The following is a 115,343-nucleotide window of genomic DNA, read 5'->3' on the forward strand; positions in this document are numbered from 1 at the left end:
GGAATCACTGGAATGCAGTATGGGAGTTATATTTCCGATCACGATGCAAAAATTGCACGAAAATTGGCCTGGGTAATGAGTGGTGGAGATCTATCGGCACCAACTGAGGTCAGTGAACGTTTTTTGCTGGAATTGGAAAGAGAGGCTTTTCTAAGTCTGACAGGTGAACAGAAAACCCTGGAAAGGATTCATAGCATATTATTCAAAGGCAAGCCTTTAAGAAATTAATCGGATAAAATAGCTGTTGAGATCGATCATGTTGCCATCAACCAAACCGAAGGGACTGGCGAAAATTAGTTTATTCAGCAGCATACTTGAGTGTAAATTGGTATACGCAAATTCGTAAAGAATATAATAATGGATGCATACATAATCAATGGATACCGATCCGCAGTAGGTAAGGCAAAGAAAGGAAGTTTCCGTTTTTACCGCCCCGATGACCTGGCTGCAGATGTAATCAAATACCTGGTGGCGCATACGCCCGGATTGGAAAATAAACGGGTAGATGACTTGATCGTAGGAAACGCTATACCAGAAGCTGAGCAAGGAATGCAAATGGGAAGGATGATTTCTCTTTTGGCCCTTGGAGAAGAAAATCCTGGTTTTATAGTTAACCGTTATTGTGGTTCGGGATTGGAGGCGATTGCCCTGGCCACCGCAAAAATTAATATGGGGATGGCCGATTGCATTATTGCTGGAGGAACGGAGTCCATGTCCCTATTACCGATGATGGGTCACAAGACGGCGTTGAACTGGGATATTGCATCCAAGAACCCCGATTATTACCTGAGTATGGGATTAACGGCCGAAGAATTGGCCAAAGATTACAAGGTAAGCCGGGAGGATGCTGACCAATTTGCTGTCAAATCTCACGAAAAGGCACTAAGTGCTATTAAGGAAGGCCGCTTCAAGGATGAGATTGTTCCAGTGGAAGTGGAAGAAACCTATTTAGACGAAAATCAAAAACGAAGAACCAGAAAAAATACCGTGGACACGGATGAAGGACCACGTCCGGGTACCAGTATGGAAGTACTGGCTAAATTGAAACCCGTATTTAAACAAGGAGGGCAAGTGACTGCAGGCAATTCCTCACAAACATCGGATGGTGCTGCTTTTGTGGTGGTAATGTCTGAGAGAATGATGAAGGAATTAGGGTTGGAACCCATGGCCCGTTTGCTATCGTATGCTGTAGCTGGCGTTGAGCCCAGAATAATGGGAATAGGTCCTAAATATGCCGTTCCTAAAGCCTTAAAGCAAGCGGGACTATCTCTGAATGACATTGACTTGATAGAGCTGAATGAGGCTTTTGCTACCCAAGCCCTTACCGTAATTCGTTCACTGGATTTCAATCCGGACATTGTGAATGTAAATGGAGGTGCCGTGGCATTGGGGCATCCTCTTGGTTGCACCGGGGCGAAGCTCTCCGTGCAAATCATCAATGAACTAAAAAAGCGGCAAGGAAAATATGGGCTGGTGACTGCCTGCGTAGGAGGCGGGCAGGGAGTAGCTGGCGTAATCGAGCTGTTGCACTAGTAGTTCCGTGGATATTAAGGTAATCACGTTTTCGCAAATGAATGGTATATGGAAAAATTACGTAAGAAGAACAGCTTAAACGGAGGGGCGTTTCTAATTCAGGAAACAAACTTTTCGGATATTTTTATTCCTGAAGCCTTCAGTGAAGAACAAATGATGATGGCTCAGGCCTGCCAGGATTTTATGGACAAAGAAATCCTGTCCCGCATGGAAGAGATTGACAGCATGAAACATCCCGACCTGGTACCTACCATACTGAAAAAAGCAGGTGAACTGGGATTGCTGGCCATTTCCGTCCCCGAATCTTATGGAGGGCTGGGAATGAGCTTTAATACCTCTATGCTGATAGCCGATATCATCGGTGCAGCAGGCTCATTTTCTACGACCTACGGTGCACACACCGGCATTGGAATCTTACCCGTATTGTATTACGGGAGCAAGGAGCAAAAGGAGAAATACCTGCCCAAATTATCCAACGCTGAATGGGCTGCCTGCTACTGCCTGACCGAACCCGATGCCGGCTCGGATGCGAATAGTGGCAAAACAAAGGCAACGCTGAATCCGGAAGGAACGCATTACGTCATTAACGGACAAAAAATGTGGATTTCGAATGCCGGATTTGCTGATTTTTTTATTGTATTTGCGAAAATAGATGATGATGCGAACCTCTCTGCCTTTTTGGTGGAGAAAGGTTTTGGAGGCATCAGCATGAATGAAGAAGAGCATAAAATGGGTATTAAAGGGAGTTCTACCCGACAAGTGTTCTTCAACGATTGTCCGGTGCCGGTAGAAAACATGCTCTCAGAGCGGGGTAATGGTTTTAAGATTGCGGTCAATATTTTGAATATCGGGCGGATCAAATTAGGAGCGGGTGTTTTAGGAGGATGTCGTCGGGTCTTGGGTCTTGCGATTCAATATGCGGCGCAACGAAAGCAATTTGGCGTTTCCATTGATTCTTTTGGAGCCATGCAAGCCAAACTTGCGGAAATGGCGATTCGAACCTTTGCTTGCGAGTCCCTTTGCTACCGGGCAGGACAAGATGTGGAAGACCGAATAGAAGCACTGGAGGCCGAGGGAATGGAGCCAGCCAAGGCCAGGTTAAAAGGAGTAGAACAATTTGCCATCGAATGTGCGATAGCCAAAGTCCATGGTTCGGAAGTCTTGGACTATGTAGTAGACCAGGGAGTTCAAATTTACGGAGGTATGGGATATTCGGCTGATGCGCCCATGGAGCGGGCCTATCGGGATGCTCGAATATCCAGGATTTACGAAGGAACCAATGAAATCAACCGCATGCTAATGGTCGGCATGCTGCTCAAGCGAGCAATGAAAGGCGAGTTGGACATTGCCGGTGCCGCCAGGCAGGTGTCCGAAGAATTGAAGTCGGTGCCGGATTTTTCTGATAAAGACTACTCTCATCCACTTTCCGGCGAAAAATACGCTTTGAAGAACCTCAAGAAACTTTTTTTGATGATTGGTGGACAGGCGGCCAATACGCTGGGGGAAAAACTGGAGGAAGAACAAGAAATCATGATGAACCTGGCCGATATCATGATAGAGATATATGCCGCTGAATCAACTTTATTGCGAGCTGAGAAGCTTTATGAACAAAAAGGAGAGCAGGCTTCGAAACAACAGCTTTCCATAAGCAAAGTTTACTTGTATGAAGCCGAAGAAAAAATTCGTAGTGTTAGTAAAGAGGCCATACTTTCTTTTACCTCCGGCGAGGAGCAAAAATTCCTGCTAATGGGTCTAAAAAGGTTTTCCCGGTATGGGGAAACCATCAATCCAAAAGAATTACGTAGGGAGATTGCGGCGGCATTAATCGAACAGGGGAAATACTTCTTTTTTCATGCCTAACAAGGAAACCTGAAAACGAAAACATGAACCAACCGGAAGTGTGGCTAAGAGGATCTGTTCCTGATGTCCCTTTTTTCTTGCAACCTGCAGCCCATGCATTGTTACAGACCCAGGAAGAGCTGGAAGGATACATGCGGGACTTTCCGGAGAAATGGTTGTGGAAATCGGTAGCAGGAAGAGCCTCGGTTGCTTTTCACTTGCGTCATTTGACGGGAGTGCTTGACCGCTTGCTTACCTATGCCGAAGGAAAGGAATTGAGTTTAGCTCAGCTGGAATATCTGAAAAATGAAACCATTGCTGATTCTACAGGGAGTGAAGCATTGGTGAAGCTCTTTCGGATAAAGGTGAGTGAAGCGCTGGATATTTTCAAAGAAACTCCGGAAGAAAAATTGCGGGAGTCCCGAACGGTTGGAAGGAAAAAGCTACCGAGCAGCGTTATGGGACTTTATTTCCATGCTGCCGAACATAGCCAACGGCATTTGGGGCAATTACTAGTTACCTGCAGTTTCGTAAAAAATTTAGCGGCTTCATCAGCAGGAAAATCAGATACCTAATTATTTTTCGCGGGTCCATACTAACCATATCATGCATTCAAAACTTACCTGGCAGCCCAGACGTAAACTTATTTGAAAAACCACTAACTTTCGAAATCTCCGCAACACTATCTTGAAAAACCAATCGGAGCTATTAACATTGGATGATAGGACGATAATCGTTCATGAAAAGAAGACATGCTACGCTGAGTGATATTGCAAAAGCCCTAAATGTATCCGCTTCGACGGTTTCCAGGGCTTTGCACGACAGCCCATTGATAGGGAAAGAAACCAAGGATTCGGTTATTTCCATGGCCAAAGCACTGAATTACCGGCCCAACCAGCAGGCTATTGGCTTATTGAATAAAAAGACCAAAATAATCGGTGTCATTGTGCCTGAAATTACCGGTTACTTTTTTGCTACAGCCATTAATGGACTTCAAGATTTTGTCGAAAATACAGGGTATAAATTAATTATAGGCCAATCAAACGAATCCTTTGATCAGGAAGCAAAATTGATGGAAACCCTGTCTCTGGCAAGAGTGGACGGACTTATTATTTCCCCAACTTCGGAAACAACCAGCAATATCCACTTGGAGAACTTTAGAGAATCTGGGATTCCAGTGGTTGTTTTTGATCGTGATTGCCCCCATTTTTTATCTGACAAGGTATTTGTCGATGACTATGAAGGGGCTTTTCAGGCGGTAAACTACCTGATAAAAACCGGGTGTCGTAGGATTGCCCACTTGGGAGGCCCTGGTAATCTGACCACTTGCCGTTGCCGGAAGCGCGGCTACCTGGATGCTCTTATTCAAAATGGAATTAGGCAAGATCCCCAATTGATTCTGGAAGTTTCTGGTTTTACTCCAGATTGTGGAGAGGAAGCCATCCGGGATCTCTTAAACAGAGAAGCCATTCCAGATGCTATTTTTGCTGTTAACGATGCGGTAGCCATAGGCACCATGCCGGTAATTCTGGAAAAGGGATTGCGTATTCCGCAGGATATCTCCCTGATTGGATTTGATGATGAACCCTACAGCCGGTTTTTCAAGCCATCGCTCACTAGTGTTTGGCAACCGGTATACGAACTGGGGCTCTTGTCCGGTAGAATACTTATGAATCATATTCTATGTAGTCCCGAGGATTATACCTACCGGCGTGAAATTTTAAAACCTGAGCTCGTTCTAAGGCAATCTTCCAAGCCTTTGATGTAACTGGCTGGATTTGCAATGGCGTTCTTAGTGACCAAAGTCGGGCATAGCCATAGCCATTGGTAGCTTTTTGCCATTTCATCATCCGGTAAAGGCCCTTACCGAACCAAATATCATTCGATTATTTTCACTATTGTTCTCATAAACCCTGCAAGTATTAATGGTTTTATTCTATTATAGAAAGCTAAATTGTGAGGAGTAATGGCATATCATTGAAAACGAGGGAGAAACTCAGTCATTAAAAAAATAGATTTTTTCAAAATTTAATTTTGAATTTGGCGATAAAACAGCACGAGTTCAAAATCAAACCTTCCATGCAAACCTTTGCATAAATATTTTTGTCAGACCGCATATTAAGGCTTTAATTTGATCCCTTCTAACGCTGTAAAGGGGATTTCAGAATAGAATTCATGTATCAAGAGAACTTTCTAAATTACTATTATACCGAAAAGAAGGTTGTCCTATTTGAAAATTATCTAACCAATTTTATGAGACGAATGTTACAAAACGACAAATGGGGGATGCCAGCCAGTATCCTCAAAGCAGGCGGAGTCTTGCTGCTGCTATTATTTTTCCTTCACCAAGCTGTTTTAGCCCAATCCGCTGAGGTTACGGGGACAGTAATTTCCGGCGAGGATGAGCAACCTATTCCCGGAGCCTCTGTTTTGGTGAAGGGAACCACTACAGGCACCGTAACAGATCTTGATGGCAACTTCAAAATTACCATTGCAAACCCTTCCGAGGCGGTACTGACGTTTTCATTTATTGGTTACCTACCACAGGAAGTTCCCGTAAATAACCAAACCAGTTTATCGGTTACCTTATCACCCAATGTGACCGAAATGGACGAAGTCGTGGTTGTTGGCTATGGTGAAACCAGCCGAAGAGACTTAACGGGAGCGGTCGTTTCGATGGATGCCGACAACATCAAGGAAACGAATAAAGTAAATGCTTTTCAATCTCTTCAGGGACAAGTGGCGGGAGTAAACATACAGCTTGCCGACAACAAACCCGGAGGCGGATTTAATGTACGTATTCGTGGATCGAATACCATCAATTCAAATGAGACGGTATCACAGGGGGGATTTACTCCCGGACAGAACCCATTATTCGTTGTGGATGGTATGTTTGTCAATGATATATCGTTTTTGAATCCGGCGGATATAGAAAGAATGGATGTTCTGAAGGACGCTTCTGCCACTGCTATTTATGGTTCCCGCGGAAGTAATGGTGTGATCATCGTAGAGACAAAGAAAGGGAGTCAGGGAAGCGTTTCCGTACAATACGATAATTATGTGGGAGTCAAACAAGCCTACGACCTGCCCGATATGTTGCAGGGAGAAGAATTTGTGGACTATTTCAGGGATGCCGTAGTTGGGAATGCTTATGCTTCGGGCAATTTTGGATTATCTCCGGAGGATGTAAACCTCGAGGAGTTCATGCGACCCAACGAATTGGAAAACGTAGCCAACGGAGACTATGTAGACTGGATCGACCTGGTGCGGCATAATGGTATTCAACAGAACCACTCTTTGGGAATAAATGGAGGTAATGATAAAACGGTTTACGGACTAGGTGTTGCTTATACCAGGGATGAAGGCACTTTTGAGGGAGAGAATTACGAAAGGTATACCATTCGGGGTAATATGAGCAGCGAACTATCGGATCTGTTTTCCATGGCTTTTAGTAACTACGCCACCTTTTCTATCCGAGATGAAGGTAGCCGGGAAGGATTGAGAAGTGCCTATCGCTTGCGTCCGACAGGCACTCCGTTTGATGAAAATGGCGATCCCTTGTTTTTTCCGCTACAGGGAGAAACGTTTATCACCAACCCCTTATTTGAGCCGGACAATATTACCAGAGAAACAAGGACGCTAAATTACCTAAGTAACCTTTCACTATCTTACACCCCACATCCAAACCTGAAGATTACTTCTAATTTTTCTCCAAATATTGAGTTTAACAGATATGGGGAATATAGAGGACGTTTTGCAAAATCCACCAGTGGGAATGTAGGCAATAGAAGAGCAGACGTGACTAACGGAAATAGGATTTCCTATACTTGGGATAACATTGTCAATTACAAATGGGAACCTGGTGCAGACCATGTAGTGAACGCGACCTTGGTATATTCCCTCTTTTCAGATAGGTACGAAAACTATCGGATTCAGCGAAGGAATTTTCCGACAGATGAATTCCTTTTTTATAACATCGATGCAGGCTCAGATTTGAGAACGGCAGAAGGAGGATTTTCCAAGCAGACCTTAATCTCTTATACGGGTAGGTTTAATTATGCTTACAAAGACAAATACCTGGTAACCGTTACCGGTAGATACGATGGCTCCTCGATTTTAGCGGAAAATAACAAATGGGCCTTTTTCCCATCTGCCGCCATCGCCTGGAGGGTCATTGACGAAGGTTTTATGCAAAACCAGAGTCTTTTTGAAGAATTAAAACTTCGGTTAAGTTATGGGGAGACAGGTAATAATGGTTCAGGTGGTGGGCTGGCACCATTAGGTTCCCTTTCGTTGATTGGCAACAATTTCACTAACCTTGGAGATCAGGTAGCCCAAACAGCATTTGTAACCAACTTGGCCAACCAGAACCTTACCTGGGAAAAAACCAAAGAGGTAAACCTGGGAGTGGATTTCGGTCTTTTCAACAACCGCATTTATGGTTCATTGGAACTGTATAACAGTAATAACACGGGCATTATATTTTTCCGCCCCACGGCCCAGGTTACAGGATTTTCAGGCGTTTTTGAAAATGTCGGCGAGGCAAATAATAAAGGAATAGAGTTGAGCATCAATTCTGTAAATGCAGACAACGGAGATTTTAAATGGACCACCTCTCTAAACTTTGCAAGAAACGTTAACAAGGTAACCCGACTTTATGGGGATCTGGACCAAATTCTTTTTGGCGTTCAGGCAGGTTCTTACATTCATAAAGTCGGAGAGCCGTTGGGCTCGATATTCACTTATGAGTTTGATGGAATCTGGCAGATGGATGAAGTGGACCTGGCGCAAAGCTTTGGCCAGCAGCCAGGTCAGGTGAGGGTAAAAGACCTGAATGATGATGGTGTCATTGACGCTGACGACCGAACGATTATCGGTGCCAACCTGCCCGATTGGAGTGGCGGTATATCTAACTCGTTCAATTACAAAAACTGGGATTTTACGTTCTTCGTTCGGACCAGCCAGGGAGCGGTTTCACCAAGTTACTTCCATATCTCTCACTCCGGGGGATTCGACGGCACCCCTGCCAGATTTAATAGTTTGCACACCAACTACTGGACCCCAGAAAATCCTTCGAATGAATGGTACCAACCTAGCAATAACGGACCCTTCTCTGAACCATTGATTTACCGGGATGTGTCTTTTGTGAAAGTTGGTTACATAACGTTGGGATACAACTTTGGACAAGGCATTCTGGAAGCACTTAAGATCAACGATCTCCGGCTTTATTTTACCGCCCAAAACCCGTTTACGTTTACGAGTTATGAGGGCTGGGATCCGGAAAATGCAGCTCGGAATAGCTGGGGATCTGCCTATAACTCCCGAATTCTTATGGGCGGTATCAATGTTAAATTTTAATCAGAAGGCATTATGAAAAATAAAAGCATAATATTACTATATACAGCCGCACTCTTCACTTTTACAGCTTGTGCGGACTACCTGGAAGAGGAAAACAGGAATTTTCTCTCCGATCAGATCCTGCTTAGCAACCCCCAGGCACTGGACCAATTGGTAGCGAATGGCTATGATAGACTTAGATTAGCTACAAGTAATTTTGACCTGGATCACCAGGGAACGGATGTTTTTACGCGCAGGGACATCGTGGCAGGAATTAGCGATTTAAATGACTACGTAAACTTACTTCCGACCAATGGTGCTGTCGGTGCTTATTGGGCCAATTATTACAATGTAATTGCAGCCGTCAATACAGCTATTAGCAGAGTTGACGAAATACAAGGACTCACTGCTGCTGACAGAACCAGGGGATTGGCGGAAGCCAAATTTCTAAGAGCCTATTCCTATTTTCATCTGGTAGAAAACTATGGAGAAGTACCTTTGATTTTAGAAGAAATTCAAACGGCCCAAACCGAATTTAGCCGGGCAAGTGAGGCGGAAGTATACGGGCAGATCATTACGGATCTTGATGAGGCGCTTGCTGGTGTGGATGAAACCCCCAGCCTTTATGGAAGGGCTTCGAAAGATGCCGTACGACACCTGAAAGCAAAAGTTTTGTTGACCAGAGGGTACAAAGATTTTGGCAACGAAACGGACTTTACAGAGGCAGCAGCATTGGCAGAAACAGTGGTTGCCAACCACCCGTTGGTGGATGATTTTGCTTCCCTGGTTTCGAGGGAAAATCAACGAAATAGTGAAGTCATTTTTGCTGTTTTGTATGGCGCAGACCCAGTGGCCAGAGGAATTGGTAATTTTCGTCACTTGTTGTTTAAGTTTGTTTATGACGTGTATCCCGGACAGACCCGTTCGACTCTGTACCACAGAGGCCTTGGCCGCGCACCTACCCCTTACTTTTACGAGCTTTTTGAAGAAGGAGATGAACGCGAAGCCGCGACCGTTCGCAGATTGATGATCGCCGAAGTTAATAGCGCCGAGGGAGCGATCACCGCAGGTGATACCAGCATTTATTTTCCTAAAAATGCCTGGTCTCAGGAGGAAATTCAGAGTAAGGAGTATGAAGTAATCAATCCAGGGGAATACTATACACCGAACGGTATTACCCAGGTGCATTTTCCCATGTTCAAGAAATTTGACGATCCCGGAGTCCCTTACACCAACCCAGGTATCAACCCGGATGGGGAGCGGGATGCGGTTTTGATGCGATCCGGGGAAACCAGGTTGATAGCCGCAGAAGCGTATTTGCAAGCAGGAAATACGACAGAAGCAGCTGAACATCTAAACGCACTGAGGAGTAGGGCAGGTTTGGATAACCCAATCGCGCCAGCGGATGTGACATTGGATCTGATTCTAGATGAAAGTGCCATTGAAATGGCAGGAGAAATCAGCCGCTGGATGGATTTAAAGCGGACAGGAAAATTGATTGAACGTGTACTGGAGCACAATCCGCACGCGGCTTTAAATAATGCCATAAAGGCATTCCATTACAGGCGACCCATCCCCCAAAGTGAAGTGGATGTGAGCAACGGCAGCATCGAACAAAACGAAGGATATAATTAAACCCCCGATCCAAATTTTTAAGAGGCCTTTCTTTATGAGAGGTCTCTTTCTTTTTAATCCAATTCGTATTTTTGCAAATGGAAACCCAGGCAAGTAAATGAGAAAAATAACCAGAAACACGTTCCTTAAGCAATCCATCAGCGTGGGTGCTTCCCTGTATTTCATGCCCAATTTCGGATCGGCAGGGCATTTACCAATTGTACGGGCAAATTCGTTCTCCGAACTCTGGGAGAAAATGGTTTCCGCAAATGATGCGCACGTTAAATCCCTCTTGGAAATAGGTGATGCCGCCAACAGGCATGGAGGTAGAAGTTTTGGCTATAATTTTGCCTTTCTCGCAGCAGCTTTTGCCTGTAAAGATTCAAGGTTTCAGCAAGACAACAGGTTGATTTCACTGTTGCATACTACAGCAGATAAATTAATTGGCAGCCAAAGACCCGATGGTACCATTAATGCCGGCAACCTGGAGTCACCTCCGGATACAGCCTTTATTATGGAGCCCCTCTGTGCAGGCGTTTATATCCTTAACAATCTCAGGGATGGAAACCTGAAACCGGTATTGACTAAAATCGAAGCTTTTATCAAAAAGGCTGGCGAAGCATTGGTAATAGGAGGGGTACACACGCCTAATCATCGTTGGGTAGTATGCCATGCCCTGGCCAGGATCAACCAATTATATCCGGATGCGAAGTACAAGGAGCGTATCGACGAATGGTTAAGCGAGGGGATTTACCTAGATGAAGACGGGCATTACCCGGAAAGAAGCATGAATTATTCCGATGTGGAAAACAATGCTTTTATTACCCTGGGCAGGTTACTAAACAGACCCGAACTATTTGAAGCGCCCCGGAAATCCCTGGAAATGACTTACTATTACATGGAACCTAACGGAGACCTGGTCACCTTTGATTCCAGAAGGCAGGATCAGTATTCCGCTCGAAGCATTGTGGTTCAGTACTTGCATTACCGTTTTCTGGCCATTTACGACCGGGATGGTGCCTTTGCATCCATCGTCAACATGATAGAGGGCTTTCCTGGCTTTGACCGTATGATTACCCGGGAGGCCTTGTTCTATTTTATGGAAAACGAATGGTTGCAAAAGGAATTACCCGATCCCGAACCTCTTCCAACCAATTTCGAAAAAGTTTTCCCTACCAGCAGCCTGCTTCGGATCAGACGTGAAAATTCTACCGCTACCCTATTTGGGGGGGTGGATTGGCCCCTGATTATCGCCTCCGGCCGATCGGTTAGCCCCAATTTTTTCGCTTATAGAAAAGGCAACGCCGTCTTGAAATACATGCGGATGTCGGCAAGCTTTTTCAGCATGGGGTATTTTAGAAGTGAAGGATTATGGCAGGAAGGTGAGCAGTACCTGCTCTACCAGAAATTAGAGGCACCGTACTACCAGCCTTTACCGGATCATCTTAAAAACGAAAGCGGGGACTATGAATTGACACCCAGTGTAGATGGTCGATTTTGGAGCAAAATGGCTTTTGATAAAAGGCCTGTAAGTAATGTAAAAACCCTGGAAAGCAGGGTGACACTATCCGAAGAAGAAGGAAAAGCTTCTTTGCTTTTTGAAGTGAAGGGCTTGGAAGGCGTGGCGGTTACCATCGAAATGTGCTTTGATGAATCCGGTAAACTTAGCGGAGTGACTCCTTCCGATACAGAAAAAAACAACTATTTTCTTCCAGAAGGATATGGCACCTTTGAAAGAGCAGGTGATGTCATCAGCTTTGGTCCCGGGATACAAGAACATCAGCGTATCAGCCGGCTCGCCGGTGAGCAGTATAGTGTGCATTTTGGATCGCTTAGAACCGAAGGGAATCACGTTTATCTGACCGGATATACCCCATTCAGCCATAGGATCACATTTGAGTAAGAAAAGACCAACCTAGTAAAGGCAAATTTTCAAGGAACCAAGAAAATACAAGAACCCGTTGTGATCCCTTTAGGAATCTGAAACAGAAAATAGCAGGTTGAATTAGAATTAAATGATGGAAAAAGCCCTGTCAGGAAAGGAATGAAAAACGGAAATCCGTTATCTTTATTCCTATGAAAAAAATAGCTTTCCTTCTGATCGCCATGGGGCTTTCCTATCATACGTTACAAGCCCAGAAAACAACCCAAACGGAGAATATTTTTCTCATCACTGTGGATGGCCTTCGATGGCAGGAAATATTCCTGGGGGCAGACTCTCTTTTTGTTGACGATACCGGCATGATTGAGAAGCAGGGTTCGCTTTTGGAAGCATTTTGGGATCCGAATCCCCTGAAGCGTCGCCAAATGCTGATGCCCTTTACCTGGTCTATACTTGCCAAACAGGGACAACTTCATGGAAATCGCGCCTTTGGCAACCATGTAGATATGCGAAACAACATGCTTTTTTCTTATCCGGGATACAACGAGATATTAACTGGAGTACCGGACGACGAACGGATCAATTCCAATTCAAAAACCAATAACCCTAACACTACCCTGCTGGAACACCTGCAGGGTTTACCCGATTTTAAAGGAAAGGTATTGGCCTTTGGCAGTTGGGATGTTTTTCCCTATATCGTTAACGAAGACCGGAGTGGTATTCCGGTGAATGCCGGATTTGATAGGGCAAAAGGGCCCCACCTGAGTGAATCGGAGCGGATTATCAATAGCCTGCAGCAAGAAATCCGTGGTCCCTGGGAAGGAGTACGGTTGGATCCCTTTACCCATCATTATGCCCTGGAGGCGGTAAAAAGGCAAGCTCCAAAAGTTGTTTTCATCGCTTATGGTGAACCCGACGATTGGGCGCATGATAATCGCTACGATGAATACCTTCATTCCATCAAGCAGTTCGACGCCTACCTGATGGAATTGTGGGATTACATTCAATCCACCCCTGCTTACCAGGATAAAACCACTATGATTGTTACCACCGATCACGGCCGGGGTATCGACAAGTCTACCTGGACAGGACACGGATCGGGAATTCCGCGGTCCAGGGAAGCCTGGATAGCAGCCATCGGTCCCGACAGTCAGGCACTGGGGGAGGTAAAAGAAGCCGGGCAACTGTATCCGGCCATGATTGCACGGACCGTTTTTCAATTGTTGGGTTTAACCTATCCCAATGAACAGGCGGATACGGCTATAGCGGAAATACTGCCATGAGATTCCGGGACGGCTTAGCATGGACGGTTCTTATTTTGTCAGCTTGCCAGTCTGACCCCGCTTTGCCCACTTATCGGGAGCCGTTTCTGGCGAATGAGCGAAAGGTAGCTGGCATGTTTCCAAACGAATTTCCGAAAGAGCCGCTGAGGGAACTGGATTCCGGCTGGGTATTTCTTGGTCGGGATTCCATTGCCGGAATTTACCGGGATTGGCCCGATCAGTTTCTCCAGCCTAAAAGCGTTTCCCTTCCCCATCGCCTGCCCTTGCCGAATCACTCCCTTTGGTACTCCTGGGAAGGAATGCTCGAACCGGGTATTTTGCTCGTAGACGCAGATGACGGAGTGCAGTGTTGGGTAAACGAAAAGCGGATTCCCAGGTCCGTTGATGGGGATTATTTTGAAGTGGAAGTGAGTGGTAAAACGGACCTGAACCTTCGCGTGGTTAATAATGCCATGGCTGGAGGTCTTCGTCGCGTACAGTTCCTCGCAAAGGAAGCTTATCAATTCTGGAAGGTCAGAAAAGACCAAATCATAGCGGGCATACTGGTGGACCGAAAGCTGGAATTACTACAGGATCCCGACCTTGAAGCGGAATGGGAGGACCTGTCTTATCCCGAGTTGAGCGCATTGTTAGCCGATTATCCGATTCTTTTTACTGCACCGGTATTGATTTGGAGTACGGACGGCAGCCCCCTTGTCCGCTGGGTGAGCGAATCCGCAGGTACCGCCATCCTGCGCCAGGAACAGGGAGAAGAAGTCCGGATTGAATCCACCAACGGCATTTTTACGCATAAAATGGAAAGAGGGACCGGTATTTCGTTTGATTTATATCAGGGTAAATCTTTTCAGGGTAGCTTTTCAGTAGAGGCCAACCCGGTTTCAGATAACCTTAAACTGGCTCTCTGGGGAGACTCCCAGGGAGGCTGGGAAACCTTTCGGGAAGTGGCCGAGGCCATAGGCGCGCACCAGGTAGATTTAAGTGTTGGAGCTGGCGATTTGGTTAATAATGGTTCTGAAGACTGGGCTTACCCGCGGTTTCTACAACTGCTCTCCCGCATGCAGGCACCCCAACTTTTGGTTCCCGGAAACCATGATTACGATGGCTATTACGATGATTTGCATGCCATTCAGATGAATGATTACCTGTTTCAACCTGAAAGGCCAACCTATGGATTACAGCAATTTGGCCCAGTTGCGATCCTTAGCTTGGATCCAAATCTGAATTACCCGGTATCCGTTCCAGAAGGTACGCTGCAGCGGGAATGGCTATCGGAGCAATTGGAATCCGATACCTGGAATAATGCGCCTTGGAAAATCATAGTATTGCATCAGCCTCCCTATTCTCAGGGTTGGCCGGGGTATCAGGGAGAGTGGACGATACGCCAACTCCTTGAGCCTTACTTTCACCGTGGAAAGGTAGATCTGGTGGTCGCCGGGCACACCCATGATTACGAGCGGCTTTCCCAGAAATTTTCGGGCCATCCCGTTCATTTTCTGGTAGTCGGCGGGGCTGGTGGTGGCTTGGAGCCAGAAGGACTGCAATCGGATATTCCCCAAATGGACCGGCTTATCAAAAAGCACCACTACGGAATCCTTGAGGTCGATGCCAATCGGATGCGCTTTAAAGCATACGACCTGGAAGGCAATACCATGGATGAAATAACAGTAAGAAAATGACGGCTCTAACTAGTTGCTGTAAAATGAAAAGTAGGTTCGGCGATGGATGACGCATGAAGGGTAGGCGATGACTAAATTTCTTGCTAACTTGTTATGGAAATGGGGCACTGTCCTTGATTTATGCCGTTATTTAATTTCTTTTAAACCTAAAAATAGTACAGCAATGTTTTTACGACTATTGATTGTTTTCCTCTTTTCGTTTTCGGTGCTGCAGGCGCAAGAAGATCCCAATTTTGACCTGGAAGCGTATGAAGTACATCTGGATGCGGAAAAGGAAGGCCAAAGGGTATTTCGATATGCCATCAAAAATACCGGATCCGCGACCGCTCCAGCGGAAAGTTACCGGGTCTTCTTTAAGGTAAATGGAAAAATGATGAGTTTCGATATTAAAACGAATGCTATCAAACCCGGGCAAACCATTGTTTATACCTCACCCGAAAAGATCCCAGCTAATCAGCCAGGAAAAAAACTTAAGTACCACCTTATTATTCATACGCGGGATGCGGATTCCTCCAATAATAAAAAGAAAGGAGAAATTATGCTTTAAACCAAACGAGCTATTTCCAAAAAACCAGAATGGTTGGGTCTATTTAGGAACGTTTGGCAGGGCGGTTGTATCCCCATATTGGGTTATATCTAATTCTTTTGCAGGTATTTATCTATAGTAAACTACAGCTAGTCAATACCAGTAATTAAATAACCAGTTTCACTTTTTTTCTGCTTAAAAGAAACGTATTTTTCTGAAAAAAACATGAACCGCTGCCTTTTACCCTACCGCTTTGCCTTGCTGCTTTGCGCCCTTGTTGCTTTCTCATGTAGAGAGTCGGAGGCCCCCATCGAGGAGACTGAATATTTCCTCAAATTTAAAGCCAATGGAGAATTGGTAGAATACAAAGTATATGAATACCAACCCGTAGTGTTTAGCTACGACCCCAATGGAAAGACGCATAACGCACAGATTCAGGCCTTGGCTGAGGGAAGTGACGGAACAAGAGATTTTTTCAGTATTTTTTTATATAGTGAAATGTCCTTTGAGGAAAAAACCTACCAGATGCAAGAAGGCGTCTGGGCCTATGAGAATTCCTTTTTACCGGGCTTAATTTTTACCCGCTCAGACCCAGCTGGAAATTTATACAATGCCTCTTTGCTCAAAAGCGACTATCCTACCCTGGATATACGGGATGACGGGAGCCTGAACCTTACCCAAATTGGTTCCGGCTGGGTGAAAGGTGCCTTTGAAGCCAGTCTTTTTGGTCCATTTGCAGAAAATACCAGCCGGGGAAATACCGAAATCAGGATTACGGAGGGTTCATTCAAAATGAAACTTATCCAAAATCCCATACAGGAATAGCGAACATACGACTACCAGGCGGTGGGTAATTGAAAAACCCCATTGGGTTTTGTTAACATTTGCTTCTATTTTTGGTTTACGAAAAGCAAAAACAAAAACCAATGAGTCAAAATAAAGCCAAAACAGGCATACTTCTCGTAAACTTAGGCACGCCCGACAGCACCGCTACCGGAGATGTCAGAAAATACTTGAGGGAATTTTTAATGGATGGCAGGGTGATCGACATTCCGCTAATTCCCCGATGGTTGTTGGTGAACCTGATCATTGCGCCTTTCCGGGCACCCAAATCAGCAGGAGAATACCGGAAACTTTGGACGGATCGGGGTTCTCCCCTGCTTTTTCATACCATGGATCTGAAGGAAAAACTATTGCCGCTGATTGACCAATCCCGTTTCCAGTTGGAAGTTGCCATGCGATATCAATCTCCCGGCATCGAGGAAGGGCTGAAAGCACTAAACAAATCCAATGTAAAAGAGATCGTGGTATTGCCGCTATTTCCCCAGTACGCCTCGGCCACCAATGGTTCGGTGATCGAACGGGTTATGGAACTGGCTACCAAATGGCAGATCATTCCCAGTATTCGCTTCATCAACAATTTTATTGAACACCCCCTCTTTTTAGAGGCCTGGGCAGAGCTGGGTCAGGAGATGATGGCATTGCAGGAGTATGACCGCTACCTTTTTTCCTACCATGGTTTGCCGGAAAGGCAAATTCGGAAAGGATCTGTGGACGGGTACTGTCGCCTGAGTGATACCTGCTGTGCCCGGTATACCAAAAAGAATCAGTTTTGCTACCGGGCTCAATGCTTTCACACCACCCGTTTGATTGCCAAAAAGCTCCAACTGCCTGAGGAAAAAGTAGTCACCTGTTTTCAGTCCCGACTGGGCAAGGATCCCTGGATCAAGCCTTACACGGAAGATTTGGTCCGGGAAATGGCGGGTAATGGGATCAAAAAAGTGCTGGTATTTTCTCCTGCCTTTGTCGCCGACTGCCTGGAAACTACGGTGGAAGTCGGTGAGGAGTACAAGGAGCAGTTTTTAGAACAGGGGGGTGAGCGTTGGGACCTGGTTCCCAGCCTGAACTCCAGGGATACCTGGGTAGATTGTGTGAAAGATCTTGTCACCTCTAAGCCCTGAATGGAAAGGATGTCGGGGATTTAATCCAGCAGGTCTTTCGCCATTTTTTTGTACTTGTCAAGGGAGGGAACCGGTACCTGCGTTTCCTTGGCTTTTTCGTCCCATTCCCGCATCTTAAGTATCAGGGCATAGTTTTCATCCGCTTCAAATGCGCTTGCTTCCTCCGGGCTCATCACTCCTCCCTGGTAGCGGAGGGTCTGCTTGCTGGCTTCAGATAAGCGGTTAAAATAATCCGGGTTTTTATATGTCAGGTATCTCTTGGCTTCTACATGGCTTTCCACCAAGCGGGCAACCAGTTCCGGAAAACCTAATTTACGCAGGTAGTCGGCTCCCAGTTTTTCGTGGTCCATTACCCCAAACTCCCCCATCTGATCGAGGGCTTCCCCTTGGGCGAAAAGGTGTCCCAGATCATGGAAAAAAGCGGCCAGAATCACCTCAGGTGAATGACCTTCCGATTCAGCCAACTGAGCGGCCTGACTCATATGCTCCAACTGAGAAACAGGCTCGCCGATATAATCCGCGTCGCCAAAAGAGGCGTAAAGGTCAAAAATTTCATCTACAATTTCCTGGGTAGTCCTTTTCATAACTATGCTATTTTATTTTGAAAATACCCATATTCAGTAATAAAGCCAAACCTTATTCATCTGTTTATAATTTTTTTAGCGGTCAGATGCCTTCCGGTCGCAGACGGGGAATCTCGCATGATTGATAATCATCTCACTGTGTGACGATCTCGTCATGCCTGTCCGCCTGTGGCGGGCTCGATTTCACGATTAATTAACCGAAGCATGATTGGATTTGGTTTTCTTCTATTATTTTTTTTACCTATTTTGATCCCGTATTTAATAGCACTTATCAGGATTCGCAAACGTATGAAAAACCCCATCAAATTGGCTGTTTTTGACATGGCCGGCACCACCATCAAAGATCAAAGCAATGTGGCAGCGGCTTTTGTCACAGCTTTTTCAAGTAATGGTTACGCACAGGTAAGCTTGGAGGAAGCCAACGAAAAAATGGGCTATCCGAAACCACTTGCGATCCGGGAAATGCTGCAAGCCCATGCCGAAAAGGTGACGGATGAAGAAGTGACTAAAATCCACGCTAGTTTTGTGGAGGAAATGATGCGGTTTTACCGGGAAAGTCCGGACATTGCTCCGATGGACGATGCGCTGGAAGTATTTGAATCCTTGCAGCAAATGGGAATAAAAGTGGGGCTGGACACGGGCTTTAGCAGGGATATTGCTGATGTCATCCTGGAGCGCATTGGCTGGAAAAATCATCCGCTGATAGATATCACCGTGTGTAGCGATGAAGTTAAGAAAGGCCGGCCACATCCTGACATGATTTTAAAAATGATGGCAGCGCTAGGCATTGGTAGTCCTTTGGAAGTAATCAAGATCGGGGACACCGAAGTAGATATCCATGAAGGACTGAATGCGGGCTGTCTGATGAGTCTGGCCGTGACCACGGGTGCTTACACCGAAGCAGCACTAAGACCCCACCAACCTACCCACATCGTTCACCGGCTATTGGAAATTTTGCCTTTGGTAGCCAAAGAGATGGGTGAGCCCGGGCAATAATGTTTGTCATTCCCTCTCTTACTAAAAAACTAGCTGTTGCTCCACCATTGCTCATGAGCCTTTTTGCCGGGATCATGGCATTTCTGACCTACAGTTGCATGTATGCTTTTCGGAAGCCATTTGCTTCGGCCACGTTTGACGGGGAAGAATGGTGGGGACTCGACCTGAAAGTCTGGCTGATTCTGATGCAGACCCTGGGGTACATGGCCAGTAAGTTTTACGGGATTAAAGTCATATCTGAACTGAAAGCTTCTGACAGGGCCAGGCTAACACTGAGCCTGATTGGCGTTTCCTGGTTGGGATTATTGGGTTTTGCCCTGCTACCTGCCCCCTGGAATATTTTATGCTTCCTGATCAATGGTTTTCCGCTTGGGTTGATTTGGGGGTTGGTTTTCCATTACCTTGAAGGCAGGCGATTTACCGAAATGATGGGCAGCATTTTGGCGGTGAGTTTTGTGTTTTCGTCTGGATTTGTAAAGACAGTGGGCCGCTATCTATTGGTTGACCTGGGAGTGGATCCGTACTGGATGCCATTTTTGACGGGGGCTATTTTTATTCCGGTATTGTTGGCAAGTGTTTTTCTTTTGAACCATACACCTCCTCCCAGCATCGGGGACATCGCTCTGAAAACGGAACGAAAATCCATGCATCAGGCCGATCGTAGTGCTTTTTTCCAGCAGTTCCGCTCCGGCTTGATTATCCTGGTACTGGTCTATATGGTCCTGACAGCCTTTCGGGATATTCGCGATAATTTTGTGGTAGAGATATGGAAAGATTTGAGGGTGACCGTGCCTCCCGAACTGCTGACACAAACCGAGATCCCTATCACCCTTATCCTGTTACTGATGATGGGGCTGCTGGTACTGGTGAAAAATAATTTCAAAGCCTTGTTTATTTACCATATGATTATCATCTCAGGGTTATTGCTGGCGCTAGCGGCTACGGTGGCCATGCTAAATGGCTGGCTATCGCCGTTATATTGGATGGTGGCAACCGGTACAGGTACTTACATGGCGTATATTCCCTTCAATTGCCTGCTTTTTGATCGTTTGCTGGCTTCTTTCAGATACGCGGGTAATGTAGGTTTCCTGATGTACCTGGTCGATAGTTTTGGTTACCTGGGTTCTACCGGAATTCTCGTTTTTAAACAATTTGGAAACTACGAACGCATGAGTTGGCTGTCTTTTTATTCCCAGGGCTTGATTTTACTGATGGGTCTTAGTGTGCTTCTTATGGCGGTCAGTGGGGTTTATTTTTTCAGGAAACTTCAAGCCTATCACCTGCTCTCCGACCAGAAACAGTTGCCTGGAATGATTCCCTAATTTGGTTTTCTACCATCTGAAAATAAAAATCAGGAATCATCCTGTTGCCGTTTGTAGCGAAACCAATAATAAGCTGGAAATACAAGTGCCTTCAGACGCCAATCATTTTTTTCATGAAAGGACAGCCGGGGATTGTTATTAATATGACGGTAGAAAAGGCTGGCCATCAGCAGGTGGGCCAAAACCAGCAATAAAGCGGCAGTGTACAGTATTAGTTCAGTCATTTTCCAAAACGAGGTATGATGGCGGGAATCTCTTTTTGATACCTGGCGTAGCGCTTGCCGTATAGGGTTAGTAGCTTTTTTTCTTCAAAATAAATGCCTACCGGTAAGTATAGCAAAAGAGCCGCTAGATGAAATAGCGAAGAAAGATTGGGCACGTATAAGAAATACCCCATAAAAATCAAGATTAAACCGGCATAGAGAGGATGCCGCATGTATCCATACCAACCGTCTGTAACCAGTGGTTCGTTCTCGGAAAGGTCATCTTGCGGACGAAGGCCTAGGAATCGGCTGACCGAAACATCCCGCATGCTTTTTACGCAAATGATGGTACCAAACGTAGCGAGCATAAAGCCCAGGTAGGTGCTGCCCGGACCGGAAGCAAAAAGCCAGATGGGAGGAATACTGCCTGCATAAAGGAACAAGGCTAAAAAGAAGAGGCTTGAAAACCAGCTGTACGCCAGCCGGTACCATTTATATTGTCCTTTAAGCAAGGACTTGATTTTTCTTTTTATATTGAGTGTGGCAAGGAACGTGTGGCTGCTGTAGAATAGCACCCAGCCAAGTCCCAAAATGAGGTAGTCCATAAACACCCAAATATCCATATTTTGATTGATTATGAAAAATTTACACCGCTATATTGAACACAGTGCCTTGCATCCTGCAGTAGATGAACAATCGATTCGGCTGTTGATCAACCAGGCTTTCAAATACCATTTTCGTGCCGTCTGCGTTCCCCCGTTCTGGGTGAAGAAAGTCAAAAGAGAGTTGGCTGAAGAAGACATACAGGTAGTTACCGTAGTTGGTTTTCCCTTCGGCTACAATATGAGCCAGACCAAGCTTGCCGAATGCAATCAAGCACTGGATGACGGAGCAGATGAACTGGATGTGGTCTGGTCATTATCCGCCTTCAAATCGAAAATGAATTGGCCCAAAATAGAATTGGCTCAGCTAGCCAATCGGATCCATGATAGGGAAAAATTGATGAAAGTGATCGTCGAAACGGCCTATCTTAACAAGGAAGAATTAGAACAAGCCTGTAGTATTTGCAGGGATGCCGGTGCTGATTTTGTTAAAACGTCCACCGGATATGCGCCAGTGGGAGCAGAGGCCGGTAAGATTCGGGAAATGCGCCAGCTCCTTCCAAGTCAAATCGGTATCAAGGCCAGTGGAGGCATAAAAACGATGGACCAAGCCCTAGAAATGATCCATGCCGGCGCTGACCGGATCGGGACCAGTGGCGGCCCCCAAATCATGGAAGCTTTTCTCCGGACCCAATCCTGATATTACTGACTTCCTCCGTCTTGGGAAGAGTAGGTGTAGTGTCTGTGCCGGACTCTCCATCGGACTGATTGAAATAAATCAGAAAAAAGGGGATGATAAAAAAGGTTAGGAGAATATAGGCGAATCCAACGAAACGGGTATTGGCCGTTTTTTTCCCAAAATTCCGCGCAAACCTTACGGGAATCTCACGTAATGCAGGAAAGGGAAGGAAAAGCAACGCTCCGATAAGGTTAAACAGAACATGAACTATCGCCACGCTAATGGCCGCTTCGGTTTTATAAAGGGCAGCAATCACTGCAGTAATGGTGGTTCCCAGATTAGCTCCCATAATAAAAGGGAACACTTTTCTCAAGGCAACCTTGCCGGTGGCGACTGCGGTCACCATCAGAGAGGTAGTGACGGTGCTGGACTGAACGGCCGCTGTAAAAAACATCCCATAGGCAAAAGAGCGATAGGGAAAATTAAAAATATGTTTCCGGATTTTTTTAAAGTTTGGGGTAATCAAGGAGCGGTAGGCCAGGGCAGAGAGAATTTTGATGGAACCCACCAGAAGCAAAACTCCCACAAGCAGACCAAAAAGCGGCCAATGGAGCCATTCTGCCAGGTAATAACTCAGCGGTCGGAGAAAAAACCCCTGATAGCTTAAATCCCCTTCGAAGATAGTGCTTCCGGCTCCAAGGCCACGGGTAATCCAGGCGGCCATTTTACTCAGGAGACCAAAATACACCTCCAGGGGAAGCAAGAGAATGACCGAAATGATATTGAAAAGATCGTGTAAGACACCGGCTGAGAGGGCCTTGCGGAAGGATTTTTTTTTCATAATGTAGCCAAAAGCTACCAGTGTACTCGTAAGGGTCGTTCCAATATTTGCCCCCATAATCAGGGGAACAGCCTGTGTCAGGCTCAGGTTACCGGAGGCAACCAAGACCACGACCATGGCCGATACCGTAGAGCTGGATTGGATAAGGGCAGTAGTCAGCAAGCCTATGAACAGTCCTACAAATGGGTTGCTGGTGGCCATAAACAGCGTATTGGCTACTTCATTGTTTAATTTAGCCAAAGAATAAGTCAAAAAATCAATTGAAAACATGAACAGCAGTAAACCAAAAATTACGGTAACTGCCAAAATCAGATTCTTTTTATAGGTTTTACCCGCAGAAGTAATGGTCATTCAAAAATCAAATTAGAAATAGCTTCTTTCAATTTGCAAAATACGTATACACCCTATAGAAATACACACTTTTCGCATAAAACTTATGTTAAAATTAGTAGTGCCCCATTTGTTCGGGAAGAAACGATTTATATCTCAAAAGGGGCTGGGAAGAAATAAAATCTTTCTATTTTTGAACAAAAGAGGTTCGCCCGGTCATTCATCCATAATTCCCGGTTTTTACCCTTTTGACAGGGACTTAACAATTTGGTAACATTATCCTTAATAATTCTTGTTTAATTTGCGTCCGTATTTCCAAGCCGAAACCAGCTTATGGCCAAACTGAAAGATCAAAACATTAACCAGGATGCGCTATCCAAGGCCGCCTATTCACTTTTTGATTTTACAAAAAAGGAAAAGTCCTTTCTTTTAATCATTTGCATCTTGATTTCCATAGCGGGGATCATTACCCCGTATACCTATGCTGCTATGTGGTTTGGGTTTGCACTAGCTGCCTATTCCGCTATAGCCAACGATAGCATACAGACGATTGGAACCTTTATCGCCTCAAACCAAAACAGAAAATGGTATTATTTGTGGCTTTTTATGGGGCTGATCTTTGTCGGTACCGTTACTTATAGCTGGTTTACATTTAACGGGGATGTCAGCTACGAGCGATTGCAGGTCGATGGCCTGGATGAAGCCCCTCAGAGTTTTGTCTTTTTGCAAATTGCGGCTCCAATCGTTTTGCTGGTAATGACCCGTCTTCGGATGCCAGTTTCGACTACCTTTCTGTTACTAAATGTTTTTACCTACAAAGCCGGGACCATTTTAGGAGTCATGCAAAAAAGTTTTGTCGGATACTTTTTGGCTTTTTTTGCTGCCATCGTGGTATGGTACATATTGGAAAAGTTTGTCACCAACTACCTCAAGGGAAAACCGGGAAACTACTGGTACGTCCTTCAATGGATTACTTCGGGTAGCTTATGGGCGGTATGGATCATGCAAGATGCAGCCAATATCGCCGTTTTCCTTCCGCGCCAATTAAATGTCTGGGAATTTTCGGCTTATGCGGGCTTTGTGTTTTTTGGTTTAGGAGTACTTTTTTATATGAAAGGAGACAAGATCCAGGGAATAGTCAATGAGAAGACAAGTGTCACCGATGTTCGGGCAGCTACCATTGTCGACCTGGTGTATGCCATTATTCTGTTTTATTTTAAGGCCTACAGCAACATGCCCATGAGTACCACCTGGGTTTTTATCGGACTATTGGGGGGCAGGGAATTGTCCATCGCTTTGGCGAAATCAAAAAAACTAAAAAAACGCAAAGCGCGTTTGGTGAGGGCTTACCGCCTGGCCAAAAATGACTTGGTCAAAGCGGGTATCGGGTTGATCGTGTCGCTGATTCTCGCGCTGATCATCAATGAAGGGGTAAGGAAAGAAATTTTTGACTTGATTTTCTAAAGCAGTATTCTTGGAAATTTACTCGGATGAATATTGGATGAATGAAGCCCTGAAGCAGGCAGAAATCGCTTACGAAGAAGGGGAAATTCCGGTGGGAGCAGTGATTGTAGTTAGGAACAGGGTCATCGCCCGGGCCTATAATCAAACAGAAAAGCTTACCGATGTGACCGCTCATGCCGAAATCCTGGCCATAACAGCGGCTTCCCATGCCCTGGGTGCCAAGTACCTCCCCGAGTGCAAATTATACGTGACGTTAGAGCCCTGTATCATGTGTGCCGGGGCTAGCTTTTGGGCACAACTGGGAGAAATGCACTTTGCCAGCAGTGACCCACAAAGAGGGTATTCCCGCATACCTCAACCCCTTCTCCATCCAAAAACCAAGGTCTCCAGCGGCCTGTTGGAGGATAAATCAAAGAATTTGTTGCAGGCATTTTTTAAAAATCTCAGAAATTAGAGATTCGACGGAATAAAAGAACCATTTTTTAAGTTCCTTGGTTTGTACTAGTAGGTTTTTTAATACAAACCTGCACCATCAACTCAATTTTATGTTTCACTAAAAATAAAGAACGAATGGCTTTTGAACTTCCTAGTTTACCTTACGAAAAGAATGCATTGGAGCCTCATATTGATGCGAAAACCATGGAAATCCACCATGGTAAACACCACAATGCTTATGTGACCAAGTTAAACGGTGCCGTCGAAGGTACCGACCTGGCTTCGAAGAGCATTGAAGAAATAATGAAGGGGATTTCCTCCGCACCGACTGCGGTTAGAAATAACGGCGGTGGTCATTACAACCATTCCCTTTTCTGGACAATCTTATCACCAAAAGGTGGTGGAGCTCCGAGCGGGGAACTGGCAGCAGCCATCGATAAAAAATTTGGTTCTTTCGATAAATTCAAGGAAGAATTTGCAAACGCCGCCGCTACCCGATTCGGTTCCGGATGGGCTTGGCTAAGTGTTCATAACGGCGAACTACAGGTAAGTTCCACCCCAAATCAGGATAATCCATTGATGGATATAGCCGAAACAAAAGGAACACCCATCTTAGGATTGGACGTTTGGGAGCATGCCTATTACCTCAATTACCAAAACAGGAGACCCGACTACATAGCCGCTTTCTGGAATGTGGTTAATTGGGACGAGGTGGCTAAAAAATATGCTGCTGCCAAATAATTCCAGCTAGATCATTGTATTGACGAATCCCTCCGGAAATTCCGGGGGGATTTTTTTGTCCGGTTACCGTACAACAAATGTGTACGATATTGAAACAACCAATTTATCAATAAGTAATTTAAAAATTTGATAATCAGCAGTTTAATAATTTTATGTTGGTTTGGCACCTTTTTCCCTTGGCTATGTATGAAACCATTAATTGTGTATAGCCATGAATGTTACCAGGTATATTTTTGCCACCGTATTTTTTTATTTATTGGGTTTGAGCCATCTGGCCGCGCAGGACCAACCGGCTCAGGTAGCGGGTACCGTTTTCGATGAAAACGAAGCCCCTATGCCCTTCGCCAACGTGTTTTTACTTGACGCAACCGATGGGGAGTTGGTAACGGGAGCCATTACCGATGAGGCAGGGAGTTTTTACCTTCCTGCTACCACTAAGCTACCCTTGACCCTGGGCGTTTCCACCATTGGATACGATACCTACACAAGCGAACCATTTCAGTTGAAACCTGGGGAGCAAAAGAATGTTGGAACCATTCGGTTAAGCGTGCAGGTATCCGCCCTGGATGAAGTAACGGTCAAAGCGGCACGTCCGGATGTGCTGATTCAGGCTGATAAAACGGTGGTAAACGTGGAGGGTACTGTAATGGCAGAAGGAAATAGCGCACTGGATGTCATTGGCCGTTCCCCGGGAGTATTTGTAGATGCGGATGGAAATATTAATTTAAATGGTCGCACAGGCGTAATAGTGCTGGTCGATGACCGACAGACGTACATGAGTGCCGACGACCTGGCCAATTTTCTTCGGGCCATGCCGGCAGACAACATCCGAAGTATTGAAGTGATTCAGAACCCTCCTGCCAAATACGATGCCGAAGGTGCTGCAGGTGTAATCAACCTGGTTTTGAAGAAAAACAACCTGAACGGTACCAATGGAAATATACATGCGGGCAGTCAGTATAACGGGATACACACGCCATCGGCTGGCGCCACTCTGAATGTTAAAAAAAATAAATGGACTTCCAATATCAGCCTGAATTACAACCAATTTGGGCGCTTCCTTGACCTGGATATCTTTCGCAGGTTTCAACTGGATAACGGCCTTTCCGAGTTTGATCAGGAGGCACGCTTGAAATTGCTGAGTAAGAATTTGTTTTTCTCAGGGGGAACCGACTATCAGATTAATGACCGTCATTCACTGGGAATCAACCTACAGGCTTCTACCCGAAAAGGGACAGAGGATGGCAACTCCCTTACAGCCATTTCTAATCCGGAAAATACCGATCGGAATTACCTGAATGCCTTGAATGATGGCGAATCGGATAATCTCCGGATGTTTGGCAACTTTCACTATATCGGTAAACTAGATACCTTGGGGACAAAGCTGTCGGCAGACATCGATTATACCCACATGGATGCCGGAAGCTTGAGTTTGTTGGATAACCAATATTGGTTTAATGAAAACCTGACGGACGGGACTTCAGACAAGATTCGGACAGGAAACGAGATGGCCTATTCTATTTTTACAGCAAAAGCAGATTTCACCAAGCCTCTCGGCAATGAAAAGGTCCTGGAAACCGGTATCAAAGGGAGTTGGGTGACTTCTGACAACCTGTTGGAAATAGCAAAAAGGGTGGAAGAGGGGCCCTTTACTCCCGACCCCAATAGCAACCACTTCATTTATAAGGAAAATGTGTTGGCAGCTTATGCTTCCTACAAGGTACCACTAAGCGAAAAGCTGAGTTTTCAGGCCGGATTGCGAACAGAGTACGCCGCTATAGAGGGGAATTCGCTTACCCGTTCGGAAATCAATTCCCAGGAGTACCTGAACCTTTTTCCGAGTGCCTACCTACAGCATCAGGTGACGGAAAACTATCAAATCGTCTACAACCTTAATCGCCGCATCACCCGACCGTATTACCGGCAATTAAACCCTTACGTTTTCTACATCGATCCCCTTACCACCGAAGAGGGCAATCCCAACCTCAGGCCTCAGTATGCCAACAATCTGGAGATGAATCATATTATCAAAAATGCCTATCAGTTTTCGCTGTCTTTTTCCCAGACCGAAAATGCCTTCGGACAAATAATGGTTCAGGATGATGAAACGAGAAAGACCCGCATTCAGATGCAAAACCTCGATCGCACTCAAAACTTAAGTCTGAGGGCAGTGGTACCGGTAGAATTTGCCAGTTGGTATAGCACCAGCAACATGCTTCAGTTCAATGGAAATACCTTTCAGTCTCAGCTGGGAGAGGAGTTATTGGATGAAAGGCAGTTTTCCTTTATGGCCCGAACGCAGCATAACATCATCCTACCGAAGGGATTCAAACTGGAATTGGTGGGCATCTATCGAAGTCCCTTCCGGGACGGTCAATTGGTGATAAACGCCATGGGCTGGATGGATGCGGGGATCACCAAAACCTTCAAAGATGACAAATTAAGCCTTACCGTAAACGGATCGGATATTTTTCGAAGCATGAAATTCAAAGGCAACATAGATTTCAACCGTATTAATACCGACGTGCAGCAGTATAACAGCGTACAAAGTGTGCGATTTACCTTGCGTTGGAAATTTGCTCAGGGAGAACAGTTCAATGTAAACCAACGGAGCGGAAGTACCGAAGAAAGAAATAGATTGGAATAAGTTTAGATTAGGTTTTTTAACAATGCTAAAAACAGCGTCCGGTGGATGCTGTTTTTGTTTTTTTCCTCAGGAAAACAAACGAAGAGGAGGGTGTTATTTAAAATGGTAGAGAAAAATCAGGTGGGCAGATAGGGCAGGTTTTCGTTCTCCCTTGATTTCAAGTTTCACCTTCATTTCCGTTTTGATGGTACCCCGAAGATCGCTGATGTTCGCCAGGGTAGCAGCCATCCTGATTTCGTCGTTCACTTTTACCGGATTGGCAAAACGGAGATTTTCGATCCCATAATTAACCATCATTTTGAGGTTGTTTACCTGCACGATCTGATTCCAGAGATAGGGAACCAGGGAGAGGGTCAGGTAACCGTGGGCAATGGTACCACCAAAGGCTCCTTCAGCTTCGGCTTTTTCCGGATCGGTATGGATCCACTGATGATCCAAAGTGGCATCCGCAAATAAATTGATCTGTTGCTGGCTTACCTGGTGATAATCCGATACCCCCAGTTCTTTTCCAATATATTGCTGGAAATCTTCAAAGCTATTTATAATCAGTTTGCTCATGATTGGGTTGGTTTTTATAAAAAAATAAAAGTATCAAAACCCCCTTGATTTAAAAACAATTTTCTAATTAAAAGCCTTCCAGCCGACCTTTTGATTGGATATCCTTACCCTTTTTTCCGAAAATACAACCAGCCAAGTGTCAGACTGCTGAGAAAAAACACCAATGTTGTCCATTCATAGGTCCTTTTCTTTTCTTTTTCCTGTAGAATGTCCTTATCCTTCTCCAACAAGGCCCGCTTCAATTTTACGATATCTGCTTCCGCTTTCTGCGCGATGTATTTATAATCTTCTTTCTCATAGCTGATTTCAGTGGTCTGTATATCCTTAAGCATTTCCAACTCCTGCATGATCTGATTGTCTTTTTGAATGATCCGACCCATCCATTCGTTGGTTGCTTCCATGTCCTTTTTGGTACGGTTTCCAAAGAGGCCGGACTTTTTGCTTTCGGATACCTGCCACTCCTGATGGAGGGTTTCCCTTTCCTGAAGCAAGCGATTTAATTTTTCCTGAGCTACCGCCAGAAAAGGCAAGGTCATCAGCCATACCACAAGTCCTAAAAAATATACGGTTCTATTATTCATACTGCGTTCCTTTCTTAGCCTATCTTTTCCATTGAATCTAGCCCCGTTCAAAAAACATGCCTAAATCCAGCCGTCTGTTGATTTCCCAGCTTATGGAAAAGTTAGTCTTTGTTTCCCGGCAAAAATTCATTGAGTACCTGCCGTAGGTAGTCCCGATCCAGATGGGTATAGATTTCGGTAGTGGTGATACTTTCGTGTCCCAGCATCTCCTGAACCGCCCGCAAGTCTGCACCTCCCTCTACCAGATGAGTGGCAAAGCTGTGCCTGAAGGTATGGGGGCTGACTTTTTTGGCAATGCCAGCACTTGCTGCCATTTTTTTGATCATGAGAAAAACCATGACCCGGGAAAGTTTTTTTCCCCGGTTATTTAGAAAAAGGTACTCCTCGTGACCCTTGGCTATCGGACCATGTGTCCGGACCTCTTTCAGATAGATGCGCAAATATTTGGCTGCTGATTTTCCGACTGGCACCAGGCGCTCTTTGTTTCCTTTTCCCAACACACGCAAAAATCCGATATCCTCAAAATAATGTCCTTTTTTCAGTTGGATCAATTCCGAGACCCGAAGCCCGCTGCCGTAGAGCATTTCCAACATGGCCCGGTTTCGGTGTCCGCCCGGCTGCCCCAGGGGCACGGCTTCCAGTATGCGCTCTATTTCCAGATAACTGAGCGTATCGGGCAAGGTACGGGTTAGCTTTGGGGCTTCCAGAAGCAAGGCCGGACTGTCCACAACCTTATCTTCGTATAAGAGGTACTTATAAAAGGCTTTGATACCTGATATGATCCGTGCCTGGGAAAATTCGGAAATGTTTTCACTGCCCAGTTTATTGACAAAATGCCTTAAATGGTACAATTCAGTCGTTTCAGGACTGCGTTCCGGGAAATTTTCTTCCATAAACACGGCCAGTTTTTGCACATCCTGCCGATAGGCCAGCAAGGAATTTTCGCTCAGGGAGCGCTCGATTTTCAGGTAATACCCAAAGGCATTGATCTCCTTTTCCCAGCTCATCCGGTAAATTTAATAGGTACTGCCGGCATTATCCCGATCAAAACAAAAACAATGGAATAAATCCCCTAATTAAGGGCCGATTGTTTACCTTTGTCACTTCCAACCGTACCGTATAAAACGCCAGAAAACGTGAAAATAGCGATTATTAATGGACCCAACCTGAACCTGTTGGGCAAACGGGAACCGGATATCTACGGGAACCGTTCGTTTGAAGATTATTTTGAGACCCTGGTCCAAAAATACCCTGAGCTGGAGCTCTCCTATTTCCAGAGCAATGGGGAAGGGGAACTGGTCAATCAGCTTCATGCCGTGGGGTTTGATGTGGATGGTATCCTGATCAATGCCGGGGCGTATACGCATACCTCGGTGGCGATAGGAGATGCCCTGGCCGCCATCAGCAGTCCTGCCCTGGAAATCCACATTTCCAATATCTACAAGCGGGAGGAATTTCGACACAAAAGTTTTTTGTCCCGACAATGTGTGGGCATGATCGCCGGGCTGGGATTGTTGGGATACGAACTGGGACTGCAGTACTTTATAAAAAATGAAAATTCTTGATGTCTATGTTAACATTTGCCCCGGGGCCTTCCAAAGTATTCGATAAGCTTCCCGATTATTTTCAGGATGCTTACCGGCAGGGAATTTTAAGTGCCAACCACCGAAGTGCCGCTTTTATGGACCTGTATCGGGATACGGAGAAGCTGATAAAGGAAAAGCTTGATGTTCCTTCGGATTACCGCTTACTGTTTACCTCCAGTGCGACCGAAAACTGGGAAATCATCACCCAGTCCCTGGTGGAACAGGCTTCTTTTCATGTATTTTCCGGTTCTTTTGGTAAAAAATGGTTTGGCTTTGCCCAGCATATCATTCCTGAAACGGACTCACTGGTACTGGACAAAAATAAGGCGTTTTCTGTAGAAGACCTGGAGATCGGTAGTGCCTTTGATATCCTGGCCATCACTCAAAACGAAACCTCTAATGCCACCCAGGTATCTAATGAGAAACTGGCGGCATTGGGAAAGAAATTTCCGGATAAAATGCTGGCGGTAGACACCACTTCCTCTATGGGAGGCATTTACCTGGATTTTGGATTGGCGGATATCTGGTTTGCCTCGGTACAGAAATGTTTTGGCCTTCCTGCCGGTTTGGGCATATTGCTGCTCTCCCCCAAAGCCATCGAAAAGGCAAAACGTATTGGAGAGTACGGGCGCTACAATAGCCTGAATTTTATGCTGGAAAATGCGGACAACTATCAGACCCATTACACGCCGAATGTATTGGGAATTTACCTGTTAAACCGGGTATTGGGAGACATGCCGGGCATCCGGGTTGTGCAGGAGCAAACCGAAAGCCGAATGAGGCAATTGGAGCAACTGGTAGAAAACTCACCTTCCCTGGCGTTTTTGGTAACAGAGGCTACCAATAGAAGTCGCACTGTATTGGGTGTGGGTGGAGAAGAAGCCTTTATCCAGTCGATAAAGAAATCAGCGGAGCGGCAGGGCATGCAAATGGGCAGTGGTTACGGTCCCTTGAAACCTACCAGTTTCCGTATAGCGAACTTTCCCGCCATTACAGATGCTGAATTTACCAAACTGATCCGTTTTCTGGAGGGTTATTGACGCAAGCAGCAGACACATGTTTGATTTGAGGGAAATACTTTCGGTTACGTTGATACTCTTTTCGGTGATTGATATTTTGGGTTCGATTCCCATTGTCATCAATCTTCGCAAGAAGGTAGGTCATATCCAAAGCGGGAAGGCCACCATAGCTGCCGGGATATTGATGGTGTTATTTTTGGTGTTGGGCAAGTCCATATTGCAGCTATTTGGTATAGGGGTGGAGGACTTTGCCATAGCCGGAGCGCTGATTATTTTTGCTTTGGGAGCAGAAATGATCCTGGGAATAGAGATATTCAAACCCGATCCCGCGGCAGGTTCCACGAGCACCTCCATCGTACCCATTGCCTTCCCGCTAATCGCCGGGGCAGGTACCCTGACCACCATCCTGACGCTAAAATCAGAATATTCCCAGGCGAACCTGGCCGTAGGAATCGTGCTGAACCTGATCATTATCTTCGTGGTGCTTAAGAGTACCAATTGGCTGGAGCAGAAATTGGGGCAGACCGGTTTGGATGTACTGAGAAGGATTTTTGGTATTATTTTGCTTTCCATTGCCATCAAGATATTCAAAAGCAACGTTTTTCCGGGACTCTGAATCCTGTCAGGGTGAAAAACCGGCAGGGCGGTTTAAATTATTAGATAAATTGTTTTTATCATTTTTTATTTGCAAAAAAAGCACTACTTTTGTCATCGCTTTGGGAGTAAAACCCAGGAGCACGGGGTGTAGCGTAGCCCGGTCATCGCGCCTCGTTTGGGACGAGGAGGTCGCAGGTTCGAATCCTGCCACCCCGACCATTACATACCAAACCTGCCTTTTTAAGGTGGGTTTTTTTATGTTTAGCACTTTCAATTAGCATCGTTTATTTTGAGATATCACCCATTATCTCATGGGGGGTTTTGGGACCAGATAAGGAAAGGCAAGGATCGAACCCTTTTAGCCCAGCCAGCTTTTTCCGGTTACCGTTTTTGGAAAGGACGGTGATTTTTATTATACTGTAAGGTGAAATCAATCCGAAAAGATGACCTATTTGCTAATCAACACCTTTATTTCGTTACAATTTCTTTTGATCTACAATTCTCTGGAGCTAACCAACAAAAAAGAATCGTTAACTGAGTCATGCACCACAGTGGAATCAGACCTGGAACGCTTCTCTGACAACAAAACTATTCCGGACGAAATCCGGGAAGTGGCATTGGAGGCCTTGTCTTATTTTCCGGATCTTCGGCAAACAGAAATTGACTTCCAATTTAAAAAAGCCATTCACGGTTCAGTCATGCAGGCGCAGCCCAAGATTTCTTCTCTGTTCTTTTCTTCTAAAAAAACCAGGGGATATCGAATAAAAATCAGTCGTGAATTAGTCCTGGAAGATGACTCCATTCCCATAGAGGACCTGCCAAAAGACGTATTGTTAGGTTGGATTGGACACGAGCTGGGTCACATCAAAGACTACCTGGACCGGAGCGCATTGAATTTACTGGGATTTGGAGTCAGGTATTACTTATCAAATACGTTTATCACCGAGGCGGAAATTGCTGCGGACAGCTACGCAGTAGCCTTTGGACTGGGTGAAAAAATTATTGCCACCAAGAATTTTGTCCTCAATCACGAAAAAATCCCGTTGGATTATAAAAAGAAGATTGAAAAGCTCTACCTCTCTCCCGGAGAAATTCTCTCTATGGTGGATAACGATCCCGAGGGCAACCAGGAGGAAAATTGATCTCTCCTTTGGAATCTAGCTAGGTTCTGCCACGGCTGGTCCGTATAAAAACAAAACCATAGCCTCACTTTTGAGTTTTAAGGGGGATAAGACATCTGAATAGGATGGTTTAAACCATTAGAGCATGACGCAGGAATTGGCATTTTTCCCCTTAAAATTAGTTGCATTTCCCCAAGAGGACCTCCATTTACATATATTTGAGCCCAGGTATAAGCAGTTGATACATGATTGTTTACAAAGCGGACAGGCTTTTGGCATCTGCACCTACCTGGATAAGTTAATGCCCGTGGGAACGGAGGTATCTCTGGTGGAGATCAGCAACGAATACGATGATGGAAGGATGGACATTAAAACGAAGGGAGTTCAAGCCTTTAAAATTCTTGATTTTCAAAATCCCCTCAATGATAAGTTATATGCCGGAGGGAAGGTAGCCTATTTACCTTTGTTATGGGAAGCTCCTGTCGAAAAACAAGCTGTCTTCGAGAAGTTGTTGGAAAAGCTCTTTGAATGGATGGACCAAGCAGTCGATCTAAAGAGGGTACCCATCAACTCCTTTACCTATGCCCATAAAATTGGCCTGAAAGCCAATCAGGAATATCAGTTGCTGGAGTTGGGTACGGAGGAAGAGCGGCTTGATTTTTTGACGGATCATTTGCAGAAGGTCATACCAGTTTTGAAGGAAATTGAGGCTTCCAAGCACAAGATTAAAATGAACGGTCATTTCAAGTACCTGGATCCCCTAAATTTCTGAGACATCCGATTTTTTAATGTAAGCCGCCCGATCTTGCCATACGATCTTGTACCAGATATCCTGACTGGAAGAAATCGTCACTCTGTGACCCGCCTCTACCCGCCCAATCAAATTCCCCGCTGAAGAAGGGCTGTCCATAATCAACACGGGACCCCCGGTAATAATTGCGGTTTCCGGAGTCTGGATAAAGTTGTTGCTGACAAAGGCCAGAATCAGGAAAACCGAGGCAGGTAACAGAAACAAGGATCTTTTGCCGGGAAGTACAAAGACCATGATGAAGCAAAAGACGAGCAACAAGGAAAAAACGGCGGTAATCTCCATTTTGTATTCCACCAGTACAGACAGAAAGCGATCCTGATCAGAGAGTTCATAGCCCTCCAGACGGCTTTGATTCGTAAGGGACTTGATTTTATCGATGACCGAGGGATTGGGATTGTGCTCATAATAGCGGGATAAAAACAAGGAAGCCTGTCCAAATTCCCCCATCCCTTCGGTGATGAAACTCATTTTTAGCAGCATGGCAGGTGAGTACGTGTTTTCCTCATAAAGGATATCTTCGTAAATTTCCAGGGCCTCCTTGTATTTCTTTTCAGAAAAAAGGCTATCTGCTCTTTGAAGCGAGGCAAGGTTGTCTGCCTGACAATCAGCTTGATGAGGATACAGCCAGGAAATAGCTGATAAAAAAACAATAAAGATCCATTTAAGATTTGGCATTATCAATCCAGTGCTTTAAATTTGCAGTCCAATTACGGAAAACTAGTACGCAAAACCAAGTTTTCTTTTGAAATAATCCTGTAGTAAAATACAGGCACCTATCAGGTAATGATTCCGTAGCTCAGCTGGTAGAGCAATACACTTTTAATGTATGGGTCCTGGGTTCGAGCCCCAGCGGGATCACAAATAGTATAAAACTTGTCCTTTTGGGCAAGTTTTTCTTTTTTAGGTACTTATCGACCGGGGCGAGAAGTTTATCCCGAAGCAGGGCTGGCCTTCGGGCTGATTCGGGAAGCCCCAGCGGGAGGACAAGCCGTGTAGAAAATGTCCCTTTGGACATTTTTAGGCTTGGGCCAGGCTGCAGGGCGGGTCTTGTATCATATATCCCTCATTAGCCGGAGCAAGTTTTTTCTTATTTATGTACGTTGTTGGGGCGAGAAGTTTATCCCGAAGCAGGGCTGGCCCATAATTTTTTATAGTCCTATTCTTCTAAAGGCGGTTGATTATCGCATTATTTTTGTCTTAACACGTTGATTTTGTTATTATTAGAATAATGTTTATTTTTATTAATAAGTTAGTATCTGCCGTAGTAAAGTAAATAGACTTTAATTGAATTAGGATGAAAATTTATTTAGATAAACTCGGCTCGTTTCTGATAATTTTACTTTTTGCGAGTTGTTCTAACCAATCAGAAAATTTCGTCGAAATAAGTGATGACAGATTATTGAATGCTAATGATACACCTTCAGAGTGGTTAAGCTACGGAATGAATTATCAGGAGAACAGGCATAGTCCACTTCACCAAATCAATAAATCGACCATTGACAGATTGGGACTGGCATGGCATATTGACCTCGGGACCAAACGTGGAATTGAAGCAACCCCAATAGTGGCTAATGGTATCATGTATTTTACCAGCACCTGGAGTAAAGTGCATGCTGTAGACGTCAGAAAAGGGGAAGAGATATGGACTTATGACCCTGAGGTTCCCAGAGAATGGGGTGAAAAAGTATGCTGTGATGTGGTCAACCGGGGCGTGGCCATTTACCAAAACAAAATTTTTGTGGGGTCTCTAGACGGTAGGTTAATCGCCTTAAACGCAGAAACTGGGCAAAAAGAGTGGGAGGTAGTAACGGTTGACCAAAATAAACCTTATTCAATTACCGGTGCGCCAAGAGTGGTAAAGGGAAAGGTCATCATTTGCAACGGTGGTGCGGACCTGGGCGTAAGGGGATATTTGACAGCTTATGATGCAGAGACGGGCAAACAGGATTGGCGATTTTATTGTGTTCCCGGCAACCCTGATGAACCTTTTGAGTCAGAAGCAATGGCAATAGCCGCAAAGACCTGGACTGGGGAATGGTGGAAATATGGGGGTGGTGGCACTCCCTGGGATGCCATGGCATTTGACCCTGAATTAAACTTACTTTACGTAGGCACGGGTAATGGTGCACCCTGGAACAGAGATGTACGTAGTCCTGAGGGGGGAGATAATCTTTATTTATCTTCTATCGTGGCATTGAACCCTGATAGTGGAGCGTTGGTTTGGCATTATCAGACCACTCCCGGTGATTCCTGGGACTATACGGCCACTCAACATATCATATTGGCTGATATGGAAATAGAAGGGGTCGAACGGAAGGTGTTAATGCAGGCACCTAAGAATGGTTTTTTTTATGTGTTGGACAGGACCGATGGCAATTTTATTTCTGCCGAACCCTACGTTTACACGAATTGGGCCAGGGAAATTGATAAAGAAACAGGGCGCCCTGTAGAAACGGAATTTGCCCGATATCCCGATATGAATGCTCAGATTGCTCCAGCCGCCGGAGGAGGCCATAATTGGCAGCCCATGGCTTTTAATTCAAAAACCGGATTGGTTTATATTCCGGCAAGAGAAGAAGGAATGTTCTATGGGCAACCAAAAAACTTTGAATACCTAAATGATTCAAGAACCTGGAATACCGCATCGGGTTTTAACCCTGATAATAAAACCCATGAAGATTCATTGGCAGGCAGAAACTTTGGAAAGTTAATCGCCTGGAATCCTAAAACGCAAGAAGAAGTATGGAGCGTATGGCAAAAATCCTCCTGGAATGCAGGGGTTTTGACTACGGATGACCTGGTCTTTCAGGGAAATGCCGAGGGTGAGTTTTCGGCTTACGATGCTTTATCCGGAGAGAAAGTTTGGTCTTTTCCTTTAGAAACGGGGATTATCGCATCGCCAATAACCTATGAAGTGGATGAGGTACAATACATTTCTATTCTTGTGGGTTGGGGAGGGGTAATGGGAATATGGTCAAAATTTACAGAACAAATTAATCCGGGAACATTGTACACTTTTGCATTAGGGGGAAAGGAAGATCTACCTACCTATCCCAAAGCCCGGACAAAATCATTGGTCAATTTAGATTTTCAGGCTAGGGAAGAAGAAATCCAAAACGGCGAACAAATCTTTGGCAAATATTGCAGTAAATGTCATGGCGGAGGAATTATCCCTGACCTCACCTTTTCCCGGCCAGAAATCTTTGAATCCTTTCATCAAATTGTCGGAGAAGGAAGTTTACTGGGATTGGGTATGCCTAATTATGGAGATAAATTAAATGAAAATGATATCGATGATGTGAAAAATTATATTTTATCCCAGGCTAAATTGAAAAGAGAACAATTAAATTAGTTGAATCCTAGACGCTAACATTTTATATTATGATTATACACGACTGACGTTAATCAGTCCCGTTAGGAGTAATTTTTGTTTTCAGAAGTGTAATTGTATGTGAGAAATACCGGCTCTTGTTAGTTTTTGGAATGTCATTTGTTGTAGTTACGGTTCGGGAATACAGGCAAACTATTCTCCAAACATTAAATCAGCCTTTTAGTCTACTTATTAGAAATTTGAAAAAAAGCTAACGATATGTCAAGTCCAGAACACAAGGAATTAATTTGGAATCTAATAAAGGATATTAAAGTAGGAATGCTCGTCACGAAAGCTACCAAACAGGATGGAAGTATGCGAGCTCGTCCCATGAGCCTCGTGCAGGATGCATACGATGGCACCTTATTCTTTTATACGTCCAAAACTGATGCCAAGGCATTTGAGATTGCCCATAATACGGATATCTGTCTAACCTTCAGTAATCCGAAGGATAATGTGTACGTATCCTTAACAGGTAAGGCCATGATTTCGGAGGATCAGGAATTAATTGATAAATATTGGAATCCTTGGGTCGCCGCTTGGTTTGAAAACGGGAAAGATGATCCCGATCTGGCCATGCTGGAGGTTAAAATAAGTAAAGGAGAACATTGGGATTCAACAAATAATAAACTAGTCCAGATTTTTGAAATTGCTAAATCCAACCTGAAGGAGTCTGCTACGCCAGATCTTGGCGAAAGTAAAAAATTTGGGGTCGACTAATTCAACAATGCCTTTTATAGTCCATGAAGCCTCAAGGTTAAATCTTGGGGTTTTTTTGTTACCGAAAATGATACGGATGGCGAATCGTATGAATGGCAAGGGGCTCGTGGCGACAAATAGTTTGGCACTAGGTGCTATACCCTACCGAGTCAGACCGATTTCTGATATATATACTACGACAAGGCCTATAGGAGAGTCGTTCGGAATAGCAGGGCTGAAAATTCACCACCTGGGAGGTGCCAGAATGGAAGGATCTAATACATCCTAAATTGGGAAAAAACGTTGTATTGCCCGGTGAAACCAGATCAAAATCAGCCGCATCAGTGCTGTTTTCTTGTGGTTACACTCCATTGCGAATCCTTTTACATTCGGGTTAAAACGATTGGATATACTGAAAGTTACTGATGAAAAAAATAGCCCGGCCTTATGACCGGGCTATCGGTATGCCTTACATCAACGCAAAAAACTTGTCCAAATCCGGAATCAATATGATCCGGGTCCTGCGGTTTTTAGCCATATTTTCAGGGCTGTCATTTTCCACTACCGGGAAAAAACTGCTTCTTCCGGCTGCAATCAGCTGCTCGGGAGCTACGGCATGATCTTCCACGAGCTTTCTGACAATAGATGTTGCCCGTTTTACACTCAGATCCCAATTATCCTGAACGGTAGCAGTAGAAATTGACCTGGGGTCCGTATGACCCTCCACCATTACCTCCAGGCTGGGTTCCGAATTGATAACTGCGGATAGTCTCTCCAGCAATGGATTGGCTTCCTGATTTACCCTGTAACTTCCTGTGTTGAACAATAGCCGGTCAGAAACCGAAATCATGACGACCGTTTTGTCAATATCGATCACAATGTCCTCTTCCTGCTCGTTTCCTTTTCCACCGATAGCCGATAAAAGATTATGAGAAATGGCCAGGTTAACGGAGTCCTCAAGGGTTTTTGCCTGCGCCAATTTCTCCGTATCTATCTTGCTAATGGTGTTTTCCAATTGCTTTCTTAACTGGTCAGAGACCAGGATATCGCCACTTTGAGACATCATCCTGCCATTCTTTTCCAGTAATTGGTCATTATCACCCCTCAGAGAGTTTATTTTGGCATTGTACTCGGCTATCCTGCTTTGGATTTGGTTGAATTTGGCCTCAAGGACTTGTTTCTCAGTACTGGTTTGGGCCAATTCAGCCTGGGTGCGGTACAACTCCCCCTGCAGGGAAGTGTATTTCTTTTTGGACACGCAGGAAGCAAGGGTCCCCAGTATCATTAGTGTGATGATTAAATGTAGGTTTTTCATGGTAATTAATCGTTGGTTTTTTTGAAATAGCTCTGTTTCAAAAACAGGGCCAATTGTTAATTTCCCATCTTTACACCCGTCTATCTACGTCGTTCTTTCCATCAGAGGGCCTATTATTTTATGAAAATATGGGAACTGAGTAATAATTCGATTAGTTTTAACTTTATCATTTAACTTGTCCCATGTAAAATAATGATAGTTCGTTATTTATGGATAGTAAGTATCATCCTGGCCGTTTCCTGCAAGCCTAACCTGCCGGAGGAAATAGAAGTTGCCATGGAGGAATTGCCGGAGGAGTTGGATTTTAACATCCACGTAAAGCCGATTCTTTCGGATAATTGTTTTTCCTGCCACGGTCCGGATGAGGCTGCCAGAGAAGCCGGAGTCCGGCTGGATCTTCCAGAAGCGGCCTATGCTCCTTCCTCAGAAAGTGGCTTGATTCCCATCACACCGGGGAAGCCTGGAAAAAGCGAGGTTTTCCATCGCATCCTTTCTGAAGATCCAGACTACCTGATGCCCAGCCCTGAGTCCCACCTTAGCCTTAGCAACCGGGATAAGGCCGTCCTGATCAAGTGGATTGCTTCCGGTGCGGCCTATAAAAAACACTGGGCTTTCATTCCTCCCAAAGAGACATCTATACCCGAAGTAAAAATAGCAGGCTGGTCCGAACAGCCGATTGATCTTTTTGTAGGCCGGAAGTTGAATGAAAACGGATTGAAACCCAGTCCCAGGGCTTCCAAAGAACTGCTTCTGAGAAGGCTTAGCCTGGACCTGACCGGCTTGCCTCCTACCTTGGAGGAGTTGGATGCCTTCTTAGCTGACGAATCCGAAGATGCCTATGCCAAACAAGTGGACCGCTTGCTGGCCTCTCCTCATTATGGAGAACAAATGGCCATGCACTGGATGGATCTGGCCCGGTTTGCAGATACGCATGGCTATACAGTGGATCGGTTTCGGGACATGTCTCCCTGGAGGGATTGGGTGATTGAAGCATATAATCAGAACATGGGATACGATCAGTTCATCACCGAGCAACTTGCCGGTGACCTACTGCCCAACCCAACTAAAAAGCAACTGCTGGCTACGGCATTTAATCGCATTCATCCCCAAAACATGGAGGGCGGTATTGTACAGGAGGAGTTTAGGGTAGAATACGTTGCCGACCGTACCAATACCTTGGGAAAAGCCATTATGGCCCTAAGTCTGGAATGCGCCCGATGCCATGACCACAAGTACGATCCAATCAGCCAGAAAGAGTATTTTCAATTAAGCAGTTTTTTCAACCAAGTCGACGAGGCAGGACAGATCTCCTGGGACAATGCCATGCCCGTGCCCACCATGCTCTGGACGGATGACGAAAAGGATGCGCTCCTGAAAATGCTTAAATCGGAGATTTCGGAGGCGGAAGAGGCGCTAACCTCCATCAAAAATGCCGAAAAGGCAAATCTGGATGCCTGGATAAACGGTAAACGATACAAAGATACCCGCTTTTACCGTCCCGCTACTTCGTTGATGGCGCACTTTGATTTTAATAGTGTTCCTTTACGGGATAAGGTAAATCCCTCCCTTTCCGGCAGTATGGAAAGTATAGGGGAGAAAAGCAAACAACCGCCTTTGGTAGAGGGATTTCAGGGAAAAGCGGCTGCTTTAAATGGGGATGCCTGGCTTAAAATGGGTGGAGTAGGGAGTTTTTCCAAAGACCAACCTTTTAGTGTGGGCCTTTGGGTCACCATTCCGGAGAATCTGGAAAACGGGGCCATCTTTCATACAGGAGAGGGAGCGGTACTGTACAATCGAAGGGGATACCATTTGTACCTGAAAGATAATAAATTGGAAATGATTCTAGCCCACACGGCTCCATACAACGTCATCAGCAATATAACGCTGGAGGGTGTTCCGAGAGACCAATGGGTACACCTGTTGCTGACCTATGACGGCTCCTCCAAAGCGGCGGGAATAAAAACCTACCTGAATGGAAGCCTAATGGCCAGCAAAATGGTCAAGGATAACCTATATAAAGACATTTTATTTGACCGTGAAAACCAACCCGGAATTCAAATTGGTGCTGTTTGGAGAGGAAAGGGACTGAAAGGAGCCGCCGTCGACGAGCTGATGGTATTTGATAAGGAGTTGTCTTCGATGGAAATCATGCAGTGGCTGCAACCGGATCGCCTCGAAGCAATGCTTGAAAAAGCTCCGGAAGCGTTGAGTTTGGAGGAACGAAAGGCGCTTGAGACGTTTTACTGGCACAATCTTTCTACCACCTATCAAAGTCAGGTTAAAAAGTTAACGGCTGCGCGAAGGGAGCATTCTAAAACGGTAGAACCCATCCAGGAGGTCATGATCATGGATGAAATGGATCCTAAGCGGCCTACGTACCTGTTGGAGAGGGGCGAATACCATGCGCATGGAGAGGAAGTTCAGCCGGGGACTCCGGAAACCATCCTGCCCATGGCAGAAGCCTATGAGAAAAACAGGCTGGGACTGGCCAGGTGGCTCCTGGACGAGCGGCATCCCTTGACAGCCCGGGTGGCTGTAAATCGCCTTTGGCAACAGTTTTTTGGACGTGGCCTGGTAGCCACCGCCTCTGATTTTGGCAATCAGGGAGAAATGCCCAGCCACCCGGAATTGCTGGATTGGCTGGCGCTGACCTTCCGGGAATCCGGATGGGATGTCAAGGAATTGCAAAAAAAGATCTTGCTCTCCGAAACGTATAAACAAGCCTCGCTAAGTAGCCCGGAATTGCAGGAGAAAGACCCGGAGAATACCTTGCTGGCCCGTGGTCCATCGGGGCGGATGCCTGGAGAAATGATCCGGGACAATGCCCTCCTGGCCAGTGGCATGCTGGGCAAAACCATCGGCGGACCCAGCGTCAAACCCTACCAACCAGAGGGCTTGTGGTCGGTGAATGGCGGCCAATACACAGAGGATACAGGCGAAAACCTATTCCGACGGAGTCTCTATACCTTGTGGAAACGCTCGGTTCCACATCCCACCCTGCATATCTTTGATTCGCCGGAGCGATCGGAATCCACCATCCGGAGGCAGGAAACCAATACCCCGTTACAGGCACTGGTATTGATGAACGATCCCATCTACGTGGAAATTGCCAAGGTGCTGGGAGCCACTATTTCTCAGCATCAGGATACCGGGCAGGGCATTCAGGAAGCTTTTCGAAAACTTACGGGAAGAACGGCCCAAGACCGGGAAATAGAAGTGCTTTTGGCTTTAAGAGAAAATGAGCTCGATAAATTCAAAAGCTCACCCGAAAAAATGGAAGGCTGGCTAAGTGAAGGCTCCTATCCGGTTCAGGAAAAACCCGACCGGCTGGATTGGGCGGCCAATACGGTAGTAGCCAGTGCCATTCTCAATTCGGATGCTACCATAACCAAAAGATAACATGTGTCATCACCATAAACAACATCGCTTTCAAGGTATCTCAGAACTCCATGAACTGGAAAAGAAAATGGACCGTAGGGATTTTCTCTCCCGTACTGCTATGGGCATGGGGGCTTTGGCTCTGGGTTCTCTTTTTTCCCAGGAAGGATTGATGGCGAAAGGCTTGTCTCCGGCAGGAGGGCTTCCCGGACTTCCTCATCACCCGCCAAAAGCCAAGCGCGTTATTTACCTGTTTCAAAGTGGAGGTCCCTCCCAACTGGATCTGTACGATTACAAACCCAAGCTGCAGAGTATGCAGGGACAGGACCTGCCTGCCTCCATTCGTGGTGAGCAGCGATTGACAGGTATGAGTGCCAATCAGAGCATTTTTCCCGTGGCACAATCAGCCTTTGAATTCAAGCAATACGGAAAAAGCAGGACCTGGGTAAGCGAACTCATGCCCTATACAGCAGAAGTGGTGGATGAGCTCTGCTTTATCAAATCCATGATCACCGAACAGATCAATCACGACCCGGCGATTACCTTTATGCAGTCCGGACATCAATTACCCGGCCGGCCTTCCATGGGGGCCTGGATGTCCTACGGCCTGGGTTCGGAAAATCAAAATTTGCCCGGTTTCGTTGTGCTGGTGTCCAAAAATGCCGTCCGGGACCAACCCCTGTATGCGCGGCTTTGGGGTAACGGCTTTTTACCCTCACAGCATCAGGGCGTGCAATTTCGCTCCGGAAAAGATCCGGTTTTATACCTGAGCAATCCTGAAAACTACGAAGGCCAGGACCGAAAGGAAATGCTGGATTATCTCAAGGAGCTCAATGGCTTGCAATACGATACCTATGGCGATCCGGAAATCAATGCGCGCATCTCTCAATATGAAATGGCCTTTCGCATGCAAAGTTCTGTTCCCGAGGTAAGTGACATGTCTGACGAGCCGGATTGGGTTTTTGACCTGTACGGAGAGGATAGCCGGGATCCGGGGACCTATGCGGCCAACTGTCTGCTCGCCCGAAAGCTTATTGAAAAAGACGTACGATTTGTCCAACTATACCATCAGGGTTGGGATCAGCACGGAAATTTGCCCGGCGGAATCCGCAACCAGTGCGCAAAGACCGATCAGGCCACCGCTGCATTGATTAAGGATTTAAAGCAGAGGGGACTACTGGAGGATACCCTGGTCGTTTGGGGCGGAGAGTTTGGAAGAACGGTTTACAGTCAGGGGACGCTCACCGAGGATAATTACGGCAGGGATCACCACCCCCGCTGTTTTACCATGTGGATGGCAGGAGCAGGAGTGAAACCCGGCTTTTCTTATGGCGTTACGGATGATTTTGGCTACAACGTGGTTCAGGATCCGGTGCATGTGCATGACTTTCATGCCAGTCTCATGCACCTGTTCGGCGTCGACCACGAGCAATTGATTTTTAAACACCAGGGAAGACGCTTCCGGCTCACCGATGTGGCCGGAAACGTGATGCATGACTTATTTACCTGATCTACTTCTTCAAAAAGGCGGAATACATCCAAACCAGTTTTTCCTGCTCCCGGATATAGTCGCTCATCAGCGCATTGGTACCTTCATCTCCTATTTCACCGGACAGGTCCAATAATTCCCGCTGAAGGGTAAGAATACTTTTTAAGGAAGAAAGGATATTGTCAACTGCTTTCATGCCATCATTTACTTCCTGGCTTTCCATGATGGCTGAGGTATCCTGGTATTTGGAATACCGGTGTTGGGGAGCATGTCCCAGCGTCAGAATCCGTTCGGCGATATCGTCAATCTTTACCTGCAGGTCGGTATACAACTCTTCGAATTTTAGGTGAAGTTCAAAGAACTTATCCCCTTTGATGTTCCAGTGGTAACCCCGGGTGTTCTGGTAGAAGATGGAATAATTGGCCAGTAAAACGTTTAACTTATGGGCCAACTCTTCCGAGCGCTTGATGTCCAGGCCGATTGCGTTTAAATTTTCCATGTTTTGATCGAATATTAGGTTGATGATTATTCTCTTTTTAGCTGTTGTTAAATTTAACTTATTTCATCCAGACTATAGTCCCAAAGAAAAATAAATGCGGGTGTTTTTGTTCTTCGCTGGCCCTATTTTTGGGCTGCCGGGCAGTCAAGCACTAGATCCATTCAAGGGTGAAAGTAGTGCCTACCGTCCTTTGCCACTGATTAAACCATAGCGGGTATAAATGGTTCCGATATTTTTTTAGGAGTGAAGCAGAAAAAAGCCAGTTAGGATTCATCAACCAACGTTTGTTGTTGGCGGATTATCGGAAAAACCTGACAGCTTTGTGAATGATGGATAGTATTAAAATCGATAGCTCAGTTCAGGTCCCCAAAAGCTGCTGCGCATGCGAAAGTGTTGATCCAAAAAGAGACCGGCCTCCAGGCCGAGGTGCCAGCGACTACCCAAGGCCTTGCGCACCGCAATTTGACCGGGAAAAATAAGTCCTACCTGGTATTGTTCTACCAGGTTAAATCCTAGGATATTTTTTGATACCGTTTTTCCAAGTCTTTGAGGTCCCTTTCTTCATCAAAATATTTTTTGCCCTGATTCCAGATCATCTCTGCATGTTTTTTTATCGGCTGCTTTTGTTCTGGTGTCTCCGCAAACTTACTGAGGGTTACCATGGCCTCCATTAGCCGGATGATTACTGCGGGACTGTCTTTGGCATACTGCCGAATGGCGTTGAAGGCGGCATCCACCATGCCTTCGAAGGTAAGGATGTCGGCTTGAATTCTCAAGGTTCCTTCTTTGTCCAGGCGATACGCAGTGGGAAACTTGACCCGGGTCAGGTAGGCCAGGCTGCTAATGAGGTTATCGATACAGGAGATGGCGGTATAGGGATCGTTTATGCCGGGGGAGAGTGCTCTTGCTGCAATCTCGACCATTTGGTGAATGGCATGTTCAGCATCTTGCTGCGGGGTTCTTGTTTTTCCACCCAGAAAATGCTGACGCAGTTGGCCCATTGCGCCTTTGTCGAGGTTTTTATTTGAGTATACCTTCGCCAGTTCGAGGCCTTTTACCAAATAACTCCCGGGGCGGTGAAATAGCTCTATGAAAACCTCCTGCTTACTGGCTTCCTCCATCAGTTTATCACTGTCAATGTATTGGAGGTACCCATCAAAGCCACATTCCAGCACCTGAGAGGTGGCATAGTTACTTTTTTCCTTTTCAGGGTTGAGTAAATGTTGATCCGGCTCATTACCCATTTCCTGAGGAAACAAGTGCGTCAGGTTACGAAAGAGTTTTGTGGAGATGTTTCCGATGATATAATCTGCCTGTATGCTGGTCGCCACATGGTGAATAAATACAATAAGTAAAACAATATTGGCGATCGCCATCATCAAGGCAAACGCAACTGAAAACAGAGGGATAAACTGCATGTCTCCCGTATCTTTAACGGTGTTCAAAACAATCAAACAGTAAATAAACAGCGAAACGTAGGTTCCCAGGACGGTTTGATTAATCCGATCATACATGAAATTTTTCACCAGTCGGGGGCCAAACTGGCTGCTGGCCAAGGTAAGGGCGACGAGCGTAATCGAAAAAACCGTACCCGCCACACCGATCATGGCTGCTGCGATGGTCGTCAGGATGTTTTTAGCAGCGTCGGGACTTCCCGGAAAAAAAAATTCCACTCCACCACTTGGATCAAATCCGGAGTAACTGTCTACATATACCAGCGATACAGCCAAAACGATCCCGATAAAAATAATAAAAACGGGAATAAACCAAAAAGTAGATGTAAGTTCAGACCACCAAAACAATAATTTTTTCATGCGTTGAAAGGGAATTTCTTGAGGGAAGTTACCCAAAATACAAGAAATACCTATCCTGGGAAGTAAATTTTAGCCGGAACAGGTGTGATTATTTTTTCCTGGTAAAAATTGCTACAATAGCAGAGGTAAGTATGCCCATTATCGGAGCACCCACGATGCTCTGTATCATGTAATTTCCTTGGGAAAAGTAACCTTCTGCGGCTTCCTGATCCATCTTCCCAGCCTCAACGGCATAGATTCTGGCATTTTCAAGAAAATCGGGTGTAATAAAAGCCAGGGTGAGCCACATGGTGAGTGGTGTTAAAAGGGTAATTACCCCGGTAATGATGAGCCCGGTTATGAAACCTTGCCCATAGGTCATCTTACCCCCGTAGAACTTTTTTCTTTTCTCCAAAAGCCCCAACACGTAAATGGCAATTGAAGGTATCGCAACAAAATTGGTATAGGTAGCGTGCTGATCAATGTGGGCATCATGAAGGCCTGTGATGCGCTCCAATATCATCCAAATAAGACTCATTAGTGCAAAAATGAATCCCCACTTAATTTCAATGCGGTATTTTTTCATTGGTTTTGGGTTAATTCGTTGAGTGAAGGCCAAATGCATTGCCCTCCGTATCCATGCAGATGGAGCAGTATCCATGTTCCCCTATGGAAAATTTCGCTTGTAGTACCTTGCCACCGGCCCCAGGAACTCTTTTTTCTTCTATGGAGCAATCCTCGCAGGTAAAATACACCAGGGTACCGCCTGCCCCTGGTTGCATATCGGATGATTTTACCAGGGCTCCGCTGGCGTTGGTAGTACCCTCTACCCATGGAAAGGCCACCATTTGCATGTCGCCAGCTTCCACTCCTTCCGGCATCGGCATCTCGGATAAGGTTTCACCCAAAACGGAAGTATAAAATTTCTTGGCTCGTTCCATGTTTTCCACATAGATCTCAAACCAGTTTACGGGATTCGTATTTCTAGCCATGGTTGTTATAATTTTAGTTTCAGGCAAAATAAGATATTGCAGGTAAAAAGTACTTGCCCTATGTCAAGAAATCAATTACCCCTGGCAATTTCTTTTCGAATCCGGCTTAAGGAGGTGTCGGTAACTCCCAGAAAAGAAGCGATGTATTTTAGCGGAACCTGTTGAAGGAGTTCGGGCTGCTCCCGCTGCAGGCGCAAGTACCGGTCTTTGGCCGTTTCGGTGATCATCCGCAATGCCCGTAATTTATACATCAACAAGGCTTGTGACATCCATTCCCTGCCCCAAGAGGCAAAGGCGGGAATTTGATTGAATAATTTATGAAAGCTGATAAGCGGAATTTTCCATACCTGGCAATCGCTGAGGGTTTGAAAATTTTCTTTGGTGGGTACGCCTAGAAAAAGGGAGGCTACTTCGATGGCAATTTGTCCCCGGCAGGTAAATCCGGTGGTAATATCTTTACCTGAAGGATTGGTAGCAAAGGAACGAACGATTCCGGAACCGATGCAATAATAGGCATTGGCATGCTGCCCCTCCTGCAATAACATGGTCCCCCTGGATAGCTGCTGATATTCATGGGCCCGGGCAATTTGCTCCAGGTCGCCCGGACCCAATTCGGGATGGTGGTAAAAATCCTGCACTGAGCATACCGGGCTTTGCACATCAGAATGGTAGGTTCCGGCCTTTTCTGAATGAAGTTGAGCACTTGTTCCCATTTCTAATCGATGTTTTCACCTGAAGGAAACAAACCCATTTTCAGTGCCCGCTCCTTCCACTGATTTCTGGCAAGTTCCTGCATGTCCATGACACCATCCGTTTCATCTTGAATCTCCAATCCCAGAAGCGTTTCCAGGATATCCTCCATGGTCACAATCCCTGCCAGCCCCCCATACCGGTCGGTAACCATGGCCAGATGGTCTCTGGTTTGCATCAGCATTTCCAATACCTCCGGAATCGGATCGCTTATATGTACCACCGGAATTTTTCTTTTCAAATCCTTAAGTACATAGCCAAACTGGTCCTGAGCCAATTTTTCCAGTACATCATACTTCAAAATGTAGCCGGTGACCTGATCGATCGTATTATCATAAATGGGGATCCTGGAAAATTTTTTAATGTTGGAATGCAGCAAAAAATCCTTCAAGCTCATGTTTTCTTCCAGCGCTACCGTTACTGTCCTTGGTGTCATCACATGATCTACCAAAATGGATTGGAATCGGATCAGGTTGTAGATGATTTTGGACTCTTTTTCTTCAAGCACCCCATCCCGGGTGGCCATGTTGGTCAAGGCGGTCACTTCTTCACGGGTGGTTTTGTGGGAGCCTTCATTCTTAAAAAACCGTGTCAACCACTCCGAAACCTTTACCAGTGGGTAGATAGACAGGATCATAAAATTAAGCACCTTTCCCATCACAGGAGCCAGTTGTTTCCAATAGGTAGCTCCCAGTGATTTAGGGAAAATTTCAGAAAACACCAGGATTGCCAGCGTTAATAGGGCGGAAATAAGTCCAAAGTACGCTTCCCCAAAAAGCTTAGTCGCCTGAGCACCTACGCCAGCTGCTCCGACCGTGTGTGCGATGGTGTTGTAACTCAAGATGGCGGAAAGCGGCCGGTCTACATTTGATTTTAATTTCTCCAATTCCTTACCATATCGCTTACCAGACTGTTTCAGGGATTCGATATACGTGGGCGTAATACTCAAAAGGGCCGCTTCCAGGGCAGAACACACAAATGATACGCCGATGGCCAGAAATAAATAAATAAATAATAGTAACATCTATATAAGTTGGTTCTTGTTAATCGCTAAAGACCACTGAACCGGCAAAACCAGATCCTAGCAATGCCGAGTGGAGTGTAAAGGTATCGATTTTACCAGTAGACATACACCTTTCCCGTACTTTCCCCGGATTCAAGCAACTGATGAGCTGCTGCAATATCTTTTACCGGAAAAGAAGCCCCTACCTGCGGACGGATTTTCTTTTTCTCCCATAAAGAGACCAGCGCATGTAAACAGTGCCCGATGACTTCTACCTGATGATCGGCTACTCGTAGCATGTTGACCCCGATGAGACCTTGTGCTTTCATCATCATAAATAGCGGGCTTACAAAACCGGTCTTCATTAAAAAGGCAATGTCGTTTAGCAAATGACCTTTTTGGCCACTTCTAGCCGAACCTCCAAAACAAAATATGCGGCCGCCATGAGCCAGAAGCTTCAGGTCTCTTTTAAAACTTTTTCCCGCTACCGTATTGAAAATGAGGTTCATTTTACGCTTACCAAATTCTTTTTCGATTGCCTCCACATAATTCACTTCCCGATAGTTAATAGGAAAATCAACTCCCATTTTTCGCAGATAATCCACTTTGCGCGATGAACTGCACAATCCCACCACTATAACGCCCTGTAGCTGGCATAATTGGGTAAGTGCCGTTCCAACACCTCCGGCACAGGCATGAACCAGTGCAATTTCTCCTTGATGCAAGCGACTCAGGTAATTGGTCATATAATACGCCGTACTGTACTGGGTCGCCAGGGCGCAAGCTTCGCCTCCTGCCATTTCCTCCGGAATCTGAGCAAGCGCCCGATAATCCGCTAGCGCAAAATCGGCATAGCCTCCAAAACGGGTAAAGGCAACCACCCGTCTACCCTTAATTTCTTCCGGCACTCGGGCACCCTTATCCACTACCTGGCCCACTACTTCGTATCCCGGCACAAAGGGAATGTTGGGAGCCTCCTTATAGAGACCGTTTCGCGCCATCACATCTGCATAATTCAGGCCAAAACCTTCCACTTTCACTACTACCTGAAATTCCTGGGGTTTGAGTTCCGGTCCGTCCTGAAGGCGGAAAGCCTCTTCGGCCGCTCCATATTGAATAATGGCTAGTTGTCGCATAAAAAAAACGGGTAAAACCAGTCTCAATATAGCGTATTTTTAGACAAGAGTAAATAGTATGCGTGGCTAGCACCGAAATGGCAGCTACCAAACCACCCGGATTGTTTCTTTTACGTTACAGTCTCCTTGATGAGAAATCGGAATTTAAGGTGTACCATTCGGCAATATTCCGTATTTTTAGAAAACTCTTAAACCACTGATACCATGCATCGATTTAACCGCAGAAAATTTCTACACCTCACCGGAATGGCAGGCACAAGCTTGTTTTTGCCTGGGAAAAGTATTGCCAACCCTGCTCTTACCATGGAATCCGATGAAATCGGCCTTTCCAAATGGGAATTGGAGACACCTTCTTTATGTCTGGAATTGGAGGTAATGGAATCCAACTTAAAAAAAGTCCATCAAAAGCTTCAGGGATCGGGGATCGGCGTGCGGCCGCATATCAAGACCCACAAAACCCCCGCTCTGGCCCGTATGCAAATGGAAGCGGGGGCTGTGGGAGTTTGTGCAGCGAAGTTGTCAGAATCGGAAGCCATGTTGGAAAACGGAATCCCGGATGTACTGATGACAGGAGTAAACGTGAGCCCAGGTAAAATTAAAAAAGCCATGCAATTGAGGAAAAAGTACCCCGGATTTATACAGGCAGTGGACAATCCTCAAAATGCTGCTGACCTTCAGGAGGCCGCCAGGGCAGCAGGGATTATTGCCGAAGTGGTCGTCGATCTGGATGTGATCAACCGGTCCGGGGTACCCACAGGAAAACCTGCCCTGGCCCTGGCTCAGCAGGTAGATCGTTCGCCCAACCTCCGTTTTATGGGAATCCTGGCATATGATGGTGGTGCCCAGCATGTCAAAGGGTATGCTCCCCGAAAAGCCCGGACGGACCGCACCTTTGAGCCGGTGGTGGAAACCTACGAGAACCTGGTGAAATCAGGCCTTAATGTGGAGATTTTCAGCGGTGCTGGTACAGGAACGTACAACATGATGGGGGATGTACCGGGGTTTACGGACGTACAGGTAGGCAGTTATTTATTTATGGACGCCCAGTATATGGCGATTGGAAGTGATCAAAATGATGCGCTATACGATGATTTTGATCCCTCGCTGACGGTCATGACCACCGTGATCAATACCAATCACCCCCATCGCTTAGTCACCGATTCGGGTGCCAAAGCGTTCACAATCAATAAACCTAGCGGAATCGTCATCGGAGAGCCGGATTTTACCTACAATGCCGGCTCAGATGAATACGGTACCGTTACGTATTCCCAGGCCAACCGGGTGTATCGGGTGGGGGATAGACTAGAGGTGATCGTCCCTCATTGCGACCCGGTCGTTAATCTGTATGATCGGATTTATGGAATTCGTAGAGGGAAAGTGGAAGTCATCCTACCGGTATTGGCCAGAGGAATGTCACGGTAGCGGCTGCGGTTCCTATTTTCTCCGATCGTTTCTTATTTTGAAATAATAGCCCTTTTGTTTTAGCCTACCAGAGCCTCTGGTCAGGCGGTTTTTTGTTTCACTTCTTCGTCTTTGGGCTTCGAGGCGGTCCACATACCCAGCATCATGGCCAGAGACGTAAGAATGATCACCTGAATGATCAGGGAATCATTGGCAACGCTCAGACCAAGACTTGCCGGTATACTCAGGTAGAGCAAAATGGTTACCAGCCCCCTGGGAGCGATGAAAACCAGCGGAAGCAGGTTTATCTTAAACAAGCGCAATACCACTGCCCGAATTAAGAACAAGGCCACCGTGATGGATACGGACCAGATCAGGGTTTCGGTATTGATCAATTCCCTGGTATTAATCAGAAAGCCAAATACAAGGAAAAACAAGGTCCGTATCAGAAAGGTAAGTTCCAGGGTTAGTTCCTTAAATTTCTTAATTTCTTTTTTAAAACTTTTGGTATGCAGGTTTTTTATCACTGACTGGTGCCGGAGTTGGTCCAGATTCCCGATAAATAAGCCAAATAACAAGATAAAGATTAGCGCCGGTAGGTGGTAGAGTTCGGAAATGGCAAAAATCAAGACAATTACCAGAATAATGGGAGCAAATTTGACAGGGTGTTTTATCTTGCTGAGTAGAAAAGCCAGGATAATGCTGGCGAAGAAGGTAATGATCAGGATCATTACGATTTCTCCCAGAAAGTATCCAACGGAAGCAGCGCCAATCTTTTCATTTTCCAATAGAAAATTAAAAAAAATAACCCCAAAAATATCAGAAAGGCTGCTTTCGTAGGTAACGAATTCCTTGTTTTTTGCCAAAAGGTTACTGACAGAAGGGATGGCAATGGCACTGCTAATAATTCCAAAAGGAATGGCATTGAGCAGGGCCGTTTTGAAGTTGACATCTGCAAATTGTACGAAAGCAAATGCCAAAAGAAAGCTAAAGACCAATACGGGAATAATTGCGATCAGCACCGTACGACCTACAAAAGAGACCTTGGACTGGTCAAAATCCAGTTCCAGGGCTCCTTCTAAAACGATCAGTATTAGGCCAAGGGTCCCTAAAAAGGGCAAGACAGTAGAAAGGTCTGGAATCTCGAGCCAAAAGATCTCGGCTAGCTGATTCACTGCCCATCCCAGCGCAAATAGCAAAATAACCGGCGGGATTTTTGTTTTTGACGAGGTGATGTCAAAAAAATAGGCCGAAAGCATTAACACACACAAGGCAATAATAATGGGTAGGGTCATAGATCCTTAATTTGTTTCAATAATGTGGTTGTATTGCTAAATTCACAAAAGTACGGAAAGATTTCCGGCCTTGTATTTCTAAAAATACGATAAACTATGGCAAACAAAAAACGGGGCTTTTTCCCATGGTAGATTTTTGGTTACTTTGGAGCACGTTAAACTCCCTGTTTCCCATGAAACGTTTGCTAGGCCTTTGCATGATTGGCTATTTTCTGAGCATGCCCTTCTTGGCGCCCGCCCAGGACATGCTGCCGCGGGGCAGCCATCCACCGGCCCTCACTTTTGACCATTTTCCTAATCGGCTGTTTGCCTTTGTTTGGCGAAATTGGAACCTGATTGGGATTGAAAAAATGGCCTCCTTGCTAGAATGTGAGCCCTGGCAAGTTCGGGACATGGCCCAGGCTATGGGATTGGAGGAGGCCAGTCCGCTTTTCCCTGATTACACAAAACAACTCTACATTACGCTGCTACGCAGGAACTGGCATTTGCTACCTTATGATCAGCTAATGGAGCTGACCGGGATGTCTGAAAAAGAAATGGAGTTTGCCCTGAAGGAAGATGATTTCCTATTTCATAAATTCGGAAGGCTAAAGCCCCGGGTGGAGCGACTGAGTTATTCCATGCCTTCAGCTTCCGAATGGGAAAAAGCGGCGGCCATTTATGCCATTGTGGATGCCCACCTTACCGAGCCCCTTCCCGAAGATCCCCGCTTTTCTTTTATCGATCAGCTGGCCAAAATGGACAATAGCGATGCACCGGAAAACAAAATAAATCCTGAAACGAAAGGTCTGAGATTCATTTATTCCTATTTCGGCGTATTTGGTGATCCCCTACTGGACCCGGAAAGCGACCCTTTTCCGGATGGCCTGCTGCAAAAGCTGGCAGAAAGAGGCGTTAACGGAGTCTGGATGCACGTGGTCTTAAATCAACTGGCTCCTGAAGGAAAGCTTTTTCCGGAATTTGGGGATCAATCCGCTACCCGTCTGAAAAATCTTCGGAGGATTGCCCAGCGTGCCCAAGAATATGGTATTTCCATTTATCTCTATATCAACGAGCCGAGAGCCATGCCTGCCCGGTTTTTTGCCTCCCGGCCCGAAATGGCGGGGATAAGCAAACAGGGACTGACCACCCTTTGTACCAGCAACGAGCAAGTGCGGGATTGGATCAGTCATTCTTTAACCCATGTGTTTGAGCAGGTTCCGGAATTAGGAGGTGTATTTACCATCACTGCCTCGGAGAACCTCACCAATTGCGCCTCACATGGGGGAAGGGCTACCTGTCCGCGCTGTAGCAAGCGGCCCTATGCTGACATCATTGCCGAGGTAAACCAGGTCATCGCCGAAGGGGTACATCGCGCCAAACCGGAGGCCCGTGTCATAGCTTGGGACTGGGGTTGGCATGGCCATGGACCTGCTCTGGATGTGATTGAAAAACTACCGGCGGAAGTGGCGCTTATGTCTGTCAGCGAATGGGGGCTTCCTATCCAAAGAGGTGGCATTTCCACGCAGGTTTCGGAATACTCCATTTCTGCTGTAGGACCCGGGCCCCGGGCGAGCAGCCATTGGGCGGCAGCAAAAAAGCGCGGGCTAAAAACGGTGGCCAAAGTGCAGTTTAACAATACCTGGGAATTGTCTGCTTTGCCCTGGTTGCCGGTCATGGACCTGGTGGCCAGACATGCCGCTAATCTGGTCAAAGCCGGACTCGATGGGTACATGTTGAGTTGGACGCTGGGTTCTTATCCTTCGCCGAATCTGGAAATCGCCCATAAATTTTCATTAAATGCCCATGCCACGGTAGAGCAGGTTTTGGACGAACTGGCCTGGGAAAGGTATGGTCGGCAGGCGGTCCCCTATATCCGGCAGGCCTGGACGGCGTTTAGCGAAGCCTTTCAGGAATTCCCTTATCACCAACAAGTGGCCTATTTAGCCCCCCAGCAATATGGTCCCTCTAATTTATTGTACCTGAAGCCCACCGGGTATGCTGCCAGTATGGTGGGTTTTCCCTACGATGACCTGGCGGGCTGGTCCGGACCTTACCCGGAGGAGGTATTGGTTCGTCAGTTTGAAAAAGTGGCTTTGGGGTGGAAAAAGGGCCTGAATCTATTTCAACAAGCCCTGCATATACCCGGAGTCGGAACGCAGCACGCCCAGATTGCCGAGGATTTGATCCTTGCCAAGGCGGCCTACCTGCATTTTCTTTCGGTGGCCCAACAAGGCCGTTTCATCCTTTTCAGAGAGCAGTGGCTCCAAAATCCCGACCCTTTTGTGTACAGACAACTCCGAACCTTATTGGAGATGGAAATCCACAGTGCCGTGCAACTGCATGCCCTGGCCCGGGCGGATTCCAGAATAGGATTTGAGGCTTCCAATCAGTATTACTACCTGCCCCAGGACCTGCTGGAAAAAATCATCAACTGCGAACACCTGCTAGGAGAACTGGCCCAACAGGCGGAAGAAAAGCTTGGTGAGCATGGAGCCACTATGGAGCCGTAAGAGCCATTTATGAGCTGCTTCTCAAAACGATTTTTAGCCTATCTGGATGAATGGTGGTGATCGGTTTTACAAATGATATCGGTCAATTTGAAAGGAATGAGATAAATCAATATTGATTCAAATAATCATGGTATTGTTTTTCATTTTCAAAATGGAGCCATTTCACAAATCTGAAATCAGATCGTTTGTTGGTCCCGGATGACTTTTGTACCAAGTCTAAGCTATCATTGACCTAGCGATTGTGGTTAATAAAGGAAACAAAAAAAGCCCGTCAGTACGACGGGCCTTTAAGTATTAAATCCTTTCCATCAGGTCAAATCAAATAGCCCATGCTTTATCTCCCTTCTTATATTCCATACAAGGGTCGTACCGGCCGGGAGTCTCCATATAGCGCAGGGCCTGAGTGGCACCCACTTCTGAGGTGAAATATCCCAGTAAGGTCAGGTCTTTGATCATAAGAATATAATTAGAGCCTGTGTTTTCTTCGGAATTTTGCTGCATTGCCTCCTTGTTAAGCTTATTTAAGAAAGCAGTCCTTTCGGCTACCTCGGCATCCATAAAGGCTGTTCCGGTTTCTGATTTGAAATCGCTTTTCAAGCTGTTCAGGCCATTGATAAAGGACTTTTGCTGTTCTTCCGTATAGGTATCCTTGACCATCATGGCCATAAAGGAGCCGATACCCGCTGCTTTGGCACCCGGCGTATCCGTCTCCGGAATGATTGCTTCTCCGATTTCATCCATGTATGCGAGTTCTTCTTCGGAAAAATCCAGTCCTTCTATTTGTTTTTCGGGGGCGCATCCGGTCAGGATGACGTTAGCCCCGACCATGGTGCCGCCCATCATGAGCACCACACTTTTCAGGGCTTCTCTTCTATTCATTACAGTCATAACGATTTCTTTTTGGGATTTACAAATTTCCTTTTTTCAGTTCTTCCACAGCAAAGCTTGCTGCTCTGGCAGTCATGGCCATATAGGTCAGGGAAGGGTTTTGGGCTGCGGCGGAAACCATGGCTGCACCATCTGTCACAAAGACATTTTTGGCATCCCATACCTGATTGTTGCCATTCAAAACAGAGGACTTGGGATCTCTTCCCATCCGTGCGGTACCCATTTCATGAATACCCTGTCCAAAGGTATATCCCCGGTCATAGGTAGACACATTTTTCACCCCTGCTGCTTCCAGCATTTCTGCGGCATCATTCATCATGTCCACCCGCATTTTCTCTTCATTGTCCCGGATGGCTGCATCCATTTCCAAAACATACATCCCCCATTTATCCTTCTCGGTTTTACTGAGCTTGATGGTATTGTCATGGTAAGGGAGGATTTCTCCGAATGCCGTCATTCCAATGGTCCAGGCTCCTGGCTCGGTAAGTTCGGCCTTTAATGGTGCTCCGAAATCCAATTCGGCCACGGTGCGGCTCCATCCTTGTCGGCTGGCACCTCCCTGGTACCCAAAGCCTCTAAGGTAATCCCGGCTTTCATCGCCTGTATTTCGGTAGCGGGGAACGTAAAATCCACCCGGCCTTCTTCCAAAATAATATTTGTCTTCGTACCCTTCGATAGTACCGTTTGCTCCTAAGCGAAAATGGTGATCCATCACATTATGTCCCAATTCTCCTGAGCTGCTTCCCAGGCCTTCTGGCCAAATGTCTGTGGCAGAACGCATTAATACAGCAGTGGAGTTGAATGACGAAGCACAAAGAAATACGATTTTTGCATCGAATTCTATGGTCTCGTTGGTTTCCCCGTCCAAAATTTCCACTCCGGTAGCTTTTTGGCTGTCTTTGTCATAGATCACCCGGGTTACAATAGACCAGGGCCTTAATGTAAGATTGCCTGTGGCTACTGCCGCCGGAAGGGTGGAGGATTGGGTACTGAAATAGCCTCCAAAGGGGCAACCTAAGGAACATTTATTCCGGTACTGACAGCCAGGCCTACCGGGTAGGGGTTGCGTGATATTTGCCACCCGGGCGTTGGTCATCAACCTGGAACCACCAAAGTGATTTTTTAACCGGTCGGCGACGTCTTTTTCCACACAGTTTAAAGGAATAGCAGGCATAAATTCCCCATCAGGGAGTATTTCCAGACCGTCCTTGTTTCCGGAGATGCCGGCAAACTTCTCTACATAACTGTACCAGGGAGCCAGGTCCTTGTACCGAATGGGCCAATCCACAGCAATCCCCTGCTTGGCGTTGGCTTCAAAATCGATATCTCCCCAGCGGTAACTTTGTCTTCCCCAAAGAAGGGAACGTCCTCCGACCTGATATCCCCGGAACCAGGTAAAAGGTTTCTTTTCTATGTAAGGTGAATCGTCTTCATGGGCCCACCAGTCCAGATTGAGTTCATTCAGCACGTAATCCCTCCGTAAATTGGGATGGTTTTCCAACATTTCGATGGTTCTTCTTCCTCTGTGAGGAACTTCCCAGGGGGCCTTGGTAGCATTCTTATAATCCTGCACGTGTTTTACGTCAGGACCTCTTTCCAGAAGAAGGACTTTAAGACCCTTCTCCGTGAGTTCTTTCGCCGCCCATCCGCCGCTGATTCCAGAACCAACGACTATAGCGTCATAACTTTGATTAGCCATATACTTGAATTGTTTATTTTAGGTATTGCAATAATATTGATATTTTTAAAGAAACCGTTTGATTTATTCCTTTTCCTCTTTTTCAATTCAGCTATTTATAAATACTCTAAATTACGTGCTTTTCTTTTCACTCTGTAGATAACTCCCTGGATTGCTGAATGTTTTTCTTATCGCGTCGCAACTCATTTGCCCTTTTGAAGTCGTTGTCCTTGAAGAAAAGTATGAAGAAGATCGTAACGGCCAGGGCGATTCCTGCTGGGATAAGCCAGATGTTTTGCCATTGGTGAATTTCGCCATCAAAATACACATCCGAAACGATTCCGGCAATCCAAAAGCCTATCAACATGCCAATGCCATAGGTGGCCAGCGTGATCAGTCCCTGCGCGGCACTCTTGTATCGCGGTCCGGCCTTCGAATCGGTGTAAATTTGTCCCGAAACGAAGAAGAAGTCATAGCATATTCCATGCAGGGCAATGCCAATGATCAGCAGGTAAGTTCCCTCTCCGGCATCTCCAAAAGCGAAGAAAACATAGCGAACCACCCAGGCCAGCATGCCGACAATCAGCGTGGTCTTCAAGCCAAACTTTCTAAAAAAGAAGGGCATAAGGAGTAGAAAAAGCACTTCCGAGACCTGCCCGATGGTCATTTTGCCGGTAGGATTAGAAAGACCTACCTCGGACAGAAAGGGATTGGCATTTTGATAATAAAAGGCCAGTGGGATGCAGATTAATACGGAGGAGAGAAAGAATATGGCAAAATCCCGGTCCTTCAGTAGTTTTAAGGCATCTAATCCCAGAAGTTCGGATACCGACTGTTTTTCGCCGGTTTTAGTGGCAGGAGGAGTGGCTGGTAGCGTAAAAGCAAACAGGCCAAGAACCAGTGAAGAAATGGAGGCCATCAGGAAGGTGTTCCGGAGCAATCCCTCCCCGATAGCTCCCGGACTGTCCCAAATGAAGAAATAACTAATCATCAAACCGGAAGCAATCCAGCCAATGGTCCCCCATACTCGAATGCTGCTAAATTCCTTCGAAGGATCCTTCATTTGACTAAAGGACACCGAGTTGGCTAGGGCCAGGGTAGGCATGTAGATTAACATATATGCCAAAACAAAGGGATAGAAGGTGGCAAAGCTGTCTGCTCTAAACATGAGAAACAGCAGGAGTGCTCCCAGCAGGTGCAAGATGCTGAGGATTTTTTCTGCATTAAAAAAACGGTCTGCAATCAACCCAATGATAAAAGGAGCAATGATGGCTCCAAAGGATTGCGTGGAAAAAGCAGCCGCAAGCTGGGCACCGTTTGCTTCCAGGTTATTTCCCAAAAAAGTACCCAGCGTAACGTACCAGGAGCCCCAGACAAAAAACTCCAGAAACATCATCAGTGAAAGCTTAAATCGGTTGGTAGTTGTCATGTTGTAACGGGATTTCGTTTTTTCGGGAGGAAAGCGGCTTTTACCGCACTTCAAACTATTCTAGGAAATATTTAAATTTAAGCCAATTTAATGTAAATTTATCACTTCAGAAAGGAGGGGAGCCACATCTCGGTGGGCAGAATAGCCCCTGAGAGCCGGTGATATTTCTCCTATCTTCTTAGAAATATAGATGTTAAAACCGAACTTTAAAAACCAAAAAACCAAAGATTGGAATAATGAGCGACAGAAAACTTAAAATGGGTATGATCGGTGGTGGTCCGGGCTCCTTTATTGGGGCGGTACATAGAATATCCGCGGCCATGGACGGTATAATAGAACTTGCTGCCGGAGCCTTTAGCAGTAGTCCTGAAAAATCCGCAGAAACCGGAAAGGAGTTATTTCTACCTGCGAGCCGCGTCTACGGTTCTTATGACGAAATGTTTGAAAAGGAAAAACAATTGCCGGAAGAAGAGCGGATCGATTTCGTTGCCATCGTTACCCCCAACCATGTGCATTTTGATCCCACCAAAAAAGCCCTGGAAAATGGTTTTCACGTGGTGTTGGACAAGCCCATGACCTTTGATTACCAGGAAGCTAAAGAACTTAATAGAATCATCGAAGAAACCGGGCTATTGTTTTGCCTGACCCATACCTACACAGGTTACCCCATGGTAAAAGAGGCTCGTCACATAATTGCTACAGGGGTTTTGGGAGAAATTCGAAAAGTATATGTGGAATACCCGCAGGGCTGGTTGTGGACCTCTCTGGAAAAGACCGACTACAAGCAGGCCATTTGGCGGACTGATCCGTCTAAAAGTGGCATTGCCAATTGCATGGGGGATATCGGTACCCATGCCTTTAATTTGGCAGAATATGTGAGCGGCCTGAAACTGACCAAATTGTGTGCAGACCTGAACATTGTGGTAGACGGCAGAACCCTGGATGATGACGGAGCGGTGTTGCTCAAATTTGATGGCGGTGCTTCGGGCGTGCTGATGGCCACACAGATAGCCACCGGTGCCGAAAACAATATTAAAATCCGGGTGTTTGGTAATAAGGCAGGGTTGGAATGGGAACAGGACAATGCTAACACCCTTATCGTTAGGCATCCGGAAGCTCCTGATCAGATTTACCGTACGGGCGGAAACGTTCCTTACTTGTCTTCCAATGCCATGGAAAATCTGCGTACTCCCGGAGGCCACCCGGAAGGTTACCTGGAGGCATTTGCCAACTTATACCGTAACTTTGCCCGGTGTTTGTATGCGCGAAAAAATGGGGAGACTCCGAAAGCGGAATGGGAAGACTTCCCGGGAGCTGAAGATGGTCTCCGGGGCATGGCTTTTGTGGAACATGTAGTGAAAAGTGGGAAATCTAATGAAAAATGGACTAAATTTGAACTTTAAAAAATAATAACCCTTATGAAAACCATTAAAGGACCCGCCTTATTTTTGGCTCAATTTGCGGATGATACCGCACCTTTTAATAATCTGAAAGATATTTGTACCTGGGCTGCCAGTATTGGTTACAAAGCCGTTCAGATCCCCACCTGGGATGCCCGGCTGATTGACTTGAAGAGAGCGGCAGAAGACCTGGAGTATGTGCAGGAAATAAAAGATACCGTGAAAGAAGCGGGTGTGGAGATTTCTGATTTTTCGACTCACCTGCAAGGGCAATTGGTGGCGGTTCATCCCGCTTATAACGAACTATTCGATGCGTTTGCTCCTGCCGAACTAGCCGGAGATATGAAAGGGAAGCAGGAATGGGCCGTTCAGCAACTGATGTGGGCCGCCAAAGCCTCCAAAAATTTTGGAATGAATACGCATGCTACGTTTAGTGGGGCACTGATGTGGCACACGGTTTATCCATGGCCCCAGCGCCCTGCCGGTCTTGTGGACACTGGTTTCGAAGAATTGGCCAGAAGGTGGCTTCCCATCCTTGATGAATTTGATAAATACGACGTAGATGTGTGCTATGAGTTGCATCCCGGAGAAGACCTGCATGACGGGGTTACCTTTGAGCTGTTTTTAGAAAAAGTAAATCACCACAAACGCGCAAATATCCTATACGATCCCAGCCATTTCGTTTTACAATGTCTAGACTATGTATCTTTTATCGATATCTATAAAGATCGGATCAAAATGTTTCACGTCAAAGATGCGGAGTTTAATCCCACCGGTAGGCAGGGAGTCTACGGAGGCTATTCCAGTTGGGTAGAAAGAGCCGGAAGGTTCCGTTCCCTTGGAGACGGACAGGTAGATTTCAATGCGATTTTCAGTAAATTATCACAATATGGCTTTGATGGATGGGCTGTACTCGAATGGGAATGCGCGTTGAAACACCCTGAAAACGGAGCCATCGAAGGGGCTAAATTTATAAGTGAAAAAATCATCCGGGTTACGGAAAAAACATTCGATGATTTTGCCTCTACGGGAGCCGACGAAGGGTTGAACAAAAAAATATTAGGAATCAATTAATCTATTTTATAACAAACAATGAAGTTAAATCTTAAGTTAAGCCTGGCCCTCATTGCGGGTTCAATGATGGCCGTATCTTGTGGTGGTTCTGGTAGCAACAACTCCGAGTCCACTTCTTCTTCTAATCCGCCTCCGGCCCCTGAGCCTGCTCAGGAAATCAGTCTGGAGGAAAAGTATAAAGACGATCCCATTTTCATACGGGGAGTGGAGTTGATGAAGCAAAACGACTGTCCAAGTTGCCACATGATCGAACGAAAAATTGTAGGTCCCTCCTATTCTGATGTGGCAGAGAAGTACGAATCTACCGATGAGAATGTAGAAATGCTTGCCAGTAGGGTTATCGCTGGTAACGTGGGCGTTTGGGGTGAAATACCCATGCCAGCTCATCCGGCATTGTCTAAAGAGGATGCGGAAGACATGGTAAAGTACGTACTATTGCTAAAGAAATAAGTTTATGAACAAAGTGTCTTTATCACTGGCGATGTGTTCACTGGCAGTTTGGGGCTGTGGCCCTTCCTCTCAGGATAACACCGCTTCTGAAGAAACGATAGAAGAAATTATTGTGACAGAAGAAGAATGGATTAGTTTATTTGACGGCAACAGCCTTACGGGTTGGACTGGCTATGGTAAAGACCAGCCTGGAGAGGCCTGGGAAGCATCAGATGGGGTCCTTTATTTTAATTCTGAAAAGAAAGAAGAAGGAGCCAGTGGAGGTGATTTGGTAACCAAGGAGACCTTCGGTGATTTCCATTTTGAGATTGAGTGGAAAATTGCGGAAAATGGAAACAGCGGAATCATGTTCCACGTGCAGGACAACGGTGAATATGGAGCTCCTTATTTTACCGGCCCTGAATACCAGTTGCTGGATAATGAGGGCCACCCGGATGGAGAAATTGTAACGCATCGTACCGGAGACCTGTATGACCTGATCGAATCCACTGAGGAAGCTGCTAATCCGGTAGGAGAATGGAACAAAACCGAAATCGTAGTAGAGGACGGTCAGTTGCAGTTTTTCTTAAATGGCGTGAAGACGGTAGAAACCACCCTTTGGGATGATCAATGGAAAGCCATGGTGGCCGAAAGTAAGTTTGCCCAATGGGAAGATTTCGCCACATTTAAAGAGGGGAAAATAGCCCTTCAAGATCACGGAGATGATGTTTGGTTCCGAAATATCCGAATTAAGCGTTTGTAATTTTAGAATTTTATAAGAATAAAAAAAGCCGCTGATTTCAGCGGCTTTTTTTATTGGAATGAAAATAATATTTCGCCATCCATTTTCCATTTTGGTAAAAAATCCCCCTGTTTCCCCCTTGGTAAGGGGGATTTGAAAACGTAAGGATTTACAAGCACGGAAATACCGCAGGATTTGCTCAGCCCGTTGCAATGGCAGCAATACAATTTTAAACTGGCATGTCAGCAATTCCCCCTTTTTAAGGGGGCGCAGGGGGATTTTTACGAGCATTTCTAAATGTTTAGCTCAAAAACCTGTATGAGGAGCCCCATTTTTATCTTCCCAATCATCCATAAATGCACCAATTTCCTGAAGAACAAAAGGCATGGATTTCTTAACCTCGTTATCTAAAAACCTGAGAAAACATAAGCCCATGTTTTCCAAAATCAATTGCCTTTTTTGATCCTCTACGACAGATTCAGCATAAAAGTGGCTATCCCCATCAATCTCAATTACCAATTGCAATTTCCTGCAGTAGAAGTCTACAATATAATTTCCCAGCGGTTTTTGCCTGTTGAAAGCATACCCTCGAAATTGACTTGCCCTTAACTTTTGCCAAAGTAAAACTTCGGAAAGGGTAGCATGAGATCTCAATTCTCTTGAGAATTCTTTCAAATTCTTGTTGTAAGGGACAAATCGCATGAAATAATTTAAAAATTATCGCTTAAAATTCCAGGGTTCTTTTCTTTAAAATTGGTTTAAAGATTAATAGTATAATTCTCGATCGATTTTTCATTTTGGTAAAAAATCCCCCTGCACCCCCTTAGTAAGGGGGATTCGGATACGTAAGGGTAAACGGTCACGTTATTACCAGGAAGTTTTCTGAGCCCGTTACAACAATACCCATTCAGCACCATTACTCCTGGTTTTTCTATATAAACGCAAAAAGCCACTGAAATCAGCGGCTTTTGGTGCGTAAGCAATTAAAAGAACGTTATAAATTTAAGCTATTATGGATTCCAGTATCTTATTCAAGGTAGCACTGGGACGCATTAGTTTTGAGGTTTTTTCTCCATCGGGCCGGTAATAACCACCGATATCCATGGCTTTTCCCTGAGCCCCGATCAGCTCCTCGTTGATGGCTTTTTCCTTCTCTACCATCTCTTTGGCTACCGGACCAAATATTTTTTTCAAAGCCTCGTCATCTTCTTGATTGGCCAATGCCTCAGCCCAGTACATGGCCAGGTAGAAATGACTGCCTCGGTTATCCAATTCATTAACTTTTCGGGAAGGAGACTTGCCTTTTTCCAGGAATTTGGCTGTGGCCTGGTCCAGGGTTTTGCCAAGGACCTTTGCCCGTTTGTTATCGAAAGTATCTCCCAAATGATCCAGTGATACGGCAAGAGCCAAAAATTCACCTAATGAATCCCAACGGAGGTGTCCCTCTTCTACAAATTGCTGCACATGCTTGGGAGCAGATCCGCCTGCGCCTGTTTCAAACAATCCTCCGCCATTCATCAACGGAACGATGGAAAGCATCTTGGCACTGGTTCCCAACTCCAGAATGGGAAACAAATCGGTGAGGTAATCCCGCAGCACATTTCCCGTAACGGATATGGTATCCTTTCCAGCCTTGATTCTTTCCAGAGAAAATCTGGTTGCTTCCACCGGAGACATGATCTGGATGTCCAATCCACTGGTGTCGTGGTCTTTCAGGTATTTTTCTACCTTTCGGATCAATTCCGCATCATGCGCCCTGTCTTTATCCAGCCAGAAAATAGCAGGAGCTCCGGTGGCTCTTGCACGGTTAACTGCCAGCTTCACCCAATCCTGAACGGGGGCGTCTTTTACCTGGCACATTCTCCAAATATCTTCTTTCTCTACCGGATGTTCCAGAAGTATCTTTCCATCCATATCCTTGACACTTACGGTTCCGTCCGCTGGGATTTCAAAGGTCTTATCGTGAGACCCGTATTCCTCCGCTTTCTGAGCCATTAAGCCCACATTGGGAACCGAGCCCATAGTGGTAGGATCAAAGGCTCCGTTCTTTTTGCAAAAATCTATGGTTTCCTGGTACACACCCGCATAAGAGCGGTCCGGAATGATGGCCTTTGCATCCTGCAGTTCGTTATTTTTGTTCCACATCTGGCCGCTGGTACGGATCATCGCAGGCATGGAAGCATCAATGATCACATCGCTGGGCACGTGCAGGTTGGTGATGCCTTTATCTGAATTGACCATGGCCAGGTCGGGGCTTTCGGCATAACAAGCCTCAATGTCTGCTTCTATGGCCTTCTTCTTATCGGCAGGCAATTGGTCCAGGGCGGACACCACGGCGGCAAATCCATTATTGGGATCAACACCCAACTGCTTCAAGGTGTCGCCGTGTTTTTCAAATACGGGTGCAAAAAAGACGGTTACCGCATGCCCAAAGATAATCGGGTCGGATACCTTCATCATGGTCGCTTTCAGGTGCAGCGAAAACAATACCCCTTGTTTCTTTGCTTCTTCTTTCTGTTCCAGAAGGAACTTTCTCAAGGCTCCGGTGCTCAAAACGGCGGCATCAATTACCTCGCCAGCCTGCAGGTCCAGCTTTTCTTTTAGAACCTTCTTGGTGCCGTCTTCCGAGGTCCATTCTATTTTTACCGAAGTAGCTTCCTGAATGGTGAGTGATTTTTCACTTCCATAAAAATCACCCTCTTTCATGCTGGAAACATGGGTATCGGAACTTGATTCCCATTTGCCCATGCTATGCGGATTATTTCTGGCAAACTGCTTTACTGCCTGCGGAGCCCGTCGGTCAGAGTTTCCTTCCCTTAAAACCGGGTTGACGGCAGAGCCCTTTACTTTGTCGTATTTGGCCCGGATGTTTTTCTCCTGCTCGTTTTTAGGATCGTCTGGGTAATCCGGAAGCGGGTATCCCTGAGATTGCAGTTCCTTAATCGCTGCTTTTAATTGGGGCAGGGAGGCACTGATATTGGGTAGTTTGACAATGTTTGCTTCGGCTGTTTTGGCAATATCTCCTAACTCCGCCAGGGCATCGTTGATTCGCTGATCGGCCTTTAAAAATTCCGGAAAGGTGGCAATGATCCTTCCGGAGAGGGAAATGTCCCGGGTTTCTACGACTACGCCTGCCGAATCGGTGAACGCTTTGATGATGGGCAGGAAAGAATAGGTAGCCAGGGCCGGTGCCTCATCTGTAAGGGTATAAAGAATTTTTGGGGTTTTGTCACTCATTATGTTTTGATTTCGTTAAAAATGAACGCCTGATTCAATTGAAGGGCTAAAATACGAAAAAAAACCGTATATAAAGACCGCTGATATAGAATGAAACAAATTTGCTTGTGTATAACATTAATGCCCCGCGACCGTTATCTCTACCAAATTAGATAGGGGGATGACAGCATACTTGAGCCTTTTTTTGTGGTTTTGTTTTGGGGGACTTGCCGCCAGCGATTCGAACTATTTTCAGGGTTCAGTGGAGGAAAGCCAACTTTTTGAAGCCATCAACGGCTATCGGGAAGGCCGGGGCTTGCCTGCCGTTCCACACTCTCTGGCCTTAAGTAAAGTGGCCAAGGCTCATGCCCGGGATCTGATGGAAAATTACCAACCCAACAGACGCTGTAACCTGCACTCCTGGTCCGACAAGGGTGCCTGGAAAGATTGTTGCTACCGGGACAATCACAAAAACCCTGAATGCATGTGGGATAAACCGAAGGAAATAGCCGGATACGAAAGTCCGGGCTATGAGATCGCATATTGGCATTCCGCCGCTGCCGCTCCCGAAGAGGCCTTGAAGGTATGGATAGAAAGCCCGGGTCACCATGCCGTACTGGCAAACCTGCCTCCGTTTAAGGCAGCGACCTGGAAAGCCATGGGAGTTGGCATTTACAAGCAGTATGCGGTAGTTTGGTTTGGGGAGATGGAGGATAATCCTTAAAGACTTATAAAAAAGTTGCACCACAGATAGCTTAGATTAACACAGATAAAAGAATTGATAATGTGTGAGTACTATCTTCGTTGTAATAAACAGATAATACCAGCCAGAAAGCCATTTGCAATGGCTAAATCTGCACGTTTTAAATAATGATGTTTTACCATCTATCTTTAAGATCCGGCATTGCAAATGCCTATGATTACATATGGCAGGGTATATTAGGGATGTAGTTAAAAACTACACCCAACGAGGAATGGCACCGATTTCCCAGGATGTGTATAGCACGGATCACCTGGATGCTGGATATAGGGTTCTCTGAAAACCTTTCTTTTTACCTGGGAGAAAAGCTAAAGGATACTGTGTTTCACAGAAAAATGAAAAAAGTGGTATATTTATTTAATACTATACCATATACGCTGATGTCCACTCCAACAGAAAAAGTTACCTTATCATTAAATAGAGAACTTCTGGAAAAAATGGCCAAAAGGTCTAAAAAAAATTTATCCCAATATGTTCGTGACCTGATACAAAGGGAGGCTTCTATGGAGCAGGAAGACTTCGTGATTTCGGATGAAATAGCAGAACTGAAGGGTTTGTTGAAAGCCGATAGATCCGATAGCAAAGAGCGGGTTCATAAGCGGGCCATTGAGAAAATGCGCAACTATGACCGTTGATCGGGTTTTTATCGACACCAATGTTTTTGATGAGTTATTTTCTGACGGGCCTGCGGCAGCGGACATAGCAGGGGACATTAGCCCTTATAGGTTTAACTCTCCTCGTTAATGATATCCTGGATTTTAATTTTAAATTCAGGAATAACATCGACCACAACAGCCCAAATGGCCCATAGATCCACACCAAGGTAATCATGGATTAATTTATCTCTCATTCCAGCAATCTTTTTCCATTCGATATCAGGATATTTTCTTCTTAGTTCAGAGGAAAGATTTTTTGTTGCCTCTCCAATTATTTCAAAGTTTCGAATAACCGCATCCTGGATGACTGATTGGCTCAAAAATTCATCCAGGGAAATGTTGTCTGTGTATTTTTGAATTTTAACAATACAATCGTAGATGTGGTAAAGGTAAACTACATTATCCTTCATCAGGAAATATTTGCTGTAAGTCGCTTTCAATTCGAGGGACCAATCGTGGGGAAATGGCTTTTGTGGTGATAAGGTCCACCTTAAGATTCAACAATTCAGATAATTTCATTTCAGCTCCGATAATATCCAGCAGATTTACTGTATTCTGGAATTCTACCAGAATATCCAAATCACTATTCTCCTTATTCTCATTTCGGGCGAAGGAACCAAAAATGCCGATCATTTTAGGGGTAAAAGGTTGCAAAACCTCAATAATGATATTTTTTTGATCTTTGGTAATCATTTTTTCACAATGTACAAAAAATGTACGCAGATTGATTAAAATGGTTTTTACAAGTACAGGATTCCTTTCAGGTTTCCAGCAAAATCCTGAACTTCTCTTTTAAAATTTTCAGAGAGGGAGTTTTTTGTATAAAAGAGGCTTAAAATATCCATACATCTAAAGTAGCGAATAATTCTGATCATCTGTTTTAGCATCTACAAGCTTCCACTTGGCATATCCTTGTACATCTACTATTGTAAACATATAGACCTGCCAAAAAGCCATTTGCAATGGCTAAACGCATAGGCTTCCAGGAATGATTTTCTAAACGGTTTGTCCATGGGACCCGGCATTACAAATGCCTCGATGGAGTATATAAAATGATAAAAGGGGTGTACATACAATCTACACCCAGCTCGAGTTGCCAGCTGTAAGGTTGGTGCAGGTAGCACTGATGCCGACTTTGCTGAAACGGAAGTGGCGTTGGAGAACAAACAGATTACCACAACAGAATATTTCTACTATTAGAGACATTTAAATAAATCGAAAATTATTTTTTCAGGCACTATAATGTGCATGATGAACAAAGTCAGTTCCAAAACCCCTAAAAGAAAAGATTATGACAACCTACACCATGCTTATTGAAAATGCAGGCCCCACATGACCCCGGGAAGGTAGAACTTCTATGTAATTTTTGGACGAAGCAGCAGCAGACCAGGATCGATTCCGGAAATGAAAGGGTAGCCTCTACCCAACAGAATTTCTGCTGTGAAACAACAGAGCTGCCCACCCAGATTATATCATTGGAAGATCCCTTAAATACCTTATATGGTTCCAAATTTTTTAACTAAAAACTATATCAATCTCTAACTGAATTCCTTGACTTGTACGTTTTCGAAAACGATTTTCTTTACGGTTGGTCTATGGTATCCGGCGTTGAAAATGCCCGGGCGTTCATACATAGATGGATATTTGGGAGATGGAAGATGTAGTGGCTTGATCCTGCTTCCAATTAACCCAAATTAATAGACCGTGAAGGATTAATGCTGCAAAACACTTCTCCTGATTTGAATTTTTAGTACTTTAGGAGACGATAAAAAGTAGATCATGAAACACTTAAACCTTCAGGATTCGACGCATGACCGGCGTAATTTTCTTAAAAAAGCGGGTCTGGGAGTAGCAGGCCTGGCATCTTTTCAGGCAGCATCGCTGGCAAATTCCCGGCATTCAACAAGCCAATCAAAAAAAGTGGAATTGGCCATTGCCACCATTACCTGTGACGGTTTTGGGGATGAAAATTTTGAAAAAGCATTTCAGGTCATTCCTCAACTTCCCTTTAAAAATGTGGAATTCAACTGCTGGTATGGCCGTAACCTTACCCCTTCGGGCATTGGTAGCATACAGCAACGCTGCTACGAACATGGCTTGACCCCCATCTGTGTGCAGGGCAGTTCCTTTGGGGCAGAAGGAAACATCGTAAAGGATGTCGCCCATAAACTGTGGCTGATGGAAGCCGCAAAAAAACTCGGCTGCCGCCGGGTCAAATGTACCGGAGCAGGTCGTGGGAAAGCTGGAGGTCCTGAAGCCGTGGTGGAAATCGTGCGTGAACTGGCCCCTGCAGCTGAAGAAATGGATGTACTACTCCTGCTGGAAAACCACGCCAATAACAACATCGAATTCATCGAGGATTATGAGAAAATATTTGATTCCATCAATTCCACCCATGTAGGGATGTGTATGGACAATGCGCACTTCAATGGTTCCAACGTGGACCTGCTGGAGGTGGTGGATAAATTTCATGAAAAAATCCTGCACGTTGACATCAAAGATACGGAGAAAATGGGCGTACATAAAGTAGTCAATTTTGGAGAAGGAGTAACCGACAACGATGGGGTGATTCAGAAAATGCTGGACCATGGCTATGAAGGCTATTTGTTGGTAGAAATGGCCCCTCCCCTGAATGAAAGTACCCTGGTAAAAGACCTCACGCGTGCTTACCAATTATTCGAAAAATACCAGAACTAGTGATTGCTTTATGCCATCATCCGTCAACACTAGTTGCGTTTTAATGAATAAAAACCTGTCAAAAAAATAAGAAGGCGTAAAACCTGACAGGTTTGCGGATCTCAAAAAATAATCAAAGCGCTTCCAAAAGAACAAAGGACACCCCTTATGCATATAAAAGCCCCAGACCTATTCCTGTTTTCACTAATCATTTTAATGGTACCTGTTATTTTCTCCTGTGAAAACAGTGAGGTAAAAAATGAGCCCATGGTAGTGGACGGGGTTACCATTTTGGACGAGCGGCTGGAATTGACCCTGATGAAGCAGGATCCGGAAATTGTCACGCCTATTGGCATTGCGGTGGATAAGCAGGACCGTGTCTACGTGCTTGAATCCCACACGCATTTGCCTCCAAAGGGCTATGGAGGTCCTGAACACGATCTCATCAAAGTCTATGAGGACAGTAATGGAGATGGGAACTGGGACAGGGAGTCCGTCTTTGCAGAAGGATTGTTTGAGGGGTTGAATATCGCTTTTTCTCCGGAAGGACATTTGTATGCGGTTACCTCTAAGGAGGTCTGGAAATTTTATGATGAGGATGGGGATGGGATCAGCGAAAGAAGCGAAAAACTGATGGCTTTTACCAAACCCGAACAGGTGTACGCCCATGCGGCCATTTTAAGTATCACTTTCGACACGGATGGCTGGATGTATATCGGCAGGGGAAATACCGGAGCAGCCCACTGGATTTTTCAGGGCAGTGACGGAAGGGAAGTATCAGGTTATGGAGATGGCGGCAATATCCTTCGTGCCAAAACGGATGGGACGGATCTGGAAATATTTTCAACCGGATACTGGAATCCCTTTGACCTGAAGTTTGACAATTACGGGCGCTTGCTGGTAGCCGACAATGATCCGGACAGCCGGGGTCCCAATCGGCTGATACATGCGGTAAATGGCTCCGACTTTGGCTACCAATCGCTGTTTGGCGGAAGCGGTATCCACCCTTACCTGGCCTGGGATGGTGAATTGCCCGGAACCTTACCCTATGCGGTCCCCTTGGGAGAGTCGCCATCGGGGCTGCTAAATGCAAATCTTGGTAACCTGCCCCGGGATTATGATGACCAAATACTTTGCTCCATTTGGGAAGAGAGCAGCATCGTCCGGATTGCCCTGGAGGAAAAGGGGCTGTCCCTGACAGGATCCACCGAGGTGATTTTACAAGGGGGCGAAGATTTCCGACCGGTGGCTTTTGCCGCTGACAGTAAAGGAACTATTTTTTTTACCGATTGGGTGGAAAGGGTGTATCCAAATCACGGGAAGGGTAAAATATGGAAGCTTTCGGCAAAAGAAAATACGGAACTTTTGGCGAAAAGTAGCCTGTACGACACCCCTATAGCCAACGAAAAGGTGAAGCGGTTAAACCAATTGCTTTCAGACTCGACTAATTTTGACCAGCATTTCAAAAACCTCCAATCCGATGATCCTTTTGTAAGACATACTGCGGTGATGGGTTTAAGCAGGGAGGTACACCGGGAAAAACTGGCGCAGGCACTAGGAAATGAATCTGCGGAAGTGCGACTGGGCGTAATGTTGGCTTTAATGGATTCAAAACATCCCGATGGGGCAAAGCTTGCGGGACAATTTTTGGAAGATTCTGATCCAGAAATCAGAAGAATGGCACTGATATGGATCGGCAGTCATGGACTGGCATCCCAAAGGGAAAACCTGGAGCTGGCCCTTACGGTCGGAGATTTTACACCCCAATTATTCGAAACCTATCTGGAAACGGTAAAATTGCTGGAACCGGAATTCCGGGTGGCATTTGAGAATAAAAAGGAAGATATCTCCAAGCGGATCCCTTTAAAATTGCCGAATGAATTCATTGCGGGAATAGTCCGTGATCCTAGCCATCCTTCTCAAATGAGGGCCTATGCCCTTCGGTATCTCGAAGATCCGGCGGATCAGAAGGAACTTCTGCTGGAATTTTTATCCCAAGAGAAAGAGGAAGACCTGCAATTGGAAATTATCCAAACCCTGGCCAATGTACCTGATCCAGAAGTGGGTGACGCCCTGCTTCAGGTCAGTTTATCAACAAATAAACCCATCCATCTACGGGCAGAGGCGTTGTCAGCGCTCTCCCGGCAGCCTCAGGAGGCTTGGAAAGAGGTAATTCCTTTATTAGAAGTTTCCAATGAAAACCTTGCGATAGCTGCGGCAAGGTATCTTCGGACCAAAAGTGGAGAAGAAGCCGTAAAGCTAGCCATGGAGCGGGTATTGAATGATGGAAGCAGTTGCGACAGTGAAGGGCTGCGGCAGCAATTGATGCTGGCCTTGTCTCAGGATACCGGAAAACGACCTGACCCTCAGGAATTAGATGCCTGGAGCTCCCTACTTGAAGGCCCGGCCGATCCCGACCGGGGCAGGAGGGTATTTTATTCCAACACTTCGCTTTGCTCCACCTGCCATGTGGTGGAAGGCAGTGGCGGGGACCTGGGACCCGACCTGAGCAATGTAGGCAAATCGAAGGATAGAAAAGGTTTGATCAGCTCCATCCTTTCGCCTTCGGATGAAATGAGTCCGGAATGGCAGGGCTGGTTCATTGAAATGAAAGATGGTACCCGGTATGATGGCCGGCAAATAGATGTGGGTTATGATGATATCAAATTGTATACCCAGGCGGAAGGATTTATACAGGTAAAGAAGGCCGACATTGCGGCATATGGCATGGCTGAGACCTCACTGATGCCTGCTGGATTGGAGCAGCGGCTAAGCAATCAGGACTTGAAGGATTTGTTAGCTTTTCTGGAAAGTCAATAGCTCTCCTTTTCGTTGGGAAAATCTTTTGCTTTTACATCTTTGATGTAATTGCTGACGGCCTCGTGCATGGTGCTGCGTATGTCTGCATATTGCCGGAGAAAGCGGGGCTGAAATTCCTGAGTGATGCCCAGCATATCATGCAATACCAGCACCTGTCCATCCACATCCGGGCCGGCGCCAATTCCGATTACTGGAATCGTCACCAGCTCAGCCACCTTTTTGGCCAGCTTGGCAGGAATTTTTTCCAGGACCAGGGCAAAACAGCCGCATTCTTCCAGGATTTTGGCATCTTCCAAAAGTTTACCGGCCTCCTCCTTTTCCCGCGCCCGGACAGTATAGGTACCAAATTTATAAATCGACTGCGGGGTAAGGCCCAAATGACCCATTACCGGTACACCAGCACTTAGAATCCGAACCACAGATTCTTTGATTTCGGCACCACCTTCCACCTTAACGGCATGCGCACCGGACTCTTTCATGATCCGGATAGCAGATCGAAGGGCCTCGGAGCTGTTTCCCTGATACGAACCGAAGGGAATGTCTACCACGACCAGTGCGCGTTCCACTGCCCGGACCACCGCAGTGGCATGGTAAATCATCTGATCCAGGGTAATGGGCAGGGTGGTTTCGTGCCCGGCCATTACGTTGGAAGCCGAGTCGCCCACCAATATCATATCAATGCCGGCCCCATCTACGATTCCGGCCATAGAAAAATCATACGCGGTAAGCATGGAAATCTTTTCTTTCCGCTTTTTCATTTCCTGAAGAATATGCGTGGTGATCCGTTTCAGGTGGGTAGATTGGTGTACTGACATTTTTTAATGTAGGTGAACGGTGGAGGCTTCTGAATTTAAATCTACGGTAATGTGTTCGCTCAGTGTCGTGGCCAACTCAAAGCCGGTGTAATCCGGAGCGACGGGGTATAATTTGTGACTTCGGTTTACCAGGACAAGCACTTCCATTTTCTTTACTTCAGCTTCCAGAAAGGGAGCCATCGCATAAGCCAGGGTTTTGCCGGTGTTTAATACATCGTCCACCAGGATTATCGATGCGCCGGTCAAGGGGACCTGTTCAGAAAGATGAATTTCGTGTAGTTTTGGTTGGGATTTGTCCAGGTCTATCTTGATTAATTGGAGGCTAAAGGGAGCGATTTCGCGGAGTTTTTCCACTACCCGCTCGGCAAGTACATAGCCCATCCCGGTCAGGCCGGCCACTACCAGTACCTGTTCCCCGGCATTTCTTTCATAAATTTCAAATGCTATTCGGGTAATCTTTTGTTGAATTTGCCGATGGTTCAATACCATCGTTTTTCCCTGTTGCGTCATTGCCATGCCCGTGTCAAAATTTTAATGAAATTAATCGAAAAGACCCTGCTTTCAAAACAATGGCCTAAAATACTGGTATTCCCTACTTTTCCCGCCAGGAGACCTTTCCTAGCGATGGCTGTCTTCTTCGTCCAGAATTTTCAAATAACTTTCGTACCGGTACGGATGGATATAGCCCTGTTCCAATTGCTCAATGACCTTACATCCGGGCTCGTTTACATGCGTACAATTGTTGTATTTACATTGCCCCAAATAGGCTCTCATTTCTACGAAATAATGGGACAGTTCCTGCTCCCCAATATCCAGGATTCCAAACTCCTTAATGCCCGGCGTATCAATCAGGTAGCTCCCTTCTTTGTCCAAGGGAAACATTTCTGCAAAGGTGGTTGTATGCACCCCCTTTGATGAGAACTTCGAAACTTCCTGGGTGACCTGCCTGGCCGCTGGCACCAACCTGTTGAGCAGCGTGGATTTGCCTACCCCAGAATGGCCGGCAATTAAGGTGGTTTTGTTTTCCAGCAGGGGGAGGAACCGCTCGGTCAGATCGGTATCGCTGAGGGCCGAAAGCTCCAATACCGGGTAGCCCAGGGGTTCGTATATTTCCCGGATCAATGCCTTGTATTCCAAATCTTTTTCTTTCGATAGGGTTTCCACCTTATTGATCAGAATGCTGGCAGGTATCCGGAAACTCTCGGTGCTGACCAAGAAACGGTCGATAAATCCCAGGGAAGTGCGGGGGTTCCGGACGGTTACCATCAGGTAGGCCTGGTCCACATTGGATGCCAGTATATGTGAAAAATGTTGTTTTCGGGTTGATTTGCGAATAATATAGTTTTCCCGGAGAAGGATATTGGAAATGACAGCCGTTTCCTGATCTTTTTCTTTAGCAAGCTCCACGTAATCGCCCACCGCAATGGGGTTGGTCAGTTTCAGGTCTTCCTGCTTGAACTTTCCTCGCAACCGTGCCTTTAAAAGTCCCTCAGTAGTTTGCACTTCGTACCAGGAGCCTGTGGTTTTAATTACCCTACCTTTCATGTTCGTTTTTTATGATTGCAATGGTCTTTTCTGCACTACCCAGATTGTCCCGGAGCAATTTTTTAGCGGCCTGACGGGCCTGTTTATACGGTGTAATTTGGTTCAAATGGTTCATGGCATCGAACAAATCCTCCTTATGTTTAACGGGAAAGCCACAGCCGTACTGCTGACTGATAGCTGCTTCCGGAAATTTGGAGGCTCGCTTTACCTGGCCAAACAAAACAGGGATACCAAAGGCCAGTGGCTCCAGAATATTGTGTAGCCCTTTACCAAATGCGCCTCCCACATACGCCCAGCGGGCAAATTGGTAAAGGGAGGAAAGCATGCCAATGTTGTCAATTATCAGGACTTGCCATTCCCTGGACTCCTCCCCGCTTTCGAATTTTGAATAGGTTAGGGAGGTCTTTTGAATGCCTTGTTGCCACTTTTGAATGGTTCCTGCATGAAGGTCGTGTGGGGCAATGATGAACTGCAGGTCTTCGGATTGGTTAATCCAGGGGATAAGCAAATCCATGTCCTCCTGCCAAACGCTCCCCAGAACCATGACGGGTTGCCGGATGCTTTCCCGGATAGCCGGAAAGGATTTTGGACACAGGCTGATGGCAGCCACATTATCAAATCGGGGATCGCCGGTTTGAGTGCTATTTTTATATCCAATTTGCTCCAGCAAGTCGATGGAGGCCGCATTTTGGGTAAAAATATGATGGAAGCAGAAGAGTATCTTTCGGAAAAAGCTGCCGTACCAGGAAAAGTAAACCTGTTCCTTCCTGAAGGAAGCAGCCACCAGATAGCTGGGAATCTTTCGTTTTTTTACCTCTAGCAGGTGATTTGCCCAGAGGTCGTATTTGATAAAGATGACCAAATCGGGGGCAAGGATTTCTACAAATTTTTTGGCTTGGGAGGGTTTATCTATTGGGATGTAGGTAAAATAATCCACCCAGCGTTGTTTTTTTTTGATTACCTGCTCGTAGCCGGAGGGGCTGAAAAATGAAACGGCGACCGCCCAGAGGGGATATTTTTCCTTAAAGGCAGCGATCACGGGTTTGGCCTGTTCGTATTCTCCGAGTGAAGCCACGTGAAACCAGACAAGGGGGCTGGGGTGTTTTTTTCGAAAGTCCCTAAGGGATTCAAAAATGCCCTTCCTTCCATCAACCGCCTTTTTGAGTTTCACCGACCCCTGACTTCCGATTTTCATGACAAAGTCCAGCAAATGCATGCTCAGGTTGTATACCAATCTCATAACGTAAAATTACATCAAAAATAGTTCTTTGAGCAAGGCTGCCTCCAATTCATGTCCCCCCGGATAATGGAAGACGCGTAAATCGCGGATCCCTGCTCCCGTTAATCGGGAGTATTGTTCCTGGAAATTTTCCGTGGAAAGAAAAGGGTCTTCCTCTCCTAATGCGGCCATTACCCTGCTGCCATCCAACCTGCGCTGAAGCAACGGTGAATCCAGGTCGTAGGCAGGGGCTCCCCCCCAAAAAATCACCTTGTCCAGCGGAAAATCCATCTGACAAATCCATCGGCTCATAGTGGCGGCACCCTGTGAAAAACCGAGTGTATGGACTACTTTTAATTTGGGAAGCTGCTGACGAATATCCTTCAGCAAGGTATTAAGGTAGCGGTTGGTATTGGCAATATCGGTGGTTCGTTCGTGTTTGGTCATCCAGTTGGCACCTACCCGGCCGGAAAAGCCCTTCAAATAATGCCGGTTGAGCCCTTCCGGTGCTACGAGCAAGCGGTCTTCGGTATCAAGCGAAGCAAACTTCCGCAGAAAATAATTGGCCAGTTGCCCATAGCCGTGGAAAACAATCCAAAGGCTGGTTTCTTGTCCTGAAATGGGATGACTCAAATAATACAAATGCTGATGGGGATAGGACAGGTGCTGAGAAATCATTATTTGTTTAAATCGTCAAATTGAAAGGGCAATAAGTTCTGTATGCCGTAAGCACGAAGTAGCGTACCATCTGGTCGGTTCATGAGAATTTCTATGGGCGAATTAAATTTGCGTTCGTATTCGCTGATACTTTGCCGGCAAAGTCCACAGGGTGTTACGGTGGCCGAGCTGCTATTATCCGGTGTTTTGGCGGTTATAAGTAGGATCTCCGGTTTCAAATCAGGGAAGTTGGCATGGGTGTATCCCAGGAGTATCCGTTCTGCGCAGACCCCTACCGGAAAACAGATATTTTCCTGATTATTGGCCCAAAAGGTCTGCCCGTCTTCCAGAATTACAGCCGCCCCCACCCGGAAATGGGAATAGGGGGCATAGGCGAGTGCTGCTGCCTTGTTGGCAAGTTGGAGAAGGTTTAGTCGAATGGCATCCAGGTTCTCCACGGCCACCATTTCAAGACTGCTGGTACTGGTGATTTTTCGGTTTTCTTCCATTTGTATTCCTTGAGTTCAATCGTTAAACATACGGTTAAATTAATAAAGCTACCCAAAACAGACCAAACCTAGCGATCGGCAAATTGAATTTTTTGGATATTTTTTTTAAAAAATAGGCACCGTATTTATTCGTTTTGACATTTTTATACGTACCTTAATCCTGGCGTTTCCGAACAGGATGAACCAAAACAAGCCCGGAAAGTTATTAGATTGATAGACTTATAACTAATTATTCTTAATGATTAGCGGGCACCAAATGTAAGCGTAGTATTAACCACAAAAAGGAATTTATTATGAAGAGAAATTTTACCTATCTTTTATTACTACTAATCTGCTTTATGCTGCAGGGGTCCTATTTGCTGGCACAGCAGCGGACCGTCAGTGGTAAGGTTACCTCCACGGAGGATGGAGAACCCCTTCCTGGAGTGAGCATTGTTATTGAAGGCAGCAGTACGGGGACCGTTTCGGATCTGGAAGGAAATTATTCCCTGGACGTTCCAGGTCCCGAGGCCGTATTGCTTTATTCGTTTATTGGTTTTGCTACCCAATCCCAGCAGGTAGGAAGCCAGCAAACCATGGATATTGCATTAAGTCCCGAAGCGGGCGATTTGGATGAATTTATCGTGACGGCCTTTGGCATTTCTCAGGAGAAAAAGTCGTTGGGCTACGCTGCTCAGAGCATTGATTCCGAAGCCATCACCAAGATGAAGCAACCTAACCTGGTCAATGCGCTGCAGGGGCAGGTAGCGGGCGTTCAGGTGACCAATTCCGGTGGCGCACCGGGTCAATCAGCCCGAATTGTTATTCGGGGCATCAACTCACTGGACCCCGGCGCAGACAACCAGCCCTTGTTCGTGGTGGACGGTGTTCCGGTAGATAATTCGACCATCGAATCCTCCGGTACGCCCAGAGGCCTTTCCAACCGAATGGCTGATGTCAACCCTAACGACATTGAATCCATGTCCGTACTAAAAGGAGCGGCAGCGACAGCCCTCTACGGGGTAAGGGCGGCCAATGGGGCGGTCATTATTACTACCAAAAAAGGTAAAGAAGGACAAATCCGGGTCAATTATAACGGATCAGTGGGGTTTGAAGAACTAAACCGCCTTCCCAAACTTCAGGACGAATACGGGCAGGGTTTCAGCGGAGAATACCAACCTACCAGTTTCTGGCCCTCCTGGGGTGCTCCCATTTCTGAGGTACAGCAGACTGTTCCCGATCACCGGTACCAGGACAACTGGAACAGGGCTTTCAATACCGGGGTGCAGATTGATAACAGTGTGAGTATCTCCGGAGGAAATGAAGTTGCTACCTTCTATGGCTCCTTTGGAAACCTTACACAGGAAGGCATTATCCCCTTCTCTACCTGGGACAGGACCACTGCCAAATTATCAGGATCCGTAAAGGCCAGTGAAAAATTTGATTTTTCAGGTTCCATTAACTTCTCCAACACGGGAGGAAACAGGGTGCCCCACGACCGGTTTATGGAGCGCATGATGTATTGGTCCGAGACCACCGATGTAAGGGATTATATCAATGAAGATGGTACCATGAGGACTTATAGCAATACCAATCCCATTTATGATGCTCGCTTTGCTACTTATGAAGACGATGTCAACCGGATCATCGGTAATATCAATATGAATTACACTCCTACGGACTGGCTTTCTTTTTCTTATCGCCTGGGAAATGATTTCTACAGCGATACCCGTACGGAAATCACTCCGGGACCCAAGGGCATTGATGGGGAAGTAGCGCTGAGCTCTACCGGTCTTATCGAGGAGACGCGAATAAACAGCCGGGATCTTACCTCCAATTTCTACATTACCCTAACAAAACAATTCAACGCAGATTGGAATACCAGCCTCCGGCTGGGAAATGATATCTTTGAAAGACGGTACGACCGGGTTACGGCCAGGGGAGAGAATTTTGTAATCCCCGAATTCTATAACCTGAACAATACCACGCAGATATTCGCAGGTCAGGGCAAAAGCCTTCGAAGGTTGGTCGGTTATTACGGAGATTTAATGGTGGATTATAAAAATTTCCTGTTTCTGAACGTTACCGGAAGAAATGACATATCCTCCACCTTGCCTAAAGACAACAATTCCTTCTTTTATCCTTCGGTAAACCTGGGGTACGTCTTCAGCGAAAACCTGACGCTACCTTCCTGGGTCACCTTTGGTAAATTAAGGGCTTCCTGGGCTCAGGTAGGTAAAGATACCGATCCCCATATTCTGGGGGCAACCTACGCTTCTCCCAGTATATTTCCCTTGAACGGACAAGTGGGCTTTACCAGGAATTCGGTGTTTGGAGACCCTAACCTGAGACCGGAACAAACCACTTCCCTGGAATTCGGTCTGCAAACAGCTTTTTGGGACAACAGGGCTAATTTTGATGTCACCTATTACAAATCCAATGCCCGGGATCAAATCATTCCGGTTCCGATTTCTGATGCTACAGGCTATTCCTCCTACATTACCAATGCAGGGGAAATTGAAAACAGTGGGTTTGAATTTATCCTGGGAGGTGCACCTGTACAAAACCAGGATTTTTCCTGGAACATCAGTGCCAATCTTTCCATCAATAACAATGAGATCAAATCCATCAGGGAGGGCATTGATGAGATTGTCGTCGGCAGCCAGTTTGGTTATGTCGGGTCTACGGTTACAATGAAATTGATTGAGGGAGAAGCGTATGGCAATATTTTCGGCAGCTCGTATCAGCGATTGGGAGCCGATCCGGATAACCTGTTTCTGGACCGAAGTCTGCCGGTAATCATCGGTGCCAATGGATTTCCGGTGAGAACCGGAACCCAACTGATCCTTGGAAATGCTGTACCCAAATGGATAGGAGGCATTAGAAATGATTTCAATTACAAAGGATTTGAATTGTCATTTCTGGTAGACTTTAGGACCGGAGTAGAACAATACAATCAGTATCACAACTTTCTTTCGGCCTTTGGAAAAAATGAATTCACCGAGGCCCGGGAAGATTTCAGGGTATTTGAAGGCGTGCTTGCGGACGGGTCACCCAACACCCAGGAAGTTTGGTTGGGTCAGGGAGAAGGGCCTGATGGGGTCAACTATGGCGCCGGCTACTGGAGAAATCACTACCGGACGACCAGCGAAAACTTTGTGGAAGATGCCAGCTTTATCAAGTTGAGAAACATCACCCTGGGGTATAACCTGAATCCAGGCATTCTGGAAAAAACACCCTTTAGAACTGCCAGGGTTTCGGTAGCCGCCAACAATATTATCCTCTACACCCCCTGGGACGGTTTTGATCCCGAATCATTCTCTGCCGGTGCCGGTGGAAACGCGATTGGGTTTACCGGGTTGGGATTTCCTGGTGTACAAAGTGTTTTCTTTAACCTGAACCTTGGACTATAAAATTCAGCTATTATGAAATCTATATATACAATATTAGGTGTATTGCTGCTTCTCGCAGCAACGGCCTGTGAAAACTTTCTGGATGTTAACGAGAATCCCAATAATCCCCAGAATGCTCCGATTACGGGATTGATGACTAATGCCAGCTACGAGACGGCCCTAAACGTGCAGCGCATTGGTAGCATTACCTCCAATTATGTTCAATACCTGGCTTCTCCCAATCCGGCCAGTGCTTCGGATGTGATGGAACCACTCAATTATAGCGGTACCTGGTTTAACCTGTACAATGCGATGACCGATCTGACGGATTTGATCAGCCAGGCAGAGGAATCAGAGGCTGGACATTACCTGGGCGCGGGTCAGGTACTGATGGCTTTGAATCTGGGGATGACGGTGGATATCTTTGGAGATGTGCCCTATTCGGAGGGGTTTGATTTCAGTGCGGTAACCCCGATGTATGACGATGACGAACAGCTTTATGCGGAGGTCTTAAACCTGCTGGACCAGGGAATTCAAAACCTGGAGGGAAGCACGGCCATTTCGATCGGCGATGACGATTTTATCTTCCAGGGGGATGTAGACAAATGGATTAAATTCGGAAATGTACTCAAAGCCAGGTTTATGCTGCATAGCCCAAATGTCAATGCCAATGAAGTGCTCGCTGCTATAGACAATGGTTTTGAGGGAAATGATGACGATGCTTATGTGGAATTCTTTGAACAACGCTTTAATCCCTGGGCACAGGTGGCCATCAACAACGAAAACCTGCTATTGGGTGGGTGGATCTCCACCCAATTTATTGAGGCGCTGGATGGCACTTCCTATCCTACCGTAGATCCCAGATTGCCATTGATGATAGGTACTACGGATGAAGGGGAATTTATCGGCGTACCCAATGGCGCAGGCAGGGGCGATGCACCGGAACAAGGAGCCCGTTCTACCTTGATACCCGGTCAGTATTACACCTCCGAGCTTTCCCCACTTTTAATTGCAACCTATGCAGAGCAAAAATTTATCGAGGCAGAAGCGGCTCTGGCCAGCGATCCCAACCGGGCCTATGCGGCTTATCTGGCCGGAATTGAAGCCCATATGGACATGTTGGAAGTGCCTGCGTCCGAAAAGGAGGCTTATTTGTCAGATCCAAGTGTAAGGATGGGAGCTGGTTCCTTGACCCGGGATGATATCATGAAGGAAAAATGGGTGGCCCTATTCCTGCATCCGGAAACCTGGAACGACGCCAGGCGGTTTGATTATGGCTATAAAGACATGACCTTACCTGCCAATCTCAACACCAATTTGAATGATCAATTTATCCGTAGATTGCCCTATCCGGACAATGAAGTCAGTAGAAATGGCGATAATGTACCGGAGGTGACCCTGCTGGACCGAATTTGGTGGGACCAGTAGTAAAAAATGAACTCTTCTTTATATACTGGGCGAAGTTTGCAACTTCGCCTTTTTATTTTTTGATAGTATAAACAGTAACTACTCGTCATCAGGCCATTTGTAATGGCAATACGGGTCCGCCGTTAAAAACGTCATCTATTACATTCATTCCAGGAAAACCGGCATTACAAATGCCTGGTGTACGTATTACCTGGATAAAAGGGAGGTAGAAAAATTCTACACCCAGTAGCATTATTTTTATCTGTGTTAATCTGAGCTATCTGTAGTGAACCCCTAGATATTCTCGAAGCTGTAAACAGAAAATGCGCGCCAACAGGCGACTTTTAATGGCATATCCACACCAATTTTCACGGAAATCCCGGCATTGATCCCAAATGCAAACCTTTGAAATGGGGAGATAAACCAAGAAACCTGCCGAAACCACTTACTCTAAGGCATAAGCCACTACATAATCCCCCAGCGGAGTACCCAGCTTGCCATGCCCCCCGGCTGAGATCACAATATATTGTTTTCCATCCAACTGATAGGACATAGGCGATGATTGGCCCCCGGCGGGAAGTTGGTTCTGCCAGAGTAGCTCACCCGTTTCTGTATCAAAGGCTCTGAAAAAACCATCTAGTGAAGCGGCTACAAAAGTTAGTCCACTAGCTGTGGTCAAGGCACCGCCGAAGTTAATTGAACCCCAATTCACTGCGTCTGGATAAGTTTGAGGGTCGTACATAAAACCCAGCGGCACTTCCCATTTGAGTTTACCCGAAATCATGTCAATGGCCAGTAAGGTCCCCCAGGGCGGTTTTGTCTGCATTTGCAGTCCTTTTTCGTTTCTCGCAAACAGGTAATCCCTTTTCAGCACATAGGGGGTGCCCTCCTGAAGTCCGGTTTCTGCCCTTATTAGGGCCTCATTTTTTCCTTCCTCTTCCTGAAGTTTTTCCCGGGGGATCAGGCGGACGACAGCTACCAGGCGGTTGATGTTGGTGATCAACAGGTTTCGTTCCGGATCGTAGGATACTCCTCCCCAATGCACTCCGCCGGCATTGGACGGGGCCACCATGGTACCTTGCAGGCTGGGAGGGGTGAAAGGCCCCTCATTGCGTAGGGAAGCCATACGCTTTTCTGCGATTTTCCTATCAGCTTCGGTCAATCCCCAGGCATCCGCTACACTAATTTGCTGCGGGCCAACCGGCAGGGGCAAAACTGGAAACGGCTGGGTAGGATACGCTTGCTCCCCGGGCATCTTGCTTCGGGGAACAGGCCGTTCTTCCACCGGGAATAAAGGCTTACCGGTTTCTCTATGCAAGAGAAAAATATGCCCCATCTTGGTACCCACCGCCACAGCAGGCACCTTCAACCCATTTCTTTCTACATTAATTAGTGCTGGTTGGGCAGCGTTGTCGTAATCCCAGAGATCGTGGTGAACGGTCTGGAAATGCCACACCAGCTCACCCGTACTTGCCCGAAGGGCCACAATTGAATTGGCATATTCATTTTTCCCAATGCGTTCTCCCCCATAGTAATCTGGACTGGGACTCGTGGTAGGGATAAACACCAGGTCCCTTGCTGGATCAACCGAAAGAATGGACCAGGCGTTGGCGGCTCCGGTCTGGGCTGTCTTTTTTCCTATCCAGGTAGCCCTTGCCGGATCTCCTGCCTTTCTGGGTATGGGGTCCCAGCTCCATTTCAACTTTCCAGTCATTACATCATACGCCCTCACGACTCCTCGTTCATATTCCAGCCGCTGGTTATCTCCCATGGAAGAGCCGGTAATAAGGGTGTTACCAATGATTGCAGGAGGTGAGGTTACGCTGATGGGGCCGATACCCTTTCGCAGGTCAATGGAGCCATTTTTGCCGAAATCAGAAATGGGCTTGCCAGTAGCTGCCGATAAGGCAATCAATCGGCCATCGATGGTTGCCAGATAGATTCTCCGTTCCAAATTATTTGCTATTACATCTGGTCCCGGCCAGGTAGATACCCCCCGGGAAGTGATTTCTGAATAATCGCCTTTCAGGTTCACTTCCGGATCGAATGTCCACTTTTCGGCACCGGTCGCGGCATCCAGTGCAATGACCCTATTGCTGGGGGTACTCAGGTACAAAACCCCCTCCACCATTAGGGGAGTGGCTTCAAAAGCGGCTTTTTCTGCCGCATCATTATTCCGGTAGTGTTCCAGTTCACCGGTACGGTAGGTCCAGGCCACCTTCAGCTGGTTGACATTTTCGGGGGTTATCCGGGACAGGGCTGCATGCCGCATGCCTCCCGGATCCCCTCCATATGCTGGCCATTCCCGGTCATTTCCCTGTCCAAAAACAGCATCAGGCTGAGTAAGGGAAAGCAATATTACCAGGCATCCAATTGTCTTCATGTAGTTTGGAATTACTTTCAACAACTTAATCAAGGAAAAATAATCATTTTCCATGATTTAAAACAATGACATAGCTTTATATTAAGCACTTACAAGTTAGATTCCAGTATCAAAAACCAGCGGGGACCAGTAGTAAAAAACGAATTCTTCTTTTTTGCTGGGCGAAGTTTGCAACTTCGCCCCTTTATTTTCGATGGTGTAAACGAATAACGTTTACAAAAAGGCCATTTGTGTTGGCTATACGGGTCCGTATTTAAAAGACGTAATTTAATTTGGTAAATTCCAAGAAAGCCGGCATTGAAAATGCCTAGCTAATTTCAGTAAATGGGTGAAAATGGACAAATACAATGAGCACGAAGCAATAGTGCAATGCCTGAGAATGATCAGGTATGATAATTCACCCGTAAGTCTGTAGATGATTCAAGGATTCAATTATAAAAACGGTAAAAGTTATAATTACCACATCAGTTTAATATGGATATATTTATTAAAGTTTTCCACTACATGTAGTCCTTAAAATCTTCGATTGGCGCATCAAAATCATCAAGCATTTCAATTTTTCCCTTCCTGCTTCCAAAAACACGAACCTTTTTTTCATCCTCCATTTTTGCTTTAGTTAGAAGAAAATCCACAAAATCCTGAACCTTCATTTTTAGGTTTTCAGGAAGAGAATTAATTTTGCTATGTAGGGTTGAATTATCCATTTCTCTAATTTAACAATTTATTCTATAAAATTTAAGGAGCTAAATTCATTACGAAAATGAATAATCTTTCGTAACATTCTTAAAATGCTATATCCTGGCTGGGAATGTCAGGCGTGCGGATAATAGCGTGTACACATTCAGGTAGGGTAACCGATCTGTTGATCCCCTAAATAGCCACCCCAAATGGGAAAACGCTATTCCATAAAGGGCAAATAGAATTTTTGCCCGAAATTAAACTAATAATTTCTTTTGAATTTGGTATTTATTCTTTACTTTTAGTCATGTCCCTTTCGCTAAAAACACCCCAAGAGATGAGCAAAAAGCTCAGCTATTTGACGATCTCAGTCGTTCTTGCTTTCCCCATTTTCATAGTAGCCTGTTCCGAATCCAACAAGCAAAGCAACAGCTCCGAGGAGCCGATCAGGTTGGATGATTACGAAAGCCTGGAAATTCAAGACTTGTCTATTGACCGGTGGGTTCCACTGGAAACGGTGGAGGAAAACCTGATGGGATTGGACTTGCGGGTCAAGTACAGTGATAGCCTGATTTTCGTAATGGATGAATCCACCAAAAAAGGAATCCATGTGTTTGATCGCTCCGGAAACTACCTGACCATGCTAGCGGAGGTAGGAGAAGGGCCTGGTATGCTACCATCCCTGGAGGACTTTGAACCAGTAAATGGAAATGAAATTCAGGTGCTGTCCACGGTAGGCGATAAAACCTCCGTTTACGAAGTCTCCATGAATGGGAGCCTTTCCAAGCGGTTTGAATTTCCCTACATCGCATTTTCCTTTGCCAGACTGGAAGAAAAGGGATTTTTGTTTTATGGAAGCTATAACCTTCCCTTTGTCACCCATCGGCTGATAGAAACGGACTCGGAGGGGAAGATCATCCGTCAATTTCTGGAAAACGATTACGAAAACCAGATGTTGCCCATGACCGAGCGAAATTTTTATCCCTCAAATTCGGGCGTTTTATTGGTGGAATCCTTTAACCCTGAAATCTACCTGTTTCAGGGCGACACCCTGTCCCGGGTCCTTCGGGCCGATTTTGGTAACTATGCCCTGCCGGCTGCATTTTGGGAAATGGACATTATGGAAGGTTTCGGGATGATCAATGAGAAGGGCTTTGCCAATTTTGGTTCCATATACCAGCAGGATTCCCTGATGGTCGCAGATGTGCTGTTCCAAAAAGGAACCGAAGTGTTTAAGCAAGTGCTGATTCAACAAGGTGATAACAGGTATAAAGTCAGGGCGGACCGGGATGAAAAAAGTTTGTTTTATTTTCCCATTGGTATAGATCAGGAAAATCGCATACATTTCACCACCTACCGATCTATTTTAGAAGCCCATGTCCAACAATTTCCAGGTGCTTTTCCAATGGACCAACTTCCTAAGGAAGAGTACGATTATCCGGTCATTATCCAGGTCAGCGTAAAAGAACCCTCATGAAAAAATCAGTAATCCTAGGGTGTTTTATCACCTTCTGGCTAAGCCTTGCCTGCAGCCCTCGCTCAGAAAAAATGAGGTTACCTGTCGACCTGGAACTTGTAAACCAGGGTTCCGAACAGGACAGTGTTTGTATTTCCTGCTCACATCAGGTAGTGGTCTTTCATAATTTTGACAAATCTTCCTTTTTTGTATTTTCGAGTACGTTTCGTTGGGCAGAATTCCGTGAAGAGTTTCCCGAAGTGGGCTTTTTATTCTACTTTTCCGGAAAGGATCGGAACAAATTGGTTCATGAGTTAAAGGAGCTGGATTTTCCCTTTCCTGCATTTCACGATCCGGATTTTCGCTTTTACCATACAAATCGGTTGGACACTGTAACTGCCAAATATGATGTGCTGCATTCCTTTCATCTGAAAGAAGGCTATCCGATAAAACGGGCAGAAATCGGGATGGGGCAGCAGTTTATGGAAGAACTGGAGCTTGTTTTAGCAAAGAAATAAGCCAGACTGATTATTGCGCAAGCCAGGAGTGAGGAATTGTATTTAATATCTGGTGATGGAATGTTTAAAAACTATCCGGTAAATGTACTATGGAATGAGTAAATTTATGTAAAACGCTAAAATTCAGCAAAAAAGGTAGTGGGTATTGACAAAAAAAGGAAGTAAATGGCCTTGATTTGGGTCAAATTTAGGTTTCATTTAAGACCCGCCAATCAAAAATACCGCCGGTATCTTGTGCAGGTCCGGTCTTTCCTTCCGCCAGTCGGCCACCTTTTTGGTACGAATGGACTCCCCTTCTCCGGTAAGTTCACTGGCAATACAAAGCTCGGTGCGCCCATCCAGTTGCTCCAGCAAATCTTCCAGCAAGCGGTTATTTCTAAATGGCGTTTCCATAAATAGCTGGGTAACCTTTTGCTGCAAGGCCGTCTTTTCCAATTCCTTGATAGCCTCAATGCGGGCTTTCCGATCGATGGGCAAATAGCCACTGAAGGTGAAGGCTTGTCCATTAAAGCCGGAACCCATCAGGGCCAGAAACATGGACGAGGGTCCCGGCAAGGGGACCACCTGTATGCCCAGACGGTGCGCCCAGGCTACGGCTTTGGCCCCGGGATCGGCTATACCCGGGCAACCTGCTTCGGAGAGTATCCCCACATCTTGCCCATTTAGTGCCGGTTCCAGGAACTTTCTTACCTGGGGGTCTGGAGTTTTTTTATCTAGCTTTTCCATCTGCACCTCCTCCAGATTGATGCCCAATTTCAGGCTGCTGATATACCTGCGGGCCGTTCGGAAGTCCTCCACCAGGTAATAGGAGGTGGCCGAAATTACGTTTTTGACAACAGGGGCCATGATGTCAGGACCGGTTTCAAGTACCAATACATTCGGTATCAGGTATAGTATTCCCTTTGCTTTCATTATTTTTGGGTATGGAAAATGGAATGCCTTCGATTGCAAAAATACTGATTATTGTCGGACTGCTGCTACTGCTCACCGGATTGCTGCTTTGGTACTTGCCCAAATTTCCCGGTTTCAAAGGCATCCCCGGAGACATGGTGTTCAAAAGGGAAAATTTTTCCTTTTATTTCCCCCTGGGCACCAGTATTCTGGTCAGCTTATTGTTGACCTTATTGCTTTATTTGTGGAGAAAATTCGGAGGATAATAGGTCAAGGAACAGTGTCTGCCAGATTGAATTAAATCTCTAAAAATGCCATTTTGCCGGTCTGGGAAAATTTACATCCCAGAAAATACCTTTCTCTTTTCCCTGCATTGGCACCTGGCATCTACGTGGGCCGGGCGCAATTCCGATCTTACTGTCTTTTTTCGATGAACTTATGTTAACACTCCGGTTCAGATTGCTTCGCGGGGCTCGCAATGACGGGTTAGGTAGTCACTGAGAGAAATAAGGTTAAAAGCTATTATTCACAATCAGCATCAACAATACCAAATTGATTGCCAGTCTAAAAATACCTAAAAACACAGCCGTTTTTAAATGATCCACCAGATGCCTTTTTACCAGACTAATGTATAGAAGTACACTTACCAGCACCAGATTTAAAAGGGTAATGGTAATCAGGGAGTACTCATACCATAAAGGCAGATCCAAGCGATAAAACACTCCATAAAGGATGTAGATGGCCAGGGTTAGCGTACTGCTACGAATGTTCCATTTCTTAAGCTGTTCCCTGCTTTTAATGAGGCCGTTCATGGTTTTTTTTTTGCGAATATTTTAAATGTAACCAATCGATAAGGAATTAAAAAAATATTCGCCTGGAGGATTCCCATATATTACAAAAAGCGCTTTTTCATCCTGATTTCTGCGTTTTTAAAATGTTAATTCTCGCAATGACGGGATCCCTCATCAACGGTAGGTTGCGGTCTTAAATAGTATAGCTTATTGAAGATAGCTGGCGCACCTGCGGCAGTCTGAACGGATACATAGGTGCATTTCCAATCTTACTGCTTTTTTTTAATGGCGAGATGGCCTACGCGTCAAGAAAGGCCTTCAAAGTAGCTACTACCGCCTCCGGTTGTTCTGCATGAAGCCAATGACCGGCATCTTTGAGGTGGATAATGTGATTGTCAGGGAAAAGCGTTTCTATCGCTTCCTTGTCGCTGCTTTTGATGTAATCCGAATTGGCCCCGCCCATAAACAGGACCGGCTTTTCAAAAGGTTTGTCCGATTCGATGGCTTCTCCCACATTTTCTATCTTTTCAGTGATCACCGGCAGGTTTATCTTCCAGGCAAATTTACCCTCGGTTCGGGTCAGGTTTTTCAGTAGAAACTGGCGGATGCCTTTTTCATCAATGTATTCGGCCAATTGTTCTTCTGCCGCCTTTCGGGAGTCGGTGGTATCCAGGTCCACAGCGTTTAGTGCTTCCAGAATATGCTGGTGGTGAACGGGATAGGGCCTGGGAGCAATGTCGGCCACTATCAATTTCTCTACCCTTTCCGGGTACATCAGTGCCAGTTTCATAGCCGCTTTTCCTCCCATGGAGTGGCCCAGCAGGTACACGCTATCCAATCCCTCTGCATCCAGTAATTCCTTGAGATCCTCCGCCATTACCTGGTAATTCCATTCATCGGAGTGGGGAGAGTCGCCGTGGTTGCGGAGATCAATGAGGTACAGGGTATAGTTTTCCTCCAGGTTTTTGGCGATCCCCAGCCAATTGTCCGCAGAGCCAAATAATCCGTGGAGGATGAGAAAGGGTTTGCCTTTGCCGCTTTTTTTAAAATTGAGTTTCATGAATCGCTAGTTTTCGGTTTCCAGTTGTCTCCTGTACAGTTGAATGGTGTTTTCCATGCCGTAGTAAAGGGCATCGCAGACCAGGGCATGGCCAATGGACACCTCGTCCAGGTAGGGAATGCTTTCCTTTAGAAATTTCAGGTTATGCAGGTCCAAATCATGTCCGGCATTTAGTCCCAGGCCGAGTTCACGTGCCAGCTTAGCTACCTCTATGTACGGGGCCACTGCTTTGTCCCTGTCCTGAGGATACCCGCTGGCATAGGGTTCGGTATACAACTCTACCCGGTCAGTACCAGTTGCTTTGGCCGCGTCAAAGTATTTGGTTTCCGGATTAATGAAAATGGAGGTCCTGATCCCGTATTCGTGCAATTCCGCGATGATATCTCGAAGCATTTCCTGGTGTTTGATCGTGTCCCAGCCGGTATTGGAAGTAATGGCTTCAGGGGGGTCGGGTACCAGGGTGGCCTGGGCCGGGCGGGCTTCCCGAATGATCTCCATATAACGTTGGTCGGGATAGCCCTCTATGTTAAATTCCGTCTGTATGCGGTCTTTCAGGGCCATTACATCGGTATATCGGATATGCCGCTCGTCCGGCCGTGGGTGCACGGTGATGCCCTGGGCACCGAATCGCTCTGCGTCCAGGGCTACTTTTACCAGGTCTGGATTATTGGCTCCCCGTGCATTCCTCAGGGTGGCAATTTTATTTATGTTGACACTTAATTTCGTCATGTTCCAAATATGCGTTAATTTTGCACTAAATTAAATATATTGCGTAAACAATGGTAATTGGGCCGAAGTTTAGGCGTTTGATTTTTTATTTCTGATCCGCATTCGGGTCGCTCGTCACAAGAGAAACCAAACTGAAAATTAGCATACCATGAGTTTAAAAATCGACATCGAAAAAGAGATCAAACAAGCGATGCTGGCCCGGGACAAGGACAGATTGCGGGCGCTGAGAGCCATTAAATCGCTGATTCTCCTGGAAGAAACCAAAGGGAGTGGGGACAAAGGCTTGTCCGAAGAGGACGAAGTACAGCTATTGACCAAAGCCGCCAAACAGCGAAAAGATTCCTTAGAAATTTTTGAAAAGCAGGGTAGAGAAGACCTTGCCACTCTTGAAAATTCCGAACTGCAGGTCATCCAGGAATTCCTTCCTCAGCAGTTATCGGAGGAAGAACTGGAGGTAGAATTAAAAACCATTCTCTCCGAAACCGGCGCGGAAGGGCCAAAAGACATGGGTAAGGTCATGGGAATAGCTACCAAGAAACTGGCTGGAAAGGCAGACGGAAAGCTCATCTCGCAAAAGGTCAAGGCCCTGCTTAATTCCTAATCCCGGCTTTGAGTACCATCGATCTTATCATACTGGGCATGTTGGCTGTAGGGGCTTTTAGCGGATATCGGCAGGGGCTGTTTATCGGTCTTTTGTCTATTCTGGCCTTTTTTATTGGTATTATTCTGGCGTTTAGGTTTATGCATTGGGGTGCAGAATTGTTGGCCGAGCGGGTGGAGAGCCTGACGTTTATGTTGCCTTTTGTGGCCTTTATTCTGATCTTTCTGGCCGTGACCATCACGATCCGTATTTTGGCCTATTTGGTCAAGAAAGCCCTGGACCTGACCATTTTGGGTACCTTCGACAATTTTGCCGGCAGCATATTGGGATTGCTTAAATGGTCCATCATGATCAGCCTGCTGATTTGGGTGGCCCATTCCTTTGAGTTTGAGGTGCCCGAAGAAATGCGGCAGGGATCGGTCATTTATCCCATGGTGGTACCCATCGCTCCCGCCATGGTGTCCTTTCTGGACGATTACACCCCCATCATCGATGCGGCCATTGCTACTATTAAAGAACTCGTAAACAGCTCCACTGGTGATCCTGTTAATTGATAATTTCGATTCGTTTTCGCACATGCTGGCGGACTACCTCCGAAGATCCGGAGAAGAAGTGCTGGTGGTCCGAAATGATGTATCCCTGGCTGATTTGGAAACCCTGGATTTTTCGGCGATGGTTTTGTCACCGGGACCGGAAACACCGGCCTTTGCCGGTAACCTCATGGCAATAACGGCCCGGTATGTTCACCGGTTACCGATATTGGGGGTTTGCCTGGGCCACCAGGCACTGGGCCTGTACTTTGGGGCAAGTCTCCGGAAAAGCGGGCATCCCATGCATGGCAAGGTCTCCACGGTGTATCAAAAGCACCAGCATCCGGTATTGAAGGGCCTTCCGGAGCGGTTTGAGGTGACTCGTTACCATTCGCTGGAGCTTAAAGAGCTTCCGTGGGAGTTGGAGGTGTTGCTGGAAACGGATCGGGGAGAGCTCATGGCATTTTGCCACCGTAGCCTCCCGCTGATGGGGCTTCAGTTTCACCCCGAGGCGCATCTTACGCAGTACGGAGAAAAGCTCCTTCAAAACTGGATAGTGCTCTACGCGAAAGAAAAGCAGGAGCAGTTACTTTCAAACTGAGGCATCCAGGTTGCGAACCGGGCAAAATGCCGCTTATTTTTTCCAAAAACCCGTGGAATCTACCGGATTTGAACCAAGGAGCGCTGGAAGGCGTTTTATTTTTCGAATCCTTTTAATACCTTTAGCTACATGAGGGCACTAGACTTTATCAATCATTTGATCCCACCCCTGAAATTCACAGACAAGGTGACGATGGCCCTATCCTGGATGGAAGAAATCCGAACGAATATTTTGCCGGTGGCAGATAAGGGAGGATTTAAGGGATTCATTACAGATGAGATCATATACGATAGTAACAATCCGGATCTAACCATTGGCGAAGTGGAACTCCTGGCGGCTTCCTGTGTGGTGCAGTTGGACCGACACATATACGAGGTGCTGAGAATCTCCTCCGAAAACCAGGTGAGCATGGTAGCGGTGGTGGATAAAGAAATGAAATACCAGGGCGTGGTTACGGAAGAGGATGCTGTAACGGCCTTTACCGATTCGATTTCGATTCAAACGCCCGGCGGGGTGCTGATCCTCTCTATGTTTATGACCGATTACAGCCTGTATGACATTGCCAGGGTGGTAGAATCCGAAAACGCTAAAGTCCTCAGTAGCTTTATTTCCAACGATCCGCTGGACGATAGTAAAATAAAGGTCACGCTGAAAACCGATCAGGTAGAATTAAGGCATATAAAAGCAACCCTGGAACGCTTCGGGTATAAAATTATCGATCATTATCAGGAAGATGGAGGCATCAGCAGTGAGCAGGATCGGCTGGGAAACCTGCTTCGATTTTTAGACATTTGATTATACATGAACATCCTACTGCACGGCATCAACATTTTACCGGTGTTTCATTCGTACATAGAGCAGTTAATTCAGGTTTTTGAGAAGCAGGGACAAGGCGTTTGGGTAACTGAAAGTCTCTATCCATCCATTCGAAATACTGGCAGCAGGCGATCGATTTCCATCCTTCCCGAAGATAATACGGGAATGGAAACGATGGATTTTGTTATTTCCATTGGTGGGGATGGGACGCTTTTGGATACCATTTCCCGCGTCGGTTCGAGGGAGGTGCCTGTATTGGGTATCAATACCGGCCGAATGGGGTTCCTGGCCACCATTGCCAAGGAGGAAATCGCCCTGGCCGCCCAAGATTTGCTGGCGGGTAGGTATGCGCTGGAGGACAGAAGCCTGGTATGTTTGGAATCCAGTATTCCGCTTTTCGACGGGCTGAATTTCGGACTCAATGAGTTTACCATTCACAAGCGGGACACCTCTTCTATGATCACCGTGCATACCTATATTGATGGGGATTACCTAAACAGCTACTGGTCCGATGGATTGATCGTTTCCACGCCTACCGGATCCACCGGCTATTCCCTGAGTTGTGGTGGGCCTTTGATCTCACCGATCGCCAGGAACTTTGTGATTACCCCCGTCAGTCCACATAATCTGAATGTGCGTCCCATAGTGGTTTCTGATGACAGCGAAATCACCTTCAATATTGAGGGGAGAAGCGAAAAATTTCTGGTATCTTTGGATTCCAGGTCTACGCCCATCGACGCTTCCGTGGAGTTGAAAATCAAAAAAGAAAAATTTGTTGCCAAATTGGTTAAGTTCCCGAATTACAGCTTCTTCGACACCCTGAGGCAGAAGTTAAACTGGGGCTATGACATGCGAAATTAGTTTTAACAATATTTAACCCGGCAGATACTGTCACGGGTTTTTTATTCGTTAGGTAGTTTATAAATTGCAGCGACTTGAATAAAACCAGGTATTACACGATCATTTTCACCGCCGTATTGTTTCTTCATGGGCTAACTGCTCCTGCACAACAATACGAGGTAGGACTGGGATTGGGAGCGGGCAGCTATACCGGAGACATCATCCGAACCATAGACCCCACCCAACTGGGTATTCAGGGAACGTTGTTTGGCAGACGAAATTTTGACAATGCCTGGAGCCTGAGAGCAGGGCTTACCGTAGGCAGGCTCAATGCGGCGGATAGTATTCGGCCCATTGATCCGGTAGCTTCGGTTCGCAATGCCTATTTCACCGGCACCATGGTAGAACTGGCGGCGACCATGGAATTCCATTTTCTGGATTACATGAACCACCAGAGCCCTTCCCGATTTTCACCTTTCGGCTTTCTTGGATTGGGTGTTGGTACGTTCTTCGGAGATGGACAGTCCTATGCAGCAGATCCCCAGCCCGGTAGTTACCGGATGACTTCAGCCATTATTCCCTTTGGTATGGGCATTAAGTACAAGCTAAAGGACCGGATGTTGCTATCCATAGAAGGAGGGGCGAAGGCTACCTTTTCCGACAACCTGGATAAAATAAGTACAGACCCCAATGCACTTCCCCGGTTTCGTACCGATCCCGGCACCGGAAGTCCGGCACTGGACCCCAATGCCATCAATTTTGGCAACCTCTCAGACCGCGACTGGTACTATTTTTTAGGATTTACGATCAGCTATTCCTTCCATCAGATAAAATGCTATCCTTACAATAATTGACCGCAGGATAGAATTTTTGAAAAAGAAGTGTCATTTTTGTGATTCATTACAAATTGGAACCGTACATAGGAATGAAGGAAGTGATTGACAAAGGGAAGATCCCTCAACACGTAGCCATAATTATGGATGGCAATGGACGATGGGCGCAGAAGAAGGGCGCCATGCGCATCTTTGGTCACCGGAATGCCATTGCAGCGGTACGAGATGCCATTGAGGGGGCTGCCGAACTGGGAGTGAAATACATTACATTGTACGCATTTTCTACCGAAAACTGGTCCCGACCTAAGGAAGAAGTGGATGCCTTGATGGAAATCCTGGTGCAGGCCATTACCGATGAGGTGCCCACCATGATGGAGAATAACATTCGCCTGAGCACCATTGGCGATACCGAAAGCCTCCCGGGAAAATGCAGGGAACACCTGTCCCTCGGGAAGGAAAAGACGGCGGCCAATACCGGTATGACAGTCGTGCTGGCCCTTAGCTACAGCGGACGCTGGGAAATCACCCAGGCGGTACGGGAAATTGTCAAAAAAGTAGTCAGCGGGGAAATTCCGGAAAAGGAAATCAGCCAGGAAACGATTGCTTCCTTCCTGAATACCAGCGGAATTCCCGATCCCGAGTTGTTGATCCGCACCAGTGGTGAAATCAGGATCAGCAACTTTATGTTGTGGCAGCTGGCATACACCGAACTTTACTTCACAGAGGTATTGTGGCCGGATTTTCGAAAAAAACACCTGCATGAAGCCATTTTGGCCTATCAGAAAAGGGAAAGAAGGTTTGGCAAAACCGGTGCCCAGATTAAGCCCTCCTAATGACAACAACCGCCCGAAAAGAAAACTGTATTTTCGGGCTATTACAGCTTTCTAGTCCCCGGGATTAGGAGTTAAACTTATCGTTTGAAATGAGAAACTATTTACTGATTATTTACTTGCTGCTAGTGACCGGAGTGGCAGAAGCCCAGATTCGATTGGGACAAAGCCGGTATTCCCGTCAGGAGCCGGTAGATATTATAGATTTGGACTATTCCAATCCAAAGACCTATCGGATTGCCGGAATAGAAGCAGTGGGCCTGAGTACCCTGGATGAAACGGCCATCATCTCCCTGGCAGGACTTCGGGTAGATGATGAGATTACCGTTCCGGGAGATGCCATCTCCGGAGCCCTCAAAAAACTGTGGTCCCAGGGAATCATCGGCGATGTCAAAATTCTGGTAACCAAGATCGAAGGCGATGACATCTACCTGCTCCTGGACCTGACCGAAAGACCCCGCTTCAGCCGGGTAGAGTTTTCCGGAGTGAACCAAACTCAGGAAGGTGAACTGGAGGACAAAGTAAATATCCGCGGGAGAGTGGTAAGGGACGATGTCTTGAATACCGCCCAGCGAAATATTAAGGAATATTTTGTAGGCAAAGGCTTTCTGAATGCCGAGGTAAAAGTAATTCAGGAACGCGACACCACCCTGCCCAATAGCGTCAAGCTGCGCTTTGATGTGGAAAAAAAGAGCAAAGTACGAATTAACGAAATTCGCTTTGCAGGAAATGACAACATCGCGGATCCCCGAATCAAGAAAAAGATGAAAGGGACCAACGAACATGCGCGCGTGTATATTTTTAAAGACCTGGTTTCCCGATTGCTCAATGCCAATCCAAAAAACGTGGGGAATGCCATCGCCAAACGAAACCCCGTTACGGAAGATCAGATCAGGGAATACATCAACAAAAACGTTAAACTCAACTTCTTTAACGGTTCCAAATTTGTCCGAAGCGACTACCGGGATGACAAAGATGCGGTCATCGACTTTTATAACAGTCGCGGGTACCGTGATGCCGAAATCCTTTCAGATAGCGTTTATCGCTTTGACGACAGCCGGATCAATATCGACATTGACATAGAAGAAGGGCAGCAATACTATTACCGAAACATTACCTTTTCGGGGAATTACATTCACTCCGATGAAGAGCTTCAAGCCAAATTAGGTATCTTCAAAGGGGATATCTACAACAAGGAAAAACTGGACAAACGGTTAAACTACGACCCGCAGCGCGGAGATGATGTCAGTTCCCTGTATCAGGACAATGGCTACCTGTTTTTTACCATCGATCCGGTAGAAGTAAATGTGGAGGCTGATTCCATTGACATTCAGATGCGGATATTCGAAGGGCCGCAGGTAACGGTAAACAGCGTTTCCATCGAAGGTAATGAGCGAACCAGTGACCACGTGGTCATGCGGGAAATCCGGATACTCCCGGGTCAGAAATTTGACAGGAGCGCGCTGGTCCGAACCATCCGGGAGCTTTCCCAGATTGGCTATTTCAACCCGGAAAACATCGAGCCGGACATGCGTCCCAATTTTGAGGATGCCACGGTGGACATCACCTTCCAACTGGAAGAACGGCCAAACGATCAGATCGAACTTTCCGGAGGCTGGGGAGGCCTGTTTGGATTCGTTGGTACTGTGGGACTGACCTTCAATAATTTCTCCATCAAAAACATCAAGGACTTCTCGAAGTGGCGACCCTTGCCGGTAGGAGACGGACAGAAGCTTTCCTTGCGGGTACAGGCAAACGGCCGGAGTTTTCAGAACTACAGCATGTCCTTCACCGAGCCCTGGTTTGGAGGAAGGAAGCCCAATGCCCTTAGTTTTAGCTTTAACCATTCGGTACAGCGGCAGATCGACTTCTTCAACCGGAATAATTTCGGGCAGGAACTGGGTTCTTTCAAGATTACCGGTGCCACCATTGGGCTGGCCAAGCGGGTTACCTGGCCGGATGATTACTTCCAGGTCAGTAACAGCTTGCAGTTTCAGGTGTATGATTTTGACGAATACGGTAATTTCTTTGGGCTAAGCTACAATACCGGTACGGCCCGAAGTATTGCGCTAAACACTACCATTGCGCGGAACAACATTGACAACCCCATTTACCCCCGTTTTGGCTCCAATATTACCTTGAGTGCGACCCTCACGCCGCCCTATACCTCTATGAATCCGAATATCAACCAGGAATCTCAGGACGAGGAAAAATACCAGTGGCTGGAATACCATAAGTGGATGTTTGATGCCTCGCTGTATACCCCGCTATTCGGATCGAATAAGCTGGTGCTAAGTGCCCGAACTCACCTGGGTTTTGTAGGTTCCTACGGAGATCGGATCGGTATCATACCGCTGGAGCGCTTTGTGTTGGGAGGCGATGGAATGAACATGAATAACTTTGCCCTTGGACAGGAAATCGTAGGACTGCGCGGGTATGAAAACCAGTCGATCACCCCGGGAAGAGAATTCCGTGGACAAGCCAACGCCCCCATTCCTTACGGAGGGGTGGTGTATAACAAGCACGTAATGGAGCTGCGGTTTCTGGTATCGCCCAATCCTTCGGCTACCATCTTCCTGCTGGGCTTTGCCGAAGCGGGAAACAACTGGGGCAACTATGCCGACTACAATCCGTATGACCTGAAAAAATCTGCCGGATTTGGTGCCCGGATATTTATGCCGGCTTTCGGTCTCCTGGGTATTGATTGGGGTTACGGATTTGACGAAGTTCCGACTCTCTCCAATCCCAACCCAGGACCAAGCGGCGGCATGTTCCACTTTACCATCGGGCAACAATTCAGATAATTATGGAAAAATCGCTGAAATTGTTACTTTTGCTTTCCCTTTTCCCCATGCTCCTGTCAGCGCAGAAAATGGGCTATGTAGATACGGAATATATTCTGAATAAACATCCGGACTACAAGAAGATTCAGGAGGAAATGGAGGCGGTAAGTACGGAGTGGCGAAAAGAGGCACAAAATTTGGAAGATGAAATCCAGCAAATGTATAGTGACCTACAGGGAGAGCAGGTTTTATTGACAGACGAGATGTATCAGGAGCGGTTGGCATTGATCCGGGAAAAACAACAGGAAGCCAGAGCCTTTAACAACCGAATATTCGGCGAAAATGGCCAATTGTACCAGAAACAGTCGGAATTGCTTCAGCCCCTGCAGTCCACCATTTACGATGCCATAGACCGGGTAGCGAAGCGGAACGGATTGGCCATTTTGTTTGACAAAGCGACCAGCCCTACGTCCATTATCTATACGGATCCAAGGCATGATTACTCGGATTTTATCATAGAAGAATTAGGATTAGAAGAAAACAATTAAAATTAACAAAGTTTAACAATTATGAAAGCAAGAATCATCCTATCAGCAATAGTCCTCTTTTGCTTTGGATTTGTAGCCAGTGCTCAAGATCTGAAAATCGGGTACACCAATGTCGAATACATCATGAGCCTGATGCCAGAGATGGAACGCATTGATGCTGATATCCAGGATTACAGCAATCAATTGAGCCAGCAAATTCAGACCAAAAGCCAGAGTTTTCAACAACAGGTACAAACCTATCAGCAATCGGCTCAAACCATGACCGAAGAAGCCCGCGCTACCAAAGAGCAAGAGCTACAAACAATGGAGCAGGAAATTCAAAAGTTTCAACAAGATGCTCAATCGTCCTATCAGCGAAAGCTGCAGGAATTGCTGGAGCCTGTTCAAACCAAGGTATACAATGCCATTAATGCAGTAGCTGCCGAAAACAACTATACCCATGTGTTTTCTGATTCGGCAGGGCAGGCACCCATCCTTTTATATACCAGAGACGACGATCCATTTACTGATCTGGTTATAGCAAAATTAGGCTTAGAGGCACCCGATACTCCCGCACCAAGCCCGGGAAGTAATTAATTAACAAGGGAAAAGTAAGTAAGCCCGGTTGCCTTGGTAACCGGGCTTTTTTATTTCAAAAATTTCCTATTTTTAAGCCATGAACAACCGATCCAAAAGCTTACAGCCCCTACTGATCCTTTGCCTTCTACTGGCAAGCGGTCTTATTGTCCAACCCCTCGCCGCCCAATCGGAGGCAAAACCTTATTTCATAAACGGGGAAGCCCAGGAAGTACCTGCCTTCATGGATCCCGCCCGATGGGTAAGGCACGATCTCTGGGTGGAAACCGAATTCGATTCGGATGCCGATGGTCAACCCGACCGCATGCATGTGGCCGTCACCCGCCCCTACCAGACCGAATACCAGGGCTTGAAGCTTCCGGTCATTTACGTCAGCAGTCCGTATTTTGCCGGGGTGGCCCCGGATGTGGACGGCTTGTTTTGGGATGTAAGACACGAACTGGGTTCCCCGCCGGAAGAAAGGGTCTCTCCGGAAGTAACGCCCATCAATAACCGGCCCTTTATTTCCGACTCCCACATCAAAACCTGGGTTCCCAGGGGATATATCGTGGTGCATTCTTCCTCCCCGGGCACAGGCCTTTCCCAGGGCGCTCCCACCGTGGGCGGCAAAAACGAATCCCTTGCCCCCAAAGCCGTGATCGACTGGCTGTGTGGCCGTGCCAAAGGCTATACCCAACCTCAGGGTGGGGAACTCGTGGAGGCCTATTGGTCCACGGGCAAGGTAGGCATGACCGGGACTTCTTATAACGGTACCATTCCCCTGGCGGCGGCCACCACCGGAGTGGAGGGGCTAGAGGCCATCATTCCCATTGCACCCAATACCTCCTACTACCACTATTACCGCTCTCATGGGCTGGTGCGATCCCCTGGCGGGTACCTGGGAGAAGACATTGACGTGCTGTATGACTTTATTCACAGCGGTGATACGGCCAAACGGGCCGGAAACAATGCTCGTATCCGCGATACCGAAATGAAAGCAGGCATGGACAGGGTCACCGGTGATTACAACGATTTTTGGGCCGGCCGGGATTACCTGAACCAAATGGAGCCCATGAAGGCCGCCCTACTGATGTCCCATGGCTTCAATGACTGGAACGTGATGCCCGAACACAGTTACCGCATCTATAAAAAAGCCGAATCCATGGGCCTGCCGGTGCAGCTGTATTACCACCAGGACGGGCATGGGGGACCACCGCCCATGCGGATGATGAACCGCTGGTTTACCCGCTACCTGCATGGCGTAGAAAATGAGGTGGAGGAAGATCCGAAAGTATGGATCGTCCGGGAAGGCGACCCTCAAGACAACCCCAGCCCCTATGAAGCCTACCCCCATCCCCAATCGGAAGCCGTGTCGCTTTTTTTGGAAGGAGCCGCTCCGGCAGCCGGAAAGCTGCTCCTGGAGAAACCCTCCCGGCAGGGCAAGGAGACCCTGGTCGATAACTTTTCCTTTGATGGTGCTTCCCTGGCCAGGGCGGAGCTGACCGATCACCGGCTGTTGTTTTTGAGCCCGGAGCTCCAAGAGGACCTGCACCTATCGGGTCTGGCCGAGATGAGCATACGGGTGGCATCCAGCAAGCCGGCCGCCAACCTTTCCATTTGGCTGGTGTCCTTGCCCTGGAACGAAGGGAAAAACGCAAAGATCACCGACAATATCATCACCCGTGGCTGGGCCGATCCGCAAAATCACCGTTCCTTAACCGAAAGCGAGCCGCTGAAACCGGGCAGGTTTTACACATTATCATTCGAACTGCAGCCCGACGATCAGGTAATTCCACGGGGGCAGCAGATCGGTTTGCTGATTTTTTCCAGCGACAAGGAATTTACCCTCTGGCCCGACCCCGGCACCGAACTGACGGTAGACCTGGACAAAAGCTCCCTTCAGCTACCGGTAGTGGGCGGTAAGGAGGCATATGAGGCTGCTACGGAATAATTTTATGCACCACAGATAACACAGATTAACACAGATAGATTATGGATAATTTGGTTTAGCTTAAAGAACCAAAAAAAATCTGTGCGAATCCGTGCGAATCTGTGGTGAAAAAAGAATTCACCACGGATTACTCAGATTAGCACAGATAAATTAGGGATAAGATGGTGTTCCTGAAGAAACTAAAAAAATCTGTGGAAATCTGCGCGAATCTGTGGTGAAAAAAATGAAGCACCACAGATAACACAGATTAGCACAGATAAATAGGGATAAGATGGTTTGCCTGAAAAAACCAAAAAAAATCTGTGCGAATCCGTGCGAATCTGTGGTGAAAAAAGAATTCACCACGGATTACTCAGATTAGCACAGATAAATTAGGGATAAGATGGTGTTCCTGAAGAAACTAAAAAAATCTGTGGAAATCTGCGCGAATCTGTGGTGAAAAAGCTATATACCGAAGATTTATTTGATTCATGCCTATGGAATTAAATGATTTAACCTACGAAATAATTGGCTGCGTCTATAAAGTTCACTCCGAATTAGGACCAGGGCTGTTGGAATCTACCTATGAGATTTGTCTGGAGTATGAATTACTCAAGGTAGGGTTAACAGTTGAACGACAAAAGCCCCTTCCGGTAAATTATGATGGGATTAAACTGGATGCAGGTTACCGAATAGACCTACTGGTTAACGATCTGGTTCTCCTTGAACTGAAGTCCGTTGAGGAACTCGCACCTATTCACAAATCCCAGGTGATGACGTATCTTAAATTATCCGGTTTGAAATTGGGGCTGCTGCTCAATTTTAATGTACAGGATATGAAAAAAGGAATCGTAAGAATAATCATGTGAATCATGTATCAAAGAAGAGCATAAAAAATCTATGGTGAACAAAGAATTCACCACAGATAACACAGATAGATTAGGAATAATAAGGTTTAGCTAAAAGAACCAAAAAAAAATCTGTGGAAATCTGCGCGAATCTGTGGTGAAAAAAATGAAGCACCACAGATAACACAGATAGATTATGGATAATTTGGTTTAGCTTAAAGAACCAAAAAAAAATCTGTGAAAATCCGTGCGAATCTGTGGTAAAAAAAGAATTCACCACGGATTACTCAGATTAGCACAGATAGATAGGGATAGGGTGGTTAGGTTGAAAAAGCCCAAAGAAAATCTGTGAAAATCCGTGCGAATCTGTGGTAAAAAAGAATTCACCACGGATTACTCAGATTAGCACAGATAGATTAGGGATAATCTGGTTTAGTAGAAAAAGCCCAAAAAAATCGGTGAAAATCTGCGCGAATCTGTGGTGAATAAAAAAGTGTGCACCACAGATAACACAGATTAGCACAGATAGATTGGGGATAATCTGGTTTAGTAGAAAGAACCCAAAAAAATCTGTGAAAATCCGTGCGAATCTGTGGTGAAAAAAGAATTCACCACGGATTACTCAGATTAGCACAGATAAATCAAAAAAGAAATCGGCGCAAATTCGTGTGAATTTGGGCGGATAAGACCCTAGGTACCCAATGATTCGTGCTGGGGTTTTTGGCGGGCACTGGTTATAGTTTGGGGACCAAAACACGTTCAACCGGATCATTTACAACTTCGCACAGAAAAACAACACCCTCAGCATCCTTTATTTAATTCCCGGGACGCCGGCAGCTACTTTTGTTTCATAGTTAATTGATTATCAACCTATAAAAAATGGAACGATGAGTACAAAAGGATTATTTACACTGCTTTTTCTTGCGGTATTGACTGGAAGCACGTATGCGCAGGAAAACGAAAAACGTTTTGGTTTTGAGCTCAACAGCGGCGTATCTGTCGCGACGCAAAAACCAGGTGGAACCAGCCTGAACACCGGCTTTGGGTTTGAGGGAATCTTACATTATCGGTTTATGCCGCACCTGGGTGCCTATGCAGGCTGGGGCTGGAACCGATTTGGCGCGGATGAATCGTTTGCTGGAAATGAAGTGGATTTTGAGGAAACCGGCTATGTTTTCGGTTTCCAGTTCCGGCACCCTTTTGGGAATTCGCCAGTACACTACTTTGTAAGAGCCGGAGGGTTGTACAACCACATCGAAATCGAAAACAGCGATGGGGAAATTATCAACGATACCGGTCACGGCTTGGGTTGGCAGTTGGCCGGAGGCATTGATCTGCCCATCGGAACCAACTGGAGTTTGACCCCGGGAGTAAAATTCAATGTACTCAACCGAGATGCAGAGGTTGAGGGTGTCCGTACCGAACTAAACTTCCAATATGTCTCCGTTCGGATAGGCTTGGTCAAGCGATTTTAAAATAGGAAGGGATGGAAGCCGGATTAGGAAGCACAATCCGGTTTCTTTTCCTTTTTTGAAGGGTAGGAATCAATTCTTTTCCCACCAGGAAGCCAGACAAAACAAATCATTTTATCTTTGACAGGAAATCAGATAGCCTTAATGAACGTAAAGTCGATCCATCAATTACTATCCTTCAAAAACCTCCTGCAGTTTTTAATCGGTTTTTCTTTGGGGGTGCAATTGATCATCATTCTTTACAATCACTTCTCGGGTTATCATGTGTTGTCTGATTTCGGATACTTTCTTTACCGGCTATTCCGTGGACTGGTATTTACCCTTATTGCCGGTTTTTTATTGGCCTATTCCAATTTGTTTTTTATTCGTTTTCTGAACCGGGTGAGCCCATGGAGCCTGGCCACTTTCAAGCGGATACTAATTCAATTGGCCTTTTCAGTAAGCGTAGCAATGGTGGTTTCCGTCGCTTTTACATCGTTTGCCCACTTCGTAACACCCTATGCGGAAGAATTACGGGGAGTATATATAAGCAACGCATTGATATTTAGTGTGGTTAACATCTTAATGGTCTCCATTCTCGAAGGTTGGCTGTTTTTTACGCAACACAAACGCGTTGAACAAATGGCCAAAAACCTGGAGGAAGAGCTATCTCAAATCAAGTTTGAGGTTTTAAAAAGCCAGATAAACCCCCATTTTATGTTTAACAGCCTGAACGTATTGTCGGGTCTGGTAAACAAAGACACCCGAAAGGCCCAGCAGTTTATCGATGAGTTTTCGCATATTTACCGCTATGTGCTGGAGACCATTGAGCAGCCGGTCGCCACCCTGGAAAAAGAGCTGAATTTTATGCGTTCCTACCTGTTTTTGCAGCAAATTCGCTACGGGGATTACCTGGTCTACTCCATTAATGTCCCGGCTACTCTACTGAAATTTTTCCTCCCTCCCTTATCCCTGCAGGTAGTGCTTGAGAATGCTATCAAACATAACATAATTAACGAATCCATGCCGCTGAGCATTGATATTTTCAGCGAGGGGAATTACCTTATCGTCAAAAATAATCTTCAGCCCAAAATATCCTTGGGGAATTCCACGGGTCTGGGACTGAAAAATTTGACTAAGCGGTATGCGATGATAGGTTCCGAAGAGCCCGCTTTCGTTGTGCAAACCGATTATTATATCGCAAAACTTCCATTAATCGATGGTGAATAGCCCGAACGTATTAATTATAGAAGACGAGCAAATAGCGGCGGAGAAACTGGAATCGCTATTGTTGGAAACCGCACCGGATATTCGGATTATGGCCAAACTGGGCTCCATCAAAGAATCGGTCCGTTGGTTGCAGCAAAATCGGGTAGATCTTATTTTCCTTGATATACAGCTCTCCGATGGGATTAGCTTTAGCATTTTCGATCGGGTGGAGGTGACCACCCCCATCATTTTTACTACCGCTTACGATCAATATGCCATCCGGGCCTTTCAGCTCAACAGTATTTCCTACCTCTTAAAACCCATCCGGAGGACCGATCTGATCCAGAGCCTCCAAAAGTACCGGGATATGAAATCGGCACTGGGCATTGATTTCGATTCCCTGTTGGCGCAGATGCAGGGGCGGCAACCCGACTATAAAAAACGCTTCCTGATCCAAATAGGCGAGAAAATCAAGAAAGTGGACGTGGAAGAAATTGCCTATTTTTTTGTGTTGGACAAAAGTATTTTTATCCGCACTCATGACGGAAACCGCTTTCCCCTGGAGTATTCGCTCGACAAGCTGGAAGCCCTGCTTGACCCCGCTTGTTTTTTTCGCATCAACCGAAAGTACCTGGTCCATATGGATGCCATTTCGAGCATGGTGGCGTACTCCCGGGGCCGGGTAAAGCTGGAACTTAATCCCAAAACCGAGGATCCTTTCGACGCCATCGTAAGCATCGACCGTTCCGCAGATTTTAAGAAGTGGCTGAATAGCTGAAACCAGGCATTTACCCGCCTGGATGAAGCACTCAATGAATGGAATTCTATTTTGAGGTTGGCCAAAAAATAGCGACTGGGGCTATTATTCCCGGCTTTAAAATGATCAGATATTGAAGGTAGTCCCTAGCACGATTTCGATAAGCTCTTTTGGGGATGCCTTGCCGGGTAATTTTTCCGGCCCATCAACTTCCCCGTTCTAAAAATTTCCCCTATCTTGTTAGGGAATTATCGGAATACTGGCTTTCAGTTTCCTAAACTTCAAAATTGAAACCAGGAAGGCATTTTTCCATTAGCGAACAAACTTCATTTTTTGTAAAGACATAAAATAGGATCATGGCAGACGTTCACGAACCGGAAATAAGGAGCTATAACATGAGCCGGATCAAAGGGAAGGATACCAAACCGGAAATGCTGGTTCGGAAGTTTCTTCATGCTCATGGATTTCGATTTAAACTGCACGACAAAATGCTTCCTGGAAAACCAGATATTGTTTTGCCAAAATACAATACCATTGTTCAGGTGCACGGTTGTTTCTGGCACGGACATGAGGGTTGTAAATATTATGTTGTTCCGAAAACACGAACGCAATGGTGGCTGGATAAGATCAACGCCGACAGGCAAAAGGATAAAGATCATGAAAGAGAAAATGAAAAGTATATTTCATAATAATTATGATCAAAGTTACTTGCGCATTAATCGAAAGAAATGGTGAAACATTAGTCGTTCAGCGAAGCGAAAAAATGCAATTACCTCTTAAATGGGAGTTCCCAGGTGGTAAAATGGAAGTAGGAGAATCCGAAGAAGATTGTATTCTAAGGGAAATCAAAGAGGAACTGAATATTGACATAAAACTCGTTCATCGGTTGACCCCATCTGCGTTTAAATATCCAACCAAAAACATATACTTAATTCCATTTCTCGCTTCGCACATCGGAGGTGAACTAAAACTCGCAGAGCATAAGAGTTACAAGTGGCTTAGAAAGGATAGACTTACTCGTTTAGATTGGGCTGAGGCTGATATTCCAATAATGAATGAATATTTAAAATTATGATCGAAGGCATTTATGAAGGTTTAATTACAAAGCTTATTTCTCAAAAAGTAAGGGCTTTAGATAAAAATGAATTTTTCATCAATAAAAGTGTATTGGACAAAGAAGAGGCCTCTTCCATTTTAGCTGAACATCTGACCCAAACGATAAAACTTGCTTTGAACCTAATTAAAGGAAAAAATCAGGTTGAAACACAAATAGAGATTGCTAATAAAATCATCCTATTTTTGAAAGAGGAGCTTAAAAAGAAGGAGTTTGAAAACGACCTAATAGCAGCGGAAGGAGAAATTTTGAAGGCAGTCTTTTCAAGAGTTGATTCGCACTTTTCTGACTTCGAACTTCACTTAAAAGAAATAACCCCCTATACAAGACTTACGCATAGTGAACTTTTTACCGGTGGAAATGTCGGTTTATCGTTAGAGAGTGAATTAAAAAAAGAAATTTTATCGTCTGATAAGATTGATTTACTCGTTTCGTTTATCAAGTTTAAGGGTATTATCATTCTCGAAAGGGAGTTACGGGAATTCACTTTGAACGGTGGGGAATTGCGGATAATTACAACCACCTACATGGGTGCATCAGATTACAAAGCAATACAAGTATTGTCTAAGCTCCCCAATACGCAAGTAAAGATTTCATACAACACAGGCAATGAGAGGCTGCATGCCAAAGCCTACCTGTTTAAAAGAAATACAGGTTTTCATACGGGATATATCGGATCTTCCAATTTTTCGCGATCAGCCCTAACTGATGGCCTCGAGTGGAATTTAAAAATCACGACTAAAGAAGTGATCCATATTATTGCGAAGTTTCAAAAGACTTTTGATTCATACTGGGAAAGTGATGATTTTGAACTGTTTGATGAAAACATCCACAAGGAGAAATTAATAGAATCACTCAAGCAAGGAAAAACTGGAACGACCTCCTCATTAAACACGATATTTTTTGATGTTAAACCTTATCCGTTTCAAGAAGAAATTCTTGAAACGCTTGAAGTTGAGCGAACCGTGCACCATAGATATAGAAATTTGGTGGTGGCAGCGACAGGGACCGGAAAAACGATTATTTCAGCATTTGATTACAAAAGATTCAAAAGTAAAAACACCACCGCCAAGCTTCTTTTTTTGGCGCATAGAAAAGAGATATTACAACAGTCAATGGATATTTTTAGAGGAATTTTAAAAGATAATAATTTTGGAGAGTTATTAGTAGGAGGCTTTGAACCAATCAGTTACGAGCATGTATTTGCGTCTGTGCAAACATTGAATAACCGGTTAGGCGATTTGACACTTTCTCATGAATATTTTGATTTTGTAATAATTGATGAGTGCCATCACCTAACAGCAAACAGCTACAGGGACATTATCAACTATTTCAAGCCAAAAGTTTTACTTGGCTTAACTGCCACCCCTGAACGAATGGATGGTGGGGATATTCAGGAAGATTTTCATAATAAAATTGCGGCTGAGATTCGGCTGCCTGAGGCCTTGAATAGAAAGTTGCTTTGTCCATTTCAGTATTTCGGGATTACAGATAGCATTGATCTTTCTAGGGTTGGCTGGGACCGTGGCCGATATGTACCAAGTGAGTTATCATCCGTTTACACAGCTAATGATAGAAGGATTCGCGAAATAATTGATGCGTTAGAAAAATATACAAAAGACCTTTTAGATGTTCGTGCACTTGGCTTTTGCGTTACTATGGATCACGCTAAGTTTATGACAGAGAAGTTTACGCTTGCTGGATTAAGGGCAGATTACCTCACAAGCGATAACAACCAAAACCGTGACAGAGTAAGGAACCAACTTCTCAATAAGGAAATCAATTACCTTTTTGTAGTGGATATTTTTAATGAAGGGGTAGATATTCCAGAAATAGATACTGTATTGTTTTTAAGGCCAACTGAGAGCCTTACCATTTTCTTACAGCAACTCGGACGAGGGCTTCGTTTAGCAGAAAGTAAGGAGTGCTTGACGGTTTTGGATTTTGTAGGTAATTCCAGACCTGAGTATAATTTTGAGAACAAATTTAGAGCACTTATTGGAAAAACGGCGACAGCCATAAAAAAAGAAGTCGAAGACAATTTTCCTCGTTTACCACTTGGTTGTTCCGTAATTCTGGAGAAAAAAGCAAAACAGATTATTCTTGAAAATATCACTGCGGCAACCTCACTGAATAGAAATCACCTCATTTCTAAAATTCAAAACTTCCAGCATCAAAGCACACTGGATTTGAACTTGAAGAATTTTATTGAATTCCATAATATCCCTCTGCAATTGGTTTATAAACGTGGGAGTTGGAAGAGACTTTATCAAGAAGCCAGCACAGTCCAAGAATTTGATAGTACCAATGAAAAGCAAATCGTCAATGCCATTTCAAAAAAGTGGCTTTCATCCAAATCGACAAGCTATTTCGAATTTATTCGGGCTTTAGCAAAGAATCAATTTAAGATTTCAGGAAAAGAGTTTACTGAAAATGAAAATCAAATGTTGCTAATGCTTCATTATGATGTATGGCAAAAAGCTGGCGACTTTGTCTCCTTAAAAGATAGCATAGAGGAATTGGGTAAAAACCCGGTATTGGTTGAAGAAATCATTGAAGTTATGGAAATTCTAATTGACCGAATTGATTTCAAGGAATTAGACATTATTCTGCCCTACGATCAACCGCTAAAGGTTCATGCGCGCTATACCCGAGATCAAATTCTATCAGCCTTTGGTTTAAGTAGTTTTGAAAGAAAATCATCTAACCGTGAAGGGGTGGCGGAAAATTCAGATTTAAATACGGAGCTTTTATTTATTAACCTCATTAAATCAGAAGAAAACTTTTCGCCCACCACCATGTATGACGACTATGCAATCAATGAATCTTTATTCCATTGGCAAAGTCAAAATGCCGCGGGTCCGCAAACTACCAGGGGACAGTCATATATAAACCATGAGGAACAAGGTAAGAAAGTTTTGCTTTTTGTAAGAGAAAAGAACAAAGATGAATTCGGAAATACGATGGGCTATGTTTTTGTCGGTGAAGCAAAGTTGCTTGACCATTATGGCGCTAAACCTATGAACATCAAATGGAAATTGAATGAGCCTTTGCCACATTATTTATGGCATGATGCGGCAAAGCTGAGAGTTGGATAAAACTGCTATTATCATTATCAATTACGTAGGAGGGCTTTTGGAGCAGAATTCCACATGCTTCTTCCATACAAAAATGGTCTTTCCACAACAGCTCAGGAAGTTAAAACAGAGAAACGAGTGGATGGCCTGCTCGTGATCACAGGTGTAAAGGACTTCTGATATCCATAAAGATCCACCAGAATAGAAGAGCCAGATACGAGAGGCGCTTCCGGAAACCATTCACAACAATAGGGCGCTATTGCCTGATGAGACCTTTGTGTTGGTTGGGTATTTCCATTCAGAAGAACACTACGAATGGATAAAACGAAATAGGCTTTACAATTTTAGAATGGGGTCCGGTGCCGGTTCGTTGGTTTTGGACAAGGAAACGGTATGTGCAAATTTCTTGCTGCTGCATACGAAAGGACACAAGGTATCCGGAGAGTTTTGGCGGATTGTAGGTGAAGGACCTACCGTATTTTCTAAAGAAGACATGATCAAAAAGGGCTACCCCCATCCCTCACAGGTTCATTACCTGCTAATCCAATTGGAACCCGTAATGGACCCGGAATTTCAAGGCCTTTCCTGGGATTTCAGGAGACTTAAAGGCTATTCCCCCGGCAGGGCCTCAGCTTTTCCCTTTACCTGTAGCCTGGCGGAATTGATGCGGCACAAAATCAGGTAGGGATTCGTACTTTGTTATAAATGCAAAAATTAATTTCAGCAAATCCGTGCTGAAATCAAATCTATCCTGGTTTGATTATCGTGAATATTCCGTATTCGAATATGGAATAACATTTTTACACTGTATCAAGGAACTTGAGAAAATTAAATTTAATGAAACCCCTAATATGCCCATATATGGTTCCCTATTTTTTAAACCATATAAGGTATTTAAGTAAATATAAGGGTAAGCGTAGCCCCTTCTATGTCCTTATATCCCTTATTTGGTTCCCTATTTTTTAAACCCGATAAGGTATTTTAGAAACCATGGAAGAAAGAGGTTTCGTTGGTGCCGCCATGCTGCAGGTTCTCCAAGCGCTCGTTTAAGGCATTGGAAGTTTCCGGTTCATTATATCTGGCGTAAATTTCCTTTAGCGCAATGAGCGTCTCAACGCTGTTCGGATTGACCCTTTCCGCCTTCTGGAAATAAGGAAGCGCGTTGTCAAATGCAGCGAATACCTCGGCTTCCATGGCTTCGTATTTCTCCATACCCGCCTGGCTACTGTCTGAGGACAGTTCACTCAACGCCATGGTCAGGGTAGCAGCGCGGTTGTAGTACAGGGTACCGGTGCTATACAGTGCGTCGAAATTGGTTGGATCTTTTTCCAGGCTCTGATTGTAATAATTGAAGGCTTGGTCGAAGTAATTACTTGCCCTGTCGCTGTTTCCGGAAGCGGATTCGCGCTGGTACAAGTTATCGTATACACCACCCAGGGTGAGGTAGAGTGCCGGGTTGTTTGGTTCTCGGGTAATGGCCGTTTTCAATTTATCAATGAGTTCATCGAGTCGGTTTTGCTTCAGGAAGTGATTGATCTCGGCAAACAGCAGGGATACTTCCCCGGGATATTTTTCGCGACCAGCCTTCAGGTACCGATAGGCGATTTCCATGTCGGCGTCTTCGCCGCTGGCATGGACGGTATACAAGGCTTCATAGATAGCTGGATTATCGAAATTCGCCTGGTAGAGCTCTTCAAAAAGTGGCTTGGCCGCCTCGGTCATGTGGTTGTTCAGGGCCGCCAGGCCCGTTACGTATTTCTGGTCCATCATGGCGAAGGCATCATCCAAAACGCTTTCCTGGCCTTCTTTCTTAAGGATTTCATGGGCAGCCAGACCCGAGGAGAAGTGTAGGTAAGCCGATCCGTAGTCCTGGGCTTCGAAGGCGTATACCCCAAAGTTGTACAGGTGGGCTTGCGCTTCTTGGATACCTTTTATCGCATCCCGAAGAAGATAACCAGGCGAATTTACGGCTTGCGCATGCTTTTCTACAGCCGTTGTTAAGGCATTAAAAGCCTTTAGCGCTACCCCGTCTACCTGCGGAAGTTCCTCTATAGAGCCCAGGCCGGTCTGTTTCACGGTAACGATCTGGTTAGCCAGCGTGTTCAATATTTCCCCTTTCAGGATGTAGTATTTCGGATCGGCAACGTCTTCACCAATAGGGTCCGGCAAAATAGCCGCTACGGCTTCGTGGAGCCTTTCTTTAGAAGCATGGGGATCGAGATTGTATGCGGCCAGTGCTCGCTTAGCGGCTCTCACATCTGCATGCTGCGCCTGTACCGAAACGACAACCAAACCAAGGGCAAGCATTCCTAAGATCATTTTATTCATAGTCGTTTCTATTTAATTGATCAGGAAATGGGAGTTTTGATCGTAAAAACAAAATCAGCACATGTGAATAGATACTCTGTAAGTTAGGAAATATTTCTGTTAGAAACTGTCAAAAGCTTTATTCTTCGTATTGCGGAACGTTTGGCCCGGTGTACCCCATCGGCTACCAGCCGATTTACCTCAGCGATAAGGTGGGCATAGGGGCGTTTGCTACACCGTTGGCAGGCGGCTTTTCCCCCTAGCTTTATTTCAGCCGGAAACAAGGACCCGCTGTTGGCTCAGTCCAAACGCCTTGCCGTGAAGCTTTCACCCCTTGGTTTCCAATTGGATACCCTGTTCTTTCCTGATAATTACGAGCCAGCTTTGGGGCATGAATATCAGTTTACTTTTTAATGAGGATGGAAAACGAGCCTTTGAAAGGTCCATCCAATTTATTGATCAGTTGCTCCCTCCTAAGGTTGGCACTGATACACCTTCCGTGGTTCCCGCTTTTTGAACCACATAAGCTTGTTCGTAGCCCCTTCCATGTCCTTATATCGCTTATATGGTTCCACTATTTTTTTAAACCATATAAGGTATTTAAGAAAATATAAGCTTGTTTGCAATCCCTTCCATGCCCTTATATCCATTATATGGTTCCACTATTTTTTTAAACCATATAAGGTATTTAAGAAAATATAAGTTGTTCGCAGCCCCTTCCAAGTCCTTATATCCCTTATATGGTTCCCTATTTTTTAAACCATTTAAGGTATTCAAGTAGATATAAATTGTTTGGAGCCCCTTCCATGTTAAGTGGTTTTCCTTTATCCGAGATCCCGTAAATGCAAATAGGCTCATTACCAGCTAACTACAAGAAAAAAAGTGACACCCACTCGTTGATAATCAAAAAAAATTATTTTATTTTTAACCGGACTGGAAAATCCTACCCCATTTGTAAACCAAGCTAACGGTAAATGAAACGCACAATAACGCGAATAGTCATCAGTATCCTTGCTTTGGTGGTCCTGCTAGTTCTTGCTTTCAAACTCTCTCCCTATCCGGCAGTTTGGCTGGTACGCTATGCATTTGAAAAAGAGGCAGTCCGGGTGGATGCGGCATTGGAAAAATTCGTGCCTGAAAATATTTTGGCTATCCGTGATGTTCAATTTGATCCAACCGATCCAAATTCTCTTTTGGATATCTATTATCCTAAGGATGCCATGGCGGCAAAAAGCAAATTGCCGGTCATCGTCTGGACACACGGAGGAGGATTGGTTTCCGGAAATAAAGATCACCTAAGCAATTATTCCAAATTATTGGCATCCCAGAGGTTTGTAGCCATATCCATCGATTATACCATTGCTCCCGAGGCAAAATACCCCACGCCTATCCGGCAGCTTAACAAAGCATTGGCATTTATTTCTTCGAATGCGGACCGATTTGCTATTGATTCCACGCAGTTTATTTTAGCAGGAGATTCTGGTGGTTCCATGATTACTGCTGCCACAGCTAACCTCATTAGCAGCCCTTCCTATG

Annotated in this window: 101 protein-coding genes and 2 tRNA genes (2 of these 103 running past the window's edge); 66 read left to right on the forward strand and 37 right to left on the reverse strand. The window is 45.8% G+C overall.

Going from position 1 to position 115,343, the window contains the following annotated elements:
• From GJS45_RS13850 to hemH, 13 genes are all read left to right on the forward strand, one after another.
• Window positions 1–228, forward strand: partial view of a 3-hydroxyacyl-CoA dehydrogenase NAD-binding domain-containing protein gene (locus GJS45_RS13850; protein WP_162342455.1) — the 3' end only. Its footprint begins 2,178 nt before the window's first position; 228 of the gene's 2,406 nt are visible here — the last part of the coding sequence; the start codon falls outside the window, past its left edge; the stop codon is at window positions 226–228.
• Between the two features lie 129 nt (window positions 229–357).
• Window positions 358–1,533, forward strand: coding sequence for a thiolase family protein (locus GJS45_RS13855; RefSeq protein ID WP_162342456.1), 1,176 nt, complete (start codon window positions 358–360; stop codon window positions 1,531–1,533).
• A gap of 48 nt (window positions 1,534–1,581) precedes the next feature.
• Window positions 1,582–3,393, forward strand: a complete 1,812-nt coding sequence (locus GJS45_RS13860) for an acyl-CoA dehydrogenase family protein (protein WP_162342457.1) — start codon at window positions 1,582–1,584, stop codon at window positions 3,391–3,393.
• 23 nt (window positions 3,394–3,416) lie between these two features.
• A complete protein-coding gene (locus GJS45_RS13865; protein ID WP_162342458.1) occupies window positions 3,417–3,947 on the forward strand; it encodes a DinB family protein in 531 nt (176 codons plus the stop codon).
• Between the two features lie 164 nt (window positions 3,948–4,111).
• Window positions 4,112–5,140, forward strand: a complete 1,029-nt coding sequence (locus GJS45_RS13870) for a LacI family DNA-binding transcriptional regulator (protein WP_162342459.1) — start codon at window positions 4,112–4,114, stop codon at window positions 5,138–5,140.
• 485 nt (window positions 5,141–5,625) lie between these two features.
• Entirely contained in the window at window positions 5,626–8,730 is a 3,105-nt protein-coding gene (locus GJS45_RS13875) for a SusC/RagA family TonB-linked outer membrane protein (RefSeq protein ID WP_235954759.1), read from the forward strand.
• Window positions 8,731–8,742: 12 nt separating this feature from the next.
• On the forward strand, window positions 8,743–10,344 hold the full coding sequence (locus GJS45_RS13880) for a RagB/SusD family nutrient uptake outer membrane protein (protein ID WP_162342460.1): 1,602 nt from the start codon (window positions 8,743–8,745) through the stop codon (window positions 10,342–10,344).
• A gap of 97 nt (window positions 10,345–10,441) precedes the next feature.
• Window positions 10,442–12,226, forward strand: a complete 1,785-nt coding sequence (locus tag GJS45_RS13885) for a hypothetical protein (protein ID WP_162342461.1) — start codon at window positions 10,442–10,444, stop codon at window positions 12,224–12,226.
• Between the two features lie 173 nt (window positions 12,227–12,399).
• Window positions 12,400–13,488, forward strand: coding sequence for an alkaline phosphatase family protein (locus GJS45_RS13890; protein ID WP_162342462.1), 1,089 nt, complete (start codon window positions 12,400–12,402; stop codon window positions 13,486–13,488).
• Entirely contained in the window at window positions 13,485–15,164 is a 1,680-nt protein-coding gene (locus GJS45_RS13895; protein ID WP_162342463.1) for a metallophosphoesterase family protein, read from the forward strand. The genes GJS45_RS13890 and GJS45_RS13895 overlap by 4 nt, the downstream gene beginning before the upstream one ends.
• 163 nt (window positions 15,165–15,327) lie before the next feature.
• Window positions 15,328–15,711 (forward strand): hypothetical protein, encoded by a 384-nt coding sequence (locus GJS45_RS13900; RefSeq protein WP_162342464.1) that lies wholly within the window; start codon window positions 15,328–15,330, stop codon window positions 15,709–15,711.
• Window positions 15,712–15,915: 204 nt separating this feature from the next.
• A complete protein-coding gene (locus GJS45_RS13905) occupies window positions 15,916–16,515 on the forward strand; it encodes a hypothetical protein (RefSeq protein WP_162342465.1) in 600 nt (199 codons plus the stop codon).
• A 101-nt stretch (window positions 16,516–16,616) separates the two neighbouring features.
• Window positions 16,617–17,651 carry a ferrochelatase gene (gene hemH / locus GJS45_RS13910; RefSeq protein ID WP_162342466.1) on the forward strand — a complete coding sequence of 345 codons (1,035 nt, stop codon included), beginning with the start codon at window positions 16,617–16,619 and terminating at the stop codon, window positions 17,649–17,651.
• A 20-nt stretch (window positions 17,652–17,671) separates the two neighbouring features.
• Here the strand turns inward: hemH and GJS45_RS13915 are convergent, their stop codons facing one another.
• Window positions 17,672–18,235, reverse strand: coding sequence for a phosphonate degradation HD-domain oxygenase (locus tag GJS45_RS13915; protein ID WP_162342467.1), 564 nt, complete (start codon window positions 18,233–18,235; stop codon window positions 17,672–17,674).
• 288 nt (window positions 18,236–18,523) lie between these two features.
• On the opposite strand from GJS45_RS13915, the gene GJS45_RS13920 reads away from it, so the two are divergent.
• Together GJS45_RS13920 and GJS45_RS13925 are read left to right on the forward strand one after the other, a co-directional pair.
• Window positions 18,524–19,231, forward strand: coding sequence for an HAD-IA family hydrolase (locus GJS45_RS13920; RefSeq protein ID WP_162342468.1), 708 nt, complete (start codon window positions 18,524–18,526; stop codon window positions 19,229–19,231).
• A complete protein-coding gene (locus GJS45_RS13925) occupies window positions 19,231–20,553 on the forward strand; it encodes a DUF5690 family protein (RefSeq protein ID WP_162342469.1) in 1,323 nt (440 codons plus the stop codon). Before GJS45_RS13920 ends, GJS45_RS13925 begins: the two co-directional genes overlap by 1 nt.
• A gap of 29 nt (window positions 20,554–20,582) precedes the next feature.
• On the opposite strand, the gene GJS45_RS13930 is transcribed toward GJS45_RS13925, so the two are convergent.
• Entirely contained in the window at window positions 20,583–20,777 is a 195-nt protein-coding gene (locus GJS45_RS13930; protein WP_162342470.1) for a hypothetical protein, read from the reverse strand.
• Entirely contained in the window at window positions 20,774–21,379 is a 606-nt protein-coding gene (locus GJS45_RS13935) for a methyltransferase family protein (protein WP_235954760.1), read from the reverse strand. The genes GJS45_RS13930 and GJS45_RS13935 overlap by 4 nt, the downstream gene beginning before the upstream one ends.
• Window positions 21,380–21,392: 13 nt before the next feature.
• Between GJS45_RS13935 and deoC the strand changes: the two genes are divergently transcribed.
• Complete coding sequence (gene deoC, locus GJS45_RS13940) at window positions 21,393–22,058, forward strand: deoxyribose-phosphate aldolase (protein ID WP_162342471.1); 666 nt, start codon at window positions 21,393–21,395, stop codon at window positions 22,056–22,058.
• Here the strand turns inward: deoC and GJS45_RS13945 are convergent.
• Entirely contained in the window at window positions 22,027–23,229 is a 1,203-nt protein-coding gene (locus tag GJS45_RS13945; RefSeq protein ID WP_162342472.1) for a Na/Pi symporter, read from the reverse strand. The two genes, deoC and GJS45_RS13945, sit on opposite strands and share 32 nt — an antisense overlap.
• A 312-nt stretch (window positions 23,230–23,541) precedes the next feature.
• Here GJS45_RS13945 and GJS45_RS13950 point away from each other — a divergent pair, with 312 nt between their 5' ends.
• From GJS45_RS13950 to GJS45_RS13965, 4 genes are all read left to right on the forward strand, one after another.
• The gene (locus tag GJS45_RS13950; RefSeq protein WP_162342473.1) at window positions 23,542–24,672 is read left to right on the forward strand and encodes a hypothetical protein; all 1,131 of its coding nucleotides are present in this window, start codon (window positions 23,542–23,544) and stop codon (window positions 24,670–24,672) included.
• A 10-nt stretch (window positions 24,673–24,682) separates the two neighbouring features.
• The gene (locus GJS45_RS13955; RefSeq protein WP_202928085.1) at window positions 24,683–25,126 is read left to right on the forward strand and encodes a nucleoside deaminase; all 444 of its coding nucleotides are present in this window, start codon (window positions 24,683–24,685) and stop codon (window positions 25,124–25,126) included.
• Window positions 25,127–25,242: 116 nt separating this feature from the next.
• Complete coding sequence (locus GJS45_RS13960; protein WP_162342474.1) at window positions 25,243–25,848, forward strand: superoxide dismutase; 606 nt, start codon at window positions 25,243–25,245, stop codon at window positions 25,846–25,848.
• Window positions 25,849–26,059: 211 nt separating this feature from the next.
• Window positions 26,060–28,495: an outer membrane beta-barrel protein gene (locus tag GJS45_RS13965; protein ID WP_162342475.1), complete on the forward strand. Its 2,436-nt coding sequence runs from the start codon at window positions 26,060–26,062 to the stop codon at window positions 28,493–28,495.
• Between the two features lie 93 nt (window positions 28,496–28,588).
• On the opposite strand, the gene GJS45_RS13970 is transcribed toward GJS45_RS13965, so the two are convergent.
• The 3 genes from GJS45_RS13970 to GJS45_RS13980 all read right to left on the reverse strand — a co-directional run bounded on the left by GJS45_RS13970 (window position 28,589) and on the right by GJS45_RS13980 (window position 30,641).
• Window positions 28,589–29,053, reverse strand: a complete 465-nt coding sequence (locus tag GJS45_RS13970) for a MaoC family dehydratase (RefSeq protein WP_162342476.1) — start codon at window positions 29,051–29,053, stop codon at window positions 28,589–28,591.
• A 104-nt stretch (window positions 29,054–29,157) separates the two neighbouring features.
• On the reverse strand, window positions 29,158–29,634 hold the full coding sequence (locus GJS45_RS13975) for a Clp protease ClpB (RefSeq protein WP_235954762.1): 477 nt from the start codon (window positions 29,632–29,634) through the stop codon (window positions 29,158–29,160).
• Between the two features lie 101 nt (window positions 29,635–29,735).
• Entirely contained in the window at window positions 29,736–30,641 is a 906-nt protein-coding gene (locus GJS45_RS13980) for a site-specific tyrosine recombinase (protein WP_162342477.1), read from the reverse strand.
• Between the two features lie 129 nt (window positions 30,642–30,770).
• On the opposite strand from GJS45_RS13980, the gene aroQ reads away from it, so the two are divergent.
• The 6 genes from aroQ (at window position 30,771) to GJS45_RS14010 (ending at window position 34,729) form a co-directional block, all read left to right on the forward strand.
• The gene (gene aroQ / locus GJS45_RS13985; RefSeq protein ID WP_162342478.1) at window positions 30,771–31,199 is read left to right on the forward strand and encodes a type II 3-dehydroquinate dehydratase; all 429 of its coding nucleotides are present in this window, start codon (window positions 30,771–30,773) and stop codon (window positions 31,197–31,199) included.
• Between the two features lie 5 nt (window positions 31,200–31,204).
• Window positions 31,205–32,260 (forward strand): aminotransferase class V-fold PLP-dependent enzyme, encoded by a 1,056-nt coding sequence (locus tag GJS45_RS13990; RefSeq protein ID WP_162342479.1) that lies wholly within the window; start codon window positions 31,205–31,207, stop codon window positions 32,258–32,260.
• A 16-nt stretch (window positions 32,261–32,276) separates the two neighbouring features.
• Window positions 32,277–32,855, forward strand: a complete 579-nt coding sequence (locus tag GJS45_RS13995; RefSeq protein WP_162342480.1) for a MarC family protein — start codon at window positions 32,277–32,279, stop codon at window positions 32,853–32,855.
• Between the two features lie 122 nt (window positions 32,856–32,977).
• A tRNA-Pro gene (locus GJS45_RS14000) sits at window positions 32,978–33,055 on the forward strand.
• A gap of 224 nt (window positions 33,056–33,279) precedes the next feature.
• Window positions 33,280–33,978, forward strand: coding sequence for a hypothetical protein (locus GJS45_RS14005; RefSeq protein ID WP_162342481.1), 699 nt, complete (start codon window positions 33,280–33,282; stop codon window positions 33,976–33,978).
• A 124-nt stretch (window positions 33,979–34,102) separates the two neighbouring features.
• On the forward strand, window positions 34,103–34,729 hold the full coding sequence (locus tag GJS45_RS14010; RefSeq protein WP_162342482.1) for an LON peptidase substrate-binding domain-containing protein: 627 nt from the start codon (window positions 34,103–34,105) through the stop codon (window positions 34,727–34,729).
• Here GJS45_RS14010 and GJS45_RS14015 read toward each other — a convergent pair.
• The gene (locus GJS45_RS14015; RefSeq protein ID WP_162342483.1) at window positions 34,718–35,443 is read right to left on the reverse strand and encodes an SH3 domain-containing protein; all 726 of its coding nucleotides are present in this window, start codon (window positions 35,441–35,443) and stop codon (window positions 34,718–34,720) included. The genes GJS45_RS14010 and GJS45_RS14015 overlap by 12 nt on opposite strands.
• Window positions 35,444–35,553: 110 nt before the next feature.
• On the opposite strand from GJS45_RS14015, the gene GJS45_RS14020 reads away from it, so the two are divergent.
• The 3 genes from GJS45_RS14020 to GJS45_RS14030 all read left to right on the forward strand — a co-directional run bounded on the left by GJS45_RS14020 (window position 35,554) and on the right by GJS45_RS14030 (window position 38,858).
• Window positions 35,554–35,626, forward strand: a tRNA-Lys gene (locus GJS45_RS14020).
• Window positions 35,627–36,062: 436 nt separating this feature from the next.
• Window positions 36,063–38,120: a PQQ-dependent dehydrogenase, methanol/ethanol family gene (locus GJS45_RS14025; protein WP_162342484.1), complete on the forward strand. Its 2,058-nt coding sequence runs from the start codon at window positions 36,063–36,065 to the stop codon at window positions 38,118–38,120.
• A gap of 237 nt (window positions 38,121–38,357) precedes the next feature.
• Complete coding sequence (locus GJS45_RS14030) at window positions 38,358–38,858, forward strand: pyridoxamine 5'-phosphate oxidase family protein (protein ID WP_162342485.1); 501 nt, start codon at window positions 38,358–38,360, stop codon at window positions 38,856–38,858.
• Window positions 38,859–39,306: 448 nt separating this feature from the next.
• On the opposite strand, the gene GJS45_RS14035 is transcribed toward GJS45_RS14030, so the two are convergent.
• Entirely contained in the window at window positions 39,307–40,152 is an 846-nt protein-coding gene (locus tag GJS45_RS14035; RefSeq protein WP_162342486.1) for an OmpA/MotB family protein, read from the reverse strand.
• A gap of 192 nt (window positions 40,153–40,344) precedes the next feature.
• Between GJS45_RS14035 and GJS45_RS14040 the strand changes: the two genes are divergently transcribed.
• Together GJS45_RS14040 and GJS45_RS14045 are read left to right on the forward strand one after the other, a co-directional pair.
• Window positions 40,345–43,551, forward strand: a complete 3,207-nt coding sequence (locus GJS45_RS14040; protein ID WP_162342487.1) for a DUF1553 domain-containing protein — start codon at window positions 40,345–40,347, stop codon at window positions 43,549–43,551.
• A 1-nt stretch (window position 43,552) separates the two neighbouring features.
• Window positions 43,553–45,040: a DUF1501 domain-containing protein gene (locus GJS45_RS14045; protein ID WP_162342488.1), complete on the forward strand. Its 1,488-nt coding sequence runs from the start codon at window positions 43,553–43,555 to the stop codon at window positions 45,038–45,040.
• 1 nt (window position 45,041) lies between these two features.
• Here GJS45_RS14045 and GJS45_RS14050 read toward each other — a convergent pair whose 3' ends face one another.
• The 7 genes from GJS45_RS14050 to GJS45_RS14080 all read right to left on the reverse strand — a co-directional run bounded on the left by GJS45_RS14050 (window position 45,042) and on the right by GJS45_RS14080 (window position 51,192).
• A complete protein-coding gene (locus GJS45_RS14050; RefSeq protein ID WP_162342489.1) occupies window positions 45,042–45,518 on the reverse strand; it encodes a Dps family protein in 477 nt (158 codons plus the stop codon).
• 512 nt (window positions 45,519–46,030) lie between these two features.
• Window positions 46,031–47,332, reverse strand: coding sequence for a DUF2254 domain-containing protein (locus GJS45_RS14055; RefSeq protein ID WP_162342490.1), 1,302 nt, complete (start codon window positions 47,330–47,332; stop codon window positions 46,031–46,033).
• 88 nt (window positions 47,333–47,420) lie between these two features.
• Complete coding sequence (locus GJS45_RS14060) at window positions 47,421–47,897, reverse strand: DUF4199 domain-containing protein (protein WP_162342491.1); 477 nt, start codon at window positions 47,895–47,897, stop codon at window positions 47,421–47,423.
• A gap of 10 nt (window positions 47,898–47,907) precedes the next feature.
• On the reverse strand, window positions 47,908–48,303 hold the full coding sequence (locus GJS45_RS14065) for a VOC family protein (protein ID WP_162342492.1): 396 nt from the start codon (window positions 48,301–48,303) through the stop codon (window positions 47,908–47,910).
• A gap of 71 nt (window positions 48,304–48,374) precedes the next feature.
• Window positions 48,375–49,016, reverse strand: coding sequence for a Crp/Fnr family transcriptional regulator (locus GJS45_RS14070; RefSeq protein WP_162342493.1), 642 nt, complete (start codon window positions 49,014–49,016; stop codon window positions 48,375–48,377).
• Window positions 49,017–49,018: 2 nt separating this feature from the next.
• Window positions 49,019–50,077 (reverse strand): hemolysin family protein, encoded by a 1,059-nt coding sequence (locus GJS45_RS14075; RefSeq protein WP_162342494.1) that lies wholly within the window; start codon window positions 50,075–50,077, stop codon window positions 49,019–49,021.
• A gap of 92 nt (window positions 50,078–50,169) precedes the next feature.
• Window positions 50,170–51,192 (reverse strand): quinone oxidoreductase family protein, encoded by a 1,023-nt coding sequence (locus tag GJS45_RS14080; protein ID WP_162342495.1) that lies wholly within the window; start codon window positions 51,190–51,192, stop codon window positions 50,170–50,172.
• 204 nt (window positions 51,193–51,396) lie between these two features.
• Here GJS45_RS14080 and GJS45_RS14085 point away from each other — a divergent pair, with 204 nt between their 5' ends.
• The gene (locus GJS45_RS14085) at window positions 51,397–52,614 is read left to right on the forward strand and encodes a DSD1 family PLP-dependent enzyme (RefSeq protein WP_162342496.1); all 1,218 of its coding nucleotides are present in this window, start codon (window positions 51,397–51,399) and stop codon (window positions 52,612–52,614) included.
• Window positions 52,615–52,694: 80 nt separating this feature from the next.
• Here GJS45_RS14085 and GJS45_RS14090 read toward each other — a convergent pair whose 3' ends face one another.
• Window positions 52,695–53,888 carry a cation:proton antiporter gene (locus tag GJS45_RS14090; protein WP_162342497.1) on the reverse strand — a complete coding sequence of 398 codons (1,194 nt, stop codon included), beginning with the start codon at window positions 53,886–53,888 and terminating at the stop codon, window positions 52,695–52,697.
• 173 nt (window positions 53,889–54,061) lie between these two features.
• On the opposite strand from GJS45_RS14090, the gene GJS45_RS14095 reads away from it, so the two are divergent.
• Window positions 54,062–56,380 carry a hypothetical protein gene (locus tag GJS45_RS14095; protein WP_235954763.1) on the forward strand — a complete coding sequence of 773 codons (2,319 nt, stop codon included), beginning with the start codon at window positions 54,062–54,064 and terminating at the stop codon, window positions 56,378–56,380.
• A 318-nt stretch (window positions 56,381–56,698) separates the two neighbouring features.
• Here the strand turns inward: GJS45_RS14095 and GJS45_RS14100 are convergent, their stop codons facing one another.
• From GJS45_RS14100 to GJS45_RS14110, 3 genes are all read right to left on the reverse strand, one after another.
• Complete coding sequence (locus GJS45_RS14100; RefSeq protein WP_162342498.1) at window positions 56,699–57,259, reverse strand: gluconate 2-dehydrogenase subunit 3 family protein; 561 nt, start codon at window positions 57,257–57,259, stop codon at window positions 56,699–56,701.
• A 28-nt stretch (window positions 57,260–57,287) separates the two neighbouring features.
• Window positions 57,288–58,967, reverse strand: coding sequence for a GMC oxidoreductase (locus GJS45_RS14105; RefSeq protein ID WP_162342499.1), 1,680 nt, complete (start codon window positions 58,965–58,967; stop codon window positions 57,288–57,290).
• Between the two features lie 127 nt (window positions 58,968–59,094).
• Complete coding sequence (locus GJS45_RS14110) at window positions 59,095–60,375, reverse strand: MFS transporter (protein ID WP_162342500.1); 1,281 nt, start codon at window positions 60,373–60,375, stop codon at window positions 59,095–59,097.
• Between the two features lie 236 nt (window positions 60,376–60,611).
• Here GJS45_RS14110 and GJS45_RS14115 point away from each other — a divergent pair, with 236 nt between their 5' ends.
• From GJS45_RS14115 to GJS45_RS14130, 4 genes are read left to right on the forward strand one after another with little or no spacing between them, the layout of a single operon-like run.
• Window positions 60,612–61,778: a Gfo/Idh/MocA family protein gene (locus GJS45_RS14115; RefSeq protein ID WP_202928086.1), complete on the forward strand. Its 1,167-nt coding sequence runs from the start codon at window positions 60,612–60,614 to the stop codon at window positions 61,776–61,778.
• Window positions 61,779–61,793: 15 nt separating this feature from the next.
• Window positions 61,794–62,849, forward strand: coding sequence for a sugar phosphate isomerase/epimerase family protein (locus GJS45_RS14120; RefSeq protein WP_162342501.1), 1,056 nt, complete (start codon window positions 61,794–61,796; stop codon window positions 62,847–62,849).
• A gap of 18 nt (window positions 62,850–62,867) precedes the next feature.
• A complete protein-coding gene (locus GJS45_RS14125; RefSeq protein WP_162342502.1) occupies window positions 62,868–63,299 on the forward strand; it encodes a c-type cytochrome in 432 nt (143 codons plus the stop codon).
• A gap of 4 nt (window positions 63,300–63,303) precedes the next feature.
• On the forward strand, window positions 63,304–64,041 hold the full coding sequence (locus GJS45_RS14130) for a 3-keto-disaccharide hydrolase (RefSeq protein ID WP_162342503.1): 738 nt from the start codon (window positions 63,304–63,306) through the stop codon (window positions 64,039–64,041).
• Between the two features lie 285 nt (window positions 64,042–64,326).
• Here the strand turns inward: GJS45_RS14130 and GJS45_RS14135 are convergent, their stop codons facing one another.
• Both GJS45_RS14135 and GJS45_RS14140 read right to left on the reverse strand, forming a co-directional pair.
• Window positions 64,327–64,695 (reverse strand): endonuclease domain-containing protein, encoded by a 369-nt coding sequence (locus tag GJS45_RS14135; protein WP_235954764.1) that lies wholly within the window; start codon window positions 64,693–64,695, stop codon window positions 64,327–64,329.
• Between the two features lie 327 nt (window positions 64,696–65,022).
• Complete coding sequence (locus GJS45_RS14140; RefSeq protein ID WP_162342505.1) at window positions 65,023–67,257, reverse strand: NADP-dependent isocitrate dehydrogenase; 2,235 nt, start codon at window positions 67,255–67,257, stop codon at window positions 65,023–65,025.
• Between the two features lie 160 nt (window positions 67,258–67,417).
• On the opposite strand from GJS45_RS14140, the gene GJS45_RS14145 reads away from it, so the two are divergent.
• On the forward strand, window positions 67,418–67,960 hold the full coding sequence (locus GJS45_RS14145; RefSeq protein WP_162342506.1) for a CAP domain-containing protein: 543 nt from the start codon (window positions 67,418–67,420) through the stop codon (window positions 67,958–67,960).
• A 416-nt stretch (window positions 67,961–68,376) separates the two neighbouring features.
• Window positions 68,377–68,631, forward strand: a complete 255-nt coding sequence (locus GJS45_RS14150) for a DUF6364 family protein (RefSeq protein ID WP_162342507.1) — start codon at window positions 68,377–68,379, stop codon at window positions 68,629–68,631.
• 92 nt (window positions 68,632–68,723) lie between these two features.
• Here the strand turns inward: GJS45_RS14150 and GJS45_RS14155 are convergent, their stop codons facing one another.
• Both GJS45_RS14155 and GJS45_RS14160 read right to left on the reverse strand, forming a co-directional pair.
• Entirely contained in the window at window positions 68,724–69,062 is a 339-nt protein-coding gene (locus tag GJS45_RS14155) for a HepT-like ribonuclease domain-containing protein (RefSeq protein WP_162342508.1), read from the reverse strand.
• Window positions 69,052–69,345 carry a nucleotidyltransferase family protein gene (locus tag GJS45_RS14160; RefSeq protein ID WP_162342509.1) on the reverse strand — a complete coding sequence of 98 codons (294 nt, stop codon included), beginning with the start codon at window positions 69,343–69,345 and terminating at the stop codon, window positions 69,052–69,054. Before GJS45_RS14160 ends, GJS45_RS14155 begins: the two co-directional genes overlap by 11 nt.
• Before the next feature lie 1,086 nt (window positions 69,346–70,431).
• On the opposite strand from GJS45_RS14160, the gene GJS45_RS14165 reads away from it, so the two are divergent.
• Window positions 70,432–71,349, forward strand: coding sequence for a sugar phosphate isomerase/epimerase family protein (locus tag GJS45_RS14165; protein ID WP_162342510.1), 918 nt, complete (start codon window positions 70,432–70,434; stop codon window positions 71,347–71,349).
• A gap of 147 nt (window positions 71,350–71,496) precedes the next feature.
• Window positions 71,497–74,148, forward strand: coding sequence for a PVC-type heme-binding CxxCH protein (locus tag GJS45_RS14170; protein WP_235954765.1), 2,652 nt, complete (start codon window positions 71,497–71,499; stop codon window positions 74,146–74,148).
• On the opposite strand, the gene panB is transcribed toward GJS45_RS14170, so the two are convergent.
• The 6 genes from panB to GJS45_RS14200 all read right to left on the reverse strand — a co-directional run bounded on the left by panB (window position 74,142) and on the right by GJS45_RS14200 (window position 78,893).
• On the reverse strand, window positions 74,142–74,963 hold the full coding sequence (panB, locus tag GJS45_RS14175) for a 3-methyl-2-oxobutanoate hydroxymethyltransferase (RefSeq protein WP_162342511.1): 822 nt from the start codon (window positions 74,961–74,963) through the stop codon (window positions 74,142–74,144). The two genes, GJS45_RS14170 and panB, sit on opposite strands and share 7 nt — an antisense overlap.
• Window positions 74,964–74,966: 3 nt before the next feature.
• Complete coding sequence (locus tag GJS45_RS14180; protein WP_162342663.1) at window positions 74,967–75,473, reverse strand: phosphoribosyltransferase family protein; 507 nt, start codon at window positions 75,471–75,473, stop codon at window positions 74,967–74,969.
• Window positions 75,474–75,581: 108 nt separating this feature from the next.
• Window positions 75,582–76,508 (reverse strand): ribosome small subunit-dependent GTPase A, encoded by a 927-nt coding sequence (gene rsgA, locus GJS45_RS14185; RefSeq protein WP_162342512.1) that lies wholly within the window; start codon window positions 76,506–76,508, stop codon window positions 75,582–75,584.
• Window positions 76,498–77,748 (reverse strand): 3-deoxy-D-manno-octulosonic acid transferase, encoded by a 1,251-nt coding sequence (locus tag GJS45_RS14190; protein ID WP_162342513.1) that lies wholly within the window; start codon window positions 77,746–77,748, stop codon window positions 76,498–76,500. The genes rsgA and GJS45_RS14190 overlap by 11 nt, the downstream gene beginning before the upstream one ends.
• Before the next feature lie 9 nt (window positions 77,749–77,757).
• Complete coding sequence (locus GJS45_RS14195; RefSeq protein ID WP_162342514.1) at window positions 77,758–78,405, reverse strand: alpha/beta hydrolase; 648 nt, start codon at window positions 78,403–78,405, stop codon at window positions 77,758–77,760.
• Window positions 78,405–78,893: a cytidine deaminase gene (locus GJS45_RS14200; RefSeq protein ID WP_162342515.1), complete on the reverse strand. Its 489-nt coding sequence runs from the start codon at window positions 78,891–78,893 to the stop codon at window positions 78,405–78,407. The genes GJS45_RS14195 and GJS45_RS14200 overlap by 1 nt, the downstream gene beginning before the upstream one ends.
• 293 nt (window positions 78,894–79,186) lie before the next feature.
• Here GJS45_RS14200 and GJS45_RS14205 point away from each other — a divergent pair, with 293 nt between their 5' ends.
• Window positions 79,187–82,285 (forward strand): SusC/RagA family TonB-linked outer membrane protein, encoded by a 3,099-nt coding sequence (locus tag GJS45_RS14205; protein WP_162342516.1) that lies wholly within the window; start codon window positions 79,187–79,189, stop codon window positions 82,283–82,285.
• 12 nt (window positions 82,286–82,297) lie between these two features.
• Window positions 82,298–83,692 carry a SusD/RagB family nutrient-binding outer membrane lipoprotein gene (locus GJS45_RS14210; RefSeq protein ID WP_162342517.1) on the forward strand — a complete coding sequence of 465 codons (1,395 nt, stop codon included), beginning with the start codon at window positions 82,298–82,300 and terminating at the stop codon, window positions 83,690–83,692.
• A 424-nt stretch (window positions 83,693–84,116) separates the two neighbouring features.
• On the opposite strand, the gene GJS45_RS14215 is transcribed toward GJS45_RS14210, so the two are convergent.
• Together GJS45_RS14215 and vapB are read right to left on the reverse strand one after the other, a co-directional pair.
• A complete protein-coding gene (locus GJS45_RS14215) occupies window positions 84,117–86,054 on the reverse strand; it encodes a pyrroloquinoline quinone-dependent dehydrogenase (protein ID WP_162342518.1) in 1,938 nt (645 codons plus the stop codon).
• Window positions 86,055–86,554: 500 nt separating this feature from the next.
• A complete protein-coding gene (vapB, locus tag GJS45_RS14220; protein WP_162342519.1) occupies window positions 86,555–86,758 on the reverse strand; it encodes a type II toxin-antitoxin system VapB family antitoxin in 204 nt (67 codons plus the stop codon).
• Between the two features lie 311 nt (window positions 86,759–87,069).
• Here vapB and GJS45_RS14225 point away from each other — a divergent pair, with 311 nt between their 5' ends.
• Window positions 87,070–88,209, forward strand: a complete 1,140-nt coding sequence (locus GJS45_RS14225) for a 6-bladed beta-propeller (RefSeq protein ID WP_162342520.1) — start codon at window positions 87,070–87,072, stop codon at window positions 88,207–88,209.
• Entirely contained in the window at window positions 88,206–88,706 is a 501-nt protein-coding gene (locus tag GJS45_RS14230) for a hypothetical protein (RefSeq protein ID WP_162342521.1), read from the forward strand. Before GJS45_RS14225 ends, GJS45_RS14230 begins: the two co-directional genes overlap by 4 nt.
• Window positions 88,707–88,904: 198 nt before the next feature.
• Here the strand turns inward: GJS45_RS14230 and GJS45_RS14235 are convergent, their stop codons facing one another.
• Complete coding sequence (locus tag GJS45_RS14235; RefSeq protein WP_162342522.1) at window positions 88,905–89,618, reverse strand: SAM-dependent methyltransferase; 714 nt, start codon at window positions 89,616–89,618, stop codon at window positions 88,905–88,907.
• Between the two features lie 23 nt (window positions 89,619–89,641).
• Here GJS45_RS14235 and GJS45_RS14240 point away from each other — a divergent pair, with 23 nt between their 5' ends.
• Window positions 89,642–89,863 carry a DUF2905 domain-containing protein gene (locus tag GJS45_RS14240; RefSeq protein WP_162342523.1) on the forward strand — a complete coding sequence of 74 codons (222 nt, stop codon included), beginning with the start codon at window positions 89,642–89,644 and terminating at the stop codon, window positions 89,861–89,863.
• 246 nt (window positions 89,864–90,109) lie between these two features.
• On the opposite strand, the gene GJS45_RS14245 is transcribed toward GJS45_RS14240, so the two are convergent.
• The 3 genes from GJS45_RS14245 to GJS45_RS14255 all read right to left on the reverse strand — a co-directional run bounded on the left by GJS45_RS14245 (window position 90,110) and on the right by GJS45_RS14255 (window position 92,177).
• Window positions 90,110–90,409, reverse strand: a complete 300-nt coding sequence (locus tag GJS45_RS14245; RefSeq protein ID WP_162342524.1) for a hypothetical protein — start codon at window positions 90,407–90,409, stop codon at window positions 90,110–90,112.
• A gap of 277 nt (window positions 90,410–90,686) precedes the next feature.
• Window positions 90,687–91,448, reverse strand: a complete 762-nt coding sequence (locus GJS45_RS14250) for an alpha/beta fold hydrolase (protein WP_162342525.1) — start codon at window positions 91,446–91,448, stop codon at window positions 90,687–90,689.
• A gap of 6 nt (window positions 91,449–91,454) precedes the next feature.
• Entirely contained in the window at window positions 91,455–92,177 is a 723-nt protein-coding gene (locus GJS45_RS14255; RefSeq protein WP_162342526.1) for a pyridoxine 5'-phosphate synthase, read from the reverse strand.
• 148 nt (window positions 92,178–92,325) lie between these two features.
• On the opposite strand from GJS45_RS14255, the gene GJS45_RS14260 reads away from it, so the two are divergent.
• The 19 genes from GJS45_RS14260 to GJS45_RS14350 all read left to right on the forward strand — a co-directional run bounded on the left by GJS45_RS14260 (window position 92,326) and on the right by GJS45_RS14350 (window position 112,185).
• Window positions 92,326–92,778: a GatB/YqeY domain-containing protein gene (locus GJS45_RS14260; RefSeq protein ID WP_162342527.1), complete on the forward strand. Its 453-nt coding sequence runs from the start codon at window positions 92,326–92,328 to the stop codon at window positions 92,776–92,778.
• An 8-nt stretch (window positions 92,779–92,786) separates the two neighbouring features.
• The gene (locus GJS45_RS14265) at window positions 92,787–93,332 is read left to right on the forward strand and encodes a CvpA family protein (protein WP_162342528.1); all 546 of its coding nucleotides are present in this window, start codon (window positions 92,787–92,789) and stop codon (window positions 93,330–93,332) included.
• Window positions 93,316–93,909 carry an anthranilate synthase component II gene (locus GJS45_RS14270; protein WP_162342529.1) on the forward strand — a complete coding sequence of 198 codons (594 nt, stop codon included), beginning with the start codon at window positions 93,316–93,318 and terminating at the stop codon, window positions 93,907–93,909. Before GJS45_RS14265 ends, GJS45_RS14270 begins: the two co-directional genes overlap by 17 nt.
• 129 nt (window positions 93,910–94,038) lie before the next feature.
• Window positions 94,039–94,704 (forward strand): CBS domain-containing protein, encoded by a 666-nt coding sequence (locus tag GJS45_RS14275; protein ID WP_162342530.1) that lies wholly within the window; start codon window positions 94,039–94,041, stop codon window positions 94,702–94,704.
• A gap of 6 nt (window positions 94,705–94,710) precedes the next feature.
• Complete coding sequence (locus tag GJS45_RS14280; protein WP_162342531.1) at window positions 94,711–95,586, forward strand: NAD kinase; 876 nt, start codon at window positions 94,711–94,713, stop codon at window positions 95,584–95,586.
• A 74-nt stretch (window positions 95,587–95,660) separates the two neighbouring features.
• Window positions 95,661–96,419 carry a type IX secretion system protein PorG gene (gene porG, locus GJS45_RS14285; RefSeq protein WP_162342532.1) on the forward strand — a complete coding sequence of 253 codons (759 nt, stop codon included), beginning with the start codon at window positions 95,661–95,663 and terminating at the stop codon, window positions 96,417–96,419.
• A 71-nt stretch (window positions 96,420–96,490) separates the two neighbouring features.
• Window positions 96,491–97,231 carry an isoprenyl transferase gene (locus GJS45_RS14290; RefSeq protein ID WP_162342533.1) on the forward strand — a complete coding sequence of 247 codons (741 nt, stop codon included), beginning with the start codon at window positions 96,491–96,493 and terminating at the stop codon, window positions 97,229–97,231.
• 89 nt (window positions 97,232–97,320) lie between these two features.
• Window positions 97,321–100,032 carry a BamA/OMP85 family outer membrane protein gene (locus GJS45_RS14295; RefSeq protein WP_162342534.1) on the forward strand — a complete coding sequence of 904 codons (2,712 nt, stop codon included), beginning with the start codon at window positions 97,321–97,323 and terminating at the stop codon, window positions 100,030–100,032.
• A gap of 2 nt (window positions 100,033–100,034) precedes the next feature.
• On the forward strand, window positions 100,035–100,559 hold the full coding sequence (locus tag GJS45_RS14300) for an OmpH family outer membrane protein (protein ID WP_162342535.1): 525 nt from the start codon (window positions 100,035–100,037) through the stop codon (window positions 100,557–100,559).
• 21 nt (window positions 100,560–100,580) lie between these two features.
• A complete protein-coding gene (locus tag GJS45_RS14305; RefSeq protein ID WP_162342536.1) occupies window positions 100,581–101,135 on the forward strand; it encodes an OmpH family outer membrane protein in 555 nt (184 codons plus the stop codon).
• A gap of 79 nt (window positions 101,136–101,214) precedes the next feature.
• Complete coding sequence (locus GJS45_RS14310; RefSeq protein ID WP_162342537.1) at window positions 101,215–103,065, forward strand: Xaa-Pro dipeptidyl-peptidase; 1,851 nt, start codon at window positions 101,215–101,217, stop codon at window positions 103,063–103,065.
• 470 nt (window positions 103,066–103,535) lie between these two features.
• Entirely contained in the window at window positions 103,536–103,913 is a 378-nt protein-coding gene (locus GJS45_RS14315; protein ID WP_317165106.1) for a GxxExxY protein, read from the forward strand.
• Between the two features lie 866 nt (window positions 103,914–104,779).
• Window positions 104,780–105,367: an outer membrane beta-barrel protein gene (locus GJS45_RS14320; RefSeq protein WP_162342538.1), complete on the forward strand. Its 588-nt coding sequence runs from the start codon at window positions 104,780–104,782 to the stop codon at window positions 105,365–105,367.
• A gap of 141 nt (window positions 105,368–105,508) precedes the next feature.
• Entirely contained in the window at window positions 105,509–106,573 is a 1,065-nt protein-coding gene (locus GJS45_RS14325) for a sensor histidine kinase (protein ID WP_162342539.1), read from the forward strand.
• The gene (locus GJS45_RS14330; protein ID WP_162342540.1) at window positions 106,563–107,330 is read left to right on the forward strand and encodes a LytR/AlgR family response regulator transcription factor; all 768 of its coding nucleotides are present in this window, start codon (window positions 106,563–106,565) and stop codon (window positions 107,328–107,330) included. Before GJS45_RS14325 ends, GJS45_RS14330 begins: the two co-directional genes overlap by 11 nt.
• Window positions 107,331–107,665: 335 nt before the next feature.
• Window positions 107,666–107,998, forward strand: coding sequence for a very short patch repair endonuclease (locus GJS45_RS14335; protein WP_162342541.1), 333 nt, complete (start codon window positions 107,666–107,668; stop codon window positions 107,996–107,998).
• A 5-nt stretch (window positions 107,999–108,003) separates the two neighbouring features.
• Entirely contained in the window at window positions 108,004–108,384 is a 381-nt protein-coding gene (locus GJS45_RS14340) for a (deoxy)nucleoside triphosphate pyrophosphohydrolase (RefSeq protein ID WP_162342542.1), read from the forward strand.
• Window positions 108,381–111,521, forward strand: a complete 3,141-nt coding sequence (locus GJS45_RS14345; RefSeq protein ID WP_202928087.1) for a DEAD/DEAH box helicase — start codon at window positions 108,381–108,383, stop codon at window positions 111,519–111,521. The genes GJS45_RS14340 and GJS45_RS14345 overlap by 4 nt, the downstream gene beginning before the upstream one ends.
• A gap of 238 nt (window positions 111,522–111,759) precedes the next feature.
• On the forward strand, window positions 111,760–112,185 hold the full coding sequence (locus GJS45_RS14350; RefSeq protein WP_162342543.1) for a hypothetical protein: 426 nt from the start codon (window positions 111,760–111,762) through the stop codon (window positions 112,183–112,185).
• A gap of 296 nt (window positions 112,186–112,481) precedes the next feature.
• On the opposite strand, the gene GJS45_RS14355 is transcribed toward GJS45_RS14350, so the two are convergent.
• On the reverse strand, window positions 112,482–113,828 hold the full coding sequence (locus GJS45_RS14355) for a tetratricopeptide repeat protein (RefSeq protein ID WP_162342544.1): 1,347 nt from the start codon (window positions 113,826–113,828) through the stop codon (window positions 112,482–112,484).
• 953 nt (window positions 113,829–114,781) lie between these two features.
• On the opposite strand from GJS45_RS14355, the gene GJS45_RS14360 reads away from it, so the two are divergent.
• A protein-coding gene (locus tag GJS45_RS14360) for an alpha/beta hydrolase (protein ID WP_162342545.1) crosses the window boundary here: on the forward strand, window positions 114,782–115,343 show its 5' portion. Its footprint extends 476 nt past the window's final position; 562 of the gene's 1,038 nt are visible here — the first part of the coding sequence; the start codon lies at window positions 114,782–114,784; the stop codon falls past the right edge of the window.

It is taken from the genome of Cyclobacterium salsum (assembly GCF_010119245.1).
GTDB classification, from domain to species: Bacteria; Bacteroidota; Bacteroidia; order Cytophagales; family Cyclobacteriaceae; genus Cyclobacterium; species Cyclobacterium salsum.

Bases quoted from the DNA above. Each gene is read 5' to 3' on its own strand.
- GJS45_RS13855 (WP_162342456.1), top strand. From the start codon at position 358: ATGGATGCATACATAATCAATGGATACCGATCCGCAGTAGGTAAGGCA.
- GJS45_RS13860 (WP_162342457.1), top strand. From the start codon at position 1,582: ATGGAAAAATTACGTAAGAAGAACAGCTTAAACGGAGGGGCGTTTCTA.
- GJS45_RS13865 (WP_162342458.1), top strand. From the start codon at position 3,417: ATGAACCAACCGGAAGTGTGGCTAAGAGGATCTGTTCCTGATGTCCCT.
- GJS45_RS13870 (WP_162342459.1), top strand. From the start codon at position 4,112: ATGAAAAGAAGACATGCTACGCTGAGTGATATTGCAAAAGCCCTAAAT.
- GJS45_RS13875 (WP_235954759.1), top strand. From the start codon at position 5,626: ATGAGACGAATGTTACAAAACGACAAATGGGGGATGCCAGCCAGTATC.
- GJS45_RS13880 (WP_162342460.1), top strand. From the start codon at position 8,743: ATGAAAAATAAAAGCATAATATTACTATATACAGCCGCACTCTTCACT.
- GJS45_RS13885 (WP_162342461.1), top strand. From the start codon at position 10,442: ATGAGAAAAATAACCAGAAACACGTTCCTTAAGCAATCCATCAGCGTG.
- GJS45_RS13890 (WP_162342462.1), top strand. From the start codon at position 12,400: ATGAAAAAAATAGCTTTCCTTCTGATCGCCATGGGGCTTTCCTATCAT.
- GJS45_RS13895 (WP_162342463.1), top strand. From the start codon at position 13,485: ATGAGATTCCGGGACGGCTTAGCATGGACGGTTCTTATTTTGTCAGCT.
- GJS45_RS13900 (WP_162342464.1), top strand. From the start codon at position 15,328: ATGTTTTTACGACTATTGATTGTTTTCCTCTTTTCGTTTTCGGTGCTG.
- GJS45_RS13905 (WP_162342465.1), top strand. From the start codon at position 15,916: ATGAACCGCTGCCTTTTACCCTACCGCTTTGCCTTGCTGCTTTGCGCC.
- hemH (WP_162342466.1), top strand. From the start codon at position 16,617: ATGAGTCAAAATAAAGCCAAAACAGGCATACTTCTCGTAAACTTAGGC.
- GJS45_RS13915 (WP_162342467.1), bottom strand. From the start codon at position 18,235: ATGAAAAGGACTACCCAGGAAATTGTAGATGAAATTTTTGACCTTTAC.
- GJS45_RS13920 (WP_162342468.1), top strand. From the start codon at position 18,524: ATGAAAAACCCCATCAAATTGGCTGTTTTTGACATGGCCGGCACCACC.
- GJS45_RS13925 (WP_162342469.1), top strand. From the start codon at position 19,231: ATGTTTGTCATTCCCTCTCTTACTAAAAAACTAGCTGTTGCTCCACCA.
- GJS45_RS13930 (WP_162342470.1), bottom strand. From the start codon at position 20,777: ATGACTGAACTAATACTGTACACTGCCGCTTTATTGCTGGTTTTGGCC.
- GJS45_RS13935 (WP_235954760.1), bottom strand. From the start codon at position 21,379: ATGGATATTTGGGTGTTTATGGACTACCTCATTTTGGGACTTGGCTGG.
- deoC (WP_162342471.1), top strand. From the start codon at position 21,393: ATGAAAAATTTACACCGCTATATTGAACACAGTGCCTTGCATCCTGCA.
- GJS45_RS13945 (WP_162342472.1), bottom strand. From the start codon at position 23,229: ATGACCATTACTTCTGCGGGTAAAACCTATAAAAAGAATCTGATTTTG.
- GJS45_RS13950 (WP_162342473.1), top strand. From the start codon at position 23,542: ATGGCCAAACTGAAAGATCAAAACATTAACCAGGATGCGCTATCCAAG.
- GJS45_RS13960 (WP_162342474.1), top strand. From the start codon at position 25,243: ATGGCTTTTGAACTTCCTAGTTTACCTTACGAAAAGAATGCATTGGAG.
- GJS45_RS13965 (WP_162342475.1), top strand. From the start codon at position 26,060: ATGAATGTTACCAGGTATATTTTTGCCACCGTATTTTTTTATTTATTG.
- GJS45_RS13970 (WP_162342476.1), bottom strand. From the start codon at position 29,053: ATGAGCAAACTGATTATAAATAGCTTTGAAGATTTCCAGCAATATATT.
- GJS45_RS13975 (WP_235954762.1), bottom strand. From the start codon at position 29,634: ATGAATAATAGAACCGTATATTTTTTAGGACTTGTGGTATGGCTGATG.
- GJS45_RS13980 (WP_162342477.1), bottom strand. From the start codon at position 30,641: ATGAGCTGGGAAAAGGAGATCAATGCCTTTGGGTATTACCTGAAAATC.
- GJS45_RS13990 (WP_162342479.1), top strand. From the start codon at position 31,205: ATGTTAACATTTGCCCCGGGGCCTTCCAAAGTATTCGATAAGCTTCCC.
- GJS45_RS13995 (WP_162342480.1), top strand. From the start codon at position 32,277: ATGTTTGATTTGAGGGAAATACTTTCGGTTACGTTGATACTCTTTTCG.
- GJS45_RS14005 (WP_162342481.1), top strand. From the start codon at position 33,280: ATGACCTATTTGCTAATCAACACCTTTATTTCGTTACAATTTCTTTTG.
- GJS45_RS14010 (WP_162342482.1), top strand. From the start codon at position 34,103: ATGACGCAGGAATTGGCATTTTTCCCCTTAAAATTAGTTGCATTTCCC.
- GJS45_RS14015 (WP_162342483.1), bottom strand. From the start codon at position 35,443: ATGCCAAATCTTAAATGGATCTTTATTGTTTTTTTATCAGCTATTTCC.
- GJS45_RS14025 (WP_162342484.1), top strand. From the start codon at position 36,063: ATGAAAATTTATTTAGATAAACTCGGCTCGTTTCTGATAATTTTACTT.
- GJS45_RS14030 (WP_162342485.1), top strand. From the start codon at position 38,358: ATGTCAAGTCCAGAACACAAGGAATTAATTTGGAATCTAATAAAGGAT.
- GJS45_RS14035 (WP_162342486.1), bottom strand. From the start codon at position 40,152: ATGAAAAACCTACATTTAATCATCACACTAATGATACTGGGGACCCTT.
- GJS45_RS14040 (WP_162342487.1), top strand. From the start codon at position 40,345: ATGATAGTTCGTTATTTATGGATAGTAAGTATCATCCTGGCCGTTTCC.
- GJS45_RS14045 (WP_162342488.1), top strand. From the start codon at position 43,553: ATGTGTCATCACCATAAACAACATCGCTTTCAAGGTATCTCAGAACTC.
- GJS45_RS14050 (WP_162342489.1), bottom strand. From the start codon at position 45,518: ATGGAAAATTTAAACGCAATCGGCCTGGACATCAAGCGCTCGGAAGAG.
- GJS45_RS14055 (WP_162342490.1), bottom strand. From the start codon at position 47,332: ATGAAAAAATTATTGTTTTGGTGGTCTGAACTTACATCTACTTTTTGG.
- GJS45_RS14060 (WP_162342491.1), bottom strand. From the start codon at position 47,897: ATGAAAAAATACCGCATTGAAATTAAGTGGGGATTCATTTTTGCACTA.
- GJS45_RS14065 (WP_162342492.1), bottom strand. From the start codon at position 48,303: ATGGCTAGAAATACGAATCCCGTAAACTGGTTTGAGATCTATGTGGAA.
- GJS45_RS14070 (WP_162342493.1), bottom strand. From the start codon at position 49,016: ATGGGAACAAGTGCTCAACTTCATTCAGAAAAGGCCGGAACCTACCAT.
- GJS45_RS14075 (WP_162342494.1), bottom strand. From the start codon at position 50,077: ATGTTACTATTATTTATTTATTTATTTCTGGCCATCGGCGTATCATTT.
- GJS45_RS14080 (WP_162342495.1), bottom strand. From the start codon at position 51,192: ATGCGACAACTAGCCATTATTCAATATGGAGCGGCCGAAGAGGCTTTC.
- GJS45_RS14085 (WP_162342496.1), top strand. From the start codon at position 51,397: ATGCATCGATTTAACCGCAGAAAATTTCTACACCTCACCGGAATGGCA.
- GJS45_RS14090 (WP_162342497.1), bottom strand. From the start codon at position 53,888: ATGACCCTACCCATTATTATTGCCTTGTGTGTGTTAATGCTTTCGGCC.
- GJS45_RS14095 (WP_235954763.1), top strand. From the start codon at position 54,062: ATGAAACGTTTGCTAGGCCTTTGCATGATTGGCTATTTTCTGAGCATG.
- GJS45_RS14100 (WP_162342498.1), bottom strand. From the start codon at position 57,259: ATGAATAGAAGAGAAGCCCTGAAAAGTGTGGTGCTCATGATGGGCGGC.
- GJS45_RS14105 (WP_162342499.1), bottom strand. From the start codon at position 58,967: ATGGCTAATCAAAGTTATGACGCTATAGTCGTTGGTTCTGGAATCAGC.
- GJS45_RS14110 (WP_162342500.1), bottom strand. From the start codon at position 60,375: ATGACAACTACCAACCGATTTAAGCTTTCACTGATGATGTTTCTGGAG.
- GJS45_RS14115 (WP_202928086.1), top strand. From the start codon at position 60,612: ATGAGCGACAGAAAACTTAAAATGGGTATGATCGGTGGTGGTCCGGGC.
- GJS45_RS14120 (WP_162342501.1), top strand. From the start codon at position 61,794: ATGAAAACCATTAAAGGACCCGCCTTATTTTTGGCTCAATTTGCGGAT.
- GJS45_RS14125 (WP_162342502.1), top strand. From the start codon at position 62,868: ATGAAGTTAAATCTTAAGTTAAGCCTGGCCCTCATTGCGGGTTCAATG.
- GJS45_RS14130 (WP_162342503.1), top strand. From the start codon at position 63,304: ATGAACAAAGTGTCTTTATCACTGGCGATGTGTTCACTGGCAGTTTGG.
- GJS45_RS14140 (WP_162342505.1), bottom strand. From the start codon at position 67,257: ATGAGTGACAAAACCCCAAAAATTCTTTATACCCTTACAGATGAGGCA.
- GJS45_RS14145 (WP_162342506.1), top strand. From the start codon at position 67,418: ATGACAGCATACTTGAGCCTTTTTTTGTGGTTTTGTTTTGGGGGACTT.
- GJS45_RS14150 (WP_162342507.1), top strand. From the start codon at position 68,377: ATGTCCACTCCAACAGAAAAAGTTACCTTATCATTAAATAGAGAACTT.
- GJS45_RS14155 (WP_162342508.1), bottom strand. From the start codon at position 69,062: ATGAAGGATAATGTAGTTTACCTTTACCACATCTACGATTGTATTGTT.
- GJS45_RS14160 (WP_162342509.1), bottom strand. From the start codon at position 69,345: ATGATTACCAAAGATCAAAAAAATATCATTATTGAGGTTTTGCAACCT.
- GJS45_RS14165 (WP_162342510.1), top strand. From the start codon at position 70,432: ATGAAACACTTAAACCTTCAGGATTCGACGCATGACCGGCGTAATTTT.
- GJS45_RS14170 (WP_235954765.1), top strand. From the start codon at position 71,497: ATGCATATAAAAGCCCCAGACCTATTCCTGTTTTCACTAATCATTTTA.
- panB (WP_162342511.1), bottom strand. From the start codon at position 74,963: ATGTCAGTACACCAATCTACCCACCTGAAACGGATCACCACGCATATT.
- GJS45_RS14180 (WP_162342663.1), bottom strand. From the start codon at position 75,473: ATGACGCAACAGGGAAAAACGATGGTATTGAACCATCGGCAAATTCAA.
- rsgA (WP_162342512.1), bottom strand. From the start codon at position 76,508: ATGAAAGGTAGGGTAATTAAAACCACAGGCTCCTGGTACGAAGTGCAA.
- GJS45_RS14190 (WP_162342513.1), bottom strand. From the start codon at position 77,748: ATGAGATTGGTATACAACCTGAGCATGCATTTGCTGGACTTTGTCATG.
- GJS45_RS14195 (WP_162342514.1), bottom strand. From the start codon at position 78,405: ATGATTTCTCAGCACCTGTCCTATCCCCATCAGCATTTGTATTATTTG.
- GJS45_RS14200 (WP_162342515.1), bottom strand. From the start codon at position 78,893: ATGGAAGAAAACCGAAAAATCACCAGTACCAGCAGTCTTGAAATGGTG.
- GJS45_RS14205 (WP_162342516.1), top strand. From the start codon at position 79,187: ATGAAGAGAAATTTTACCTATCTTTTATTACTACTAATCTGCTTTATG.
- GJS45_RS14210 (WP_162342517.1), top strand. From the start codon at position 82,298: ATGAAATCTATATATACAATATTAGGTGTATTGCTGCTTCTCGCAGCA.
- GJS45_RS14215 (WP_162342518.1), bottom strand. From the start codon at position 86,054: ATGAAGACAATTGGATGCCTGGTAATATTGCTTTCCCTTACTCAGCCT.
- vapB (WP_162342519.1), bottom strand. From the start codon at position 86,758: ATGGATAATTCAACCCTACATAGCAAAATTAATTCTCTTCCTGAAAAC.
- GJS45_RS14225 (WP_162342520.1), top strand. From the start codon at position 87,070: ATGAGCAAAAAGCTCAGCTATTTGACGATCTCAGTCGTTCTTGCTTTC.
- GJS45_RS14230 (WP_162342521.1), top strand. From the start codon at position 88,206: ATGAAAAAATCAGTAATCCTAGGGTGTTTTATCACCTTCTGGCTAAGC.
- GJS45_RS14235 (WP_162342522.1), bottom strand. From the start codon at position 89,618: ATGAAAGCAAAGGGAATACTATACCTGATACCGAATGTATTGGTACTT.
- GJS45_RS14240 (WP_162342523.1), top strand. From the start codon at position 89,642: ATGCCTTCGATTGCAAAAATACTGATTATTGTCGGACTGCTGCTACTG.
- GJS45_RS14245 (WP_162342524.1), bottom strand. From the start codon at position 90,409: ATGAACGGCCTCATTAAAAGCAGGGAACAGCTTAAGAAATGGAACATT.
- GJS45_RS14250 (WP_162342525.1), bottom strand. From the start codon at position 91,448: ATGAAACTCAATTTTAAAAAAAGCGGCAAAGGCAAACCCTTTCTCATC.
- GJS45_RS14255 (WP_162342526.1), bottom strand. From the start codon at position 92,177: ATGACGAAATTAAGTGTCAACATAAATAAAATTGCCACCCTGAGGAAT.
- GJS45_RS14260 (WP_162342527.1), top strand. From the start codon at position 92,326: ATGAGTTTAAAAATCGACATCGAAAAAGAGATCAAACAAGCGATGCTG.
- GJS45_RS14275 (WP_162342530.1), top strand. From the start codon at position 94,039: ATGAGGGCACTAGACTTTATCAATCATTTGATCCCACCCCTGAAATTC.
- GJS45_RS14280 (WP_162342531.1), top strand. From the start codon at position 94,711: ATGAACATCCTACTGCACGGCATCAACATTTTACCGGTGTTTCATTCG.
- GJS45_RS14290 (WP_162342533.1), top strand. From the start codon at position 96,491: ATGAAGGAAGTGATTGACAAAGGGAAGATCCCTCAACACGTAGCCATA.
- GJS45_RS14295 (WP_162342534.1), top strand. From the start codon at position 97,321: ATGAGAAACTATTTACTGATTATTTACTTGCTGCTAGTGACCGGAGTG.
- GJS45_RS14300 (WP_162342535.1), top strand. From the start codon at position 100,035: ATGGAAAAATCGCTGAAATTGTTACTTTTGCTTTCCCTTTTCCCCATG.
- GJS45_RS14305 (WP_162342536.1), top strand. From the start codon at position 100,581: ATGAAAGCAAGAATCATCCTATCAGCAATAGTCCTCTTTTGCTTTGGA.
- GJS45_RS14310 (WP_162342537.1), top strand. From the start codon at position 101,215: ATGAACAACCGATCCAAAAGCTTACAGCCCCTACTGATCCTTTGCCTT.
- GJS45_RS14315 (WP_317165106.1), top strand. From the start codon at position 103,536: ATGCCTATGGAATTAAATGATTTAACCTACGAAATAATTGGCTGCGTC.
- GJS45_RS14320 (WP_162342538.1), top strand. From the start codon at position 104,780: ATGAGTACAAAAGGATTATTTACACTGCTTTTTCTTGCGGTATTGACT.
- GJS45_RS14325 (WP_162342539.1), top strand. From the start codon at position 105,509: ATGAACGTAAAGTCGATCCATCAATTACTATCCTTCAAAAACCTCCTG.
- GJS45_RS14330 (WP_162342540.1), top strand. From the start codon at position 106,563: ATGGTGAATAGCCCGAACGTATTAATTATAGAAGACGAGCAAATAGCG.
- GJS45_RS14335 (WP_162342541.1), top strand. From the start codon at position 107,666: ATGGCAGACGTTCACGAACCGGAAATAAGGAGCTATAACATGAGCCGG.
- GJS45_RS14340 (WP_162342542.1), top strand. From the start codon at position 108,004: ATGATCAAAGTTACTTGCGCATTAATCGAAAGAAATGGTGAAACATTA.
- GJS45_RS14345 (WP_202928087.1), top strand. From the start codon at position 108,381: ATGATCGAAGGCATTTATGAAGGTTTAATTACAAAGCTTATTTCTCAA.
- GJS45_RS14355 (WP_162342544.1), bottom strand. From the start codon at position 113,828: ATGAATAAAATGATCTTAGGAATGCTTGCCCTTGGTTTGGTTGTCGTT.